A 112,879-nucleotide genomic window follows, 5' to 3' on the forward strand; every position below is an offset into this window, starting at 1 on the left:
CGAAAAACGACTTTTCTTCAGACTTTCAACTTCCGACTTCCGACTTTATCTATTACCTTTGAAGCATGAACACAATCTTGATTAAAGCAGCCAGCATTGTAAACGAGGGTAACATCTTCACTTCAGATCTTTTAATAAAAAACGGAAGAATTGAGAAAATTGATTCGAACATTAACGTTTCGGCTGATATAGAAATCAATGCAGAAGGTTTACACTTGCTACCAGGTATGATTGACGACCAAGTGCACTTTCGTGAACCTGGTTTAACCCATAAAGCTGATATTTTTACTGAAAGTATGGCTGCTGTGGCTGGTGGGATTACCTCTTTCATGGAAATGCCCAATACGGTACCCAATACTTTAACTCAAGAACTTTTGGCAGACAAATATGCCATTGCCCAGCATACTTCACTGGCTAACTATTCTTTTTATATGGGAGCCAGCAATGATAACATTGAAGAAGTGCTTAAAACCGACCCGAAAAATGTTTGTGGTGTGAAGGTATTCATGGGTTCATCAACAGGAAATATGTTGGTTGACAACGAAAAAACCTTAGAAAATATTTTTAGCAAAGCGCCTATGTTGGTAGCTACACATTGCGAAGATGAAGCGACCATCCGCCATAACTTAGCCGCTTATAAAGAGAAATATGGAGATGATATCACGATTGACATGCACCCACTCATTAGAAGTGCTGAGGCTTGTTACAAATCATCTTCATTAGCAGTAGAGCTTGCTAAACGTTACCAAACTCGTTTGCATATTCTGCACATTTCTACCGCTATGGAAGTGGGTTTATTTGACAACACGCTACCTTTAGCAGAAAAGAAAATTACCGCCGAAGCTTGTGTACATCACCTTTGGTTTAACGATACAGATTATGCAACGAAGGGTAATTTCATTAAATGGAATCCTGCTGTAAAAACCGCAGCCGACCAGGCTGGCATTTTGCAAGGCTTGTTGGATAATCATATTGATGTGATTGCTACCGACCATGCGCCTCACACCATTGAAGAAAAGAACCAAGCTTATTTACAGGCCCCTTCTGGCGGTCCTTTGGTACAACATGCCCTACCTGCATTGTTAGAAATGCACTTGCAAGGTAAAATCTCCTTAGAAAAGATCGTAGAAAAAGCTTCGCACAACGTGGCTACTTGTTTTAACTTAAGTGAGCGTGGTTTTGTAAGAGAAGGATATTGGGCTGATTTGGTTTTGGTTGATTTAAACGATCCTTTCAAAGTAACCAAATTAAATTCCTTATATAAATGTGGATGGTCGCCTTTTGAGGGACAAACTTTTGGTGCCAGCATTACCCACACTTTTGTTTCTGGAAACTTGGCTTACCAAAAAGGAAAGTTTATGACCAGTGAAACGGGACAGCGCTTAACGTTTAACAGATAATTCCTGATTTAAATTGACAGCTGTTAAGCATATACGCAACACGACTTTTGTCCTGTTAGCACTCACACTTATCATTTTTGTTTTAGGACTTTATCCTAAAGTAATTGAAAACTATTACAGCGAGCTCATCTATCCTGTAATTTCGATGACACAGCGTTCCATTGCTTCGTTTTTCCCTTTTGCCATTGGCGATTTGCTTTATACTTTGCTGATTATTTACGTCATTAAAGAGATAGTAACCTTCCTCAGCAAAACAAAAAAAGATAAGGATGCCTATCTATTTTTTGCCTTAAGGGGCTTGAACTTTTTGCTCATCATCTATATTTCTTTCAAGGTTTTGTGGGGCTTAAATTATGCTCGTCCCCAAATTAACGAACAACTTCAAATTAGTAAAAAGCCTTACCAAAAAGAGCAGCTTTTGCAGTTGAGCAGTTTGTTTATCGACAAATTAGAGAAGCTAGGCAAAGCAATTGGCGACACTACAGCTAATTATAACATAGCAGAACTACAGGACCATGCAGCCGTTAGTTATAACAAATTGGCGGTGAGACAACCCTTGTTCGAATACAAATACGATGCGGTTAAACCAGTAGTTAGTGGCTGGTTGACGAGTAAATTGGGTATAGAAGGTTATTACAACCCTTTATCTGGCGAAGCCAATATTAATACCAAGCTTCCCAAATTTGTTTTGCCTTTTGTAGTTTGCCACGAAATGGCACATCAAGTGGGTGTCGCCCGTGAAGATGAAGCTAATTTGGTGGGTTATTTGGCGGCCATTCATAGCGAAGATATCCAATTTCAATACGCTGCTTATTATAACATGCTAAGGTATTTGCTGTTCGAAATCAGGATGAAATACCCTGAGGATTACAATACCCTCATTACCCAGATACCGCAGCAGGTGATGGATAATTTTAAGCAGGAAAGAGAGTTTTGGGCAAAATACAACGGCTCTATGTCGGTTTACATAGGCAAAACCTTCGATAAAATCCTAAAGCTTAACAACCAACAAAAAGGAATTAACAGCTACCAGGATATTGTACTTTGGTTAGTGAATTACCATGAAAAAGAATTGGCGGCTCTCAATTGACAGTTTTCAGTTCTACGTGCAAATAAATAATGCTAACTGAGAATTGTAAACTGAAAACTGGTTATCCGTGTATCGCTTCTTTATTACCGTAGCTTTTGATGAGGTTTCCTTCAAATTCCAGCCATTCTTTCCAACGTTTATCCACGTCAACATCAATAGTGTACTTGCGTGCAAAGTTTAGGAAAGTAGTGTAATGTGTCGCTTCAGAAACCATCAACTCATGGTAGAATTTGGCCAATGCTTCATCTTTAATATTTTGCGACAAGACCCTGAAACGTTCGCAACTACGGGCTTCAATCATGGCGGCAAACAATAACCTGTCAATAAACGCTTGGTTACGGCTACCGTCTTTTTTGCTGAACTTTACCAATCGTCCTACATAATCATCCTTGCGCTCGCGGCCCAAGGTGTAACCACGCTCCTTAATGATGTTGATCACCATTTGAAAGTGTTCCAATTCCTCTAAAGCAATGGCCGTTAGTTCATCCACCAAATCCTGATGCTCCGAGTTTTGCGTAATTAACGTAATGGCATTACTGGCTGCTTTTTGCTCACACCAAGCATGATCGGTCAAGATTTCTTCTAAGTTAGATTCGGCAATATTGGCCCAACGCGGATCGGTGAGTAGTTTAAGTCCTAGCATGGCTGCAAAATTAAGAAAATAGCCACAGATGCACAGATTTTTGTTTTTGAAACTATTTTAATCTTTTCATTAACAATCATTTTTCGCTATTGCGAGCTTGGCGAAGCAATCTCTATAGATAGATAATATTTAAAACATCTGTGTATCTGTGGCCGATTAAATGCACCTTTGTAAAACATGGCGACTAGAAAAGTTTTGTTCATTGGCTTGGTTTGGCCAGAGCCCACGTCTTCTGCAGCAGGTACCAGAATAGTACAGTTGGTACAATTATTTTTAGCCAATGGCGATGAAGTACATTTTGCCTCGGCCGCTTCCAAAAGCGAGTTTAGCTTTGATTTGGAAAATTTAGGCATTATCAATCACGACATTAAACTTAACGATAGCTCCTTTGATACTTGGCTCGCTGCTTTAAATCCTAATTTGGTGGCTTTCGACAGGTTCATGATCGAGGAACAATATGGCTGGCGAGTGCAGGAAAAATGTCCGAATGCGCTGAGGATTTTGGATACGGAAGACTTGCATTTTTTACGACAGGCTCGACAAACAGCTCTTAAAAACAAAAAAAGCCTTGCACAAATTGATTTATATAACGACGTAACGAAGCGAGAACTGGCCGCTATTTTACGTTGCGATTTGTCTTTAATCATTTCTCAAGCGGAAATGGAGGTTTTGGAAACGTTCAAGATCAATTCGCAAATCCTTTACTACCTACCTTTTTTAGAAGAAGAAATTACTGCTATTTCAAACTGGAACACTTTTGAAGAGAGAAAAGACTTGGTTTTTATTGGAAACTATTTGCATGATCCCAACTGGCAAACCCTGCAATATTTAAAAACAATGGTTTGGCCGCTATTGCGAAAAAAGCTACCTGAAGCTTCCCTACATATCTATGGGGCTTATGCTTCAGAAAAAGTAACACAACTTCATAACCCAAGAGAGAAATTCCTAGTACATGGCAGAGCTGAAAATGCCAGAACAACCATTGTCCAACATCGCATATTGCTTGCTCCCCTACTTTTTGGAGCAGGCGCCAAAGGTAAATTTGTAGATGCCATGCAAACAGGAACACCCATTGCCACCAGCAGTGTTGGTGCAGAGGGAATGGCTAATGGTTTAGATTGGGCGGGCATTATCAGTGACAATTTAGAACAACTTGTTGATGAAACTGCAGCGCTTTACAACGATCAAATCCTTTGGGAAAAAGCACAACAGAACGGCATTCAAATCATCAACCAACTATATGCTAAAAGCAAGTTTGAAGTACCATTTCTAAAACAAATCGCCCATCTAGAGGGAAATCTCACAGCGCATCGACAACAGAATTTCTTGGGGGAAGTATTGAAACATCATACCTTGCAAAGCACAAAGTATATGTCGCTGTGGATCGAAGAAAAGAATAAGTAAACAAGCATACTCGTCAAAATATGGAAGAAATCAATGAATTAGAAACCACCTTATTGAATGGTTTAGTCGAAAAATATCCGTCGTTAAGATCACACCTTCCTCACCTAAAGGTTTCCAAAAGACAAATTTCTGGTTTTAGCTTGTACGTGTATTTTTCCTATGTTGATTTTAACGAAGAACCAGAAATGATCAATAGTCTATTTAGCAATGGCGAAAAGATCATGATACCAGCGCTTAAAGAAGGTTTAAGCTATGTGGTTGATGTTACCGCAGGAATGGTTGAGCATATTGAGTTTTCCACCTACAAAGAAAAATGGGATGGCACTTTTGGAGAATATCAAATAGTGGAAAGTGAAATAGGAAATCAGTAAGCAGTCTGTCTAAAATTGTGGTTTTATGCTTAAATTAACTAAATTATAACATCTAACGTCATCTCAGCATGGTCAACGAACAAAAACAACTCGATTTAGAGAAATATCATACTATTGTATTAGCCACTATAGATTATTTAAAGGAAAGTTTAGAACGAAGTTTTATTTTTGATGGTATCGATTCTGTAGCGGAGTATTATCACGAGCAAAAAATACAAACGGAGAAAAATTTCGAGCAACGTCGGTTGGATAGACTTCAAAAAAGACTGATTAGCCTCACCAAAGGTCTACTCCACAAAGTCGACCTAAACTTCTCTACTTATATCAAAGAAAAGACTGGATATGAGGTTGATATTTTCGATGATTTGCGAAAACGTACTGAAGTCATTATTACACAAGGCAAAATCAGTAACCAAAAAGACCTCAACGATGTTTCCAATGCCTTAGAATTGTACAAGCAAATTTTAAATGAGGAGGAAAAAGTTAAAAAACTTGAAGATCTTATTGTTAAACATGCTAACGATCAATCAATCTCAAAGACACCCAATGTAACAGTCATCAAAAAAGTTGTTAAAAAACTTGATGACAACACAGAAGAAGTAACCATAACAGAATCGACAGGCCCTAAGCCAAAGCATTTCGAAGAAGAAGTACAAATTTCTCCAGATGGCAAACGTAAAGTGCGCACCACTCAATGGGCAGATAAACATCATGCGGCAACCTATGTTTCAGTCGATTTCCCAACAGCTAATGGTCCAGTTTATGGCACAAGTGGCATCAACCCGATGATTAAAGCTTGGTGGAAAGATAATTCAACCATCGTGATTGAGACCAGCAAAGAATTTCCTGCGAATACACAATATAGAAAAATCAGTAGCTTCGACGATGTGGTCACTATTGAATACATAGAGCACTAACGATCTTACTTTCTAATCAGAGCTTAAACATAACCAACCTTTTTACAACATTCAAACATTCCAATCCCCAAAGCTTACAACATTATCGTAAATTTGCCGCATGGCAAAAATATCCATCAACCTGGCAACAGGTTCATTACAACAAGAAGAAATTATTGTAGGCATTGATTTAGGCACCACCAATAGTTTGGTCGCATTTATCAATCCAGAAAAAAATCCACAGGTGATTAACGATGCGGGCAAAGGCGTATTGGTACCTTCTGTGATTCACTTTAACGAGCAAGGCGATGCCGAAGTTGGTAATGAGGCCAAAGCTTATTTAACAACCGATCCAACCAACACCATTTTTTCCGTAAAACGATTATTAGGCCGCTCTTACAAGGACGTTGCTGAACATAGTGATATTTTTAGTTACAAAGTAATTGATGATGATACCGATGCTTTAGTAAAAATTAAAGCAGGCGATAAATTCTATACCCCTATTGAGCTGTCGGCTGAGATTTTAAAAGAATTGAAAGCCCGTGCCGAGCATGCTTTAAAAACACCAGTAAACCGTGCGGTAATTACCGTACCTGCGTATTTTAACGATAGCCAACGACAAGCCACCCGCGATGCGGGAAAGTTAGCAGGTCTTGATGTGCTACGTATTGTAAACGAACCAACAGCCGCCAGTTTAGCTTATGGTTTGGGTTTAGATCCTTCGCAACAAAAAACCATTGCAGTTTATGATTTAGGTGGTGGTACTTTCGATGTTTCTATCCTTCAAATCCAAAATGGCATTTTTGAAGTGTTGAGCACCAACGGGAATACTTTTTTAGGTGGCGATGACTTTGACCGCGCCATCTTCAATTATTGGGTAGAGAAAAACCAACTTGATGCAGCAGCAGTTGCAAAAGACAACGTATTCACACAAAGTTTACGTTTGCAAGCAGAAGCGGCCAAGAAAGCACTGACTACCCAAAATCTTTATAACGAAAAATTAGGTGACATTTGGTGCACGCTCGATAAACAAACTTTTGAAAGCTTAATTGCAGCCAAAGTGCAAGAAACCATTGAGGCTTGTCAACTTGCGTTGAATGATGCATCATTGAGCATTGCAGATATTGACGAAGTGGTTTTGGTTGGCGGTTCTACACGTACGCCATATGTGAAAAAAGCGGTAAGTGAGTTCTTTGGAAAAACAGCTCACGACAACATCAACCCTGATGAAGTAGTAGCCTTAGGTGCAGCTGTACAGGCAGATATTTTAGCGGGAAATCGTTCTGATATTTTATTGCTAGATGTTACCCCTTTATCGCTAGGTATTGAAACCATGGGCGGTTTAATGGATGTCATTATTGCCAGAAATAGCAAAGTTCCTACTAAAGCTGGTCGCCAATACACCACTTCTATAGATGGACAAGTGAACATGAAAATCTCCATTTATCAAGGTGAACGTGATTTAGTGAAAGAAAACCGTAAACTGGCTGAGTTTGATTTAAAAGGTATTCCTGCCATGCCTGCTGGCCTGCCTAAAGTAGATATTAATTTCCTGCTGAATGCTGATGGTATTTTAACCGTACAAGCTATTGAATTACGTTCGGGCGTAAAACAGGAAATCGAGGTTAAACCTAGCTATGGTCTTAGCGACGAAACTGTAGAAAAAATGTTGATCGACAGCATTACCAATGCGCAAAGCGATGTAGCCCAACGTATGCTGATTGAAGCACGTAGCGAAGGGGAACAATTGGTTTATACGGCCGAACGTTTTATCGAAAAAAACAAAGCCTTACTTACAGAAACCGAGATTGCAGATACCCAAACCTATATCCAACAGGTAAATGATGCCTTAAATAGCGGCGAAAAAGATTTAATTTTGAAGAAAACAGATGAGCTCAACGAATTTACTCGCCCATTTGCGGAAAGGGTAATGGATACCGCCATAGGACAGGCGATGAAAGGCAAAAAAATAGACGAGTAAACCAAAAAAAGCCATTAGTGATAATGGCTTTTTTTAATGCTATTTGTTTTGTTATTGTTTAAATGCTTCTTTCATCATGCTTTCGAGTTCTGGCTTATGCTCTTCAATCACCTTACGCCCCATATCCATACCTTTTTCCGTTAAACTGGTCATTTTGCTGGCATATTTCTTTCCTGTTGGTGACGAATAAAATTTAGTAAGCTCATTCAATTCAGCTTCCGTAAATTCATCGGTGTACATTTTCAAAATACGGGGTTTAAGCACTTCATAAGTAAAATATTTACCCATAAATGCCGTCATTACCTGCTTAAACTTTTCCCGATACTGCTCAGGGACAGCACTAATTTGAGTGCCTAACATTGCGTCTACGACGCCATCAAAACTTGCTTTCACACCAGAAGCCTCTGCAAATTGTTCGCTAGCTTTTAAATGTTGTGCCGTTTGCGAAAAAGCAAAACTAGGCAATGCAATTAGTGCTGCAATAAAAAATCTCTTCATGTTTTAGTTTAAAAATTGGTTTAATATAGGGATATAATTCTTACGAGGAGTAAAAATTAGTAGTTTAGTAACGTAAACCTTTATACTACTACCATTCTCTTTACTACAATGAAAAAAAACATCCTTATCGCCTGTTTTTTGGCTTATTTCAGTACATCTTTTGCACAACAACGTATTGTTACTACAGACATTAAAAACTTTTGGCAAGCCTACGACCAAATTAAATTGACGACCGATAGCGCTAAGCAAGTTGATTTAATCAACCAGCACTATATTCAAAAAGGAACCCCAGGCTTAAAGGCGCTCATGCAAGTGAGAAATTACAATGCACAAGGTTTTGTAAATGCCATTAAAAACTATCCCCAGTTTTGGGCATCAGTTAGAAATAACACCTTAAAGGCCGATGATTATGCCAAGGAGATCGAAAAAGCAGTGATATTACTAAAGGAGCTTTATCCTGAATTAAAACCAGCTACCATTTACTTTAGTATTGGTGCTTTGCGCACTGGCGGAACTACACTTGAAGACAAAGTATTGATTGGTGCCGAGATTTCGATGACGGACGAAAAAACAAACACCGAAGAACTTCAAAAAGGTTTTCCACACTTACCTGGCTTTTTTAAAACCAGACCCATTGATGGCTTAGTTTTCACCAATACCCATGAATATGTACATACCCAGCAAAAAACCACTATTGGCAATACGCTCCTAACTCAGGTAGTAATAGAAGGCGTTGCTGAGCTGTTGGCCGAAAAATCCTTAAAAGTGGCCTCTCCCAATCCTCAAATAGCATTTGGGAAGGCTAATGATGCAAAAATAAAAGTGGCATTTGAAAAGGAAATGTTTTCGAGCTCAGTTGCCAACTGGCTATATAACAGTCCTAACAACGAATTTAAAATGCGTGATTTAGGTTATTACGTAGGTTATGCCATTTGTGAGAAATTCTATAACCTTTCGAAGAATAAAAAAGCAGCGATTAAGGAAATGATCGAACTGGACTATAATAAAGAAGAAGACTTAATTGCTTTTGTAGAAAAATCTAAGTATTTCGCAAAACCTTTGGCTGTTTACAAAGAGGCATTCGAAAAATCTAGGCCACAGGTAATTGGCATCAAAGAATTTGAAAATAACAGCCAAAATGTTGATGTGAATACCAAAACGGTAACCCTTTATTTTTCGCAGCCCATGAATGTTAACTCTAGAGGTTTCGACTATGGGCCAACGGGCGAAAAAAATGTTTTAATGGTACAAAAAGTGCTTGGCTTTTCGGAAGATAAAAAATCTTTCAGTTATGAAGTAAAGCTCGAACCTAACAGACACTATCAGAGTGTAGTTACAGAAAGATTTAGAAATGAGGCTGGTATTCCATTGAAGGCTTATCTGATCAATTTTAAAACAGCGGAGTAATGCGATAACAAAACTTACGAAGCTTTAAAATCTTCGTAAGTCTGAATAAACTCAAACCCATTTTGTCATTCAGCAGTTGGCAAAGCATCTATGCTATAATCTAGTTTCTGGCTTTCAACCTAAGGTAAACAACTCCATTCAGATCGAGGAAGCCATTATCCATAGGTTGATGACGTGCTGCCGGTAGCGGGAGACCGTCAACCTATGGATAACGGATTCCTGCCACTAGCGCGAAGGTTTCAACCTAACTTGGCATATTGCTTCTACGCAACACAAGACTTACGAAGTCTATTACACTACCCAAAAACCTCGTAGGTTTTAGAAACCTACGAGGTTTAAAAATAAAGCCTTACAAATATTTCGCCTCGTATTCTCTTTCGTAATTTTTAGAGATTTCCGTTACTTTCAACCATTTTGCAGTACGTAAAGATGCGCTAGATGGATAATAGGAAACCACCACTTTAACAGGCTCATTGTAGTTATCCGTACCTTCATAAATCATTGATTGAATTTCATCTTTGTCTTCAATATCAACCTTTGAGTATTTATAGGTTTTAAACAGCACTTTCTTCTTCATGTTCACAAACTTAATCACGTCCTTCCCATCGCCGTTAAGTGCTTGATAGATACCCATGGTGTTGTCCAGTTTTTCCCACTTTCGCCATTCTCCGTATTCACCATTTTCCATCTTTAATCTGGATCTTGATTTTAGTAAGTCGATAACAAACAAAGCTGGGTTTTCTTGTAAGGCAACCGTGGTTTGAATTGCTGATAGAATGACAAATAAACTTAAAATATACTTCTTCATTTGATTAAATTTTATGGTTTAAATTAAATTCTGATAGATGTTTTACCTGTACCACCACAAGAGGTGCAGCTACTGTAACTACCGAAAGAGACCGAACTAGAGCCTTTGGTTTTATAACCTCCATACACCGTAGTATGAGTTTTTCCAGACCCAAAACAGCTACTACACATTACACTCACACTTTGTTTCTGACGTTTAGGCGCTTGGTCTTTGATGTTCATTTCTTGGTTCCGCAATTTATTGGTTAATCTTTGGGCTTCTTTTTTGGCCTCTGCATGTCCCTTGTCGGCGGCTAGCAAATAGATTTTGCGAGCTATTTGATCGCTCTGTTTAGTGCCAATACCCATCTCATAAAAGTAAGCGACTATATAGGTGGCATCCCAATCGGCTCGTTCAGCTGCTTTTACGTACCAATCAAAGGCGAGCTGTTGGTTCTGTTTATCATCTCCCAGCTTGAGATAATAGGTACCCAATGCTGTCATTGCGGGGGTGTATTTATGATTTGCCGCGGCCTCAAACCATTTTATTCCCTCCTGCACAGATTTTTCCACGCCTGTACCGTTGAAATACATGATGGCTAGGTTGTTTTCTGCCTTAGCAAAGCCTTGCTCCGCTGCTTTTCTGTACCATTTTACAGCCTCATCTAAAGATTGTGGAACCGCCCGTCCTTCATCGTACATTAAGCCCAAACTATTTTGCGCCATAGCAGAACCTTGTGTTGCAGCTTTTTGATACCACTTAAAAGCTTCTTCATCGGATTGTCTTACACCCGTTCCAGCGATATAGAAACTGGCAATGTTATTTTGTGCCTGAGCATGTCCCAATTGTGCTGCCTTTAAAAAGTATTTCGCCGCTTCAGCTTCAGAAATCGCTACACCATTGCCATCCAAATAACAAATAGCCAAATTATATTGAGCAGAAGCATGGTTCATATCAGCAGCTTTACGATAGTTTTTCACCGCCTCATCGTAATTTTTCTGTTCATAAAAAGCAGTACCTGCTTTGTAAAATTCTTCGGCAGTTTGGGCTTTAACAATCAAACTGAAAAACAGTAGCGATATGAGTATGAAATGCCTCATCATTATCTTTTTACAATGATTTTATGCTGGCTAATGGTCCCATTTTGATGCACTACTTTAACTACATACCATCCATTGTTTAATGATGTAGGTAAAGAAAATTCATTCTCTTGGCTATTTATTCTTGCCAATTGTTTACCTGAAAAGTCATACACTTCAGCAAATTTCGCGGCGTCATTAGCGATGCGGAACGATTTAGTGACTGGATTAGGGTAAATAATTAGTTTTTCGGCAGCTAGCATTAAATCGAACTTCACTGTTCGAATTTCACTATATTCAAAATCTCCATTAAAATCCAACTGTTTTAAGCGGTAATAGTTGTATCCATTTGCTGGTTGTACATCTTTATAGCTATAAGTAGATAGTGTATTGGTGGTGCCTTTGCCTGCTACCGCACCAATGTTTTCAAATGATTTACCATCGATACTTCTTTCTATCAAAAACTTCTCGTTGTTTAATTCGCTAACTGTTTTCCAATTTAATATTACCTCCATAGCCGATGTTTTAGCAGTAAAATCTATGAGCTTAATGGGTAAGGTAACTGGCACATCTCCACTTGCAATACCAATCGCAAAATCAGAGAAGCCTGTGATATTTCCAGCAGTAGCCGTTACCAATCCCGCTGCTGAAGTAGCTGTGCCATTGTCTCCATAAAAGCCCCATGCCGAGGAAGAGTTATTACGTTTCAGCACCACATAATTGCGAACATCTGCCGCACCATTAGTATATCCAGTGCCTCCAAGTGTAATTGAGTAGCTTCCTGAAGCTAAGGCTACATTTGGGGTTACCGTCCATATTCCTGCATTTAATAAAGAAGTTACGGCTTTACCACCTGCGGTAGTATTAGGTACAGCACCATTGATGGTTTTACTGAAACTGGCGACAATAGTTTGAGGTCCGGAAATATTATTTAATTGGAGGCTTATAGGTGCATAGCGATCTGTAGTACCTATGGGAAATGTATAATTTCCATTGGCATTCACCTTACTTGTGAGCTTACCTGCTACATAGCTGATTGCTGAACCCCCAATAACATTGTTATTTACCACTAAGGGATACAATTCAAATGAAATATTCATGATACCTTTGGTAAGGATTAAATCGCCATTGATGGTACCTCCGTAACTTGAAGCGGTACCAATAAAATCTAACTCAATAGATTGATTGATGGGTGACGTGAAGTAGAATGCTAAACCTGCATTTTTAATGAGGATTTTACCCGTCCCAGTTGGCGCTACTGGTGCAGTTGTATTAAATGTACCAGTAAAAGTTCCAGTTTCGTTTATTTCTATGGTACCGTTATTTACGATACCAAAAGGCGCAGAAAAATTAAGTGGCAATTGCACCTTTGCTCCTGGCGCAATTTCAATTTTTGCAGGTTTTGCATTATTAGGGATAGAAGTTGGGTAATTCGGCAAGCCACCTGCAATCATTGTCTTCTTGGTTCCATCAGGAATTCCATTATCCCAATTATCAGCATCATTCCACAAGCCATTGGCAGCATTACCTGTCCATTTCGTAATTTGTGGAACTGGCGTTAACGTTTCATCAAATTGAGCAACAAATAAATCTCCAGGATAAGTACCACTTGCAGTAGCGCTATAAGTATTATTAGCAAACTTAATAGAATTACCATAACGACCACCAACGGCTATTTTATGGTTCTGTCCTATTTCTAATATATTTAATGCACCAGAGTTCCAGGCAGAACCATTGATCTCGAAAGAGTTCACCCATACATTTTGTCCGTTGCTGGCATTATATTTCATTACAAAACCCAGTGCAAATGTATTATTGGCTGGTATGTTAAACAGGTAATCCCCTATTGCTCTTGCCCCTGCGTAGCCTGCTTGATCGGTAAGTACGCTATATACAAATCCGTTTTTCACCCTAAACATAGATCCTGAAGCGAGATAAGGAGAAGCATAACTATATTTCACTGCCGTTCCATTATTGTCCAACTCAAAATACCGATTAGTACCAGTTGTTGTAGGTATTCCTTGAAAGGCTCCACCGCCACCACCGCCAAAAACAATGTAGCTTTTTCCCTGCTCATCGACCGTGTACCCCAGTTGCACCTGTATGTTTGGAATGGTTTGTATCCATCTTTTTTGCCCATTGTTATCTAACGATACAATAAAGCTCGACAAGCCAGTGGTTACTATATCTTGCCCTGCAATTTTTACGGTTGCAGCACTGGCCGTAAAACACGTAAAATAGATATTGCCTGCGGCATCCATCAAATCTTTAAAGCGTGCGCCACCATTTGAACCCGCATTGATACTTTCTACTTTCCAAATCACCGTACCATCCGTTTTGCTAACTTTAAGAATATTGGTTGCACCCTGTCCATTTTCCATCAGAATCAAGTTCCCATCGGCACTTAGGTTAATGCCGCAAATTTCATATAAAGTCAAAAACTTATTCCATAGCATATTGCCATTACTATCGTATTTTGCAAAAAAAGATCGTCCAGATAAGGTAGGTGTATCATCGGTACCTCCTATATAAAAATCACCGCTTGCATCTACTGTAATTATTTTGCTTAGCTCATTATAACCCGTAGGTGGCGTATGTCTTTTAAGCCACAAAACCGTTCCCGCAGCGTTATATTTCACTATAAAAATATCTCTGCCTGTTGGAGCTGGCAAGCTAAAAGCACCTAAGGTAATGGCTGTGCTATATTGTCCTACAGCATAAGTATTTCCGTTAGCGTCTACTGCCAAATCTGTAGGTTCGCTCGCAGGTGCAACAGATACACCCGATGTTGATACCCAATCCCAACCCGCACCAGATTGCGCAAAAGAAAAGAGGTGAACACCAATAATTAAAATAGAAAGTAGCAATTTTTTCATTTTGAAAACGATTAGAATAAAGCGATAGTGAAATTTATTTGGTCATCTCCAACACTAAGCCGTATTGACTGGTCATTTTCAGGTTACTGCTGCTCACCGAATTAACTATCCAAGTACCACCGCCACTGAGTACGGTGTAATTCCCGTCTGTTTTAGTGAAAGTAACTTTTGTATTGTTGTCGGAAACTGTAAATGTGTCACTTTCTTTACTGGTTGTGGTACCATTAAAAGAAACTACGAAGTTAGAGGTGCCTCCAGTTGAGGAGGTAGAAGTTGCAGAAAAAGTACCATAGGCTGGCGATTGCAATGCCTGACCGTCGTACTTACTGATTTTCCAGTTTCCAGCTAATGCCACGGTGGTGTCGGCTTCCTTATCCTTATCTTTTTTGCAAGCAATAAACGTGGCAATGGCTATCCATAGAATGAAAGAGAATTGAGCAAGTTTGGTTTTCATATCTGATAATGATCTGGTTTAAATGATCATTACAAAGTTGAAAATCAGCTACTCGGCATACAATAGAGATAAAAACTCATTTTGATAGGTACAAATACCTATAGCTTACTCTAAACCATTGGCAATGGCATATTTCACCAAACCAACAGTACTTTTGCAATTGCATTTCACAAACAGATGTTGACGATGGTTATCTACCGTTTTCTTACTGATAAATAGCTTCTCAGCAATTTCTTCGCTCGTAAACTCTTTTACAATAAGTGTTAGTATTTCCTTTTCTCGTGGAGAGAGTACATTCAGTTTTTCATCTTGTACTTTTTGCTTTTGGTACTGTCCGTAAATGATAGGTACAATATCCTGTGAAAAGTATGTTCCTCCATTGGTGATGCGATGGACTGCCTGTAGCAGTTCACTACGTCCCGAATTTTTAAGGATATAACCATCGGCTTCGGCCAACACTGCCTCTTTTACCGCTTGAGTATTGTTATACATCGATAAAATGAGCACTTGGATATGTGGAAACTGTGCTTTAATCATCTTGCACAGTTCAGTACCAGACAATAAAGGCATGCTGATATCGGTAAGTACCAAATTGTATTTATGAGGATTAACGTTAATCAAATCAATGGCCTCCTGTCCATTATTCGCTTCTGAAACAACATGATAGTGTTGATGATCCAACATCATTTTCAAACCATCAATCACCATTTGGTGATCGTCGGCAATAAGTATATTGATATTTTCTGTGCCCATGTTAAGCAGGAATGCTAATTTCTATTTGTGTACCAATTAATTTTTCTGACTTGATATTCATGTCACCATCCATCAAATGTACTCGTGCCGATATATTCTTCCAACCAATTCCTTTCGAATCGTCTATTTTCGAAGTATCAAAGCCATCTCCATCATCCTTAATGGCAATCAGCATATTTTCGTTTGCTTTTTTAATATCAATAGAAATATGGGAAGCATTGGCATGTTTAATCATATTGTTGAGTACTTCCTGTACAATACGATAAATAGAGAGTTTATTCTGCTCGGTTAACGGTACTTCATCCATTTCCTGTGCTACATTTAAATCTACCTTTGTTTTTCCTGCGTCGTTAATCTTCTTGCAAATATCTTCCAAGGCAGCAAACAAGCCAAAATTTAAAGCTTCTGGAATAAGGTTATGTGAAATGGCTCTTAATTCGGTGATGGTTTTATCTACCAAGCTAAGCGTCCCTTCAACGGTTTTATCTGAGGGGTTTAGGGTAGAAACGTTCATTTTCACCACAGAAAGCATTTGCCCTATCCCATCATGCAGATCGCGAGCTATACGGATGCGTTCATTTTGCTCGCCCTCAAAAACAGATTTGGTAGCGATTTCCTGTTGCTTATAAATTTCTGTTTGCAACTGGTTTTGCTGTTTAAGTTGATTACGCTTATAAAAAGAGAAAGAAATACCGCCCAAAGCCAAAAACACCACAAGGATTGAACCCATGGCTAAATTACGCTGCTCTAGCTCCAGCTTTTTATTTTTCAGCTCTAGGTTTTGTATACGCGATTGTTTTTGTAACGCTTTAATGTCTTGAGTCTTCTTTTGCGCATCTAGTTTTTGATTGGCAAGTGCTTGGTTTTTATTCGATAGCTCCAAACCATTAATCGTGATTTGCTGCTGCTGTGTGGTAAGCAGAGATTTATTTTTTGAAATTTCCAGCGCATTATTTTTGAGCTGTAGGGCTTTAATGGCATTTTCCTTATTCAATAGAAATATCTGCGCCTCTTTTTTAGAAGTTTCATATTTCGTTTGCAGCTCGTTTATTTTAGCCAAATTATCTTTATTTAACAGACTATCCTTCATCAAATCGTAGGATGTAAATGCCCTCATCCCCTTATTTTTCTGCCCACTTTCCTGATATAATAGAATATAGTGCCTTTTAATGTTCATCTTGGATAAAGATAAATTGGCCTTGTCTGCTAATGAGGTTGCTTCAGCTAATTTTTGTTCTGCCAAGTCATATTTCTTTTCAACGACGAATAACTTTACTTCATTTAAAATGACTTCTATATCATTAACTGGATTCCCTGTTTTTACCGAATATTGCAAAGCCTTTTTCAAATAATTTTCTGCTTCTTTCTCTCGATCTGTCTCATCAGCAACATTAATTAACTGACCATAAATTTTACGCAGCGCATCTGGCCTATTAATTTTCTCGTAAAAAGGTATTAATTCTAAGAGATGTTGTTCAGCTTGTTTATATTCTTTAAGCTTTAGCTCTATTGTTGCAACATTAAATTTTGTATTAGACCATAACAATTCATCTTTCAGCTCCTTAAATAAGGAAATTGCTCTATTATTGTAGGACAAGGCATCTTTGAAATTTCTCATTCTATTACTTAACACCCCCAATGCAGCCAAATTAGACGCCATATTAACCTTGTCATTTATTTTTTCATTAATAGATAAAGCCATTATTTCATAGCGTAAAGCGTCTTCATAATTCCCCATGTACATGTAGGAAGTACCTATGTTTAACAACACTTTAGCTTGAAAGGGGGAATTCTTTATCTTTTCAAAAATTTGCAAGGCACTTAAGGCTGTGTTAATTGCTTCCGTATCTCTTCCTAATGAAGATTGAGCATTTGATATATTCATCAACGAGTTAGCTATGAAAAACTCGCTCCCTGTTTTTTTGCTGTACGATAACTGTTTATCGAAAAAAGAAAGAGCTTCCTTAATTTTTCCTCTTTTAGCGTTTGTAGAACCAAAAACCTCATATATTTTGGCAAATAGCGAGTCGCTTTTTAATTTAACGGCAATACTTAGTGCTTCACTCAGCTGGCTCTTTGTTAAAGCGGTATCTTTTAGAGAATTTTTCTTTGCATTGGCAATATAATTATTGGCCAAAGTTAATTCTGTAATATTTTGCTGGCTATAAACGTCTAAGGATAAAACTATTACAAAACAGCACAAAAATAGAGATCGAAGATGGTGTTTCATTATAAAAAGCCTTTTAATCTCCTAATATAGAAAACATTAACATACATTTTAATTGTGCTCCAAAAGTTTATACTTAATAGTATATCTTTAGATTTCACAAAATTTACCGCATGCAGCATTTCACTAACGAAACCATAGATTTAAGCACACTTCCTAAATACGAAGAAACACCATTAACCCATCCCGACCCAAAATATTGGAGGGTAATCATCATTAACCTATTTATTTTTTTGTTATTGATAGCCATTGGTCTTGGTCTACTTATGCTTTTTAACGAAAGTGTAAGTATGAATTGGGTATTATGGACAGCGCTCTTTATAGTTTTTGCCATATTCGTATGTCTAATTTCCCGTGCCAGCTTTAAAAGAAGAGGTTTTGCATTAAGGGAAAAAGACGTGTTGTATAAAAGTGGTATCATTGCCGAAAAAACGACTATCATTCCCTTAAATCGTATACAACATGTGGCCCTCAATGAAGGGATGTTCTCAAGAATGTTTGGTTTGGGCACCCTACAAATTTATACAGCTAGCGGTTCAAGCGGCGAAATGCATATCGCAGGAATTGAAATAGAACAGGCCAAAGCTATCAAAGAAGCACTAGTACAACGATTGGTCATTAACACTAAAGCAGAAAACGAATAATGTCTCTAGATTTTAGTCAACCTCAACGACAATCTGCTGCAGGTATCATCATTAATGGAGCTTATGTAGCCCAGCACTTGGTAAGAGCTATGTTTATCCCCTTGGCGCTCTTCATTGTAAAAGCCAACAAAACAGCGCTTTTATACACCGCATTTGGTATAATCGCAGTGGTAGTCCTTGCATTTGTATACGGCTATTTCTACTACCTTAAGTTCACGTTTTACCTTAATCCACTTAAACAGGAATTTGTAATTGATAAAGGCATTTTTAGTCGTAAGCATTTAACTATTCCCATAGAAAAAATACAGCAGGTAAACATTAACCAAGGTTTTTTGCAGAAAATAATTGGAGTTTACAGCTTGCAAATTGATACCGCTGGAGCGGATAGTAAAGAGGTTGACATTAGAGCCATTAACGGTGAAATTGCGCAGGCGTTGAGACAACATTTGTTGCATGGACAGCGCACGCCAACGGCAAACGAAAGTGATAAAGAAACAACAGTAGCAGTAAGTACAGATGCTCCTTTGATCAAAATTACAGCCGCTACCCTATTAAAAATTGGCCTTACCAGCAATTATGGCCAAAGCATTGCGCTATTGATTGGTTTTGGCTACGCTGTTTTCCATAACATTAAAGAACTACTTAAGGCTTTGGACAATGACTATGGCCAAGTAGAACAATTTGTAAAAAGTGGTTTCACCTTATTTTCTATTGGCATTGTTTTGGCCGCTATTGCAGTGCTACTATTGGCCACCAATGTCATCAGGACTTTCATAAAATACTTCGATTTTCAGTTAAGTAAGCACAGCCAATCACTGTTAATTTCTGCTGGATTGTTAACCAAGAAAAACACATTGCTCCATCCCAATAAAGTACAAATTACGGAGTATAGCCAAAACTATCTACAAAAGAAAATTGGCTTGTTCAAAATGTCGTTAAAACAAGCGCATGCAGGCCGCGAGCAATCAGAAAAGGAAATGAAGAACAACAACACAGAAATTCCAGGTTGTAGTGCTGCCGAAAAAAATGAGCTTTTAAGAATGATTTTGGGCAGACTTCCCAAGGAGGGCAGTACTTTTAAACCAAATTGGCGCTATCTTAACCTGCCTATTGTATTCCAAGTGCTTTTACCTGTGTTGATTTACGGCATCTTTTATTATTTGATTGCGGAAGTAAGAGCATACTACCCCTTGGCAGTGGCTTATTTCGTCATTACATTAATATTGACTTATGTCGGTTACACCAAACATCGCATTAGCGTATCGGATGCCTATATCATTAAACAAAGTGGCATTTGGGACATCTCTCAAGAAATCATTGAACCTCATAAAATACAATCCATCAGTACCTCACAATATCCTTGGCACAAAAAATTAGATATTGGACATGTAAGTTTGCACACCGCAGCGGGCAGCATTTCCTTCAGCTATGGAAATTTTACTGAAATAAAGACCTTGGTAAACTATTGGCTTTATCAGGTAGAGAGTGGAGACGAAGATTGGATGTAGAAAAAGAGTAAAGAGCAAGGAGCAAAGAAAAGGATACCACCTAAGACACCTAAGAACATTTTAGACATTTAAGCTAAGATTACGGCCATATCATCTCAATATTTCGGGCTTATATTCATATTTTGATAAACTAAGCACTACAAAATAAAAAACAAACTAAAATGAACTTCAATGTCTTCGGTGGTTCAATAAATACTAACTACCTTCCCATCATCAAATGAAGAACGTATACATACTAAGTGGTTTAGGAGCAGATGAAAGGGTATTCAGATATTTAGATTTTAAAGATTTAGATGTCGCCTTTGTAAAATGGATCAAACCTTTGGCGAATGAAACCATCACCCGCTATACCCAAAGAATCAGTGAGCAAATCAAATGTAAAAATCCAGTACTTATAGGCTTGTCCTTTGGTGGCATTATCGCTACCGAGCTTGCTAAAATAATTCCTGTTAAACAGCTCATCTTAATCTCTTCGTTAAAAACCAGAACGGAAATACCATTCATTTATCGATTAGCGGGACAACTTCGTTTACATCAATTAATTCCCTATTCTTTCCTGAAAAAAGATCATGCCTTAAACAGATGGTTGTTTGGTGTGATTCGTAAAAACGATAAAGATTTATTCAAGAGAGTACTGGCAGATACCGACATTGACTTTCTAAAGTGGGCCATTAATATTATTGTAACTTGGGAAAACGTTGACTTGCATCCTCAATTAAAGCATATTCATGGGACTAGGGACAAATTACTACCCTTTAAAAATGCTGAAGAAGCTATTGCTATTGAAAACGGTGGACATTTGATGGTATTGGATAAAGCTAAACAGGTTAGCGAAGTGCTGCATAGGGTGATTAACTCAAAATTAGAAACTACCTAAGAGCATTCTAGACATTTAAGCTAAAAATTACGGCTGCGTGATTTCAAATCGGTGGTGTCATATTGTCGAAAAAACGAAATAGCTAATAGAAACTAATTAACATAACTGCTCATATTCTGATAAGTTGAGCAAAATAAAAAACCATCTAACACATTCTAAAATGATCTAAAATGTCTTAGGTGGTTAATATATAGCCTCAAGATTTTACTTCGTAGCTGCTCTGCGGTCTTCTATCGTCGAGATGACGCACACGAACACTTTCAACTTTTAAAGCAGCATAATTCCCTTAATCGCACTGGCCTGCTTATAAATTCCCACCACCTCATCAGCATTTTGCACTTGCTTGTTTATCGTAATTGCCAAATATTTACCAGTTTTAGAAGGTTTTTCTACAAACTCATCGTGAGGTAATATTGCTCTTAACTCCTCAATTACAGCGTGGTCGCCAGTAATAATGAATTTAAAAGTATAAATACCAGGAAAAGTCTGCACACTTTCCAGTTTCTCCTTAAAGTTAGCGTAAACATCGGCGTTGTTCCCTTCTGGGATATCGTTAAAATCTATGTTTTTATTTAAATTATTATCATCCATAAGCTTTACTTATCAAATTCCATTCCTAATCACTGCAAGCATGCTATTTTGTCATAAAGTTAAATGTTCAAATATAGCGCATATGAGTGCCTTAAACTTTCAATACGTTACTTTTAACTTTTATAAGCGCACTGTTTTTGCTATTTTTGGGCTCTAAAAAAGGATATAGGATTTGGATTATTTAGCAGGATTAAACCCACAACAAAGAGCAGCAGTAGAGAATACCGAAGGACCAGTGATGATTGTAGCTGGTGCGGGTTCGGGAAAAACGAGGGTAATTACCTATCGTGTGGCCCACTTGATACAAAAAGGCATTGATCCATTCAATATTTTGGTGTTGACCTTTACCAACAAAGCCAGTAAGGAAATGCGTGAGCGTATTGAAAAAGTGGTGGGTGCCGAAGCTAAAAGCATTTGGATGGGAACTTTTCACTCGGTTTTTGCTAAAATATTACGTGTAGAGGCAGAGAAAATTGGCTATCCAAGCAACTTTACCATTTACGATACCGACGACTGTAAAAGCTTAATCCGTACCATCCTTAAAGAATTGCAGTTGGATGATAAGCTTTATGCTGCCAACATTGTTTACAATCGTATTTCGCAAGCAAAAAACAACCTCATTTCTGTTGCCGAATATGTGAACAATCCAACCATACAAGCAGAAGACGTTGGCAATAAGCGACCATTGTTAGGACAGATTTATGAAACCTACGCCAAACGTTGCTACAAGGCTGGTGCCATGGATTTTGATGATTTACTATTCAAAACCAACGTACTGCTTAGAAAACATCCTGAAGTATTGAACAAATACCAACATAAGTTTAAATACATCATGGTAGATGAGTACCAGGATACCAACCATTCGCAATATACTATTGTAAAAAAACTTGCTGCTGCACATGAAAATTTATGTGTGGTGGGTGACGATGCGCAAAGTATTTACGCTTTCCGCGGAGCTAATATTCAGAATATCTTAAATGTCGAACGTGATTATCCTGATTTGAAGGTTTACAAATTGGAGCAGAACTATCGTTCAACACAGAACATTGTTGAAGTTGCCAATAGTATCATCGCCAATAACAAAAATCAGTTAGAGAAAAACGTATTCTCTGCAAATGAGCAAGGCGACAAAATTAAAATTTCAAGAGCTTTTACCGATAACGAAGAAGGTAAATTAGTAGCCGAAGCCATTGTACAAGAACGTACTGGAAACGGATTAAACTATACCGATTTTGCCATTCTTTACCGTACCAATGCCCAAAGTAGGGCAATGGAGGAGGCTTTGCGCAAACTCAATGTTCCATATAAAATCTATGGCGGACTGTCCTTCTACCAACGTAAGGAAATCAAAGATTTAATTGCATATTTCCGTCTAACTTTTAACCCCGCCGATGAAGAAGCCCTGAAACGTGTCATCAATTATCCTCGTCGTGGTTTGGGAGATACTACTTTAGATAAAGTCTCGGTAGCTGCAAATGAACATGGGATTACCATGTGGCAGGTGATCTGCAATCCGCACCAATATTTAGGTGGCCGTGTACCGAATCAGCTGAATGATTTCTCCATGATGATTAGAGCATTTGCTGCAGAGTCGACAAAATTAGATGCTTACGAAACGGCTTTGTACATTGCTCAACATTCTGGTATATTAAAAGAGTTACACAGTGATGATAGCGTAGAAGGCAGAGCTCGTTACGAAAATATTCAAGAGTTATTAGCGGGTATCAAGGAATTTGCCGAACGTGAAGATATTGAAGACCGCAGTTTGGCCATTTTCATGCAAGATGTGGCCTTGTTAACCAACGATGATAAAGACAAGGACAAAGATGCTGATACAGTTTCTTTAATGACCATTCACTCTGCTAAAGGTTTGGAGTTTAAAAACGTGTTTGTGGTAGGTTTAGAAGAGAATCTTTTCCCATCGCAAATGTCAGTAAATTCTAGAGCTGATTTGGAAGAAGAGCGCCGTTTATTCTACGTAGCCATTACCAGGGCAGAGAAAAAACTCACTTTAACTTATGCTACTTCACGTTACCGATGGGGTACTTTAACTTCTTGCGAGCCTAGCCGCTTCATTAATGAGATTAGCCCTAAATACTTAGAGTTAGATGCCATTAAACAAGCAAAACCAAGTTTTAGCAGTGGTGGCTTTGATACCGAACGTAAAACATGGAGTCAGCAAAGGGAACTTCAACAAAAACCAGCTTCTCAACAAACGGCATTTAAGCCCAAACCTACTACCTCCATCCTACCTAAAGCGCACGTGCCTACTGCTGGCTTTACGCCAAGTGCAGCCCATGAGTTTCAAAATGGCATGGAAGTAGAACACGAAAAATTCGGTTTCGGTAAAATTGTACAGCTAGAAGGAAGACTTCCCGATGTGAAAGCAACAGTGTTTTTCCAAGGCTTGGGCAATAAGCAACTGCTGTTAAAATTTGCAAAACTTAGGATAGTGAAATAGTTTTTTGGAAGAATGTTATCACCACGCCGTCATTTCGAACGCAGAGAGAAATCTAGCAACTTGGATTGACAAATTGTTAGATTTCTCTTCGTCGTTCCTCCTCATCGAAATGACGACCGATTAACGGGATTGCAAAACTTTCAACTCGTAACTTATAACCTAGAACTTATTACGTAAAACTTTTCTATATTTGTAGCAACAAACCATTCCGATGAATTTCATAACTGAAAACATCTTTGGAAGTTGAGGGTTTTCCCTTAGTCTATAACTTCTGTTTCAGTTATTTCATAATGGTTTAACATTACCTTATTAATTTTACAATTAGTATTTTAACCATTAAGGAATAAAGAAATTTTAAGAAAAAACTAAATCTTAATGGACTTAAATCCTTAATGTTTGATTACACATAACATTTAAAAAAGAATGAACTTTGATTATAATACCACCAGAAGCGAACTGATTTTGGCCGAGTATGGACGTAATGTACAAAACATGGTAAAGTACATTATTACCCTGCCTACCAAAGAAGAGCGCAACAAATATGCACAAGCCGTTATTGATTTGATGGGCTTTTTAAATCCGCACTTGCGTGACGTTGCCGATTTTAAACACAAACTTTGGGACCATTTACACATCATTTCCAACTATCAGATTGATGTGGATAGCCCTTACCCTAAACCTACGCCAGAAACGAAGGAATTTAAACCAGATCACATTGGTTATCCACACCAACGCATTAAATACAAACACTATGGCAAAACGGTTGAAAAACTAATTGCCAACGCCATAGAAGAACCAAATCCAGAGCGTAAAGCAGCCATGGTACAAGGCATTGCCAATTTCATGAAAATGGCCTATGTGCAGTGGAATAAAGACAATGTAGCCGATGAGGTGATCATTAAAAACTTAAGGGAACTTTCTGGAGGAGCCTTAACTTTGGAGGAGAATGTGAACCTTCAAAAAGTGGAGTTCAAGTCTCAAAACAACAGGCAGAACAATAATAATAATCGCGGCCGTCAAAACAATAAAAAGAACAACCGTCAGCGCAACAACAATAACAACAACAATAATAAACAAAGACATTAACAAGAAAAATTATTGCAATGAACGCATTTGAAATTATTGGTGGTAAAAAACTAAAGGGCGAAATTACTCCTCAAGGAGCCAAAAACGAAGCCCTACAAATCGTATCGGCGGTATTGTTAACCGAAGAAAAGGTAACCATCAGCAATATCCCAGATATTAAAGACGTAAACAAACTGATTGACCTTTTAGCTGATTTAGGGGTAACTGTAGAACGTTTAAATAAAGACACCTATACCTTTGAGGCAAAAAACATCAACTTAGATTTCTTCCAGTCGGAAACTTTTAAATCTAAAGGTGGCAGCCTACGTGGTTCAATCATGATTGTTGGACCATTGTTGGCACGTTTCGGCAAAGCTGCTATTCCTAAACCAGGTGGTGATAAAATTGGCCGTCGCCGTTTAGATACGCACTTTTTGGGTTTCGAAAAATTAGGTGCCAAATTTGTTTACGACAGCAAAAAATCTTTCTTTAACGTTGATGCCACCAATCTAAAAGGCACCTACATTTTGTTAGATGAGGCATCGGTAACGGGAACAGCAAACATTGTAATGGCGGCAGTTTTAGCCAAAGGCACTACAACCATTTACAACGCAGCCTGCGAACCTTATTTACAACAACTTTGTAAAATGCTGAACCGCATGGGCGCTAAAATTAGCGGCATTGGCTCTAACTTATTAACCATTGAAGGGGTTAAGAAATTAGGCGGAACCGAGCACCGTATGTTGCCTGACATGATTGAAATTGGTTCTTTTATTGGTTTGGCCGCTATGACCGAGTCGGAAATTACCATTAAAAACGTACAGTACGACGAGCTAGGTGTTATTCCAGAGGTATTTAAAAAATTGGGTATCAAATTAGAGCGTAGGGGCGACGACATTTATGTGCCTTCGCAAAAGCATTACGAAATAGATACTTTCATTGATGGCTCTATCCTTACCATTGCCGATGCCCCTTGGCCTGGTTTTACGCCAGATTTGCTAAGCATTGTATTGGTAGTGGCTACACAAGCCAAAGGAAACGTGCTGATTCACCAAAAAATGTTCGAAAGCCGCTTGTTTTTTGTAGATAAGCTAATTGATATGGGTGCTCAAATTATCCTTTGCGACCCTCACCGCGCAACCGTGAATGGTATCGATAAAAAATACAAATTACGTGGCATTAGCATGACGTCGCCAGATATCAGAGCAGGTGTTTCGTTGTTAATTGCGGCGCTATCTGCCGAAGGCAAGTCAACGATTTTCAATATTGAGCAAATTGAGCGTGGTTATCAAGATATCGACACCCGTTTGCGTGCCTTAGGTGCACAAATTAAACGTGTTGATGCCGCTGCACCAAGCCATTAATATTTACGATGGCAGGTTTACAATTTTAGATTTCGAATTGTAGTCGCACCATCTCATCACATTTAGAAAAGCAGGGCCTAGTACATTAAATCATGTTAGCCCTGCTTTCACTTTTAGTCCTCGCTACGTTTCACTCCGCTGTGGGCTAACCGTTCAATCAGGTTTATTCCACAAAAGCATCCTTCCTATCAACGGTTAACACCTTGCAAAACTGCTTCGCTGGCGGGTGCGCCAACATTGACAGCAATCATATAATAACTGGCTTTCTGGAAAACGGCAATCGGCTCCTCTATGGCCTTGAAGAGGTCTGATATTTATAAAAACAGCTCATTTGCGACTATACGACTCCTACCGAGTCGCATATTTCTCTTACATTTTTTCTATAAGCGTTGAAATCCTTCGGATTCTCGGTACAATTTGCTGGAGTACCAACCTTAACAGTAACGATATGACAACCATTTTTTATTACTATTTTTAACGCACAAAACAACGGCTTGAAAAACTACATTAGCAACTTAAGGAACATTGCCACCTTTGCAGTCATCCTACTGCATGTCGCCGCCCCATTTGTACTACAATTCAACAAAATCAGCTTTGCCTCTTGGCAACTCGCTAACTTATTGGATTCGATGCTTCGTTTTGGCGTGCCAGTTTTCGTCATGATTTCTGGTGCGGTATTGCTCGATCGTCACGAACCTTTAAGCACATTTCTATCCAAGCGCTTAAAGCGGGTAGTATTGCCCTTTCTATTTTGGAGCCTCGTCTATTTCATTTTTGTATATGCGGGCAGTTTCCAAAAATTTTCGACATTACAGCTATTGCAAACGTTAATGAATAAGCTGCTTAAAGGCACTTATTATCATTTATGGTACGTATACATGATTTTGGGCATTTACCTATTTGTACCCATCATTAGAAAATGGGCTCAAAACAGCACCAAACAGGAACTACAATACTTTTTATTTTTATGGGCTATTACACTATTAATCAATACCAATGTAGCCAAATACCTACCCAGTATAGAAGTTTTATATTTTAGCAAATACTTGGGCTATTTTGTATTAGGCCATTATCTCGATAAACATGTGACCACCTCCCGCCCTAGAAACAACCTGTACATAATGTTCTTTGCGTTTGGTGTGGCCCTAACTTTTCTATCTGCCAGCTATCTTTCTGTGAAAGAAAATCACCTCAATATCACCTATTACAACTATCTCTCACCAAATGTTTGCTTGTTATCTATTGGCATTTTTCTTTTGGGCAAAAGCTTGTTGCATGGCTCCAATGCACTCTCTATTAATTTAGACAAACATAGCTACGGTATTTATTTGGTGCATGTGTTGGTACTGCATTATATCTATCGCAGCACAGCACATTTAAGCATCAATAAAAACTCACCTTTGTCGCTATTCATTTATATCATAGGTATTTCAGTAGTTACTTATGTCATTTCCTATGCAGTCATCAGACTTTTAGCTGTCAACAAAAGGCTACGTCCATTCATTACCTAAACTTCCTTTTTTAACTTTACCGAAATACATCAAATGATTTTAAGAGCAGCAAAACTTACCGATATCGACCAAATTTGGGAAATTATCCAATATGCCATAGCACAAAGAAAAGCGGATGGCAGCACACAATGGCAAGATGGTTATCCTAATGAAAACACCATCCAAGCAGACATTAATCAAGGTTATGGCTACGTGATTGAAGAAGAAGGCTCCATCCTATTATACGCAGCCATTATATTTGGTGTGGAACCAGCTTACGAAAATATAGAAGGACAGTGGTTAAGCAACCAAGATTATGTGGTACTCCATCGTGTAGCGGCATCACCCCTCGCCAAAGGGAAATCAATTGCGACAAAGTTTTTCCAAATGGTTGAAGATTTATGTATCGAAAAAGGTGTATATAGCATCAAAGTAGATACTAATTTCGACAATATGGCCATGCTAAGAATCCTCGAAAAATTGGATTACACCTACTGTGGTGAAGTTTATTTTAGAGGTGCCGCTAGAAAGGCTTTCGAAAAGGTTCTGCCAAAGTAGATACAACACTCAAAACTAATACATGTAAGTTTTAGTGGTTCACGATAATACCAACCACAGGAATAAATTGGCACTTAAGGTTGGCAATAGCGCTTACCATAGGGATAACGAAGAATTTTTTAGAGATTCCTCCTAACGTCGGAATGACAAAACGGGTATTTTGCCCCTCTGTCATTCAGAGCGCAGCGAAGAATCTCCCATAAAGCAATCCCATAAGATTCCTCCCAGAAGTATTGGGACAAGCTCTATCGATAACTTGAAGCAAACAGCGATGGTACTTTTTTGTTAAATAAGTAACGAAACAAATAACTAAACAGTGATGAAAACAAAATACCTTTTAATGGCCAGTATTTTAGGTGTAGCCTTTTTCGGGTCAGGTTTTGAGATTACAAAACAAGCCAAGGAAACCACAAAAACAGATTATGTGAAGGTGCTTAAGGGAAAGTATGTATTAACTGGCGCCAATTATGCAGGTTACAAATTTATTGATGCAAAAACCATCAGTTGGACCAACGAAATGTTTCCAATGGATCCTGACACGCTATCGCTTAAATGGATCGATGAAAATACTTTTATGACCAAATCCCGTAAAAGAACTAATAAAAACTGTGCACCTGCCGTAAGCATCTTAAAAGTCATCAGTTATAGCAACGGCAAATTAGTTTTAAAAGATTACTGGACTGGTTGGAACGATAGAAAGGATGAACTCAACACTTTTCATCAGTCGAAGGACTAACGGATATTCCATAAAAAAGTCCCCCGATAAATCATCGAGGGACTTTAAAAAAATTTAAACTTAAGCCTTTCGCTTATTTTTTCTTATCTAATGCTTGCTCAATACGGTCAGATAAATCCTCTAAGTGATATTTGCTTAAAGTATCTGATTGTGAACTTGCTTTAATGGCTTTATCCAACTCACGCAATTGGCCTTTAACCACTGAAATTGCATCCGTTTGGCTAGCTGTTAAACCAGTAGGTGCGCCAGCGCCTCTACCAAAAGCAGCCACCAATCCAGCAGGAGCTGCAGGAGGATTTATAATCGCAATTAATCTATCTACATAAGCTTTTTGTAAGTTTCTGCGGTAAACATCAATCGCTGCACCACCTTTTAATTCCGTGAAGATAGAAGCATTCAAATCCTTAAATAAATCAGAGATTTTATAGGCATTAGCACCATCAGTAGCTTCAGCAGCAATTAAGTTGCCTAAAACTCTGGTTGATACTACACGAGATAAAGCAGCATTTTGCAATCTCGAAACCACTACTAGTGGGCTTTCGTTGATGTTATCTAAAATAGATTGATCTAACAACCATTTTGGAGTAGTAAATACTTGTCTGTTTAAGAACTCCATAGCTTCTTTTTGAGTTGCAGCTGGAGTACGTTCGTAAACCAAACCTTCTTGATCTACCGTTTTTGGATTTTCGTAGATACCACCAATGTTTTTACTTACGTGACCAATGTAACGACCAAATTGAGTAGTCAATTGACCGTACATGTTACCTAGTTCATCATAGTTCTCACCCGGTTGTTTAGTCCAAGTTTTTAAGTTTGCTACAATTACTTTCAAGTTTTTGATACCATAGTCACTAGCTTTCATCGCATTATCACCTAAATCTTCATTTTGTGAATGCGGATCGTCAGGGTTTGTTTCAGTACCAAACCATAAGCGTCTGTTTTTAGCTGCCTCAACGGTCATCTTATCTAAGATTTTCATATCAGAAGCAACCGATTTGCTATCAGGAAAATATTTGTATCCCCACTCAATCGCCCATTTGTCATAGTCTCCAATACGAGGGTATAAACCTGATTTAGAGATGTTATCTTCTGGTTGTGCTACATAGTTAAAACGAGCATAGTCCATGATTGATGGCGTGTGACCATTTTCTTCTACCCATTTCTTATTACGTAAATTCTCTACTGGTACAGATGAACTTGAACCATAGTTGTGACGTAAGCCTAAAGTGTGGCCTACTTCGTGAGAAGATACAAAACGGATCAAATCACCCATCAACTCATCGCTAAAATTAACGGTACGAGCTCTTTTATCAACGGCAGCCGTTTGGATAAAATACCAATCACGAACCAATTTCATTACGTTGTGGTACCAGTTGATATGGCTTTCCATGATCTCACCAGTACGTGGGTCTGAAATGCTTGGACCACTTGCATTAGGAATTTCTGATGGTTTGTAAACGATCGCAGAGTTACGCGCATCGTCTAAACTCCAAGTAGAATCTTGTTCTTTGGTTGGAGCTATTTTACCAATTATTGCGTTTTTAAAGCCTGCTTTTTCAAAAGCTTTTTGCCAATCGTTAACCCCTGCAATTAAATATGGTACCCATTTTTTAGGCGTAGCTGGATCGATATAGAAAACGATAGGCTTAATTGGTTCTACCAACTCACCACGCTTATATTTAGCCATATCTTGTGGCTTCGGCTCTAATCTCCAACGTTTCACCAATTCCACTTCTTTAACACCTTGAGGGTTCAAATCGAAATCGGTATAACCTACTGCGAAATAACCTACACGCGGATCAAAATAACGAGCTTTCATTGGCACTTTAGGTAAAATCACCAATGAAGTATTTAACTCTAAAGTAACCGAACCCGTTGGAGCACCGCCACCAAAAGAAGGCATACCACCGCCGCCGCCCATTCCTGAGCTTTGAGCAGCTTTGGCATAGGTTTTTACGGTTTTAATCTCCACGTTGGTGGGGAAACTTTTCACATCTTGGATATAGCTTCTATCCGCTTGTTGTGCACCAATACCAAATCTAGATTTGAATGCGGAAGAACCGAAGTAAAAAATATCATTATCGCTATTGATATAAGTGGTTACATCGATTACACTTCCGTTTTTACTTGGGGTGTAAGCGGCAATATCAAATGAAGCAGCGATTGGTTGTATACTAGAATTTTTCAAAGACTGGTACATTGAAGAAGTACTATCTGCACCATAAGCTCTAAAGCTCACTTTGCGCATGAAAATTCTGTTGTTCGGTCCCTTTTCAAAACGAATTACCGAGCTACCAATTTGGTCGCCAGCATAACCTTGGGCAGCACGAACCTCGGCTCCTGATTTTGAGATACGGCTTACTACCAAAATATCTCTGTTTAAAGTGCTATCAGCGATCTCGAAATAGAATTTATCATCAATTCTATGAGCGGTGATCATTCCTTTACGAGTAAGTGCTTTGTTAGTGATCACTTGATCATAAGGTTTTGGTTGTGCTCTAGGCGCAGCGGCACCGCCAAATGCTCCTGGAGCTCTGCGAGTGCTGTCAGTTGGCGCACCACCACCTTGAGTTGGTCGTTGGGCATGCGCAAAAGTCACCGCACCAGCAACCATTAATAGGGTAAATAAATTTTTCTTCATCAATTTTTGAATAAGTTAATTGCTAGGAGTAAAAATAAGTGTAGCGCTACGATAATTTCATAATTACGTATAACTTCTTAGTTACATCACAAAACATTTTAGAATAAATGGGAATTTAATGCCTAATGAAGGATTTTAAAAACCAGTTCTTTCAACAAATCACCATCTGAAATATTACCTGTACTTTCTAAGCCTTTGCTCTTCAGGTCGTATTCCCTTAATAAACTGATGATATCGAAAGTTTTTCCCGCACTAAAAGTTCTTGCTGCAGCCTCATAATCCTTGATGAAGTAAGGACTTACTCCAAGTTCTCTTGGTGCATCGGCTTTATTAGGTAAATAGTGGTATTTTAATATTTTAGAAAAGTAAGAATTAAGATTGGCCATTACCATAATCATAGGGTTGGCTTTTGGATTGCCTGCAAAATAATTAATAATCTGGTTGCTCTTCACCACATTGCGGGTGGCTAAAGCTTTTTGCAGTTCAAATACATTATATTCTTTACTGATCCCAATGTTTCTTTGAATATGGTCGGTTTGAATAGTAGTAGCCTTATCAATGTTCAAACAAAGCTTCTCTACTTCATTGGCAATTTTTGAAAGATCAGTGCCCAAATATTCGGCCATTAAAGCTACCGCCTGTGGATCAATCTTGTACCCTTTACTTTTGATATGATCTTCTATCCATGGCACCAATTTGTAATCGCGTACGGGATCGCTTTGAAAAACAACGCCATTATTATTGATGGCCTTGTAAATCTTTTTCCGCTTATCAAAATTGGCATATTTATAAGCTAGCACCAGAATCGTACTCGGTAAAGGCTTTTCAAAATAAGCGAGCGTAAAATCAGCTTCCTTACTGGCACCCTCATTTCCCCACTTTAAATCTTGCGCTTCTTTTACAATAATCAACTGGTATTCTGACATCATGGGATAACGCTTGGCAGCATTCATAATGGTGGCCATATCCGTATCCTTACCGTAAAGTACCGTCTGGTTAAAGCCCTTTTCCCCATCAGAAAGAATATTCTTCTCCATATAATCTACAATTTGATCAATATAAAAAGGTTCTTCTCCCTGCAATAGGTATACTGGCTTAAATTTTCTTGCTTTTATATCCTTGATGATTTCATCGGCGCTCATTGCTCAAAGTTACAAATTTTAGAATGAGTGAATGAGTGAATGAGTGAATGAGTGAATTTAAAATGAACAGCTAACAAATTGCATCACTTAACATTCAACTTTTTACTTTCGACTTTTTACTTTTAACTTTGCCAGCCAATGTTTAACCCAACTCCACTCAATTTACCTTTTCATCCTTTTAAAATTACCCAAAGGGATGGCGTGCATTATATTTTTGATGAAGCAAGGAAGAAACATCTGGTACTTACTCCAGAAGAATGGGTTCGTCAACATTTCATCAAGTACCTGATTAAAGAAAAACAATTCCCTGTAAGTTTAATGCAAATTGAGGGGGGCCTAAGCCTTAACCAAACCAGAAAGCGTAGCGATATTTTGATTTACACCAATAGTGGTGAAAAATTGATGGTAGTGGAATGTAAAGCACCATCGGTCAACATCACTCAAGCTACTTTTGACCAGGCAGCCAGATACAATTCTGTTTATAAAGCCAAATGGATTGTGATTACGAATGGCTTAAATCATTATTATGCTCAGATTGACCACGAGAAAAAAGGTTTTCTTTTTGTGGAGGAATTGCCTACATACAGCCAGTTAGTTTAGGATAAGCCTTCAATAGTTCGTCATTGCGAGGTATAGTTGATCCCGACTATTTCGGAAAAGCGATCTTACAACGTGAGATAGAAGTATCTGCTATGTATCTATGTGGTTCATTTATAGTTTTAAAAAGTGGAAATCCGCATAAATTAACCACATAGACACATAGATGATTTTTAAAAAAAGAGGCAGTACCAACACCCTAAAAGTAGCCACTTTCAAGAAAGCGTAATGGCTTTTGAAAAAAGTAAGCGTACAAACACCAAAAAGATGCGCATCTTTTACACAAAACTACGTTAGGTTTTAGCAAAAAGTACCGCATCTTTTACACAAAAGATGCGCACCTTTTTCTAAAGAGTACACTTGCTTTTATTTCGTAGCTTAGGATTGCTTTCCCTAAACAGCAATGACAAAAAAATAAAAAAGGAGAAACCTTGTTAGATTTCTCCCTTCTATTGAATTAAAGGCAAGCTATTTAAACTTTAATATGCTCTTTGGTTATTTCCTTCTTTCCAGTTTACAAAAGCTTTATTTACTACTTTGTTACCACCTGGCGTTGGATAATCTCCTGAGAAGTACCAATCGCCCCTATGATGAGGACAAGCTTCGTGTAAGTTTTCTAAAGTTTGGTAAATCACTTCTACTTCTGCAACAGTGTCTGCAGGCGTAATAATTTTTGCTATTTGATCAGAGATCTCTTGAGGAGTAAACGAGGCATAAATTTCTTTAACGTGGTTTACAATCTCCTCTTTTGGCAATTCTAACGAAGCTTTACATTTTTGGTAAACGGCTTCAATAACATGTTCTTGACCTCTTTCTTTCAGCAATTGAATAGCGGCATCAAAAGCTACAAACTGTCCCATTTTCGACATATCGATACCATAGCAGTCAGGATATCTGATTTGTGGTGCCGACGATACGATAATGATTTTTTTAGGGTGTAGCCTATCAATGATTTTAATGATACTTTGCTTCAAGGTAGTTCCTCTTACAATTGAATCATCTACCGCAACCAAAGTATCTGTATGGTTTTTGATCACTCCGTAAGTAGTGTCGTAAACGTGAGCCACCATTTCTCCCCTATCCGCATCTGCGGTAATAAAGGTACGCAGTTTCACATCTTTAATGGCCAATTTCTCTACTCGAGGACGCATCGACAACAAATCATCAAGCGCAGCATCATCCAAAACTTCCTTGCGTTGCAACAAAGTTTCTTTCTGCACATCTGTGATGTATTTATGCAAGCCATCTACCATTCCATAAAAAGATACTTCTGCAGTATTTGGAATGAAAGAGAAAACAGTATTCTTTAAATCGTAGTTTACCGTTTTCAATACTTGTGGGCACAATAACTCGCCCAATTTTTTACGTTCTTTATAAATATCAGCATCGCTACCTCTTGAGAAATAAATACGCTCAAACGAACAAGCTTTTTTCTCTAAAGGCTCACGAAACATCTCTTCCGAAACTGTTCCATCCTTTTTGATAATTAAAGCGTGGCCTGGCTTAATTTCCTTTACACTATTGATCTGTACCTTAAAAGCAGTTTGTATCGCTGGACGCTCTGAAGCCGCTACCACCACTTCATCATCAACGTAATAAAACGCTGGACGAATACCGGCTGGATCTCTCATGACAAAAGCATCACCGTTACCTATAATGCCCGACATGGTATAACCCCCATCCCAGCTTTTTGCAGAGCGACGAAGGATATTAGCTACATTGAGGTTGTTAGAAATTTTTTGAGTGATCTCTACGTTACTCAATCCGTCTTTTTTGTATTCATCAAACAAGAGCTGGTTTTCATCGTCCAAAAAATGACCAATTTTTTCCAATACCGTTACGGTATCCGCTTTCTCTTTCGGATGCTGTCCAAGTTCGTACAGTTGCTCCAATAGCTCGTCAACATTGGTCATGTTAAAGTTACCCGCAATCACCAAGTTTCTGGTCATCCAGTTGTTTTGGCGTAAAAAGGGGTGACAGTTTTCAATGCTGTTTTTACCGTGTGTGCCATAGCGCAGGTGTCCCAACAAAACTTCACCAATGAAACTTACGTTCTGTTTCAAGAACTCTGTATCTTTCATCAGTTCAGGTGTTTCTTCCTGTATGCCCACAAATTTGTTCTGCACATAACCGAAAATATCTGCAACGGCATTTTGTGCCATTGAGCGGTAGCGGCTGATATAACGGCTGCCCGGTTTCATGTCTAACTTAATGGTGGCAATACCTGCTCCGTCTTGACCACGGTTGTGCTGTTTCTCCATCAACAAGTATAATTTGTTGAGGCCATAGAGTGCAGTACCGTATTTTTCCTGGTAATATGAGAGAGGTTTTAACAAGCGGATAAAGGCTATTCCGCACTCGTGTTTGATTTGTTCGCTCATTGATTGTGAATGAAGGTGCAAATTTACCCTTTTGAACAATGAAAACCTAGTAAGAAAATACCTGATTTACGATATATACATCATTTTTGTGTTATATTTTTGAGACAGAAAAAGTTATAGTTTAACTTTTGTAGCGGCAATGCTTCTTTCTAGGAAAACGGAAGCATGCTGATCGAAGGCTTCGGCATCACCCGTGGTGTAAAAAGATTGTTGGGCTTGTTGTCCTAAGCGAATGTCCATCTCTGGATGTCTTTCCAGATAATCAACCAAGCTGGCCGCCACAATATCACCCTGTGCAACAACATGGATATTTGAGTTCAACTGTTCTTTGATTTTAGGCACCAATAAAGGATAGTGGGTACAGGCTAATAGAACGGTATCTATTTCATTAGATTGGCTCAATAACTGGTTTAAGTATTTTTTAACAAAATAATCTGCACCTTCACTTTCGTGCTCCGCATTCTCAATGAGGGGTACCCACATCGGGCAACTTTGCTGATAAACGTTAACTTCTGGAAAAAATTTATGTATTTCAATCAGGTAAGACTCGGAACGTACTGTACCCCTAGTGCCCAGTACCCCAATAGATTTGCTATCGCTCATACTGCCGATTACTTCAGCAGTGGGTCTGATGACCCCCAAAACCCTATTTGAAGGATATTTTTTAGGCAAATCAAGTTGCTGAATATTTCTTAATGCTTTAGCAGATGCGGTATTGCAAGCAAGTACCACCAATGGGCATCCTTGGGCAAACAACCACTCCACACATTCTAAGGTATATTGATAAACAGTTTCAAAAGAATGATCGCCATAAGGAGAACGGGCGTTGTCACCTAAATAGATATAGTTGTAATTGGGCAACTGCGCTGCAATGGATTTGAAAACGGTTAGACCGCCAAAGCCAGAATCGAATATCCCTATGGCATTTTTTTGAAAGTTCATGAGCATAAAAAAGCGGAACTAGTTAAACTAATTCCGCCGTTAAATTTATAAAATTTTAAATTAAGGTTTTTTAGCTGGACCAGTAGCTGGTTTGTTAGCCGCTGGAGCAGCAGTAGCAGAAATACCTAACTTAGCTTTTACTGCAGCAGTAAGGTCTTCACCACCATCAAAATATACCAAGTTGTTGAAACCTTGTGATGCAGCGGTATCAAAAACGTATGCTAAACCTTTTTCTTTCGAAATTGAATTGATAGCCGCAGCTACTTTTTGTTGCAAAGGAGGATATAACTCTGCTTGTTTATCTCTTAAATCTTTGTCTGCTTTTGTACGAGCATCTTCAATTCTTTTTTGCAAATCTTGCAACTCACCTTGAGCTGTTTCAAGTTCTTTAAGTACCACTGCTTTGTTAGCTTCACTTAGCGTTTTCTCTTTTTCTTGAGCAGCTTTATATTTAGCTTGGTACTCAGCAATCATTTTGTCAATCTCTCCTTGTTTAGATTTCGCCAAATTCTCAATAGTGGTAGAAACTGTTTTTGCTTCTGGCATTACTGAGAAAATTTCATCTGAATTTAGATGACCGAACTTTTGTTGAGCGTTTACAACCTGAGTAGTTAAAAGTAATCCTGCAGCTACAAATAATCCTTTAATTAACTTTTTCATTTTTTTATTTTTCCTAATGTTTGTTTTCTGTTGTGTGTTATTTTACCAATGTACCTGGTTTAAATCCTAATCTAATAATTACATCATTGCTGATATCGTAGTTGGCACTAGCATAAATCATCATCGTGCTTTCGCTACTTTTATCAAAAACGAAGTCAATGTATTTGTTTTTTGCAACTTCTGCAACCGTAGTTGAAACTTTTTCTTGAATTGGTTTCAATAGTTTAGTCCTGGTTTGGAATAGATCTCCCTCTGGACCAAACCTTTGGCGTTGCAATTCTTTGGCCTTTTTTTCTTTTTCGATGATGTCATTTTCCCTACGTTTGCGCATGTCATCAGTTAAAAGTACCTGATCCGCTTGGTAGCTTCTGTACATGGCATCTACCTCTTTAAATACATCGTCAACTTCTTTCTGATATTGTTTTGATAAACCTTCTATCTGAGTTAACGATGATTTATAATCCGGTATATGTTTCAGGATATATTCCGTATCAACATAAGCTGTTTTTTGTGCCGATACTCCCAATGCTACTAGAAGTAAGCAGCTAATAAAAAATATCTTTTTCATATCTACTGGTTTCTAAATTGTGTTCTATTAATTAAATCCACCTAACTGCTGGGCTATACTAAACGTAAAGCTCTGCTTTCCTCCATCTTGTACTCCTGGGATTCTATCAAAAGCATGTCCATAGTCAATACCCAACAATCCAAATATCGGTAAAAATATTTTAGCGCCGATACCTGCTGATCTTCTAACATTAAACGGATTAAAATCGCCAAACTTATTCCAAGTGTTACCTGCTTCACCAAAAACGGTTAAAAAGGCGGTTGCTTGTTGTGAATTAATTACTGGGTAACGTAACTCCATTACATATTTGGTGAATATAGGGCTACCTGAGCTTTGTGCAATGGATGGGTTAGCACCTACTGGAATTACGGCATTGTTGGCATAACCACGCATTGCGATAATTTCAGATCCTTGCAAGAAGTCGAAACCTTGCATACCGTCACCACCTAATTTAAAACGCTCAAATGCTGATTGTCCAACGGCGCTGTTATATGAGCCTAAGAAACCAAACTGTGCCTGTCCTTTGAATACCAATTTACCCACCACCGTTTCGAAAAACTGTGCCTCAAATTTCCATTTGTGGTACTCGGTAAATTTATAACGTTGCTTATCTGAAGCGGTATTATAGTTTACGTTGTTAAACAACGAGTATGGAGGAGTAGCTTGTATGGTAAATCTTAAATAAGCACCACCTGTTGGGAAAATATGGTGATTTCTCGAATCCCTAGCAATTTCCTGAGTAATGTTTAAGTTGTACGATTCTCCTGTACTGAATAAGTAACCTGGATAGTTATTTAAGATATATTGGTTTAAGTTGATAGAGTGTACCAATGAGAACCAGTTATCTGGCCATTTTAATTTTCTACCTAAACTAAATGAAACCCCATTTAAGCGAATACCGTAATATTGGGAGTTGCTTTTAGCCAGACCATTTGACTGCAATGATGTAAATGCGCTCACCCCAAAACTTACTGGTTTTTTACCACCAAACCAAGGCTCTGAGAATGAGAAACTATAGGATTGGTAATATTTACCGTTAGTTTGTCCACGTAAGCTTAATTTTTGTCCATCTCCTTTTGGCAATGGTCGGTAAGCTTCGCCCTTAAATAAATTCTTTAAAGAGAAGTTGTTAAAGGTTAAACCTAGGGTACCAATTACACGGCCACCACCAAAACCACCTGATAACTCAATTTGGTCTGAAGGTTTTTCTTCTACGTGGTAAACAATATCTACCGTACCATCTTGATTTGGCTTTGGTACTGGATTGGTTTTAGATTCGTCGAAGTTACCCAATTGGCCAATTTCACGTACCCCACGGATTAAAGCTTCTTTTGAGAAGTAATCACCTGGTTTGGTACGAATCTCCCTCAATACTACTCGATCATTGGTAATGGTGTTACCCATTACACTTACTTTGTTAACGGTGTATTTTGGCCCTTCGTAAATACGCATCTCCACGTCAACAGTGTCACCATAAATTCTGGTTTGTACTGGATCAACGTTAAACGTTAAATAACCATCGTTCAAATAAAGACTTGAAACGTCATCGCCGTTGGCACTACCTCTTAGTTTTTTCTCCAGTTTTTCTTCACTGAATACTTCGCCTGGTTCTATACCGAAAATTTTATTCAAAAGGTCTGTAGGATACTTGGCATTACCTACCCAGCTAATTTTACCGAAGTAATATTTAGGACCTTCGTACATCTTGATTTTAATGCCTACCGTCTTATCGTTGTAGCGGTATACGCTATCGCTGATCAGTGCTGCATCGCGGTAGCCTTTTTCGTGCAACTTAGCTATGAAGTTAAGTTTGTCTTCTTCGTATTTTTCTTTGTTGAACTTACCGCTACCAAAAATTTTATAGAAAGCACGTTGCTTCGTTTTCTTTAGATATTTTCTAAGCTTTGCAGATTTAAATTCTTTGTTTCCTTCAAATTCGATCTTCTGAACCTTCACCCTTTTCCCCTTATCAATGTTTACTTGAAGAATCATGCTATTCTCCTGATTAGGGTCTGGTTTGGTTTTATAATCTACTTTAGTATAGAAATAGCCTTTCTCGTACAAGAATTTGGTGATTACAGCTCTGGTAGTGTTATAAAGGTTATCATTGATGATGGTTTTACCAACCTTATCTCCAAGCTTCTCTTGAATATCTGTTTTTTGAGACTTGCTGATACCAGTAAACTCTAAGCCACTTAAACGTGGAAGCTCTACTACTTCAATATCAAAATAAACGGTATCGCCATTAATTTTAGATACGTTTAGCTTAATGTCATCAAACAAGCCTTGCGCCCATAAGTTTTTAATGGCGTTGGCTGTTGCTTCCCCTGGGAGCATAATGGTTTCTCCCTTTGTTAATTTAGAAAGTACGATGATCACATCTTTATCTAAATACTTAGAACCTGATAGCGTTGTTCCTCCAATGATGTATTCTCTTGGAGCAAAATAATCTAGGTTCAGACCATTTACTTTTAATGAAGGTGTAGCTTGTTGTGGGTTACGAATTTGAGCTAATGCTGGAAATCCAATCAATAGCAAAAATACTAGGTGATATATTCTTCTCATTTACAATCTAAAAAACGTTGCTAAGTTAATTTAAACTCCTGTTAAAAAGTGTTAAAAGAAAAATTAGTTAAGTTGTTCACTAATTTTGCCAAAGCGACGTTCGCGTTTTTGGTAGTTTACAATAGCCTCATAAAGATGCTCTCTTCTGAAATCGGGCCATAGTGTTTCGGTAAAATACAATTCGGTATAAGCCATCTGCCACAAAAGATAATTACTGATACGGTGCTCTCCGCTAGTGCGGATCATCAGCTCAGGATCAGGGATATTGGCAGTGGTAAGTTTAGAGGCAAAAAGCTGTTCGTCAATTTGATCAATGTTAATTTGACCATTTTTTACCTGCTCAGCTATTTGTCTTGCAGCTTCTACAATTTCCCATTTTGCACTATAACTTAATGCTAAAGTTAAGGTACATTTTGTATTGTCTTTTGTTTTGTTCATGGCATCTGCCAAGTCATCAATACATTTTTGGGGCAGTGATTTTAGGTCACCTATTGCATTTAGCCTGATGTTATTTTTGTTCAGTGTTTCTGCTTCTTGGTTGATGGTAGAAATCAACAGTTCCATTAAGGCATTCACTTCATCAATTGGACGATTCCAATTTTCTGTTGAAAAAGCATAAACAGTAAGATATTTCACGCCTATCTCTACACAACCTTCCACAATATCTTTTACGGAAAGCACTCCACTCTCATGACCAAAAACCCTAAATTTCCCTTGGTTTTTTGCCCAACGACCATTGCCATCCATAATGATGGCGATATGTTCAGGCAAGCGATTAACATCTATTTGATCTTTAAAATTCATTTACTGTTTTAGAGGGCGTTAGGTTAAAAACACTTTTGGCTCACAAAGGTATAAGTTATGCCAATACCTACAAACATATAAGTATCTCTTTTTCTAAAATCTCCACGTTGTGTGTTAGGTACACCAGTATAAATCCCCGTTACTTCTCCTGAACGATCGGATAAAATTTGCTGCATTTGGCGAATAGTGGGATCACTGGATAGCTTACTAGCATCTGGATATAGTCCACTCACATCATCTAAATAATCGGTATAGGCATTTCTGTAGCCAATATTGCTCATTAAACTCCATCTTTCGCTTACTCTATATTTTACACCCGCACCGAACGGAATGGTTAAAGCATAGGTTTTATAGGCTGCACCTTCTGTATAGTAAGAGGCCAAATCATATTCTTTTCCTTGATAAATCGCCTTTGGCTTAAAAATCACGCCCCCTACCCCTGCGAAAAGGTAAGGCGAAAATTTGGAAAAACCTCCTCCAGCAAAATAATCGAAAAAGTTAAAATCGACCATTAAACTGAATTCATGAAGTTTATTGCTAAAGCTAAGGTTACGTTCCCTGAAACTTGCATTAGAAGATTTGGCATCATCAGCTTTGATTTTACCAAAATTATAATTTAAGGAAAGTGCCCAATTAGGATCGAAGTTGATTTTAGCGAAACCTCCAAAAGAAGGCCCACTAATTTTTAAAGGTTGTGTAGGATTTAGATCGCCCATATAGCCAGCACCGCCCGCCTGTACGCCAAGTTCTAATACTTGAGCTTTAGCGTTAGGAGCGTTAATGGCAAAAAGCGTGCTTAAAACGATGACTAATAGCGTCTGTTTATACTTCATCCTAGTAATTACGGGTATCAATACCCCAAAGCAATTTATTCCTTAACGTCGTTAAAAACGTTTCATTGTTAAGGCGGATAAGATTTATGCTAAATTTTGCTTTGTTGATATTGATTTTCACACTTCGGTCTACTGTTTCTGTTCTCGAATCGCAGGTAAGTAAGAACTTTGTGCTACGTGCTTCTACTTCAAAAGTAAGCTCCACATCATCAGGCACAATAATTGGCCTTACATTTAAATTATGTGGTGCTACTGGGGTAATGACAAAGTTTTGAGCGCTTGGTAAAATGATTGGTCCACCGCAACTTAACGAATAAGCGGTTGACCCTGTTGGTGTAGCAATGATCAAACCATCGGCCCAATAGGAGTTCACAAACTCACCATTCATATAGGCATGGATAATCATCATCGCAGAATCATCTCTACGATGGATCGTGATATCGTTCAACGCAAAGTTCTCATCACTAAACAAACTAGTTTGAGATTCTAAGTTAAGTAAACTACGTTTATCGATGGTATATTCGCCATTCACCAGCGCTTTGATGGCACCATCAATTTCCGATTTATTAATGCTTGCCAAGAATCCCAAACGACCAAAGTTGATTCCAATGACTGGGATTTGAGAATCGCGTACAAATGAAAGCGTATCCAAAAGTGTTCCGTCGCCACCTAAACTGATTAGGATATCGGCTCGGTTTACTAATTCCTTATGCCCCGAAAAAGTAGCAAGGTTATCTGGTAATACCAATTTGTTCTTTATAAAATCAAAGAACTTTTGATAAACCGTAATTTCAATTTGATTGGCAACTAGCGCATCAAATACCTCTTGTACAAAAGGCAATACGCTATCATTAAAATCTCTACCGTATAAGGCTATTTTCATGCAAGGATTATACGTTTAAATAGTTCATGAACGAATCAAATCTATCCATTGAGTCGTCGTCATGACTACTATTGTTAAATACTGCTTTAACTTCATAATCGTAGCGCTCAAAGGCAGCCACTATCGCAGAAATTTCTGTTTTATTAATTTTTAAGGTCACTTCTAATCTGGTAGAATCGGGAAAGACATTAATATATGAAGAGAGTATTTGTGCATTATCTGCTTCTACTATCTGCGCCATATGGGCCAACGAGTTGTTTCTGTTACTAATGGAAAGCACAATAATACCTCCTGGCTCACTTACCGAATAAAGGTTGGCAGTAAAATTCAGCAAGTTGTTGATAGATACGATCCCCAAATAATTCTTTTGCTGATCGAGCACAGGCACTACTGAAAGTTGCAATTCACTAAATAGCCTAATGACTTCGTAAATATGAGCGTTCTCGAAAGTGAATGTATTCAACAACTTGACAGGCAAAGCACCTATGGCAATTTCCATGTCCCTGGCCTCCATGAGTTCTTCTTCGGAAACCAGGCCAAGGTATTGGATTTCGTTAACGATGGGCAAATGATACAGTTTAAACTCATTCATACGCTCCAAAGCTTTCCGAACGGTATCGGAAGTACGCAATGGCGGTATAACGTTTGATATGAGTTCTCCTGCAAGCATAATTTACTTAAGCAAAATTCTGTCCAAAAATTTTTCCAAATGGTCATTAAATACCACTGGTTGTTCCATCATAGGGGCATGACCACATTTATCCACCCAATTCAACTCTGAATTAGGCAATAGCTGATGAAATTCCTCCGCTACATCTGGTGGGGTCACCTTATCTTGTTTTCCCCATATTAACGATACTGGAATGGTGATTTTTTTCAGCTCTTTTGCCATATTGTGCCTAATAGCCGATTTAGCAAGTGCTAAAATCCTGATCACACGTGAACGATCATTAACTGTTTGGAATACTTCATCTACCAATTCCTTGGTTGCCGTTGCTGGATCGTAAAAAGTGAATTCTACTTTTTCTTTGATGAAATCGTAGCTTTCTCTTCTTGGGAATGAACCGCCAAAAGCGTTTTCGTACAAACCAGAACTTCCTGTAAGTACCAATGCTTTTACAAATTCCTGATGGGCAACGGTAAATACTAAACCAACGTGGCCTCCTAAAGAATTTCCCACCAAAACCACTTGATCTAACTTTTTGAATTTAAGGAAACGATGCAAATATTTAGATAAACTTTTCACTCCCAAAGTTAAAATGGGCAGTTCATATATAGGCAAAATGGGCACAAGGACACGATAATTGGATTTGAACTTATCCACAGTATGTTCCCAATTGCTTAGCTCGCCCATTAAACCATGAAGTAACACTAAAGGTTCTCCTTCTCCAACCTCAATAAATTTAAATCCCTCTTGTTCAATTACTTCGTAATTCATAAATATTATTATGTATGGTCTTGGTATATGCCACTAAGTTAATAGAGTAAATGTAATTAATGAGAATTAAAATCACATTTTAACACTTACTATGTTTAATCATCTTTTTAAAAGTACTAAGAAAGCTGGCTTTTCACCACTTCTCCTATTAATTTACCCTCAGCTTTTCCTGCCAATTCTTTATTGGCTAAGCCCATCACCTTACCCATCTCTTTAATGGTAGTTGCTCCAGTTTCGGCAATTATCTTAGAGATAATCAACTCTATTTCTGCTCTTTCCAGTTGCTTAGGCAAAAATTGCGAAATCACGTCAATTTCTTCTTGCTCCACTTGGTAAAGGTCATCTCTACCCTGTGCTTGATAAATATCCGCTGATTCTTTACGTTGCTTTACCAGCTTTTGTAAAATTTTTATTTCAGCTTCTTCATTGATCTCTTCTGTTTGGCCTTTTTCTGTTTTTGCCAATAGCAATGCAGATTTAATCGCCCTAAGACCTCTTAATTTTACTTGATCTTTAGCCAACATGGCTTGTTTTATTTCCTGATCTATGTTTGTTGATATCATATTCAAATGGGTTAACTGTCTATTTGTTTAACTGGTTAATTGTTTTGTTGGTAAATCTGTTAATCGCTCAATAGCAATTAATAAAATCAACGATTTAAACGATTAAACAATCCTAGTCTCTCTTTACTATTGTTCCGGTAGCTTGGGCAGTTGGCATAATCAACATGTCGTTAATGTTCACATGTGCTGGCCTACTTACTACATACCAAATGGCGTCTGCAATGTCTTGTGCAATTAAAGGTTCCAGTCCATCGTAAACTTTCTTGGCTCTATTTTCGTCGCCTTTAAAACGCACAATAGAAAACTCAGTTTCTACCATTCCTGGATTGATTTGAGTTACTTTAATGTTATGCGGCAAAAGGTCAATGCGCATTCCTTTGCTTAATGCATCCACCGCATGTTTTGTGGCACAATATACATTTCCATTGGGATAAACTTCTTTTCCAGCAATAGAACCAATATTGATAATATGTCCATGTTTACGTTCCACCATCCATCCCGACACTACTTTTGTGACATATAGCAAACCTTTAACGTTTGTATCAATCATGGTGTCCCAATCATTGGTATCCCCTTTATCTATGGGATCCAAGCCTTGGCTTAAACCTGCATTGTTTACCAGCACATCCACATTTTTCCACTCCCCAGGCAAAGTATCCAGCACATAATTGATATTTTCCTTGTCTCTTACATCGGCAATGAGTTTTTTGATTTTAACCCCATACTTTTCATTGAGTTGCTGCGCTTGAGTATCTAAAAGGTTTTCCCTTCTGGCAACGAGAATTAAATCATAACCTTGTGCGGCAAAAGTATCAGCACAGGCAGCGCCAATGCCAGATGTTGCCCCAGTAATTAACGCTATTTTGGCCATCTGTTTTTGTTGGATTTTGCACAAAGTTATGCTTTTTATTAAAAGCCCTTTACTCAAAAAACAAGCTGAAAGTAAAATTTCTTAAAATTGCTCTGTCTATAGGGGTGTCGTAAGGATGGCCTTCTCTTTTGATAACGTCTCTAAATGAGTGACTTACTTTAATTTCTGGCGACATTTTAAAATATTCAAAATAAAGATCGAAACCTATGGCGGCTTCATAAGACGAATATTTTCCGATATTTTTCAACATGCGTTCTTTCCAAGCAAAACCATCATCTTTTGGTTTTTTACCTGCTCCCAAATCCATCGAATACTTAAGGCCTAAAAGCAAATAGGCTCTAAAATCCTTGCGCCGTTCTGATTTCAGCTTGATGCCCAAAGGTAAATCTACAATTACGGGACTTACTTTTTGGTCTTTTACTGTACCATCGCTGAAGGTATAGTCAACCAATTTATCAGCAAAAACTAAACTGGGTGTGCTGCGTAAATCCACATTAGGATGAAGCTTATAATTAACTACGAAACCAATTCCAAATCCTACGGACGGCTTAGTTTGAATTCCTGTTAGCGGCGGAGTCACTGGACCTAAAGGCCCTTCCTGTGGATCTGTATTAATAAAAGGTTGTCGCCAATTAGGCTTGTTAATGATTTTATATTCTGAAAGAACATATTGGAAACTGAAACCCCAATTGAAATCTTGTTGATCGATACCCCCACCCCAATTTTGGGCATTGGCAGCATTAGCAGACAGGAAACATAAGAGAATCAATAAAGGTTTCTTCATTTAATACCTGTATAAATGGCACTAATACCAAACGTTAAAGAACGGTGTTTGGTATGCTGGTAGCCAATTTTTTCCATCAAAGCGGTAAAGTCTTTTCCATCAGGGAATGCTTGCACCGACTCCTCCAAATAGGCATAAGCTTTTTTATCCTTCGAAAATAAGCCTCCAAAAAAAGGTGTGGCATATTTAAAATAGAAGTGGTACAACTGTTTTACAGGAAATACTCTTGGCTTAGAAAACTCCAAAATCACCACTTTACCTCCAGGTTTAAGTACTCGAAACATATCCGCCAACCCTTTTTCAAGGTTCTCGTAGTTACGTACTCCAAAAGCAACTGTGATGGCATCAAAGGTATCATCTTCAAAATGTAATCCTTCCGAATCACCTTTTTGCACTGAAAAAACATGGCCCAAATTTCTTTCCGCAATCTTCTTCTTAGCTACTTCTAACATTCCTTCGGAAATATCCACCCCAATAATTTGTTGAGGTTTTAAAATCTTGATGGATTCAAATGCGAAATCTCCAGTTCCAGTGGCCACATCCAATATTTTTTGAGGTTTGGAAGACAACAATTCCTTAATGGCCTTTTTACGCCAAATGATATCAATACCTAAAGACAAAAAGTGGTTAAGGAAATCGTAGGTCCCAGAAATGTTGTTGAACATGCTGGCCACCTGTTCTTTTTTAGTTTCGGTACCAGAATATGGAGTGATTTGTGGATTCATAATGCTGTGCAAAGATAGGGTTATTTTGGTTAATCGATTAACTGTAAAAACTGGTTAATTGTATTTGATAATCGATTAACCGATTAAACGTTTCTCACAATTAACCTTATCTTTGCAAAATGATTATTAAATCGGCAACCTTTGTAGTTAGTAATACCAAAGTATCGGCTTTGCCTTTACCAGACATGCCTGAATATGCTTTTATAGGTCGTTCTAACGTAGGAAAATCGTCATTGATCAACATGTTGGTGAACCAGCAAGGCTTGGCAAAAACCTCTCAGAAACCAGGAAAGACACAGTTAATTAACCATTTTCTAATTAACGAGAAATGGTACATTGTGGATTTACCAGGTTATGGCTATGCAAGAGTTTCTAAAAGCAGCAGAGAGAAATGGGAGAAATTCATTAGGGCTTATATTACCAAAAGGGAGAACCTACAGTGTGTTTTTGTTTTAATTGATAGCCGTTTGGAGCCACAGAAAATTGATTTGGAATTTTGCTCTTGGTTGGGCGAATGCCAAATTCCCTTTGCATTGGTTTACACTAAAGCAGATAAGCAATCTGGTCCAAAAACTGATCAAAATGTAGCCAAGTTTAACAAAACCTTATTGGGTTGGTTTGAAGAAGTACCTCCATTTTTCGTTACCTCTGCTGAAAAAGGACAAGGCAAAGAGAAACTGCTGCAATTTGTTCAAGAGGTAAACCAAGATTTTGTAAAACCAATAATTGACCCTCAATTTTATTCTGCCAGCAAATCAGAGTAATCCGTTTTTTTAGTACGTTAATGAAGAAATTTTTCTCTTTAGTTTTATTTGCCCACTCCATATTTGCAATGCCTTTTGCCTTTATTGGATTTTTTTTGGGCGTAACCACTACTGCTAATCCATTTAATTGGTATTTATTATTGGCTGTGGTACTTTGCATGGTATTTGCCCGTAATGCCGCGATGGCTTTCAATAGGTATTTGGACCGTGATATTGATGCTAAAAACCCTCGTACAGTTATGCGAGATATTCCTTCTGGAAAAATTTCAGCGAGAGCTGCACTCATTTTTGTGATTGTTAACTGCGTGCTTTTTATTGCTACTACCTATTTAATTAACCCACTTTGCTTTTACCTGTCGCCAATTGCTATTTTTGTGGTATTGTTTTATAGTTACACCAAACGTTTCACGGCCTTATGTCACTTGGTATTAGGTCTTGGACTAGGTTTGGCTCCCATAGGCGCTTACATTGCGGTTACAGGTCAATTTAACATTGTGCCTGTTTTATATTCGCTTGCAGTACTATTTTGGGTAAGTGGTTTCGATATTATTTATGCTTTGCAGGATGAGGATTTTGACCGTTCTGAGAAACTACATTCTATCCCATCGGCATTAGGTCGTAAAAATGCACTCAGACTTTCGTCTTTTCTACATGTATTGTCGGCAGCTTGCGTGATAACGCCTATTTACTTCATGGATTTTGGATGGCCATATTATGCTGGAGTGGTGTTTTTCTGTACCATGCTCATTTACCAGCACCGTTTGGTCAAACCTAACGACATCAGTAAAGTGGATAGGGCCTTTGCTACGACTAACGGTTATGCCTCTGTGGTATTTGCTATTTGTTTTTTGGTAGATGCTTATTTGAAAACCAGATAGTTTTTTAATGGTTAATGGTTAAGGATCAATGGTTAATAAGCTCATTTTCCGCTGATTTAGCAGATTCCAAGCCACAAATTAAACTTGCTAAATTCCACCACTAATCTCTAACTACCAGTTCTTGGTCAATTCCTAACACACCCGCTGATTCAACAGATCTTAATCGCAAGGTTATAGGAGATTTGCCCACCAAGAGATAACTTTCCCTAGTTTCTAACTACTAATTCCTAATCCCTAGCCACTACTTAAACAGGCAACCTATTCAGTTCAATATCGTCTGGGCTTACGAAAATCAACGGTACTTTTTCCACGTCAACGTAGCTTGAATCTAAACCAAAACTGGTTACTTCAGACAAACTCAACTTTTTAAGGATAAAATAGTAGTCCATAATGGTCTCTTCGTAGAAACTCAGATTGGTAAACTTACTCAGGTGCTTTTCGAGTAGGATGAATCTAAAATCGCCCGCAATTTTGTGCTTATTTAGCGAAGTATATTGACTCGTAATATCTACCTCTCCGTTTTTCACCAATTCCTCAACCACCTTACGGTACAATAGATTTACGCGTTGCTCTATCCTGAAACCAAGTTTAAAATCAATTCTGATCAATTTTCCAGGGATCAGAAATTCTACTTTGTAATCCATGGTATAAGGTTCATCCATTACGTCCACATGCACCAACCAATAAACGTCGGCTCGCTTAGGTTCCTTTTGAATGATGGAATAAACAATTTTTGATTCTATCTCAGTCTTGAAATTAGCACTGGTTAGATATACCAATTGCGACGAGAACTTAGGTACTGATGTATCGTTACTTAATTCCTTAATGATCTCGTAGTAATCTTCAATCTCTACATATTTTACAAACCTATTTTTGATTTTACGAGCTGCGTACCAAGTCCACATTACGCTAAGCAAAACCATACTGATTAACAAAGTCACCCAGCCGCCGTGTACAAATTTAGCCATGTTACCTACCAAGAAAGCAAGCTCAATAGCCATGTAAATGATTACAAAAATTGCAATTAAGTACTTTGGAAATTTCTTCCTTAACATATATACGGCCACTAAAATGGTGGTCATTAAAAAAGTAAGGTTAATGGCCAAACCATAGGCCCCTTCCATGTTATCTGATTTTTGGAAAACCAGTACGATAATGATACAGCCTATACAAAGCAACCAATTGATAGAAGGCACATATAATTGACCTTTTTGCACACTAGGGTAATTGATACGCACTTTTGGCCAAAGGTTTAACCTTACAGCCTCAGAAATCAAAGTAAAAGAACCAGAAATCATGGCCTGCGATGCAATTACCGCCGCTGTAGTTGCCAAAATGACCAGATATAGCACCATACTTTCTGGCACCAACTTAAAGAAAGGATTAGAAAGCGCATCATGTGGATCGTAGCTTCCAGCATTTTTCAACACCCAAACACCCTGTCCTAAATAATTAAGAATCAACATCAGCTTTACGAAAATCCAGCTGATGCGAATATTATTTCTACCGCAGTGGCCTAAATCGCTGTATAGTGCTTCAGCTCCAGTAGTACAAAGGAAAACACCGCCTAATATCAACATTGCTCCAGGATTGGTAGCCATCAGATGAATGGCATAGTAAGGATTCAATGCTTTAAAAATCCAAGGATCGTGAATCACTTGTAAAACACCTATTACCCCTAGCGTACCAAACCAAAACATCATGATTGGTCCGAATAACTTACCCACTAAGTTGGTTCCAAACTGCTGGATAATAAACAAAAGGGCGATAATAGAAATTACAATAGGAATAACCTGTACTTCGGGAAACTTCAATTTCAAACCTTCTATGGCCGATGTCACGGTAATACTTGGTGTAATCATCCCATCAGCTAAAAGTGCTGCCCCACCTATAATAGCTGGAACAACTAGCCATTTGGCCTTTTTACGCACCAACGAGTAGAGCGAAAAAATCCCACCTTCACCTTTGTTATCAGCCCTAAGGGTAATAATTACATATTTTACAGTCGTTTGGAGGGTTAATGTCCAGATGATACACGACAATGCGCCAAGTACCAAATCAGGAGTGATGTGCTGGCCAGTATCGATTACCGACTTAAAAATTGCTTTTAAAGTATAAAGGGGAGATGTCCCTATATCACCAAACACTATTCCCAGTGTGACTAATAACCCTCCGGCAGTGAGGGCATTAACGTTTTTATGACTTGACACGTACTTAAAAATTTGACTGCAAAATTACATTAAATAATTAGGATAAAAACCTATTTCATTAAAAAGCTGAAACTTATCAAAAATCTCGGCTTAATTAGGAGAAATTATACCTTGTTAAATATTGTTAAATAATAGAATTACACCACCTTTTGTTTGAATTCTTTGTTTAATTATTTATATTTTTGTGAAACATTTTAATGAAAACCCACGGAGTAAAAATAGCGCTCAATTTAAATATAGCATGCCTCATTGCAATGCTTTTGCTGATGTGCTCTGTTGTTTTTGCTCAAAAAGTTGATACCAGCCGAATTTCTTTAAGACCGAAAACCAAACCAGCGTCTAAATTTCCAGTTATTAAAGGCAGCGTGCAACCCTACAAACCAAATGTTTATAATTACTTACCTTCTGTAGTCCCAACAAGTAACGCCAAAGCTCCTGCCAAGGAAAAAAGCGAAAAGAACCTTACTGTCCTTAAAATCTACCCAAATCCAGTAGTAGAACAATTAAACATTAACCTGCGTTTGGAAAAGGAAACCAATTTATCCATTAAAATTACTGATTTGTTAGGCAACGACATCGTAACACTTACCAACGAACGATTACCTCACGGTGAGCACACCAAAACCTACAATATGCCTTCTAAACTAAATGCAGGCATCTATTTTCTTCGCATTATGGCAGGCAGCGAACCTGTAATTAAAAAAATATCGGTACTCTAATATCAATTTTTCTTTTGTTAGTTTTGCAATATGAAGATCATTGCAATAGGCAGAAACTATGCCGCACATGCCGCAGAACTTAATAATGCCATCCCAACCAAGCCTATCATTTTTTTAAAGCCTGATACCGCTGTTTTAAAAGACAATAAGCCTTTCTATATCCCTAGTTTTTCTAATGATGTGCATTACGAGTTAGAAATTGTATTGAAGATTTGTAAAGAAGGCAAACATATTTCAGAAAAATTTGCGGCCAACTATTATGATGAAATTGGCTTAGGGGTTGATTTTACCGCTAGGGATATCCAAGCAGAGCATAAAGAAAAAGGATTACCTTGGGAACTTGCCAAAGCTTTCGACAACTCTGCCGTAGTAAGCAGCTTTTTGCCAAAAAGTGATTACATCAATCTTTACGATTTGAAGTTTGAGCTACAAAAAAATAGCGAAACCAAACAGTTAGGGCATACTGCAAACCTTTTGTTTTCGTTTGAAAAGATTATCTCCTTCGTTTCCCAATACATCACCCTAAAAAAAGGCGACCTTATTTTCACTGGAACGCCAGAAGGTGTAGGAAGAGTAGACCAAGGTGACAGATTAGAAGCTTGGCTTGAAGGCAAACAACTCCTTAATTTCGAAATAAAGTAAAAGATGCGCCATTACATTACCTATTTAGCTGCTGTTTTTTCGGCATTCCTTTCGTTTGATTCAAAAGCTCAGCAAACCTACAGCAACAACACCTATCCATTAACAGATTTTAGGTCACCGTTGGATATCGAACCACCCGCACTGGCAGGTTCGTTTGGTGAGCTACGTGCTAACCACTTCCACTCTGGTATCGACTTTAGAACCAATCAGCGAATAGGCTACCCAGTTTATGCACCGGCAGACGGATTCATCTCTCGTTTAAGGGTACAAAACAGTGGCTTTGGGCTAGCACTTTATATTAACCACCCCAATGGCTACACCACCGTTTATGGGCACTTATCTAGGTTTAATCCCAAGATAGCGCAAATTGTAAAAAATACTCAATACAAAAAGCAGTCGTATGAGATTGACGAATTTCCAGCGGCCGATCTCATTCCAGTTAGAAAAGGAGAAGTAATTGCTTACACAGGCAATACGGGTAGTTCTGGAGGGCCGCATTTGCATTTCGAAATAAGAGATAGCAAAACCGAAGCTACGATTAATCCTCAATTGTTGGGCATCAGCATTCCCGACAATATCCCCCCCGTCATTCATGCTATGTATGTTTACCGCCTAAATGGCAAGCCATTTAATGAGGTTACCCCTAAGCAATATTTCCAAGTGACGGGCGGTAAAGGAACTTATAAACTGAACCAAGTAAGCACTATCCATTTAAATGGCGAAGTCGGTTTTGCCATTGTAGTTAACGACAGACACAATGGGGCATCGGGCAATAATGGTGTTTATTCTATTGAACTAGCGGTAGACGATATTACCGTTTATACCTCTGCACTGGAGCGTTTTACCTTCGACAATAGCAAAGCTATCAATTCGCATATTGATTACCCCACTTATCTACGCACCAAACAGAGCATCCAAAAAAGCTTTGTAGATCCAGGAAATCCACTACAGATTTATTTCAACTTGGTTAACAATGGTCGCATTACCTTTAACGATGGCAAGCTACATGCCGTTAAATACACCATTACAGATGCACGGGGGAATAAAAGCACTTTAGCATTTAACGTGCTTGCAGACGCCAAAGCAGTGATTAACACCCCTGATTTACCTGCTGGCACGCTGTTTAGTTACAACAAACAAAATGAATTTAGCAATAACGAGGTAAAAGTAATTTTGCCCAAAGGCACCTTGTACAACGACCTTAATTTCATTTATAAAAAAACTGCCAAGCCGCAGCAAAATGCCTTTTCCGAAATTCACAACATCCAAAACACCTTTACGCCATTACACACTGGCTTTGAGCTTTGGATAAAAGCCGATAGCGCATTAACCAAATACCAAAGCAAAGCGCTCATTGTTAACAGCAATCGTTCATCACAGGGTGGCTATTTCGAAAACGGTTGGGTAAAAACCAAGCCTCGTAACTTCGGCAACTTTTTTATCGCTATCGATACCATTGCCCCTAACATCGTTCCCGTAAACATTGCTAACGGAAAAAATATGGCAGGCCTCAGCAAAATGAGTTTTAGGATAAGCGATAACCTTTCTGGCATCAAAAGCTTTAACGGCTATATCGATGGCAAATGGGTATTGATGGAATTTGATACTAAAACAGCCAGCCTTTGGCATAACTTCGATGAAAAAACAACCACTGGTAAACATACTTTTGAGTTACTTGTTGTTGATATGAAAGACAATACAAAGAGATACGCTATTGAGTTTTACAGGTAATTAAACCATTCATTCGAAACTTCATCATTCAACCATAAAAAATATGAGCACATTAAAAGAAGGCGATAAAGCGCCTGCGTTTTCTGCAAAAGACCAAAACGGAAATACCATTACCCTCGACCAGTTTAAGGGCAAGAAAGTGGTTTTATATTTTTATCCAAAAGATGACACCCCTGGTTGCACTGCAGAGGCTTGTGATTTTAGAGACAACTACCAAGGTTTACAAGCAAAGGGCATCGAAGTCCTTGGCGTAAGTGTAGATGATGAAAAATCACACCAAAAATTTATTACCAAGCACAATTTGCCATTCACGCTTTTGGCTGATACCGATAAAAACATTGTAGAAGCTTATGGCGTTTGGGGCGAAAAAAACATGTATGGCAAAAAATACATGGGTACCAACCGTGCTACTTTTGTCATTGACGAAGAAGGCAACATTGCTCACATCATCAAAAAAGTAGATACTAAAAATTCTACCGCGCAGGTGTTGGAATTGTTGAAATAGGGTCTTTTAAAGACTTAAGAACATTATAGACTTACGAAGTTTTAGAAACTTCGTAAGTCTTCCCTCTCTCCTAATACAACCCAAAAAAAATCCTTCCCAAAAACTGGAAAGGATTTCAGATTTATGTGTGTATTTAAGTTAGTTCATCTGTTGTTTATCATTTTTAACTAAGGCCATTACTGGTATAACCTTCACAATTTTAAATTCAGTGCGGCGGTTAAGCTGATGCTGCGCTTCGGTACACTTTACGCCGTCAGCACATTGGTTAAGCAATTCCGTTTCACCTTTACCAATCGCTGTCAATCGGTCTGCGGCTACCCCTTTGTTCAGCAAGTAATCCATAGCGCTGTTAGCTCTCTTTTCAGACAACATTTGATTATAAGCCGCTTTACCTCTGGCATCGGTATGGGCAACCAGCTCCATCTTCACGTTAGGCATATTTAGCATAAAGGCATTTACTTTATTCAAATCTCCTACGGCATCTGGTCTAATGTTCCATTTATTAAAATCGTAAAAAATGTTGTTAAGCTTTACCGTAAAAACACCCTTAGCTCTTTCCAACTCAAATTTAATATCGTAAATGGTAGACTGATTAATGCCTTTGGTAGAGATTTCGCCAGTTTGGCTGGTAAAATATTGTTGAGGATTTCCTTTTACAACGTAATCTGTCTCTTTATCCAAAGTGAAGGCAAACTTGCCATTGGCATCAGAAATAACAGTACTTTGAGTTCCTTTATCTTTGTTGAGCAATAAGATTTCTAAGCCAGCAATTGGTTGGTTAGTACCTTTTTCAACCACAGCGCCATTTACCGCATAAATCTTCTCTTGAGATTTCGGCTCGGCTTTAACGCCCGTAGCAAATCTATAAATATCATCTAGTCCTACGCCACCATTTCTATTACTCGAAAGATAGCCCGTTTTGTTATCATCATTAAATAAAACACCAAAATCGTCTTTCGGAGAATTAAGTGGCGCTCTTAAATTTTCTATATCTTTAAAGCTATTGCGACTACCTATCGCGGAAAAAATATCCAAACCACCCATCCCGATATGACCTTTTGAAGCAAAGTAGAATTTACCATCATTTCTAACGGTCGGGAAAACATCATCTTGAGGAGTATTGATTTGGTTGCCACAATTTACAGGCTGACTCCAACTTCCGTTCGCCAATTTTTCGCTGTAATACAAGTCCATGCCACCAAATCCACCAGGCATATCAGAAGCGAAATACAAAAGCTTTCCATCAGGTGACAAAGCTGGATGCTGTACTGAAAATGTACCTCCGCTATTAAAAGGCAGTTTATCTTTTTCTATCCATTCATCCCCTTTTTTAACCGCAATCAATAGGTATTGCTTTCCTACCTCTCCCAGTTTCGCCTTTTTATTGCTCGCCAATACCGATCTGGTAAAAATAAGCGTGTCCAAACTTGGGTATACCGCTACTGGACCGCTATGGAAACCTTTATTGATAGAACCTTTTAAGATATCCACTTGCTTAGAAGAAGGCGTGGCACTATATATTTTCAAATAAGGATTACCTGTCCACCCGTACACTTCCTGTCCTTTTTTATTTTTTTGCCAACGATCTGAAATGAAAAGGATTTTAGAACCGAATTTAGCTGGACTAAAGTCAGAGTTTTCGGAGTTAAGACCAATTTCACTTTCCACAAAAGCACCTATGTCTGGATTTTCGGCCCAAATTTTTGCTACGCCGCAAATGTTCGCTTGTTTCTCTGCCTCTTTAGCTTGCGCTGGAGTTTTTTGTCCCCAGGTAGTATAGTTAATAGCAGCCTCATCAAACTTCCCGTTTTGCTTTAGGGCATCCGCTAAGTATTTGTAATTATCCGCTGAAGCATCGGGATAGCTCAATGTCTTTTTATACCAAATCTCAGCGGCTTCGGCATTATTGATAAATCTATAGCAGTTGGCAATTTTTTGGGCTACGTCCATGCTAGGATTGGTCTTCATGATCTTATCATAAATCTCAAGTGCATATTTATAGTCGAGTTGCCTATAAAGCTTATCGGCTTCCTTTATATCGTCAGAAAATAATACCGAAGGCAGGAGATAAATGAGCAAGAAAAGAGCCGAAACCCTGTAAAACTTTTTAAATGTCATAGAAACTCTGCGTTAGAAGTACCGCGGAGTAGTTAAAGTATTGTTTCTGTAGTTTTTTCCAATTACTAAGCCCAAAGATATTTCGTGGCTACCAGATGAATATGAATTTAATTCCGACAAACCGTAATCATAAGCATATCCAATCCTAAACTTTTTGGCAACATAAACTTCAACTAATCCAACAAGCGAATTTTGTTGAAAAGTCCCATTTAAATTGTTAGTTTTTTTCCACATATCCACACCCACTCTGTAAGAGCCTCCTATCCACAGTACATCCTTAAATAAAAAAGATGCGTTTACATCGAAATTACCCATAGTATTGGGGTCATCACGCAACATTATTGAAGGCTTAAACTTCACATCGTCATTAACATTTAAAATTGCTCCCGCTGTTAAGAACATGTGGATAGGTGGCAAAATGATAAATCTTGCACGTTGATTATTTTTATTCAGTGCAGTGGTGAGCAAGTTATTTGCCGAAAGCCCTGCATAAAAAACATTATCACTGTAATGTACCCCAATTTTTGCATCAGGAGAGATGTAATTTTGTACTCCGTTGAAAGATGGGTCCGTTTGGTCTCCAATAATTGCTTTATCACTATTTAACGAGAACTGTACAGCCCCTACACCTATACCAAAACTTAGTCGTCCCTCTTCACCAACAGGTAAGCGATAAGCATAATTTGCCATTACCGCCGTTTGTCCCTGTATCCCTACCCTATCGTTTAAAATGGAAAGCCCTAACCCAACATTGTTATTATGAAAAAAGGCGCCATCCACGATGAGCGATTGTGTAGTAGGCGCTCCCTTTACGCCAACCCATTGGTTACGGCTAAGAAGATTGATGTTTAGATCTTCCTTATAGCCTGCATACGCAGGATTGACCAACAAATTGTTGAACATATATTGGCTATAAGTCACCTCATTTTGAGATTTTGCCACAAAAGGACAAATGACAATCAAAATTTGGAGTAAAAATCTTTTCATTACTTTAGTTTTTAACCATGGTGATAGATCCTTTAAAAAATTGATCCTTACCATCTATTTTTACTCTTAAAACATAAAAATAAGTACCCGAACTAGCGTTTTGCCCATCCCAATATTTAGAGGAATGATAGCCGCCCATTCGATACACCAAATTACCTGAACGATCAAAAATCTTTAAGTCGTTATCAGGAAAAGCATCAATATTTTTCACCTCCCAAGTATCGTTCTTGCCATCACCATCTGGTGAGAAAGCATTATAGATTTCAAGTGGCCCCGCATTCGTTACTTCGGCAAATGCAAAGGGAACATCTACACCACTCATCAACTTTACCCCTTGCGAAGCGAATGACTTGCTCAACCCAGGAAAGAAACTGCTATTATCTTGTGTACTTACAGGAAATACCCTGTCCCAAGTACTCTTAGTGGTCCAATTCACCAAGGTGGTATATTTTTCGGTGCCAGCAGTATAGAAACTTACGTCCACCGCACCACTACCCTTCCAATTCTTTAAAACGTGGTAGTAACTATCATTAACACCAACGATGGCATTTTCTTTGCTAAACCTGCTATAACCGTCAACAGACGGATCTTTATCATAGAATGATGCCCCAATCACACTGGCATCTTTAGACTTAATCGCCACAAACCTCATAATGCCAAGCTTACTTGAACCCAAAGGAAAAACATACTCTTGGCCCGCATCCATGTATCGCACAAATTGACCGCTACCAAGCGTGCTGATAAAACCTTTGTTTCGAAATAAACTGGATCCGCTATTATCTAAATGAAGCTGGCTATCATCTAAATGAACTTCGGCATCGCCTAAATCCAGCGATAGCCTCACATCTACATTACTCTTCACCTCAAAAATTCCTAGTCCACTAAACACCAACCTAGGAAAACTCGTAGTACCAGCCCCTGAGAAAGTAGCTCGTTTTGCAGTAAAAATTACTTTACCATTTGATTCTAATGCAAAAACCGTCGATCTATTGTTTACCCAATCACCCTCAACAATCATTTCCCCATTATTCAATATCGACCCATAGTTATGAATCGCTTTATCCCCCACATACAGCAGGGCGTTCTGGTCAATAAATATCTTAGCCCCATTATTTACCAATTGGGCAAAAACATTTCCTCCACTCATCAAGAGTATGGTGGCAACGAGAAAAATACCAGAAAGTTTTTTCGTTATCATAGCACAGCACTAATGTGGAACGTAGCCAAAGACAGATCTATTGGGTTATCACTGACATTAATAAATTTAACTTCAATGGTGTTGGCACTCACCACCCTTGCATAGGCAATAATTAACCCATCTGGCAACTCAATACTCGAAGAAACTGCTACACTAGCACCAACCTCTACTCCATTAAGTGTAAAGTTTTGTTTATGAGAAGCCTTAGCATTGATGCTGGGCAAATCTATAGAAAATGAACCTTTAGAAATTGAAGTAATGCTTGAGCCATTTACACCAATTCTAACTTTACCATCAGTAGCAACCCTTATACCTTCTACTCGGTTCGAAGCAATAATTAATTCCTTACTATCGGTCGTTCCTAAGAAGTCTGCATTCACCCCAGGATTTGTGGTACCTCCAATGCTTCCAGCACCATTACCTGTTCTTAACCAAGCAGTAGTACTTCCCGAAGGACCTTGCGGACCTGCAGGACCTTGTTCTCCAGGGTCACCTTGATCCCCTTTTGGGCCTTGAATACCTTGCGGGCCAGCGGGACCTTGTGCACCTTGAGGACCAGTTGCTCCTGGATTACCCGCATCGCCCTTATCCCCTTTATCACCCTGTGGACCCTGAGCGCCTTGTGGACCCGTAGCTCCCGTTGCTCCAGCTGGGCCTTGTGGACCAACATCACCCGTATCACCTTTGGCACCTTGTGGACCTGTTAAGCCAATAGGACCTTGCGGACCTACCGCTCCAACATCTCCTTTATCGCCTGCATCGCCTTTGGCTCCCTGTGGGCCCGTTAAACCAATAGGGCCTTGCGGACCTACTGCTCCAACATCGCCTTTATCGCCTGCATCGCCTTTGGCTCCCTGTGGGCCCGTTAAACCAATAGGGCCTTGCGGACCTACTGCTCCAACATCGCCTTTATCACCTTTATCTCCAGTATCACCTTTTAAACCTTGAGGACCCTGCGGACCAGTGGCACCCACATCACCTTTATCTCCCTTTGCCCCAACGTCACCTTTATCTCCTTTCGGACCAGCAGCCCCTTGAGGACCAACTGGGCCTTGAATACCTTGCGGACCAGTAGCGCCAACATCACCTTTAGCACCCTGTGGGCCTTGGGCACCAGTTAAGCCAATAGGTCCTTGTGGACCTGTAGCTCCCGTATTACCCTGGTCTCCCTTTATTCCCTGTGAACCTTGAGGACCCGTTGCACCCACATCACCCTTAGGCCCCTGAGGTCCAACCACTCCAGTAGTCAGGTTGGCAAGCACGGTCCAAGTACCATCTACCTGCTTTTTAAAAACATTACCAGTATTATTATTCAAATAAAGATCACCCTCTTTTGTACTTGCAGGTTCTGTACCAGCATTTGGTGGATTAAGTGTACCATTATACCATTGTGCGCCTGCAGGACCAATTGGACCCGCGGGACCTACCACACCTGTCGTTAAATTGGCCACTTCTTTCCAAACACCGCCATCTCTGATAAATACTTTGCCGTTACTATTATTAAGGTAGTAGTCACCATTTCTAGAACCTGCTGGCTCTGTAGCTGCCGTAGGTGGATTGAGCGTACCGTTTGACCAGCTCGCTCCGTTAATACCTGGAATACCCTGACTACCCGTTTCACCTTTATCACCTTTTGCCCCTGCCGAACCAATTTCTTCCCACTTATCTAAATTCCAAGTATTGAATTTATTAGTGGTAGTATTATAAATCAACAAACCATTAATGGAGGCATTAGTTACCCCAACAGCCTGTAAAGCGTTTCGTTGAACTTCAGTTAAGCGGGGAATCAACAAACCTTTTTCGGTGGAATAGATCTCCAGAACTGATTTAGTGTTAGGCTTTTCCGTACCAATACCTACCGAGCCATTTTGGGCATAGGCAAAAGATGAGAAAAACAGAAATGTTAAAAAAGTAGAAATTCTCATAAGCGAAAACGTTTATCTGTTGATTTTTGGGTAATTACCTACTCAAAATAAGAATATATTTATGACTATAACAAACTTATCAACATTTATTTTATCAAAATTGGAAAATTGTGGAAAACTATGACAGCAAAAAAATGACATTATAGACAAAAAACAAGGCCTAAATAATTGGCAAACGGATATTTAAATTAACTTTGTTACTATTACAACAATTATTTTTTTTGGATGAAACATACAATCAGTGAACTAGAAGATATCGCTTCCCAAGTAAGGAGAGATATCCTTAGAATGGTACATGCGGTACAGTCTGGGCACCCAGGTGCATCTTTGGGCTGTGCAGACTTCTTTACAGCTTTATATTTCGAGGTGTTGAACCATAACCCGAAATTTGACATGGATGGTAAAAACGAAGACCTTTTCTTTTTATCAAACGGACATATTTCACCAGTTTGGTATAGCGTGTTAGCTAGGTCAGGATATTTCAACGTAAGTGAATTAAGCACTTTTAGAAAACTGGATTCGAGATTACAAGGACACCCAACCACCCACGAAGGGCTACCAGGTGTTCGTATTGCTTCTGGATCGTTAGGGCAAGGTTTATCAGTTGCTATTGGCGCTGCACTTGCCAAAAAAATTGATGGTGACAAATCATTGGTTTTTGCCCTTTTGGGAGATGGGGAATTACAAGAAGGCCAAAACTGGGAAGCATTTATGTTTGCTCCGCACAACAAAGTGGATAACATTATTGCAAGCATTGACTACAACGGTCAGCAAATTGATGGTCCTACCGAGAAAGTACTTTCTTTGGAAAACCTACAAGCTAAATTTGAAGCTTTCGGTTGGCATGTAATTACTTCTAATGGTAACGATATGGAAGAAATCCTAAAATCGTTAGAGTATGCAAAATCATTAACTGGAAAAGGAAAACCTATTTTAAACTTGATGAGTACCCAAATGGGCTACGGTGTTGACTTTATGGTGGGCACTCACAAATGGCACGGTTCTGCTCCAAGTGACGAGCAATTAGCCAATGCCCTTGGACAAATTAAAGAAACCCTAGGGGATTACTAATCAGATTTTTATTATTAGATAATAGATGCGACTCATACGAGGCATCCTTTATCGTATATTTAAACAAGATAGATTTGAGAAAAGATTTAGCACTATAACCTAAACCAATCTCACCTCTTATATCTCAACAAAAATGAAAAAATACACTTACACAGATAAAAAAGACACCCGTTCTGGTTTTGGAGCTGGCTTGCATGAGGCGGGAAAAAGAAACGAAAATGTAGTTGCTCTTTGTGCCGATTTAGTTGGCTCACTTAAAATGGATGCTTTTATCAAAGATTTTCCTGAGCGCTTTTTCCAAGTAGGTATTGCAGAAGCTAACATGATGGGTATTGCCGCTGGTTTAACCATTGGCGGAAAAATTCCATTTACAGGAACTTTTGCTAATTTCTCTACTGGTAGGGTTTACGACCAAATCCGTCAATCTATTGCTTACTCTGGCAAGAATGTAAAAATCTGTGCTTCTCACGCTGGCTTAACACTAGGTGAAGACGGTGCAACTCACCAAATTCTTGAAGATATTGGCTTAATGAAAATGTTGCCAGGAATGACTGTAATTAATCCTTGTGATTACAACCAAACCAAAGCAGCAACCTTAGCCATTATGGAACACGAAGGTCCTGTTTATTTACGCTTTGGTCGTCCAGTAATCCCTGTATTCACGCCAGAAGACCAAAAATTTGAAATTGGCAAAGCTTGGATGGTGAATGAAGGTACTGATGTAACTATCGTAGCAACAGGCCACATGGTTTGGAGAGCAATACAAGCTGGTGAGGAGTTAGAGAAATTAGGCATCGATGCTGAAATTATAAATATCCATACCATTAAACCTTTGGACGAAGAAGCCATCTTAAAGTCTGTAAAGAAAACAGGTTGTATTGTGACTTGCGAAGAGCATAATAAATTTGGCGGTTTAGGAGAGAGTGTTGCTCGTTTCTTAACCTCTACTTATTTGGCTCCACAAGAGTTTGTAGCGGTTAATGACAGCTTCGGAGAAAGTGCAACACCTGATCAGTTGATGACAAAATACAAGTTAGATCCTTCAGATATCGTAGCAGCTGCTCAAAAAGCAATGGCTAGAAAATCTAAATAACCTATGAAGCAAGTTGAAGACGCAGAGATTCTCTCGAAATTTCAGGATGAAAAAACTCGAAATAACGCCTTCAACTTGCTTTTACAAAAATATCAGCAAAAAATCTATTGGCATATCAGACGTTTGGTCATCGACCACGACGATGCCGATGACCTTGTTCAGGAAACTTTTGTAAAGGTTTGGAAAAACCTGCATTCGTTTCGCAGCGACTCCCAACTATATACTTGGATTTATCGGATTGCTACCAACGAGTCCATCACCTTCCTTAACAAGAAAAAAAACAGGAACAATGTTTCTTTAGATGAAGTAAATTCTGAATTGGCAGAAACACTTGCTTCTTCTTCGCACTTTGACGGTGATAAAATTCAGCGAAAACTACAAGAAGCCATCCTTACGCTTCCCGAAAAGCAACGTATTATCTTCAACATGAAATATTTTGATGACATGAAGTATGAAGAAATCTCGGAGGTTTTGGGTACCACAGTAGGCGCTTTAAAAGCATCGTTCCATATTGCGGTCAAAAAAATCGAAGCAATTTTAATAAATCAAGATTGAAATTAAACCTTTTGCCTAAAAAAACATCAATAAATACGAATGAGTAAAATGGCCGAAAATATGGAATGGGAAAACGAAGCGCCACAACTAGCGAAACTGAAAAAGTCTAACCCCTTTACAGTTCCAACAAATTATTTTGAGGAACTTGAGGAGCGGATCAATCAGTCTGTATTTATGAGTTCGTTGGAAAAATCAACAGGCAATGGTTTTACCACTCCAGCAAATTATTTCGAAACCCTTAGCGAGCAAATCATTGCTCAAGCTAAATTATCAACGTTTGTAGATGAGCAACAAGGTTTCGGTGTTCCTGATGGATATTTTGAGCAATTGCAACAAAATATTACCGCTAAAACCATCAGCCCTAAAAAATCAGTAAAACTGTGGCATCAACCATTGTTTAAATATGCGGTTGCCGCTTGTTTGGTGATTATGTCTACCACAGGTTGGTTTGCCAACAAACAGTATCAAAGCCATCAATTACGAAAAACCGAACTTGCCAAAGAGCAATTATTATATGACATTGACGAAAGTGTCATTATTGAATATGTTCAGGAGGCACAGCATGGGAAAACGGCTAATGTTACCGACAGTGAAATGGAAGACTATATTTTAGATAATTTCTCCACTACAGACTTATCTAATAATTTATAAATCTGGGCCAGATGGTCGTCATCAAAGCCCATTTAACACAATCAAATAATAATAATAATAATATAAACAGATGAAAAACTTTGTTTTTGCACTATTAATCTTCGCTCCTTTTTTAGCTTCAGCACAAGGGCCTAAAATGGGTGGTGAAAAAATGGAAGCCAGAAAAGTGGCTTGGCTAACCACAAAGCTGGATTTATCTGCCGAAGATGCAAAGATTTTTTGGCCTATCTACAATGACTATGTGAGAGAGCAATCCACCTTGAGAAAAGAACGGATGCAGAAGATGATTAGCTTTAGAAAACTGAAGGAGATTGAAGATTTAGACGACGAAGAAATTCAAACGCTGATTTTAAACGATTTCAACTTCAGACAACGAGATTTAAATATTGAACGCAAATACTACAACAAGTTTAAATCGAGCTTACCTATTAAAACGGTAGGAAAGTTTTACAGGGCACAAGAAGCATTCAAGAAAGAAATATTACAACAGTATAGGGCAGCAATGCCTGCACCTCAAACGAATTAGGTTGCACAAATGATTAACCGAAGAGGACGTCTTTTAAAAGGCGTCCTTTTTTATTTGACATCATTTCCAAAAAAATGAGCCTTAAATCCGCTACTTTTGCAACATGCTTACCCAACGACAACTTTTTTTAAAACATAACGCTCAAACTTCTACCACTCCATTAATGCTTGAATTTGTGAAAGCCCAGGGAGTGAACCTATATAATAAAGAAGGAAAAGCTTACATCGATTTAATTGCTGGCATTGGGGTAAGCAACGTTGGCCATTGCCATCCTAACGTGGTGACAGCCGTGCAAAAACAAGTTGAAACCTACATGCACTTGATGGTTTATGGCGAGTTTGTACAAAGCCCGCAGGTTAATTTTGCTACTGCTTTAGCTTCGGTTTTACCTGAGCAACTTAACTGCACTTATTTTGTGAACTCTGGTGCCGAAGCGGTAGAGGGAGCCATGAAATTGGCCAAAAGATATACGGGAAGAAAAGGCTTTATTGCCTGCAAAAATGCCTACCACGGCAGCACACAAGGCGCAGAAAGCTTGATGGAAAGCGATTTCTACTCTGCTGGCTACGGTCCGTTTTTGCCACATGTAGATTTTATCTCCCACAACCATATTGCCGATTTAACAAAAATTACCGACCAAACTGCCGCTGTTTTTATTGAACCTATACAAGGCGAGGCTGGCGTGAGGGTAGCTGACCAAGCTTTTATGGAAGCTTTAAAAGCAAGATGTTTGGCCACTGGTACACTTTTGATATTCGATGAAATCCAAACAGGTTTTGGTAGAACTGGAAAAATGTTTGCCTTTGAGCATTATGGTGTTACCCCAGATATCCTTCTTTTAGCCAAAGGTATTGGCGGTGGAATGCCTATTGGTGCTTTTATCAGTTCGGCAGAAATCATGTCGGTATTATCCTTTAACCCCATCTTAGGCCATATGACTACTTTTGGCGGCCATCCCGTGTGTTGTGCTGCTGGACTAGCTACCTTAAACACGCTGTTAGATGAAAATATTGTAGCTGACGTTGAAGCAAAAGGCAATTTATTCAAAGAACTGTTACAACATCCAGCGATTAACGAAATACGCGGCAAAGGCTTGATGCTTGCCGTAAGTTTTGATAGTTTTGAGATTAATAAAGCAATTATTGATGCCTGCATTGAAGACTGCATTATTACCGACTGGTTTTTGCATTGTAGTGATGCCATGCGTATTGCTCCCCCCCTCACCATTACCGAGGATGAAATCAAGGCAGCGTGCGACATTATTTTAAGAAATATAGAGAAAATTTGCCCCTCAAAATAGCTTGGGATGAACGTATTGATTGTTGAAGACGAAAAAAGCCTAGCCTTAGAAATCAATGATTTCCTAAGCAAGGAAGGCTATATTATAGACCACGCCAGAAGAAAAGCTTCGGCAGAGGAGAAAATTTTCGTTAACAGCTATGATTTTATCCTGCTTGATTTAGGCTTACCAGATGGCGACGGCTTTGAGTTGTTAAAACTAATTAAAGGTTTGAAAGACCGAGATGATGCCATCATTATTCTCACCGCTAGAAGTGCAGTAGACGACCGCATTAAAGGATTGGAAGAGGGTGCTGACGACTATTTGCCTAAACCTTTCTCGCTGAACGAGCTTTTGGCAAGAATGCATGCTGTAACCCGTAGAAAGCACAAGTTGGAGAAAAACGACATCCAAGTACATGATTTTGTATTAGATATCCAGAATAGGGTGGTTACCTTTAAAGGAGAAAGAATTCATTTGACCAAAAAGGAATTTGAGATTTTAAATTATCTGGTATTGAACAAAAATCGTGTAGTATCACGTACGAGCCTTACCGAACACGTTTGGGGAGATATTTTAGAGGTCAACTCTGATTCGAACTTTGTGGATGTACACGTTAAAAATCTTCGCAAAAAACTGATGTGCCATGCCAAAACCGATTGGCTGGAAACTGTAAGGAGTATTGGTTATAGGATAACGCTTTAATTTGGGATAAGCATGAGACTGCAAGAAAAACTTACTTTATATAATGCCGCCACCAAAATTGCACTCATTTTTATCCTCGGAACCATTATTTTATTTTCTCTAGAAAAAATTTCCATCAACCACTTAGATAATCGGTTATCTAAAAAAGAAACCAAACTCATCAGAAACCTGAATGATAGCGAGGTGGATAGTTTGTTGAATGCCGAACAGACTTTTACTGACTATAATATCTTGAAGGACGAGTTTATTGTACTCACACTTATTCCAAAGCAAAAAAAACTTGATACAACGGAAAAATTCAGCACAGGAGATCGTGAAATTATGGGCGATATTGAGGCCTACCGCATCCTCACGAAGCAATTTGAGTACAAAAACAAATATTATCAGCTAGAACTGGGTACTACGGCTGCTGGTGCCATCTCCATCAAAAAATCATTAGGGATTTACATGTTCATTGTACTGATGGTTTCACTTTCCATTACTTTGGTAACAGATTATGCTTTCACCAGGTTCCTGCTCAAGCCTTTTTATAAAATATTGGATCAAAAGATTAACAAGGTTAACGACCCTATCACCTTCGATTACAGCAAGATTCCGACCAACACTACCGACTTTGTTCTTTTGGATGATAGCATTAACGGTTTGATGAGGAAAATTACCGATTTATTTCTGCTGGAAAAACAATTTATCGCCAATGTTTCGCACGAATTGCTTACCCCAATTTCTATTTTAAATGGCAGGTTAGAAAATATTCTTGCTTCAGAAACACTAGCGGTAGAACATGAAGAAAAAATCATGGCCTCGCTAAAAACATTGAGCAGGTTAAAATCCATTATCAATAGCTTGTTGTTAATTTCCAAAGTAGAAAACGAACAATACGTTAAAAAGGACCAGATTGTCATTAGGCAAGAACTGGAAGATATCTACGAAGATTTAACAGAACGTATTTCAGACAAACGCATTACTTACGAAAATCAAACTCAGGAGGATTTCATTTTCTTAGGGAACCAGCCTTTAATCCATACGTTACTCATCAACATCATCAACAACGCCATTAAGTACAGCAAAAATGCTGGAAAAATCGTCATCTCAGACCAATTAACGGAAGTTGCCTACACCCTTAGCATTACTGACAATGGTATCGGTATGGAGAATGAAATCGTCAAAAAAGCATTCCATCGCTTTGAAAGAGAAAACAACGAAGAGGTTAGCGGCTTGGGATTAGGTCTAGCTATTTGCAACAGTATTGCTAAATTTCACCATATTTCACTGGACATCTCTTCTAAAAAAAATGAAGGCACTAAAGTAAGTATCACTTTCCCTCTCGAAAAACAGCTTTAAAAAGCCTTTTTTACAAGTCCGTAAAACTTCATAATTTCTTCATGTTGATAGATGAACTTAGTATTGTTAAACAACAACATCGTTCACTAAAAATAAAAAGAAGATGAAAACAGTGAAATTTTTAATGATTGCATTGATTGCAGCATTTACAGTAAACTTAGCAAACGCACAAACTTCACCAGCTGCTAAAGCGCCAGTAAAAAAAGTTGCTCCTGCTGCTAAAGTAGTAGAGAAAAAAGCTGAAAAAGCAGAAGCTAAGGTTGATACTGTAGCTAAAAAAGCAAAGCACAAAGCACACAAAAAAGCATAGTACTTGTTCCTAGTTAGTACAATGCGCAGTGGCCTAGCCCTGCGCATTTTTTTGTTGCCATATTTTTAGCACTTCTTCCTATCTTTATCCAAATAATTCATCATAAAAATGGAAATCATTCAAGAAAACGAAGACAGAAGAGGTTTATTTAAAGCAGTAGAAGATGGCAGAGAAGCTGGTGTAATGACCTACACTTGGGCTGGAAGCACTAAATTCATCATCGACCATACTGAAGTTAATCCCGATTTTAAAGGCAAAGGTGTTGGTTTACAAATGGTGATGAAAGCAGTAGGATATGCTAGAGCCAATCATTTAAAAATCATGCCATTATGTCCGTTCGCTAAATCGGTTTTCGACAAAAATCCTGATATCGCAGATGTGCTGTTTTAAACAGGAATTTGCCCAAATGAACACATAGATACATCGTAAACCGACGCTGTTTAATTAGGTTAACTCATTTTCTGGCGCTTAATCAAATAAGCTTCCAAAATATGATTAAAGCCCGCATTCATATCAGCATCTACCATATCAATTTTATATTGGGCACATTTTAAGGCTAGGTTTTTCCTATAAGCGGTCATTTGCGATAGATAAGCATTTTTCACCTTCGAAGCGTGAGCTTTTAAAACAGTTCCCGTTTCCATATCTACAAACTCATAAGGCCTGTTTTCGAAATCAAACTCTTGTTCTTTCGTCTTATCGGTAACATTAAATACCACCACCTCATGTTTATTGAATTTCAAGTGCTGCAGGGCTGAGAACAATTTATCCAATCTGTCACTGTTATTAGCTGTTTGTAGCATATCGCTAAAAATAACAACTAAAGAACGTTTATGGATTAAATCGGCAATTTGGTGCAATGCGACAGAAAGATCGGTTTGTACATTCAACTTAGAAGTGGCCAATACTTCTTCCAACTTTGCAAACAAAAATTTTTGGTGTACACTGGTAGATTTAGCAGGCGTATTGAGCTTCAGTTCATCTGTAAAAAGACTTAAACCAAAAGCATCGCGCTGCCTTTTAAGCAAATAAATTAAAGCAGCAGTACTTTGAACGGCAAAAGTGAGCTTATTATATTTATCGTTAGGAAAATACATTGACGAAGAAATATCAATCACAAATTGACACCTTAAATTGGTTTCTTCCTCGTAACGCTTGCTAAACAGCTTATCGGTTTTGGCAAACAACTTCCAATCAATGCTTTTAACGCTATCGCCGTTGTTGTAAAGTCTGTGTTCTGCAAATTCAACTGAAAAACCATGGAAAGGACTTTTATGCAAGCCTGTGATAAATCCTTCTACCACTTGCTTTGCTAGAAGCTCCAAACTACTTTCAAATCTAATTTCTTCAGGTTTTTGCGATGCTTGCATACGTAAAACTAATAAAAAAGATTTTGTTTAGCTTTGTTATATCACTAAATAACATCATATGAAAAGATTATTACTTTTTATCATTGGCGCTATGCTAATGAATAGCAGCTATGCTCAAAAAGTACAAGGCGGTAAGGTAAATACCGAAAGCGCCAAACTTGCTGGCAAACTAGACACTGCAAAAAAACAAGAAGGTTGGACGATTAGAGGTACTAATACGCTCTTGCTTAATCAAGCAGCTTTTTCTAACTGGGTTGCGGGCGGTATTAACTCCATTGCTTTAACTGGCCGTGCCGATTACGAATTTAACCTTAAAAGAGGCAAAAATTTATGGGAAAATCGCCTTTTAGCTGGATACGGCCTACGTTCGGAAGAAAACAACAAAGCGACCAAAGTGGAGGATGTGATTGACTTGACTTCTAAATATGGCTACCAACTTGGAACGAGCAATTGGTACGGAGCTGTCGCCTTAAACCTTAAAACACAATTTGCAAAAGGTTACGATTATGGCAAACCTGAACAAAGCTACATTTCCAATCTGCTTTCTCCAGGCTATGTTACACTAGGACTAGGTGTTGATTACATCCCTAATGATAATTTCCAATTTAGCGTTCATCCATTAACTTCAAGATTTACCATTATTGCCGATAAGGCAGTTTTTGACCCCAATAGAGATGGTATCCTTACCGAAGCCTACGGTGCAAAACCTACAGAGAGTTTGGTTTATCAGTTAGGTGCTTACGTAGGCGGTAGGTATAAAGTGAAACTGATGGAGAATATTATGCTCGACAATCGTTTTGGCATCTTCACCAATTACCTAGAAAAGCCTCAAAACATGGTACTTTCCTATTCGGGAATTTTGGATATGAAGGTAAATAAATTTATTTCTACCCAAATTACTGCTGATTTATTTTACGATGATAATCAAATTGGCAAACTACAGTTAAAAGAAACTTTAGGTGTGGGCTTAACTTATAAGTTTGGCAGATATTGATTCAAGCAAAAAGCTCATAAAAAAACCGATGTACTTTTAGCACATCGGTTTTTTGTTTATATGAAGATAAGTAAATCCTTATTCTACAATTGGCCATCTAATTTACCTGCCAAAACTGATTTAGGCACTGCACCAATTTGTTTGTCAACTACCTGACCATCTTTAAAGTACAACAAAGCTGGGATGTTACGGATACCAAACTGCATTGAAATTTGAGGGTTGTTGTCAACATTTACCTTGCCAACCAAAGCTCTACCTTCGTATTCTTTAGCAATTTCTTCTACCACTGGACCTACCATACGGCAAGGACCGCACCATTCTGCCCAAAAATCTACCAAAACAGGTTTATCTGATTTTAATACTACTTCCTCGAAGTTAGCATCTGTTATTTCTAAAGCCATATCTAAATTTTTATTATGTACAAATATATTATCAATTGTGATGCCATCAATAGCCAAATGTCAATTTGACACTTTTGTGTCGAGACCCTTCACTAATCACTAGCTACTAAAAACTAATTCAACCTGTAATCAACAAAGTCCAACTTCTTAATTTCATTCAGAAACTGGTTATTGGGATTTATTTTTTGGTTTTTAGAAGGCAGTTCCAACTTCAACCCTTTCTCCACATCATAAACCTCAAAATTGAGCTTACAGTTTTGCGCATCTGCATTTTCTCTATTTTCATCTAAAATAGCCTGTATCTGTTGCATAAAGCTATCGTTCACAATCTCGATAGGAAAAAATATCGTTAATGATTTGGTCAGTTTATCTCTTAGGCCCGAAAGTAAATCAATGGTCGTGATTTTAAACTCCCAATCACCCTCTTTTCCAAAACGCAGTCCTAATTTACCACGAATCTGCAAGAAATATCCTTCAGTTAAAAACTGTTTAAATTTCAGGAAGTCATCACCAAACAAGGCAATTTCACAACTGTCGTCATAGTCTTCGAACGTAAAAATCCCGAAAGGCTTGCCTGTTTTGGTAATTCGTTGTGAAGCCATGACCACCAGGCCTCCCACGACCAATTCTCGATTTTTCAGGGTTTCGAACTCTGCCATAATTTCTTCATTCGAATCGCCCATCCTTACTTTATTGATGATACTCAAATGCTTCACTTTGTGCGGGCAGTACCTGTCCAATTCAAAACGATAATCATCTAAAGGGTGTCCCGAAAGGAAAATCCCAATGGCATCTTTTTCATATTTCAACTTATCAATTAAGCCCCATTCTTGGGTCATGGCAAAAGAGGGTTCCAAAATCAAATCGGCTTTTGAACCTCCAAATAGCGATGACTGCGAAGAATTTTGGTTATTCTGGAAGTCGTTGGCATATTTAATCAGCTTTTCGATACCATTTAGTTTGTCGTTAGGCCCAATAAAGAAATATTGTGACCTGTTAAAACCAAAAGCATCAAAAGCACCGCCATAAACAAAACTTTCATAAGCTTTTTTGTTTACGATACGCGTATTGGAACGCTTCGCAAATTCAAAAACAGTAGGATAAGGTCCGTTTTCTGTACGTTCTTCGATGATACTTTCTACCGCTTTCTCACCTACTCCTTTTACTGCTGACAAACCAAAACGAACTTCGCCTTTGGCATTTACCGAGAACTTCATTTCCGACTCGTTCACATCTGGTCCTAATACTGGCACACCCATTTGTCTACACTCTTCCATGAAGAAAGCTACCTGCTTAATATCACTCATGTTATTGGACAGTACCGCAGCCATATATTCTGCGGGGTAATGGGCCTTTAAATAAGCAGTTTGATAGGCTATCCAAGCGTAACAGGTAGAGTGGGATTTGTTGAATGCGTAAGACGCAAATGCTTCCCAGTCTTTCCAAATCTTCTCTAAAATCTCGGCCTTATGTCCTTTTTCCGAAGCCTGTTTCACAAACTTTGGCTTCATTTTATCGAGTACGTCTTTTTGTTTTTTACCCATGGCCTTACGCAAAACGTCGGCCTCACCTTTGGTAAAACCAGCCAATTTTTGCGACAAAAGCATTACCTGCTCTTGGTAAACCGTAATTCCGTAGGTTTCTTGTAAATACTCCTCACAGGCGTCCAAATCGTAGGTAATAGGCTCTACACCGTGTTTACGTCTAACGAAACTAGGAATATACTCCATTGGCCCTGGACGGTATAATGCATTCATCGCAATTAAGTCACCAAATACTGTAGGTTTTAGTTCCTTCATGTATTTCTGCATCCCAGGACTTTCGTACTGGAAAATGCCGACCGTTTCACCACGCTGGAAGAGCTCATAAGTAGCTACGTCATCTATTGGGAAATTATCTGGGTCGAGATCAATATTGTGACGCTTTTTAACGAGCTTCACGGTATCTTTAATCAGGGTTAATGTTTTCAACCCCAAAAAGTCCATTTTTAATAAACCTGCACTTTCTACTACCGAGTTATCAAACTGGGTAACGTACAAATCACTGTCTTTGGCGGTAGCTACAGGCACGAAATTGGTAATGTCATCAGGTGTGATGATTACCCCACAGGCGTGGATACCCGTATTACGTACCGAACCTTCCAACACAATGGCCTGCTGCAACGTTTCGGCTGCTAAATCTTTACCTGAGGCTAATGCTTTAAGCTGGTTAACGTTTTCAAATTCATCTGGCCGGAGTGCTTCTTTTAGGGCCTTTTCTTGCAAATTGAAGATTTTGGCCAGCTTCATATTCGGCACCAACTTAGCCACTTTATCAGCTTCAAAAAGCGGCAAATCTAATACCCTTGCCGTATCCCTAATGGATGATTTGGCCGCCATGGTGCCATAAGTGATGATTTGCGCTACTTGACTGGAGCCATATTTGCCAATTACGTAATCCATTACGCGACCACGACCCTCGTCATCAAAGTCGATATCAATATCGGGCATGGATACACGATCGGGGTTAAGGAAACGCTCAAAAAGGAGGTCATATTTAATTGGGTCGATATTGGTAATTCCCAAGCAATAAGCTACCGCAGAACCTGCTGCTGAACCACGACCTGGCCCAACAGATACGTCCCTGTTGCGGGCTTCGGCAATAAAATCTTGTACAATCAAAAAGTAACCTGGATACCCCGTTTTTTCAATGGTAGCCAACTCAAAATCCAAACGTTCGGTGATGTCTGGAGTAAGTTCCCCGTAACGTTTTTCGGCACCCACATAGGTTAAATGGCGAAGGAATTTGTTTTCACCTCTTTTTCCACCATCAGCTTCATCCTCTGCCACCACAAATTCTTCGGGAATATCAAATTTGGGTAGTAATACCTCCCTTGCGAGCTTGTAGGTTTCTATCTTATCAATAACTTCTTGTACATTGATAATCGCTTCTGGTATATCGGCAAACAGATCTTTCATCTCGTCTGACGACTTGAAATAATATTCTTGGTTAGGCATGCCGTACCTAAAACCTCTACCACGACCAATTGGCGTGGCTAGTTTTTCAGCATCTTTTACACAAAGTAAAATATCGTGGGCATGCGCATCTTTTTTGTTAACGTAATAAGTATTGTTGGTGGCAACCATTTTCACCCCAGTTTGAGCGGCCATTTTCACCAACACTTCATTTACACGGTCTTCATTTTCCTGTCCGTGGCGCATGAGCTCGATGTACAAATCTTCTCCAAATTGCTCTTTCCACCACAACAAAGCTTCTTCCGCTTGCTTTTCGCCAATGTTCAAGATTTTACTTGGCACCTCTCCATACATGTTACCTGTAAGTACAATCAGGTTTTCCTTGTACTGTTCAACAATGGCCCTGTCTATCCTAGGCACATAATAAAAACCTTTGGTATAGGCAATTGACGACATTTTTGCCAAGTTGTGATAGCCTTGCTTGTTCTTGGCCAAAAACACCACTTGGTAGCCATCATCTTTTCGGGTTTTATCGGTGTGGTTCTCACACACAAAAAACTCTACCCCAATAATTGGTTTCAAGATGGTTTCCGTAGGCGCTTCTCCTTTTTCCAAAGCTTCTGCATTTTTAGCCTCGGCAGCCTTGTTATGGTTAAGCACATTACTCACAAAGTGGAAGGCACCCATCATGTTGGCGTGGTCGGTTAGGGCCACCGCAGGCATGCCTTTTTCGGCAGCGGCTTTTACCAAAGCAGGTACGCTAATGGTACTTTGCAACACCGAAAATTGGGTGTGATTGTGCAAATGTGCAAACGCAGCATCGGCCAACGCAGCCTTATTGCTTTCTAACGTTTGTTTAGAAACACCTCCAGTGTCGGCCCCTTTTCTTTTCCTTATTTCATCTGAAGCTGCTTTTAGATTGATGTGCTTTAAACCTACAGATTCTACCGTGAAAGGATTAGCTTCCTTAAATTTCAGGAAATAATCAGTATCAACTTGTAGCTCTTCCTTGGTAAAAACCTGTTTTTTAATCAGTTCCAAAAAACAACGAGTAGTAGCCTCAACATCGGCCGTGGCATTGTGGGCTTCGGCAAAAGGCACTCCAAATAAATACTGATGTAGTTCTGTAAGATTAGGCAGCTTAAATTTACCTCCCCTACCTCCAGGGATTTTCAATAGTTCGGCAGTTACTTCAGTACAGGTGTCTAACACTGGCATATCTGCCAATAGGTTCTCCTGGCCAAAACGATACAGTTCGCAGCCCATAATGTTAAGGTCAAAACCGATGTTTTGTCCTACCACAAATTTGGCTTTCGCTAAAACCTCTTTAAATTTTTCCAATACTTCGGCCAAGGGAATCCCCTGCTCCTGCGCCAATTCGGTAGAAATACCGTGAATACGCTCGGCATCATAAGGAATGTTGAAACCTTCGGGCTGTACCAAATAATCTTGGTGCTCCAACAACCTTCCCATATCATCATGCAACTGCCAGGCAATTTGTATACAACGCGGCCAATTATCTGTATCAGTAATCGGGGCGTTAAAATTACGCGGCAAACCTGTTGTTTCGGTATCAAAAATTAAGTACATAGCTAAAAAATGAGGATACCAAAATTAACGAAAAATATAAGGGATTTCGTCAGCTAATTATCAACATACGGCAAGGCTTCCATTAGCCGAAATTTAAATTTTATTGGAACTATTTTCCGTTTTTATTCGGTAAATTAAATTTTTAATTTTACTTTCTTAAAGATAAATTAATAATTGCTCAATGGATTTCTCCTTTAACGGTTACGGGTTAGTTTTGCTATTTTTTGGAACGCTAACAGCCGTTTTAGCTATCTACATTTACAAACGTGGTACCAGTGTGGTAAGATGGTTTGGCCTAATGATGGGTTCCAATGCCATTTGGTCCATTGCTTATGGACTCGAACTTTCCAGCTATACCCTAAAACAAGCCTTATTTTTCATCAACATTGAATACTTGGGCATTGCTACTTTGCCCTTAAATTGGTTTTTGTTTTGTCTTGCTTTTTGCAACAAAGAATGTTGGTACAAGAAGCCTCTGAACCTCATTTTATTGCTCATTGCTCCCATTACCACGCTATTTATGGTATGGACCAATCCGATGCACCATTTGCATTACAAGGATGTAAAGATGTTTTTTGATGGGCCTTTTCCAATGATTAAAATATACCCTGGAACTTGGTATCATATTTTCACTGTATACTTCTACCTACTGCTAGCTTGTGGATGCTACCTGATTTTCAACAAATTTAGGAGTTCTGATCCTATTTACAGAAAACAGAACTACAGCATCCTTATTGCAGCCTTAATGCCTTGGGTTGCCAACATCACCTACCTTGCGGGATTAAGGCCTTTGGGTTTCATAGACATTACTCCTTTCGCTTTTATCCTTACTTCATTTCTCATTTTATTAGGCATTTACAGATTTAGACTATTTGATATTGTACCTATTGCCAGAGAAAAAGCGCTGGAACTAATGGATGATGGCTTTTTGGTTCTAGATAAAAAGCATCGGGTAATTGATTATAATTCTTCTCTGTACCGATACCTGAACCTTTCAAAAAATCAAAAGATTGTTGGGCAATTCATCGGTGAATTGTTTCCAAAGCATTTAGATTTTGTCAAAAAAATAGAAAGTGGATTTAGTGGAAAAATGGACATGCAGGCCCTCGTAGAAGGTGAGATGATTTATTTTGAAGCAGAAATCCTATTACTTAATGAAAGCAAAATCAATGAAGCTTTTACCATTGTAAAACTGCAAGATCTTACCGCAGCCAAAAAAGATGCTTTAATTGCCAAGGAACAGGCCTTGGAACTGGAAAAGGTAAATCAATTGAAAGACCGTATTTTTTCTATCATTGCCCACGATTTAAGAGGTCCTTTGGTGAACCTATCGGAAATTTTGAAAATGGTTTCCTACAACCAAGTTAGTCAGGAAGAATTTGAGAAGATATCACCCGAGCTAAGCAAAGACATTATTTATACCACTGATTTACTGGAAAACATTCTGCACTGGTCGAGGAGCCAATTACAGGGGTTCGGTATTCAAAAGGAGTTTTTCAACGTGCGTAACATCATCATCAATGAAATCAACTATCACCTGCCTGCTGCCACTCTTAAAAAGATAAACATCTTACACGACGTTTTCCCTAACGAAATTGCATATGCCGATGTTTTGATGTTTCAAATTGTGATTAGGAACATCATTAACAATGCCGTTAAGTTTTGTAACGAAGGTTGCGAAATTGTGATTACGGCAAGTTACCAACGCAATCACATGCTCAAGATTTGCATTAAAGATAACGGTGTAGGTATTCCTAAAGCTACGATGGAGAAGCTTTTCAAGGATGAAAATGTATCTTCAAGAGGTACCCAGAACGAGAAAGGCACAGGATTGGGCCTAATGATATGCAAAGATTTTATGAGCAGAAATGATGGTGAAATCAGCGTATCTAGTGAAGTAGGCAAAGGCACTACTTTTTGTGTGCTTGTACCAACGGGCGATTAAAAAAACTATCCTACTATTTGGAGCACAGCTAAGAACACTTCCACAGTTTAACCTGTCTAGAATTCCCGCTCCTCTGAATAGCAGGATAGCTTATATTTTAGAAAGGAATTATTTACCAGTAACCTGATTAATGGCTTGCTGTTCCTTTAACTCATCGACATTGTTTTTGTTGCCGAATTTCTCCGTTTTATTGGCAAAATAGTCCAAGATCCCCACAATAGTATCCAAGTTATCTGCCACCCTTTGGTGCATATCAGGTAAGTCTTGATCTAGTTTTTTATCACCGAGCTCAATGTTATCGACTTCTATTTTTCCTATTTTTTGAATGATAGCTTGTTGTGAATGCTGTAAATCTTCCAGCTCTCTCACTATCTTCTCCATCAACTCAAATTTCTTTAAAGTTTCCATAAATTCTGTTTTATTTAATTAACAAACTCTATTTAACAACCAGTCCCACATGGCTTTTGTTTGATTTTATTGTTTTTTATGCACAAGAAATTTGCAGATCTCATATATAACTAATAATTTAGTTTTCATGAAAAGCCTTTATATTTCCATTTTATTTTTACTGATTGCTAAATTTTGTGTTGCCCAACAAGCTGTTTTGGACAAAGAAAAACTACTGGAATTTTATCAAAGCCAACGCTATGGTGAAGCGGCCGCTTACTTAAGCAGTATTTATCCCGCAGAGACTAGCGACGTGAAAGTTTTGGGCCAAATTGCCTACTGCAATATGATGGCAGGAAAACTGGTTGATGCGGAAAGAAACTACCAAAAAATTAATGAGCTACAACCGAAACAAATCCCCGTATTGTTCAGTTTGGCCAATATTAACTCAAGACGAGGAAACAATAAAAATGCAACGGTGTATCTGCAAGAGGTGATTACCTTAGACAGCACTAATTTTAATGCATTTAAGCGTTTAGCAGACTATACAGACAGCTTAATTTTAAAGGTACAATACCTGCAAAAAGCCAATAAATTAAATGCTACCGAGGCTGAAGTTGCTTATGATTTAGCGGCTAGCTATCGGAAATTAAAACTTCTTAAACCTGCTTACGATGTACTGAAAATTGCCATTGCGGCTGATAGCGGCCATCTTGTATTGCAACAAGCTTTATTACCTATTGCCAACCAGTTGAACAAGTACAGCGAGGTAGTAACTGTTGGCGAAAAACTACTTAAAAATGGTGCCGATGCCAATGTGCTCGCTGATGTGGCCAAAGCCTATTTCTTTTTAAAGAACTACAAAAGAGCGATTACCTTATACCAAATGCTTGAAAAAACCGAAATGCAAACGGAAAGCACCCTGTATTATACTTCGCTTTGTTTCCGCGAACTGAAAAACTACGACCAAGCGGCCAGCTATGCCAAGCAAACCATCACCGAGGGAATTTCGCCCAACACCGCTGCTTATTACAATTTGTTAGGAAGTATTTATGAAGAAAAGCAACAATTTACAGCAGCTAGCAATGCCTACAAAAAGGGCTTGACTTATCAGATTAACAAAAACAGTTATTATCGTTTGGGTTTACTGTACGATTTGAAACTGAAGCAAGGTAAATCTGCCTTAACTTATTACAATCTTTATTTGAAGAACAAGGATTTAGATAAGGATGATGAACCACAAGTGGAATATATTAAAGGTAGAATATCTGAACTTAAGCGTTAAATCTGTTATTTCAAGGCTTCGAAAACGGGTTTAACGTCTACCCAAAATTCATCGAGTGCAATGATACGAGGCTTTAGAAACGCAATAATATCTGGCCACTGCTGTTGGTTGTAAACGCTTACGTTTGGCAGTACAAGTTCTATTCGGGCTACTTGCTTGTCGAAAGCGTTGGCGGCGTGTGGTTGCCAATCCCACTCTTCGTTTAGGGTATTTTCCAGCAAGCGTTTAAATTCTTCAAATTGCTCGAAAAGTAACGCTCTTACGCCTTCATCAGGATGGGCAATTTCGATGGCAATACTGGCGTGTTTTTTTTCGGCATCCATGCGGAAGAAGATGTGCTTAACGCCAGTTTTATAGTTCACCCAATTCACGGGCAATCCTTCTGCTCCTGGAATTGGCTTCATGTACTGGCCAAAACTAATCCAAAATTGTTGCCTTAATCTGGCGGCCTCTTCTCTGCTGAACATGTTGTAAAGTTAAAAAGTAGAAAGTTAAAAAGTGGAAAGTGGAAAGTGGAAAGTTTATAGTCTTTGCGTTCTTTGCGAATACTTCATCCCGTATGTACGGGATTGCGTTAAATTTTAACCGCGAAGAAAGAAGAGTTCAGCGAAGAACGCGAAGTTTAGCGTACCACCTAAACAAATTTCAATAGCTACCCCCAACCTTTGTTAATTAAACCTGATAGTAGCCGACACCCCCGAAATGAAATGAGGGCGTAAAGGCGAATAGCAGGGCTGTGTTTACGATGAAATACTACTGTTGTTTTTCTAAAAATTAAGATTTACCCATTAAACGGGCTACGTATTTCCCGATAATATCGAACTCCAAATTCACCGAGTCGCCTTGTTTTACTTCCTGCAAATTAGTGTGCTCATGAGTATATGGAATAATGAAAACCGAAAACTCATCATATACTGAATTTACCACGGTTAGGCTGATGCCATTTACACAAATGGAACCTTTTTCGACCGTTACATTGCCTTTGGTTGCATCGTATTTAAAGCGATATTCCCAACTTCCGTCTAGCTCATTCACCAAAATACAGGTGGCGGTTTGGTCCACATGTCCTTGCACAATATGTCCATCTAAGCGGGCATTCATTTGCATGCAGCGCTCCAAATTCACTTTCGCACCCACTTTTAGGCTTCCTAAATTGCTTTTCTGCAGGGTTTCTTCAATGGCGGTTACGGTATGTGTATTTTCGGTTAGCGATACCACGGTTAAACAAACGCCATTATGTGCAACGCTTTGGTCTATCTTTAGCTCGGTACTAATGGCCGACTGGACGGTGTAATGTACATTGCCACCGTCGTGCTGTATATTTTGGACTGTTCCTAACGTCTCAATGATTCCCGTAAACATATTTTTAGTTTAAAGGGCAAAAGTAAAAAGTAAAAGGCAATAATGTTTAGTGTACCGCTTTTTTTGACTTTTACGTTAATATGCCTTCCTATTTTTAACCCAATTGCTTTTTTGCGTAGCCGATGTCGACAAAGGCTGAGCGGCCGTTTTTTGCTCTTGCAATAACATTACGGCACTGATGGCAGCAATTAAAGCTTCCTGCTCGTCTTCTGTTTTAAGACTGTCGGCAGTAAAATATTTGCTTACAAAGTGCGTATCAAATTGCCCCGAAACGAAAGCAGGGTGCTGCATCACAAACTTGCCAAAACCCAAAGTCGTTTGTATCCCTGTAATGTCGTATTCTAAAATTGCCCTAATCATGCGGTCTATGGCTTCTGTTCGGTCTTTGCCGTGGGTAACCAGTTTAGCAATCATTGGGTCGTAATAAATAGGGATTTCCATGCCTTGTTCAAAACCGTCGTCAACCCTTACGCCATTTCCTTTTGGCGTTTGATAGGTTTGTAGTGTACCAATATCTGGCAAGAAATTATTCAACGGATCTTCGGCATACACCCTTAATTCGATGGAGTGTCCGTTTATTTTGAGGTCTTCTTGTTTAAAGCTAATGGCTTCGCCACGGGCAATTTTAATCTGTTCTTTCACCAAATCTAAACCCGTAATCATTTCGGTAACGGGATGTTCTACCTGCAAACGGGTATTCATTTCGAGGAAGAAAAAGTCGAGGTTTTCGTCCAAAATGAACTCAACTGTACCTGCTCCTACGTAGTTTACCGAACGGGCCACATCAACCGCACATTTGCCCATCTTTTCTCTAATTTCAGGGGTAAGTACCGATGATGGCGCTTCTTCGACCACCTTTTGATGGCGACGTTGTACGGAACATTCGCGTTCGAAAAGGTGCACGATATTTCCGTGGGTATCGCCCAACACCTGTATTTCAATATGTCGAGGGGAGGTTACGTAACGCTCAATAAACACTGCGCCATCGCCGAAGGCCGAAGTGGCCTCGCTAACAGCCAGTTTCATCTGTTCTTCGAAATCGCTCACGGTATTTACAATACGCATACCTTTACCGCCTCCACCAGCTGCTGCTTTAATTAAAATAGGAAACCCTACTTCAACCGCCCTGGCTTTGGCTTCTTCTACATTGGTAATGGCTTCCTCGGTACCTGGCACCATCGGGATATCATATTTTAACGCCGCTGCTTTTGCCGAAAGCTTATTGCCCATAATTTCCATGGCTTCTGGACTTGGACCAATCAGCGTTAATCCCGCCGCTTTTACTTGCTGGGCAAATGCGGGATTTTCTGACAGGAAACCATAACCTGGATGGATGGCTTCGGCTCCTGTTTGTTGACAGGCATCAATGATTTTGCTGCCTACCAAATAAGATTGATTGGAGGCCGCAGGGCCAATGCAAATGGCTTCATCGGCATAACGAACATGTAGCGAATTACGGTCGGCCTCTGAAAAAACAGCTACCGTTTTTATACCCATTTCCTTTGCCGAACGCATGATGCGCAGCGCAATTTCGCCACGATTTGCAACTAATATTTTTTTCATATCCTTAACAGATGTTGATGTCACTTGGTTAGGGCTACAAGATGAAGAAATTATCGTTAAATGGCAAATTTGTTTTGGGAAGCAATGGCTAGGAATTAGGGACTAGGGGTTAGGAATTAGTGGTTAGTGGGTTAACAGACAAAATCTCATTCAATCTGCGGTCTAATCTGCTAAATCAGCGGGAGATCGGAAAGTGGTTAAGTTGGTTAATCATTGGAATTGGTTAACTGGTTAATTGATTATTAAATAGGCAAGGACAACGAAGCACTAAAAACATCTTGTAAATTGTTATATTGTGTCGTTGTTTTTATCAGCAAAATCTTTCGGACTTCCAAGCTTTAGGATTTTCGGACTAACTAGTGAACTAACGAACTAATTAACCAACCCATGCAACTCAGCTTAAACGTACCTGCTCTTTTCTTCCCAGCCATTAGCCTAATTATGTTAGCTTATACCAATAGGTTTTTAGCTTTAGCCACACTAGTGAGAAGTTTAAAATCAAAATACGAGCAAACCAATAATGATATTGCCCTGCAAAAACAGATTAAAAATTTACGTTACCGTTTAAAGCTCATCAAAAACATGCAAGCTTTTGGCGTGGTGAGTTTTGCCTGTTGTTTATTTTGCATGTTTTTTATTTACCTCGAAAAAAACATCACTGCAGAAGTATTCTTTGCGCTTAGTTTAATTTTCTTCATGGTATCGCTATTAATTTCTTTATTGGAAATACAACTGAGCACCAAAGCACTCGAGTTAGAATTGAGCTCTATCGAGGAAGACGAATCTATCGTTAAAAAAATCAAGAAAAAGTTCGAATAGCCTACACGTCTAGTGTGTCAATAACTTCAATGGCTTGGTCTATCATGGCAGGCGAGATATCCAAATGGGTAACCAAACGAACGGTTTTGGCTGAGGTTGCGTTGCAAAGGATGCCTTTTCTACCTAATGCTCTTACCACTTCGTCGGCACTGAACTTATTGGCCACTTCAAAAAGCACGATATTAGTTTCTACAGGGGTTACCTGCGCTACATAATCGGTTTGCGCTAACGCATGTGCCAAAGCCTTGGCATGCAGGTGGTCTTCTGCTAAACGGTCTACATGGTGGTCTAAAGCGTAAATTCCCGCTGCTGCCAAAAATCCAGCCTGTCTCATTCCTCCGCCCAACACTTTTCTTATCCTGCGGGCTTGCTTAATCATGCTTGATGAACCCAATAATACCGAGCCTACTGGAGCACCCAACCCTTTCGAAAGACAAACCGATATCCCATCAAAGTAATGTCCATAAGCGGCAGCCTTGTCACCCGTAGCCACCAAAGCATTAAAAATTCGGGCACCATCTAAATGCAGTTTCAATCCCTTAATCGCACATAAATTGTGGGTGGCTTCAATTTGATCCAAATGATAGCATTTACCACCGCCCTTGTTCACGGTATTTTCCAGTACCACTAAATTAGTTTTGGGATAATGCACATCATCTGCATTAATTTCTGGCTCAATCAATTCAGGCGTTAAAATACCCCTTTCGCCATTTAACAAACGCACCGAAGCCATCGAATTATAGGCAATGCCCCCACCCTCGTATCGGTAAACATGTGCCGTTTGATCGCAAATCACCTCATCCATTGGCTGGGTAAAGCACTTAATAGCTATTTGGTTGGTCATCGTGCCCGATGGACAGAACAAACCTGCCTCCATATGAAATATATTGGCCAATTTCGCTTCAAGAGCAATCACCGTTTCATCTTCACCATATACATCATCGCCAACTTTTGCGCTCAACATGGCATCTAACATGCCTAGCGTAGGCTTAGTAACGGTATCGCTTCTGAAATCAATTTTCTGTTCCATGGTTTTAGTTTTTTTTCCAAATATGCTGTAATGAAGATGGCAAAAATCTTTTTAATGAAAAAATTACATTTTTCTTCCACACATTTTTTTCCACTTTTCCCATCAAGTTTTCAGCAGCAGTATCTGGTTCAAAAAAGCCTTTATTAGTGTAAAAAATACACTTTACGAAAAAACCACTCTATTTATCCGCAATCAAACGTTTGAATCCTTCCTAGGTTAACTAATAAAAAACTTAATATTAATTTTTTATTTCCAATAAAGGCTGATATATTGCCAAACTTTTATACAAAATTTACAACTTAACAAACCAAAAAAATGATAGTTATTGCAGATGGTGGATCTACCAAAACCAACTGGTGCTTAATTAATGAGGCGGGTAGGAAAATTCACTTTAACACCGAGGGATACAACCCTTATTTTGCAAAGCAAGATTACATTGAAAACTCCCTAAGAACCACTTTACCAGACAGTTTAGACCCTTCGAAACTAGATGAAGTTTATTACTATGGAGCTGGCTGCTCTACTGATGCCAACAAAAAAATTGTAGCCGATGCTATGCAAAAGGTTTTTGTGAACGCAAAAATCAACGTTGACCACGATTTGCTTGCTTCGTGTCGTGCACTTTTGGGCGACGAACCTGGCTTTGCCGCTATTTTAGGCACTGGAACCAACACTTGTTTGTACGATGGTAAAGGCATCGCCCTCAACATCGACTCGCTAGGTTACTTCCTTGGCGACGAAGGCAGTGGTAGCAATATCGGCAAACGCTTATTGGCCGACTACATGAAAGGTTTCATGCCAAAAGGTCTTAGCGAAAGCTTCTTCAACATCTATGGTTTAAGCAACGAAGATATCTTCGACAACATTTACAACAAACCCCTTCCAAACCGCTTCTGTGCAAGTTTCAGTAAGTTTTTATACGATTTCAAAACCGTTTATACTGACTATGCAGAAGATGTGATTGATACTGCTTTCACCGCATTCTTCGAGAAATTGGTGATTCACTATCCAAACTACAACAAGCATTTATTAAACGTAGTAGGTTCTGTAGGCTACAGTTTCAGAGACCGTTTGAGCGTTGTTGCTGATAAGTATGAGATGGGTGTAGGAAAAATCATCCGTTCACCAATAGATGACTTGGTAGAATACCACTTAAGCAAAAGATAATCCTTTACGGATTTAACATACAAAGCCTCGAGAAATCGGGGCTTTTTTGTGAGGCTGGTTTTAATTTGAAAAGGTACTTTATTACTGTTCACTTCCGCAAGCCCCGCTTTACATTCCAAGTCCGCACTCGCAAGCTCGCTTACGGGCTTTCCATTTCAATCGGGTTTAGCCAATAAAAGACACTGTCAATTACTCTAAAAAGTTGGATTTCGCACTAAAAACTTACGAAGTTTAACTTTAGCTTTTTGTAGTTTTTATAGGTAAAGTGAGGGCTTTGCCGTTTTAAAACTTCGCAAGTCTGTCAAACAAAAAACCTTGTGGGTTTTTAAACCCCACAAGGTTTGATGTCATATTTTAAAGATCTCTCCACTACGGTCGAGATGACGGGCACTGCTACAATTGTCTTTCGTAAAAGAAAACAGACAATGCACACCCAACAAAACCTATCTAAATACTAAATACTAACGGCTAAATACTAATCCCTAGCCCCTGAACACTAACCCCTAGCCACTAGCTACTAACCACTAATTGCCCCTAAAAAGAAATCTCTTTCCCGAAAAGCTTATTGTATTTACGTTTATCGAATTTATAAAGCGTAGCCGCCCTAAACGAAACACCTCTTTGCTTTTCCTCCAATTCCTTCAGCACCTTAAAGCTCAATATCTTCTTTCTAAAATTACGCTTGTCCAGTTTTTTACCCAAAATCAGCTCGTAAACACTCTGCACCTGTGTAAGGGTAAATTTTTCTGGCAGTAATTCAAAAGCCAAAGGCAAATGTTTAATTCTGCGCTTAATTTTTTCCAAACCCTTATTTAAAATGTGCTGGTGGTCAAAAGCTAGCTTGGGCAAATCGGCCACATTAATCCATTGCGCTTTTTTAGCATAGCTGCTCAAAGGCTTTAAGGGCTTTTCGCCACCTAAGCGCAACATGGCATAATAGGCCACGGAAATTACCCTACCTTGCGGGTGTCGGTTAACCTCACCAAAGGCATAATATTGTTCCATGTAGATATCGCTCAGGCCAGTGAGTTCCTTTAAAATTCGCTGCGCCGATTGGTCTACGCTCTCTTCCTTATTTACAAGGTTGCCAGGCAATGCCCACCAATCCTTGAAAGGCTCTTCATTTCTCTCTATCAACAATATCTTAAGCTCGCTGCCATCAAAACCGAAAAGCACACAATCTATGGATACTGCAAAGTCAAAACCGGGGGTTATTTCTGTCAAAGCAATAATTTAAAATGTTCCAAATTTGAAACAAAATAAAGACACTTATTTCGTTAATTCATAAATTTTTTGAAAAAAAATTACTTAGTGTAAAAAATACACGTTATATTCGTATAATCAGAATGAAACCAAATATCAAGAACATAGCAGTACTGACCTCAGGAGGCGATGCTCCAGGCATGAATGCCTGCATTAGAGCTGTTGTGCGTACCGGAATCTACCATGGTAAAAACATGTTCGGTGCAGTACAAGGCTACCAAGGTTTAATCAATAATAACATCATTCCAATGAACGCCCGTTCTGTAAGCAACATTTTACACATGGGCGGAACCATCTTAAAAACGGCCAGATGCCTGGAGTTTAAAGAAGATGCGGGAATGGAAATTGCCTTTAAAAATTTACAGGAAAAAGAAATTGACGGATTAGTGGTGATTGGCGGCGACGGTACCTTTACAGGAGCCAAAAGATTCGGCGAAAAATTCGGCATCAATGTGATTGGTGTACCTGGAACCATAGACAATGACCTTTATGGCTCTGACTTTACTTTAGGTTACGACACAGCCATTAACACTGTAATTGAAGCCATCGACAAAATCAGGGACACGGCCGACTCACACGATAGGTTGTTCTTTGTAGAAGTAATGGGCCGCGATTCGGGCTGTATTGCCCTACGCAGTGCCATTGCCAGTGGTGCCGAAGCTGTATTATTACCCGAAAGAGAAACTTCTTTAAAAGAACTGATCACCAAGCTTAAAGCTGGTGCTTCTACCAAAAAATCATCAAGCATTGTAATCGTTTCCGAAGGAAATAAATATGGCGGCGCTTATGATATTGCCAAAGCCGTAAAACGCAAGTTTACTCATTACGATACCAAGGTGACTATTTTAGGGCACTTGCAACGTGGGGGTAGTCCTAGCGGTTTCGACAGGATTTTGGGAAGCCGTTTAGGTTTTGCAGCCACCAATGCCCTTATCGCTGGCGAAAGCATGAAAATGGTAGGCCTCAAAGGAAATAAAATTGGGTTAACGTCATTGAGCGAAGCACTAAGTGGATTAGGTAACTACAAGTTGGAAGACGACTTGCTTGAAATGACTCATGTTTTATCAATATAGCGAAAGATGATAGCAGTAGTATACAGTGGTTCTAAAAACGCTTGTTGGAAAATCTCTCAAGATGGAAAAGCCATGATCGAAACACACACCGCGGGCATTAACCCCTGCTTTAACGATCCTAAGCAAACCCTCCAAATCCTAAGCAAGAACATTACCCTGATCCATAATGCTGAAAGCATTAAAAAAATCTATGTTTTTGCCGCTGGCGCATCAGCTAAAGAAAAACAGGAAGAACTGGCCAGCACACTGGAGCAGTTTTTTGTGAACAGTAAAATAAAGGTAAAGGATGATTTATACGGTGCTGCCATTGCAGCCTGTCATGATCAAACTGGTATTGTAGGCATTTTGGGCAGTGGTGCCAATTGCGCTTACTACAATGGTAAAAAGCCCGAAAAAAACAATTACGGCCTGGGTTATATCTTGGCCGACGAAGGCTCTGCCAATTACTTCGGCAAAATGTTGCTGAAAAACTTTTTGGAAGAAAAGCTGCCAGATGATTTAAGAATAAAAATCGAATCTCAATACCACTTAGACCGTCCAAGTATTTTGGAACGCGTTTACCGGAAACCACAGGTACAAACCTATCTGGCTTCTTTCCTCGACTTCTACCTCGAAAACAGGGAACACAAGTTCATCCAACAATTGGTAGCACAAGGTTTTGAAAAATATTTCAGCACCTATATCCTACCCACCCTAGAAAAACATCCCAACGAAGCAATACACTTTGTGGGCTCAGTAGCTGGACATTTCCAAGATCAACTCCGAGAAGTGGCCAGTAAGCACGGCATTCAAATCATGTCGGTAACCAGAGAACCCATACATAACATTTTGAACTATTACACCAATTAAAAAACAATGAAGCCTTTGTGATTCTTCATAACAGCTTCATCACCATTAAAAAATAAATAGATAAAAAGATGAAAATAGGAATTAACGGATTTGGCCGTATTGGCCGTCTAGCCTTTAGAGCCGCGGTAAAACGTAACGATATCGAAGTAGTTGGCATTAATGATTTAGTGGAGCCTGATTACATGGCTTACATGTTAAAATATGATTCTACCCACGGTAAATTTGATGGAACTGTAGAAGTAAAAGACGGTAATTTAGTAGTGAACGGAAAAACCATCCGTGTTACGGCTGAGAAAGACCCTGCTAACTTGAAATGGGATGCAGTAGGTGCTGAAGTAGTAATCGAGTCTACAGGTTTGTTTTTAACTCAGGAAACTGCTCAAAAACACATCGATGCTGGTGCTAAAAAAGTAATCATGTCGGCTCCTGCTAAAGACGACACCCCTACTTTTGTAATGGGTGTTAACCACAAAGAGTTAAAAGCGGATCAAAACATCGTTTCTAACGCATCATGTACAACTAACTGTTTAGCACCAATTGCTAAAGTATTACACGATAAATATGGCATTTTAGAAGGTTTAATGACCACTGTTCACGCGGTAACTGCTACTCAAAAAACAGTTGATGGTCCTTCGGCTAAAGACTGGAGAGGTGGTCGTGGTGGTTTCTCTAACATCATCCCTTCTTCTACTGGTGCTGCTAAAGCAGTAGGCTTGGTATTGCCTTCATTAAAAGGTAAATTAACAGGCATGTCGTTCCGTGTACCTGTTGCCGACGTTTCTGTAGTAGATTTAACCGTTCGTTTAGAAAAAGGTGCTTCTTACGAAGAAATCAAAGCGGCGATGAAAGAAGCTTCTGAAGGTGAATTGAAAGGTATTTTGGGTTACACTGAGGATGAAGTAGTTTCTTCTGATTTCTTAGGTGATGCTCGTACTTCAATCTTCGATGCTAAAGCAGGGATCTCTTTGAGCGATAACTTCGTAAAAGTGGTGTCTTGGTACGATAACGAGTGGGGTTACTCAAACAAAATCATCGACTTAGCTCAAGAAGTAGGTAAGTTCATTTAATTGCAATATCCCAACCAAAATAATAAAAGCAGTATCCAAGGGTACTGCTTTTTTGTTTTACTGATATCACTGTCCTTCCTGCTGGTCCTATGATCTGTCATTCCAAGTATACGAGGACCGTGAAAGCAGCTACGAAGTAAATCTCCATCACGGCCCAAAAAGAGATCCTTCGCTACCGAATAGTCGGTACAGGTAGCGCTCTGGATGACAATAAGAACGCTACTACTTATGAATCAATTAACCAGTTAAACGATTAACCAGCCTAAAAGATCCTACGCTACCGAATGGTCAATACAGGTACGCTCTGGATGACAAAGACCAAACAACCAACTAAACAGTTAAACGATTAAACAAATAACCACCACTGAACTAATGAACAATTGAACCAATGAATCAGCATATGTTAACAAAAGTTAAATAAAATATGAACAAAACTATTTTGTTTAATACTTCACAATGTGATTAGTATTTTTGCGTTAAAACAATAGTTTTTGCGGAGGATCACTGCAATATTGACTAAAATTAGCACCGTTTGATAGCATATTTGCACAAACACGCACACAAAAGTCATGACAATGTCATAACGAATGACAAAATAAAATTTTCTTAGTGTATCATTTACACTAAGAAAAATAATGCCTACATTTGTATCGTTGGTTTAAGCACCGACACTTGAAAATTAGAAATTCCTCCTTAATTGGAATAAAGAGCAACCCGTTCATACAGGTTTATATTTGGTTAGAAAGAGAGACAAGTCTGGATGGATTGTCTCTTTTCTTTTTTATAGGAGTTTTGGTTTTCTAAACTGATCAAGCACCATCAATGGATATAGCCGATTACATAGTGACTTGCAACGGGAATGTAAACACCCCACACGCAATTGGAGAACTCTGTAGCCGCAAATGTGATGGTCTTCCCATCTGCTGAGATTTCATATATAGGCAGGGTGTATGGCCTATGATAGACAGGATCAAGAATATAGATAGATTGATCTGTATTTTTCCATTCGTTCTCCCAAATACCAACACCATTGATAAAGAAGGGTTCACCGTCAGTAACTACTTTAACAAACTCCCAATCTTTAGAGATACTCATCTTTGAGTTTAATAGCCATAGCCAAATTTTACTGTTTCAATTTGCTTTTCAGCGCTCTAAACAAAATTTTCTTATAATAGTTCTTCAGTTTCCTTTTCAGCTTTGGTGTTGAAATATCTTGCGAAACCTGCATCCCGTTAAAGGAAATTTTAGTTCTCCCATCCTTAATACTCAACATTGTGAAATCCAAATTCCGTAGGGTGTCATTATCAATAACCAGTTGATTGAGACGATAAACGTGAGCATCTTCGGTGGCAAGCCTTGGTACCCGCTGCAAAGCAAAACTATCAAGGGGTGCAATACTGTCGAAAACAATATCAAACTCACGAAGTTTTGCTACAATCTCCCTTTGCTTATACTTAACCGTGAGGTAGCACCTATAACAGTCCAAGTTCCCATCTGTTCGACTATAGTAATAACTTGCAGGTGGCGAAGTAGCTATTAAAGCGAATACAGTAGGGAACAGCAGTAAAGCAGGATGAAGTTTTTTGATTTTAAGGATCTCTAAATCATCCATGCGTTTAATTAGGTAATATGGAATTGGCAAAAGCAGTAGCACATACAAATCTGTCAGATCAACAATCCTTGAGGTTTGGATAAAAGTATACTGATTATAAAAGTCGATGAGCGATTGCGAATAGGGCAATTTCCAAAAAACAAATAACAGCCCACTGATCCATACTGCTTGTTGTTTTAACCTAGGAAATACAAAAGCCAACAGCAAGGGCAATAAAATGATGCCAACCACGTCCGACAACTTACCTGTCAACGCATTGGCAAATTGATATTTGAAGAAATGGTCATTTAGCAAAAGAATGACCAGGCAAAAAAGAAAAACAAAATTTAGCAGGTAGTATTTATTGCGAGTAGTTTTCATTTTTTTTGCCACGTATATCAATTCAAATTTCTTACTATCCATCTAGCGCCAGCGTTCGCTTTACCTAATTTAGTAATTATACCTTAACAAGCCTTTTATACCATTCCATTCGTGCTGCCAAATCCCGATGCCATTGATAAAGAAAGGTTCAGCATCTCTAACGACCTTAACGAATTTCCAGTCTGTACTTATTTCCATAGTCAAGATTTAATCAATAACGTTTACTTAAGGGCCTTGAAAAGGTTTCTTGATTGAATCAATGCTTATTAATAACATCTAAAGCTTCAAGTTCTGTTTTGACAAAGAAGCCCTCATCAGCATCTACTATTCCTTTACACTTATCACTATATATAACGGCAACGGGTACGTTTGTAGTTAATAATAATGATATGGTATTAATAATTGTATTGCCCCATGAATATTCCAAGTTTCGTAAATCAACCATGAGTGATTTAACCAAAACATGTTTCAAGGCACAACTAGTTACCTCCTCCATAAAGAAGCCATCAACATTACCTTGGCTTCCATGCTTATAATTGCCACAAAACGTAAGTATGCCTAAACCGTTGCTGTCAACCGTCAGTTTATATTCAATTGTACTTTCGCTACGACTTATGTGATCAAATTTTAATTGCATATTGGTTTAATTGACTTTTTAAAAGTTAGTGTCAAACCTTCGTCTTAACAACAGTGATCGTATTGCCTACAACTTTAATATACCCATTAACTTGGCTGTCTGTCATAATGATGGGTACTATTAATTCATTCTCACGATTAAAAGGAATATGAGTCGGATTGATGTTATCCTCTGATATTTGTAGCACTTTGGTTAGCTCTCCGTCCTTAATGGTAGCAACGTAAACGTCTTTATATCCTCTCATTAAGTGATAAAGAAGTCCATTGTAAACAAAACTCCCCAATATAACCTTTTGACCGCTCTCAGCTAACTTAACAACACCTACCATTGAACCCGATTCCGTTTCCCCCGCATAACGAACACGCTTCCCTTTTATTTTTCTAGCTGGAGGCAACACAAACACTTCCATCAAATTAGGGTCCTTGATTTCTACTACACTGGAAAAGCCTACTAGGTGCATTAGTGTGCTCGTAACATAGTAAATACTATCAATCTTATTTACTGATATTGGACAAGTTGCTGCAAAGGAATATTCGATACCCGTCTGTTTGTTCTTAAACCAAGCAGTGCCTCCCCACTCGCCACTACAGGTACGCCTGACTATATACTTATCGTCTTCGTATATTGGGGCTTTCGGTTCAGGTAACGTCAGTTTGTTAATGCTGTCGATAGCTTGTTTAACTTGAAATTGTGCCTGACATAACAGAGAACTGAGTAATAATGCATTAAGCAAGAGCGTGTATTTCATGATGCAAGTTAAGGTAAGGTACTAATATCCAACTTTAAATTGGCACCTCCAACATCGGTTTTGACACTTTAGGTCTGTAGTTTTAAGCTTACTGCTTTTATAAGCAAACAGTTTCAATTGAATATACAATGTTTCAGCTTTTAAGAATCCAGTGCGCACCGTCTACAAAGAAAAGATATACTTGTTTATTCAAGGGTTACGGCGCCGATGTCTGCTAGCACTAATTTACAATAGAAGCACAAACTTCCAATTAACAATGTCAGCCTTCATTGCGCCAAACGTGCTTATTCTTTTTGATTAAAAAGTTGTTTCTTCAGATATTGTTCCGTCTTCTTTATACCAAACAAAACGTCCTTTTTTACTTCCGTTTACAAATACACCTTCTTTTTCAATTTTTCCATTTTGATAATAGTAAATCTCCTTACCGTTTTTTTGATTATTGGCATATTCACAAGTGTACCTTAATTGTCCATTTCCATACCACTCCGATAATAAGCCCTCTTTTTTGTCATTTAGATACTTTACTTCGTATTTTTTATTGCCATTTTCATAGTACTCAAGTTTAGCACCGTGTTCCTTTCCGTTTTTATAGTTTTCAACGCTTTTAATTTTTCCACCGTTATAAAACCAGGTCCATGTGCTATCTCGAACACCGTGTTTGTAAAATTGAATTGCTGTTGGTTCTTCCACAGAAAATCCTTCATAATGAACCATTTTACCGTGAAATTCTCCTTTAGTATCATAGAAACACTCTTTCTTTTTATGATTTGGTCGCCACCACTCTGTATATTGCCCGAATAGCCTGTCGTCTTTGTAGGTTCCTTTTGTTTTAATGTATTCTGTTCCGCCTCTTTTTGTCCACTCTATAAAATCACCATTTAAAAGCCCTTTCACATAATTTCGTTCACTTAATAACTCATCATCCCAACCTTTTTCTATAAACTTACCTGTAAATGGCGTTTTTTCATCATCAAGATAGGCGAGTGAAATTTTGTCGTTTGCCCCTTTGTGCCCATAAATACTATGTCCGTTTCGTGGTGTTTTTATTACTGTTCTTACTTTGTCTTGTGCTTCTGTTGTAAATACTACCATTGCAGTCAAAATGACTAAGAGCATTTTTTTCATGTTTCTATTTCTTGTTAAAATTTATCTGTCTTAAAATTAGTTTGATTGGATTGCTGTGTCATCCTAAAAATGGTGCATAACTTATAAATATGTCTGACGTTATCAGGCATAATCTATCCAAATATAGCCGTATTTGGCGTATGTCTTTTATCCTTTTTGAAAAAGAATATAGCCATTATCTAAATTTATAAAACTGATTTTTAGGTATTTACTTTGAATTTGTGATACTCCGACTTTATTCTTTTATTTTAAATTGATGTTAGAATAGCAACCTTTCTCAACAACTAGGCAAAGAAATAATGGAATAAAAAGTAGTGCGGTTGGAGTTGTGGGTTTATGGAGTACTTCCTTTAAGCGTGTTGGGGAAAAAGGTTAAATTTGGGGAGTGATTAATTATTTTAACGGGTTTAAGTATTCCCGAAGGTGGGTATTTTAGCACTGAAGTTAAAACGAAGAACAAATGTTGATACTTTCAGAAATATAAATTAAAGCGTTTCTGTACCGCTTGGCAATAAGTTGTTGTACAATAGCTCGTTTCTTCACCTTAATTTTGACACTTATTTTGACTATTCTTTAGCTTAATAGCATTTTTTGTTTGGTTTTATAAGATTGGGAAAACAAATGTAGCAAAAGCATTAGTTATTTTAGTGCCAATTCCATCAGTATTTTTTTGATATTTAAATGTTTAGCATCTTGAATTTTCCTTGCGTGTTCTGTAACCAAATCAATCCAATCAAATAGTTTCGTTTCGTCAGTCGTTTTGGTTTCCCAATATTCCGAAAGCTCAAAAGCCGATGTTTGCATAATGGTTTCAACGATATTTGAAACATTATCAAATAAATTTAAAAATATTCTCGGCACCTTTTGATAAACTTTATAGCCGATCATATAATCATTCTTTCCACCTGCCGTAAACAAATCTCGAACGTTCGGACAAACAACAGCCTCACGGGTTACCAGCCAAATAGCTATTCTACCAAACTTATCACTAGTATTTCCAAAGAGTTCAGGAAAATAAACCATTGCCCGATTTTTTAGCTCTTGTTTCTCTTTTAAATAAAGATTATTCCAAATTCGGATAACGATGTTACTTGCTTTGCTGTTATTTTCAGCATCCATCCACCAAAGTTCTTCACCTGGTTTCAGCATGCTTTTGTAATAATCGACAATTGGTCTTATCGGATTTTCTTTCTTACGTAATGTGTCATAAGACATTTTGATTTTGTCGAAAATTGTTTTCCCTTGCTCCAAATTCATATCAATCAAATAACGAGGGGAATGCGTGACTACGACTTCTGACAAAACTTCTTCATAAGGACGACATCGAAATTCAATTGGACTTGCAAGTTTTGCAAATAACATAAAAATACGTTCAACTTCATCAACTCTTGTGCTTTCTAAAACGCTATTCCCAGTAGTTTTCCAATGATTTTGTGTGGTGGTTTTAACTTCAATTCCGTAATATTTTTTAGCAACAATATCTGGAAACTTTTGCCCGCCAATCAACTCTATTGAGTTTTCAAATGGAGTACCGACAGCCAAATCCGTCATCACATCTCTTACATACGGTTCTAGATTTCTGCCTATAAGAGCTGCAACTTTATTAGATGATTTTTGGGCGTGAACGTTCAACTCGCTTATTGTAGAGCCGAGTAATGTATCAAATTCATTTCTGTTTGGGTCTGAATTTATTGAGATTATCATATTTAGTTTTAAAAATATAAGTCCCAAACTTCTTCAATTCTCTTAGCTAAATTGTACGCCAAAAGTGGTGGGACTGCATTACCAATAATCTTATATGCTTGCGATGGACTAACTAAAAATGAACCTTTTCTTCCATTTTTATTTTCAATTACAAATTCGTAATCGAGTGGAAATGTCTGTATTAACGCACATTCTCTTACCGTCAGTCTTCTTTCCTTTAATCCCCTTTTTAGCTCATTTTCAATTCGCCCTCCATTTTCTTTTGAAAGCCTTCTGAACTCAATGTTTCCGTGATGTTCAGAACGAATTGTTGGTGAAATACTGGAAAGTTTTATTTCTATTTGTCCTTGACAATGTTTACCCATAAACTTTGCTTTTGAGTAGAATTTTTGGGATAAATCTTCTGTTTTCTCGGGTTCTTCTAAATGTTTAAACACTTCCTTTAACTGAACAAAATGTTTTAATTCTTCACCTTTGTTCGTGTAGGAGTGCGTTGGTTTTGGATAAGGGTTGTATTGTTCCGAAATTATTTCTTTTTCTAATTCAGCCAAAGCTGATTCTTTTAAAGCAGATTTCTTAATACCAATAAAAATTACTCTTTCTCTTGATTGAGGAACACCAAAATCTGCCGAATGCAAAACCTGCGGGTCGAGAACAATATAGCCGTTTCCGTTAGCTGATGAAAAGTCGTTTTGAATAATTGATTTTACATCGCCAAGATTAACCAAACCTTTTACGTTTTCTGCAATAAAAATTTTTGGTTGGGTAATCTCAATCACTTCTTTCATCCACATATATAGTTGGCCACGTGTCTCTACGGAAGCTGCTTTATCATCAATCAGTTCGCCTTTATGGTTTTTGTGCGAATTAAAGCCGTTTCGCTTTCCCGCTAGGCTAAAATCCTGACAAGGAAATCCTCCTGTTACAACATCTACATTTTTGGGGAAAACATTTACACCGTTGCGATACATTTTTACCAAATCAACAATGCTTTCTTTATAAAAATCGCTAGCATTATGGCCCCGTTTCGAAAAGTAATTGACCCAAGCATTTCGAGCATCTATCAAAATATCATTAGCAAAAACGGTTGTAAATTTTGTTTTTTTTAGTTGAACAAAACCATTTTTTAGTTTTTTGTCAATAAAATTTGGTTTGAGAGTTTCATTAACCGAAGCTCTTAAAATGGGGAAACCACCCTCGAAGCCTAAGTCCATCCCCCCACAGCCAGAAAAAAGCGAAAGAACATTTAGTGTTTCTCTCTTTCCTTCATTGATTACTCGGGAACTCATTTTCGAATAATATGAAAATTCCAATTGCGGTTCTTCAACTACGCTTAATTCCGTTTCCACTATTTCTGTTCGCATAGTTTAGTTTTTTATAAGATTAGACTTCAGATATTTTACTTTTTGTTCCGCAACTTTCAAGACTTTACTAGCATAATCTTCTTCTGCAATTTCGTAAGCGATCTTTTCGCTCATATATTGAACTAACAAATCTTCTTTATCAAATTCAAGAATTTCCGCAAGTTTTATGATATTGTCTTTTGTTGGTTTACGTTCATTTCGTTCGATTTTGCTAAGTATTGCTTGATCAATATCCAGGTATGATGCCACTTGTCGAAGTAACAAGCCTAGATTTTCTCGTTTTGCTCTTATGATTTGTCCGACTGTTTTCATATGAATATTTTAACTTGACATCATTTGTCAAATATAATTTGTCATTTCGGATTGTGCAAGCCTTGCAAGCATTTTGCCTAGAGTTGGAAAATCCAAATTCTTTTGGTTCTGCTTATTGCTTTCTGTATTTGAAGAACCAAATATGCTGAATGTATGGTATTGTTCGGGGGGTGTAATATCTTGTTTTAGCTGTATATGTGTAGTTTACAGTGGCTCGCCATCTGCGAACAGAGTCCATGAGTCAAAGAAAAAGTGTGCAGCACGCTTTTGGCTATGTTTTACATTAGCAAAGCGTAGCATTGACAATCGCACAGATATGCTAAAAAAGCATCGTTAGCTGCTATATAATCTAGCTATAGTTTAGCTTCTCTCGTCAATTCCTCTTTTTCAAGACCAAATTCATCAGCGAACCAATCTGTAAGAACTTTCTCCACTTCCTTTTGATTAAAAGTTTTCGGGTTTCGTCTTGATTGCAGATAATTTTCTCTTGCCATTTTTTCGGCAACCTGCCCAACCGTTTGCAAGTCAAGCTCATTAGCCATGCTGTCTGCTAACCAAAATCCAGCAATTGAAAAAGTAATTCCAGCAATTCCCATCTTCCAATAAAAAAATAGGTTGATGAAAGAAGCTAGGGACAAAAGCAAAAGTACGCAGATGACCCAAAACGGTGGACTCAAAATATTTAATCGAAAACCTAAAAGACTTTCCAATTGCTTAATACTGGTATGTCTGTTTTGTTGTGGTAAAATATCCGCCAGCAATGAGGTGGTCGAGATTAATTGATTATCAATTTGTAGTGTCGATGAAATGGCGCCACGGAGTTTATAGAATGCCTGTTGAGAGGTGCAATCGTCGGAGCGGTCAAGCTTAATTTTATTGACAATATGGTCGCAAAGTTCACCAAAGGTTGTGATATGGATCAACTCGTCACCTACAAATTTAATATCAAAAGATTTCTCTACTTTCACCAGTAAATCTTCAATACATTCAGGATCGATGTTTTTAAGCGTATAGTCTAGCATAACATTATTTGGCAGACGTCGTCTATAAATTACTCCAAAGCTGCCTCATATTTAGATAACAATTAAGTCACTTTGCTTCCTCTAAGCTAGTACTTCCCTTTTAAATTTGCAATGTTCACCACAACTATAGAAAAGTGCATCTCAAGACTTTGGCTATGCTTTACCCAAGCTTCACCTACCAAAACAATCTAAATAAAACGCACTTGTACCCACTAAACTACCTATGGCAATAATGATGACACCTAACTTAATCAAACCGATGATAGAAATCTTTAATTTAAAAATCTTGTTGATAGTAAGGTTTAGAACAACCAAGGGAGTAAACCACAACATCCCAAACAATGTAAACGCAATAAACCTTAGCGGAAAATAGATATAGTACTCCTTTATTATTCTACTCAACCCTTCTTCAGAGCCAATAAAGAAGAAAGAGGCACAGAAACCAGCAAAAATGGCCACACAGCCGATCGCTATGGCATTAAATTCTTTCATTAATTCATTATGTTTTGAGAGTCCATGCTACCTATTAATCTATACTAGTGCAAAAGGTAACCCTCAATTATAGAATCAAACTATGTTCTGCTTGCTCGTTTACGCTCTCTATAAGCTACAATTGTTAAAGTGGCTATCACTATCAAATACAAAATAAACCAAATACTAGCTAAATAGGGAAATTGCAGTTGAAGCATTAACATCAGTACGAACGTTAAGAGGAGGCTGGCAAAAGAAATGAATATCTTTTGTGTTGTGGACTTATTGGCCACACCAAATCGATAGTAAATGAAGATTGTTGTTAGGATTGGACAGATGATTAGCATAAAGCCTACTAGAAGTAATGCAGGTAAAATATCTGGAGCTATCATCACTTTATATTTTTATTATTAGGTCTTGCAAAACTAATCTAACCATTGAAACTAATCCCTATGCTACTCCTACAAAACCTCCGCTAAAAATCCCTGCTCCAAGCCCTTAACCCTTTCCAAAAACACCGTTAAATCTTCATGAGGATCAATACACACACTAACCTGTATTTCCTTCAACGGCGGGGCACCTTTATCCAAGCTTATCCACAACTCCCCATCCTTAGTAAACACAGGCAAGGTCATTTTAAAAGAAACCGAGTTAATGCCCAAAGCCGTTAATGGTGCCATGGCCAATAGCGGAACTCTCATCTCGGCAGCAGCACCAGTAACGGAGATGCGCTTAGGCGTTTGCCCATCCGCTTCCAAATAAGCACCGAATACTTTTTCAGTAGTGCGGTTTAAACCTGCGGCAGCACTCAATACCGAGTGACGCAAAGCCAGCATCAAAGACCTAAAAGCAAACACTTGGCTCATGAGGATGGATCAGTTTTTTTGAAGGCTTCCAATTTTTCCATCGCGTGTTGCAACACCTCCTTATTCTCTGGCTTCATCGAAATACGGGCTTTACAATTCTCGCAAGTAAAAGCAGCACCATTTAAAAGCTCATGTATATTGATCTTTATCACCGCGTTGCAGCTGGGACAAGGCAAATTGGTCGTCTGCATATTTTAGTGGTTAGTTGGCTGAATGTTCTTGGAAAAAGCATCAATGATCGTTAATAAACCAGCAGCTAATGGAATTTGGCCCGCATGAATGGCAATTTCCATTTTAAAACCTTCTATCTCAGCATCGTTCATCACCTTGCCCAGCAATTGCGGCTCCCCTTGCGCATCAATATCTAAATGTGTAATATCCATTTCAAAATTCACATCCACATTGTTAACGGCCAAACTATTCAAAGGCACAATGGTGAGCAATGGCAAATTAAAAGAGGTGGTGGCATCTACCATTTGCGTAGCCTGGTCTATTTCACCTGCTGCTGCTGGCGTAATTACCCCCTAGTCAGCTCCATTTGAATCATTTTAGGTGTATAGCTGTCGCCATTTTTCGTAAAACAACATTCCAATAAAAAATCAACTTGTGCCTGCGACATTTTTGCATTGGCTTCTGCTGCAGCAATAAGGGGTGCGCTCACCAAATCTGTCAATCGCTGAGGGCTTCCTTGTCGTTTTATTTCTTCTATCATGATCTATAGCAAGGTAATTATTTTATCACAAGTCTTTCACTTTTCTCTTCATCGATAAGGTAATATTAAGACTTTTAATTTGCTTTGCACAGCGAGGTCATACCATAAAAGATTGCTCCTCAATAAATCCCTAAAACAAGCAACATTTCGCCCAAAAAAACGTCTTTTAATCAATGAGGATATTTGAAACCATTAAGCCAGGTGATCAACTTTTGCAAAAGCATGTCAGTTATTACTACTTAGATAGGGCTGATGAGCAGGACTATTGCAATGAATACATCTGCTATCCGCATTACAACAATACCATTTCTTTATACCAAAGCCATACCGCTTCTTTACAAAACCACCATTCGATAGTGAACTTTGATAAAGATGCCCCACCGCTTCAAATCTTCACACCATTAAGAGAAAACACCTTAAAGGTAACACAAAAAGGGCCTGTTTATAAGATTGGGATTGTTTTTGAACCCCTGGGCATCCATCAATTTTTACAGGAAGAGATTGCCATTAACGAAAGAGCCTGTTCCCCTACTTTTCATTTTTTTGAGGATGCTTTTGTATGTCTGCTGTTCCAATCAGGCCAATTGAAGGAAATTGCCGACCTGCTCGATAAGCAACTCTTGAAACTATTCGCGCCAAAGGAGAATCCCTACCTCAGCAAAGCCATCCAGATGTTGAATGCCGTAGACCATGAGGTCAGTATTGATGAGCTTGCCGAAGTTAAATTGGGCATTAGCCGCAAGCACTTAAACAGGCTGTTTAAACAATACATTGGGGTGAGCGCACAAAAGTACCGCAGCATTGTCCGTTTCAGGCAATTAATGAACCATAAACTGCACCAAAATGAGCGGCAAAACCTCACCATGTTATCGCACCAAGTCCATTATACCGATCAGTCGCATTTCATTAAGGCCTGTAAACAACTTACAGGTTTAACGCCTTCTCAATTGTTTAAAACAGGTGAAGTGGTAGGCTCCGAAGATACCTTTTGGAACTTCGCCAAGTAGGTCACAATTTTACAATTTTTAGTTTTCATGAGGGGTTACTTTTGATTGATCAATTAATATCGTCATGAAAAAATATATCAGCATAGTCCTATTATTCATTTTGATAGGCCAAGCAAAAGCGCAAAGCTATACCAAACTAGCCGATAGTGCCCTGCGCATCATGTGGGATGCAAAAGACACCGTGGGTTATCGTCAATCGTTAAACCTCTATCAAAAAGCGTTTCAATTATATCCCAAAAAAGTAAATGCATTGGGTTTATACAAGGCAGCGGTATTGGCGGGAGAACTTAAAGAACTGGACAAGGCTTTTGAATATTTGGAGCAACTGTTGGCCATTAACACAACACAAACAACCACTTGGAGCTCGTTAACGAGTAAATACGTACAGTCGGAATATAAAAACTTACTGGATGATAAACGTTGGCTCGCCTTGGCACAAAAAGCACAACAAATGAAAGCGGCTTTTTTTAAGCACTTAAAAGATCAGCAAGCAGCGTTTGAAACGGGCGGCCTAAAGCAGCTCGATTTAACCAAGGCTAAGGATGGCCAACAAGCCTACCAGCTCATTCAATCTTATCAAGGTTTTCAGCACAAAAAATCAGTGAGTTATTCCATTAGGTTTAAGGTAGCCGATAGTACTTACACCTCTTATTTTGTGAGCTTACCTCGTAATTACAACCCCAAGAAAAGCTATCCTGTGCTCTTCTTTTTACATGGGGCGGTACAAGGCAATAGCTTGTCCGAATTTCAAAATGAAAGCGTATTGGGCGATTGGAACAGGTACTACACCAAGTATGCGGCGCTAAACGAGGTGATCATGGTATATCCCAAAGGTTCTAAAAAATACAACTGGATGAACCCTGATGATGGCTTTTTCATGATCCCCGCCATGCTAAAGGAAATTAAACAGGCCATTAATGTAGATGACAACAAGGTTTTTATCACGGGCCACTCCAATGGGGCCACAGGTTCTTTTTCGTATTTAATGAAGCAGCAAAGTCCTTTTGCAGGTTTTTATGGGTTTAATACGCAACCCAAGGTGAGAACTGGCGGCACTTTTATCCGCAACATTGCCAACCGCTCTTATTTCAATGTATCTACCGATGAAGATTATTATTATCCGCCTGATGCCAACGACAGTTTAAACGTGATCATGAAAAGCATAAAAGCGGACTACCAAGATCACCGATACAACGGTTGGCCGCATTGGTTCCCGCAGTTTGATGAATCGGAACCTGTTTACCCCATGATTTTTAAGGACATTGCCACCAGAAACAGGCCTGCTTTTAAGCCAAGTATTTATTGGGAATGTGATGATGTGAAATACGGCAGGGCCGATTGGGTTCAGATTAACCAGTTAGATACCTTAAGCCAACCTGCCGCTTGGCATCAAAACATCAACTTTAACATTTATAAGTTATTGAGCTACAAAAAAGATAGTTTGGTGACTACGGACACTTTGGTGAAGGCTTTTAATTTTCCTAGGAAATCGGGTGTGGTAAAAGGCACTTATCAAAACAATGTATTTCGTCTCGAAACTTCGGCAGTAAAGGGTATTAGCGTATTTATTTCACCCCAAATGGTGGACATGAACCAGCCCGTAACGGTATATGTAAATGGGGTTAAAAAGGTTTCTCGCAAGCCTATTTACAACAAGGAATTGATCATAGCGGGCTTTAAAGATACTTACGACAGGAAAGCCATTTGGGTAGATGAGTTGAAGATTGATTTTTAGCGGACACCCTAGCGGTACGATGGTGGTGAAGGATGATCCCAAATCTTCACCACTGTATCCGCTGCTTTTGCGACTAAAGGAGGGAATCTTTCTTCGTTACGAAGGAGCATTCCCTTCTATACGAAGGGCTTTTCTTCCGTTTCCAAGACCATTTCTTCCTTTGCAAAACACTTTTTCTATTTGCGAAAGTACTTTTCTTCCTTTGCGAAGACCATTTCTCCCTGCGCAAAACACTTTTTCTCTTTGCGAAAGTAAATTTCTCCCTTTGCGAAGGCCATTTCTTCCTGCGCAAAACACTTTTCCTCTTTGCGAAAGTAAATTTCTCCCTTTGCGAAGGCCATTTCTTCCTGCGCAAAACACTTTTTCTGGGAAATAAAAAGCCACTTGCTGACCGCAAATAATCTGGTAGCGCAAGCATTCGCTTGGTTCTCTACAAAACTATCTAATTAATCTTCCCAATCAACTTTATCTGGATACATGATTGAATGTTTAAACTCATCAAAATCTGCACAGAAAGTGGTGTACGGATAGTTGTTCTTTTCTTTTTTACCCGTCCAAGTTAAATGAACCAAGGCAAACTGCTTGTCCAGACCTTGCTTTCTAATTTCAAATAAAACGTCGTCATTTCTTTGGTCACGACAAAAAGCAGAGAAATCCGCATCAGAAAGCACATGTTTTGAGCGTTGGTTAAAAAAGCGAAAAAATGACTGACGCTCAATTCCTAATTCTTTTTTAAGTTCATTTTCAAACCCTATTTTTTGTTCAATATTCAGTTCAACCCAAGGTTCTTCAGTAAAGGGTCTAGGTGGGTTGGTTAAAAAGAAATCGTCTATGATTTTATGGTTCACGCCAACAATATCAATTCGTTTAGGCTCTTCTGGACATCGCTCAATGTCGTCGATGCTATAGCCACCTTGCGGAAAGAGAAAAATTCCATTTTCCAATTGCACATTTAACCATAGTGAATGCCACTTTTGATAATCAGGCGCATTAGTTTGCCAAAACCTCCAAACATGTCGCTGTACTTTGTCGGAATATAACGCTGTAGGTATAAATTCTCCAAACAAACTGCCAATGGCTTTATCGCCAACTTGCAAATCAGTGGTTCCTATTAGTTGATGATGGGAGAATATTTTTGCTTTCAAAACGCTAATCTTTTAAGCTAATGACAATAGCGAACAACTAGTCGCTTTTACTTACGTTGCTTCAATTCAATAATTTGTTCTTTGTTCCCGCAAATAAATTTAATGCGGTTGATGCCCCAATGATTAGAGACAATGGTATGCTCGTTCCTCAATTGAAATCTTTCCATCTCTCCGTCGAGCGTTTTACTTTCCTTGCTTTTAACTACTGGCGTAAGTTCAATAATTCTATCGCAATGCAAGGTGGTATCAAGATTTACCCGTTCGGAAATATGCACTTCCTTGATTACACATTGCCAATCTTTCTGATGAGCCAGTTGCCCACTGATTTTGTAAGCGATCAATGACTTATCGTTAAACAGATTGAGCTTACTTTCTACAACTTCAATCTGTAAGCTGTCAATAGAGAGCGCGTCTTGGTTTGACCACCAGCCAACATTATAGGTAATTGGCATTTCAAGCTTTGGCGATCTCGGACCAGTGAAAAAAATATTCGTCTTTCCGAAGTTCGTAAAATAACCATAGGCGCCAACAGCCAGCAAAATCATTACCACGGCAATAATGCCAGTGGTTTTATATATTTTTTTCATTGAAGTTGAAGAGCATAAGAGATATGTAATCGTTCAGGATTTAATGAAGTTTTATTTTTCCGTTAACCAAATTCCTAAATTCCATTTCTTGTGTTCCGTCTTTAAAAAAACGCTTAGGCACTACCACGGCCATATTGGCATCTATATACAAATAAAATGCTTTTGAACTTTCTTTAAAACTCTTAATAGCAGTCCAGTTAATGCTTCCTTCAGCATTTGAAGCCTTATACGAGATCTTTTCGTCTGTAAATTCGACTTCCTTCTCTCCTAACATCGATCCATCTTGATCTGGAACGTTCTTTGATTTGTTTAAGGATCTTTTGATAAGAAAAAAATAGACCAATACGCAAGCTACTGAAGATATTAAGGTGGGTGCTAACTTAAATTCTTTATAATTTAGCAATAATTGTAAGAATATGATTGTTATCACGCCATTAATAATTGTCCGTTTTAATCCCTTCGAATAGAAATTAAATTTGTTAAAATCAGCGTAGTCTTCCCTTGTAATTTCGATGGTTAATGTCATAAATATTTATTTCTCTCTAAAACTAATTCTTTCGTTGAATATTTACAAATGACCATTTGTTGCTCATCGTTGCGATGAGCATAGACAGTATTATTTTGATGAGTGATATAATATATCTAGGAATGGTATTGGAGACTGCGAGGATATATCGAAAATACAGGTTAACAAAATAGCGAGACCACATCCATCATTCCTATGTGCCTATGTGGTTCATCTATCCATCAAAAGTCTCTACGTATCTGTGGTGATTTCATCCCATTCATCTGCATAAAAAGTTACCCAGTTGATGGCGTAATGTCTTTCCATCACTACACTCGGATCTAATTTTGCAGGCATTGGCTTGTTGTTCAGTCCTGCGTTTCTGGTTGCCCAATGAATTCGATAAAGCAAGTCCGAAGCGTCAAGCAACTCAGCTGTTGACCTCACCTTTGCCGTTTCAATAAATGTGGTGGGATCGGTAAAGAACTCGGGAATTCGCAACATAATTTCATTTACTTCTGCGTGCGCTATCGGCAGTGCTAACTCATCAACCTTTTGAATGCACCAAAGTAATAACCATACCGCTTCTGAACGCCAAGAAGCATTGATCACTTCCTGTGCTGTCCATTCTTTTTTCAACAAAAGCGTCTTCTCCTCTGGGGAAACTTTATCCCAAAGCGCATGTTCCTTTAAAAAGTCAATGACATTTTCCCTTTCGTCAGGCACTTCGGAAACAAAGGCGACATATACCAAAATTAAAATTCGGGTAGCGATCTCAGGAGCTGTTCTGATTTTCACCTCACTCTCCTCTTCGATGAGCGGCAAATGTTCAATAAACGGAATGTTCTTCGATTTCAAGTATCTTACGGTCCGCTTCTTCCGCTGTTCGGCCTTACTAAGATGGTCATCACGATCAGGCTTTTTAAAAAAATCAAATATTCCCATGGAGGTGTAGCGTTATTTAAATTGGCACTAATTTGTTTACTTTTTCTTTTTGATGAGCTTCATATCTAAAACCTTTACAATCCTAAACCTTGCTTTATTATACCCCAAATGCCCATACCCTCCTTTTTTACCTGTTTCATAAATTCCAATAGCGTCTATTAAAAGATAGGTATTCCAATAACTTGAATGTACTTTTCTCATTAAGTTTCTAAAGTGGTTAGGCAAATCATAATTATCGTCAAAATCCAAATCAATTGTAAAGTCGTTGGAGCATTTTTTTTGTCGTACCGAGTTTAAAGACCAGTATTCATCCACCCCACTATAAGTAGCAATTAAACGTGTTTTTTTATCTTGATATTCAGGTAAGTCACATATATCTAGTGCTTTTTGTTCATTTATTGAATCTTTTAGGTGTGTTGAGCAACCAAACAATACTACCGAAAGAAGAAATAATAGTTTAAAACGTCCCTGCATCGAATATATATTACCTATTTATTTTTCGAAGTTACAAATGCGCCTAATTGTTTCCGATCAACCTTCTATGGTAATTGATCTGCCCCAAATGATAATTCAAATGTCCATTCAAATGCACCAAGAAATAAGCGGTAGTGGTTCTTTCTTGCAACACCAATAATGGATATTCACTTTGCATATCCTCATCCGTTACCGTTTGCAGTGCATCCTTAATCACCACAATCGTATCATTCAATTTGGCAATCAATTCCCCCCTTGGCACATCCTTCATCGAAAACTCTAACTCGCGGTTCCTCACATAACCCGTTTGGCCAATTTCCTTTCCAATGTAAGTATTCAAATTGCCCAGCAGATGCAGTACCAAATTACCCGCCGAGTTGGCAATGTCTTTTTCAATACGCCACAAATCAGCTTCATTGTGGTAAAGTTCCAGTTCCTTGATTACTCTTTTCAAATCTCTTTCAAAAAGAGCTATTAATGCATCGTTCAACATCAGTTTCTTATTTAATTCCTTCTAACAACAATTTCTTGATCAGCACAATTTGCCCCAAGTGGTAATAACTATGCTCTATCATGGCTTGGATATTACGGTTGTAGGTGCTGTATCGCTCATCTACAAACACATCGGCCAGTTGAGCCTTGGGCATCTTCTCTACCCAAGCCGCAAACTCTTCCGCATCATACCAAAAGGTAGCTAAAAAAGCTTCCCATTGCGCTTGCGAAGTCATGGGCGGAAAATCGAAACTATACTGGTCCTTAATATCCAAAGTGCCTCCCTTAAACACTTGGTTAATGCCTTTAATGTAATAATGCACATGCTGGGCCAAGGCGGCAATGGTATTTAAACTGCCCACTTGGGCGGTAGCTATTTGCCAATCCAATTGCGCCAATTGATCTTTATAATTCGTATTGGCAATCCAAGTACCGTTTAAAATCACTTCGGCAAACCTTTTCGCTATTTCTTTGGTGTTTTCCATCGTTTACTTTTTGTTCAGGAACTTCTCGATCATGGGAACAACAAACTCGCTGTCCTTAGTTTGAGGAGTTAAAGTAGTGATTTCACCAAGGTACTCGCCATGTCCGCCAGGAATAATGGCCAGCTCCGAATGCGCAATTAAACCATGCAATTGCACCGCATGTGCCACGGTAATCACATCCTTATCGCCAATCATAATAAGCGTAGGCACTTTAATGGCCGCAATCTTTTCATCAGCAATATCTTGAAACACCACCATTCTTTGCGCATCCTTATCATGCATGGCCTGCAAACCTTTTTGGCTTGGGTTTACTTTTAAATAAGCCTCTTTTAAAGGAGCGGGCATGTTATCCAAAGAGGCTTGCTTCATGAAATCCCAAAACTGTGGTGGCACCCCACTACGTTTGGCCAAAGCCGACGCCAAGATAATTTTATTAACCAATTGCGGATGTCGGATGGCGATTTGCATGGTAGTGGTACCGCCATTGCTAAAACCTAAAATATCGGCTTTGCCAATGTTCAAATGCTTCAAGAGTGCCGCCACATCATCCGCATCCTGCTCAAAAGTAACGCCTGTAGCCCGATCACTGGTGCGGCCATGTGCCTGCAGCTCCACCGCAATCACCTTTCTGTTTTTGGCAAACAGCGGAATCACCCTTTCAAAATTAGATTGAATGGTAGAACCACCCCCGTGGATCAACACCAAGGGCTGTCCCTCGCCATAAATTTCATAATACATGTTGATGCCGTTTACGGCCGCATGCCCACTGCTAAAAGCAAGGCTATCTTTCTGGTTCATATCTAAAGATTTTGTAGCTTGCTTTTGGTGGCAGGCCGTTAAGCACAACAGCCCTATCAGAAGCAGCATTAAGCCTTGCCTAGCGCCTATCATTTGCCTCGTTGTATGTTTTGCCGTCCTCATTAGTTCAATTGAATACCAAGATAAAAGTACCTTTTCACAATCACAAACGCACAAAGGATTAAAGAAAGATTTACGCTTTGGAGCGCATATTTTCGCCATCCTTAAAATGCAATCTCCTAAACACCAGCCCCGATAAGATGGTCAACCCGCCAATCACCAAAAAGGTATAACGAAAAGCATTGTGGATTTCATTATGGATCAGCTTGGCATCGCCCTGAAAAATCTTCAAGACAATTAAGCCAAAGGCTACCCCAAAACCAATGGCCAATTGCTGGTTAACCGACACCAACGAATTACCACTACTGGTATGGTATTGCCTTAAATCGGCAATAGAGATGGAATTCATGGCGGTAAACTGAATAGAGTTAAAGAAGCCTAAAGTGGCAATAATGGGCACATACCAATAAATAGAGGTGTGAATGACTGGAATGGCCATGCAACAGATCAGCAACCCAATTAAAAAGGTATTCACCATTAAGGTATTTCGGTAACCAAAAGTTTCAAGGATTTTAATGACGGCCGATTTACCAAACATGGCGGTGAGTGCCATGGGTGCAATGATCCAACCAGAAGTAACCGCCGATTGCCCAAAAGCAATTTGGATCATCATGGGTAACAACAAAGGCACCGAACTGATGCCTAAACGGGTGGCCAAATTCCCGACAATGCCTACCCTAAACGTACGCACTTTAAAAAGGTTGAGCGGGAAGATGGGGTTATTGTCCCTACTGGCATGTCGGTAATAAAAATACAGCATCAAGAAACCCAATAGCAGTACAGTAAGCACAGGTGTAACATGTACGGTATTGCCAAACAGTTCCAGGGCAATGGATAGCAACAGCGATGCCGCCGCAAAGATGAGGAAGCCTTTGAGGTCGAAATCGATAATGGTGGAGCGATAATCGGGCATAAATTTGAGGCTCAGCAAAATACCGATGGCCCCAATAGGGATGTTTATGAGGAAAATCCAGTGCCACGACAGGTAGTCGACCATGTAACCACCTACCAAAGGACCTAGTACAGGACCAATGAGCGCTGGGATAATGGCGAAGTTCATGGCCTTAAGTAACTCGTTTTTAGGGAAGGTTTTAATGAGCGCCAATTTACCTACAGGGGTCATTAAACTACCGCCTACCCCTTGGATCATCCTCGAGATTACCAGTTCCGTTAAATTGCCCGAAAGCGAACAGAACAAAGACCCCACACTAAATAAAATTAAGGCAAAGATGAAGATCTTCTTCGTGCCAAACTTATCTGCCAAAAACCCACTTACAGGCATAAACACCGCCAAAGTAAGCACATAGCTGATGATGGCATTTTGCATGTTCAGCGGCGATTCGTTTAAATCTTTGGCAATGGTAGGCAGGGAAGTATTAAGGATGGTCGAATCCAGCATCTGCATAAAAATAGAAGTAGCCAAAATTACTGGCAACAACTTTTTAGTAGTGGTGGTATGTAGGGTATTTTCTTCCAAATGTACTTGCGATGTTGTATAAGTAAAGCTACGGTTTCCGCTACATTTTAAACGTCATTTTTTGTCATTTGTTTAACTGGTTTATTGGTTCATTAGTTCATTAGTTCATTGGTCATTGGTCATTGGTCATTGGTTTATTGGTTCATTGGTTTGGTGGTCAGTTTAGAACAAAAGGTGATGGCTACTTGACGAATCTACACAAACCACTCGTCGTCAAAAAATCACTAATAATAGGTATTTTTTGGCAAAAGTTTTTAGGAGAAATTTGTTGGAAACTTTGGATCTGCGGATCACTTAACAATTCTCTAAAACAATGAAAACCTTCATCCCTTGCCTATTGATACTTTCACTGTGGAACGCTGTTCAGGCCCAACAACTCTCTACGGGCAATTACACCTCCCCAGACGGCAGATATACGGTCATCGTAGAGCATATCGGCCAAACGGTAAAAATTACCGAACCCAATAAAGTAAATCTATACAAAAGTAAGGGAGGCACTACCTATTACCATACCGAGCCCAAATATGCTTCCTATTATATCCGAGTGGCAGGCAACAATAAATATTATACGGGCAAGACTGGAGGCCAGGAATATCTTTTCAGTTATACTGGCGGCAACACTAATGAAAAAGAGGTACTACCGTCTGGCGCAGACAACTGTCCACTATACGATAAATATGCGGCCATGATCAAAAAAGATCCAGATAACACACAGGGATGGGCGTTTTGTGCGGCAGCGGCCTTAGCGTATTGCACTTATAATGTTGATGAGCGGAAAGATATGCTGACACCAATCATACAGGCGCTCAAATCCATCTTGGAAAACCCAGAAAAATGCCCTTGTGAAGATGTAATTCCTCCTGCAGTTTGGAAATCGGTAAAAGTAGAATAGCCAATCCCTATAAATTAAACGCATGAAGTCCTTAAGATCATTATCCATTTTAATCGTGTGGTTTTGCTACACCAGTACATCAGTACAAGCCCAAGGCTTAAGATTCGAGAACGTTGTCAATGAACAGTTCGGCACTTTGCTGGAGTCGCTGCTCAAAGACGGAAAACTGGACGAAACGAGTGCCAAGACCTATCTGGAAACGGTGTTCGGTTATGATGAAGCCGTTAACAAATATCTACAAAGCGTTGATTTAGGAAAGCAGTTAGCCAATATAAAACAAGGCAAACTTTCCATCGACCAATACCTGCCCACCATAAATGAACAAATCATCGGCCTAATCCCCGAAAACTACCGGAAGAAGATGTTTGAAAGTCCTTACTACCAAGGAACGTTAATTGGCCAAGAACTTAAATCGGGAAGATTAAGCGAGCAAACAGCCCAATTAATCTCCAACTCATTTCAAAATATCATTGACGCCAAAAAACGTAGCGACGCCATCATGGCGAAGTTTGAACAGATCACTCCCAAACTTAACTCATTAAAAAGTCCCGATGGCTCATTTGTAGCCCAAAATAAAAAGCAGTTAAGCTATAAAACCTTTGATAAGAATAGCTGGTCTATTTATGACGATATTCCAGAGAGACAATCCTCGAATGCCTACAATAGCCTCGCCAACAAAGTCGAATTCGAAAATGGTGCGCTACTGTTGTCCAATCATATACCTAGAATGTCGGCCCATGCCCTATTCATGTTCTACACTATGCGAACTTTTAAGAACAAAGAACAATTTGACTTTTCTAAAGACTTCCAGATGGATGTTTATTTTGATATTCCAGAAAAGACGAGAATTAGCGGACTTGGTATACTGATAGGCAAAAGCTTCCAACTGGAGATTGTTTATAAAGGCGGTAAAAATTTAGCCATCTCAACGCCATCTAAATATAAAATCACAGAACAATATGGCTTCTTGAGATCTGGGGATTGGCCTTATAACAAGATTGATGAAAAAGTACCGACTTCATTAGCATCAGTCGACGGACATTTCAAGGTATCGATCGTCAAAAAAGGCAAAGTGTTTAATTGTCTGATCAACGGACAAGACATCAAAGTAGGCAACGAAATCAACTATTTCCCAGACAAATATTTTCTAGGTTTTAAACAGGCGGGATCTGATCCAGTAAGCATTTTACAAATTGATTTAAAACATCTCTAATGAAACCAACGTTAGCCATAATTTTATTCTTGTGCCTTAACGTCAATGTTTGGGCACAGGATTACAATAAAATAAAATTCGAAAATGTAGTGAACGAACAGTTCGGCACTTTGCTGGAGTCGCTGCTCAAAGACGGAAAACTGGACGAAACGAGTGCCAAGACCTATCTGGAAACGGTGTTCGGTTA

General features: G+C 38.8%; 110 protein-coding genes. 46 read left to right on the top strand and 64 right to left on the bottom strand.

The features are described from left to right. Positions 1-65: 65 nt before the first annotated feature. A complete protein-coding gene (locus DUT70_RS17600) occupies positions 66-1,400 on the top strand; it encodes a dihydroorotase (RefSeq protein ID WP_113648678.1) in 1,335 nt (444 codons plus the stop codon). Between the two features lie 13 nt (positions 1,401-1,413). Then, entirely contained in the window at positions 1,414-2,490 is a 1,077-nt protein-coding gene (locus tag DUT70_RS17605) for a DUF3810 domain-containing protein (RefSeq protein WP_113648679.1), read from the top strand. A 61-nt stretch (positions 2,491-2,551) separates the two neighbouring features. Here DUT70_RS17605 and miaE read toward each other — a convergent pair whose 3' ends face one another. Beyond that, positions 2,552-3,133 (bottom strand): tRNA-(ms[2]io[6]A)-hydroxylase, encoded by a 582-nt coding sequence (gene miaE / locus DUT70_RS17610; RefSeq protein ID WP_113648680.1) that lies wholly within the window; start codon positions 3,131-3,133, stop codon positions 2,552-2,554. A gap of 177 nt (positions 3,134-3,310) precedes the next feature. Here miaE and DUT70_RS17615 point away from each other — a divergent pair, with 177 nt between their 5' ends. The 4 genes from DUT70_RS17615 (at position 3,311) to hscA (ending at position 7,785) form a co-directional block, all read left to right on the top strand. Further along, positions 3,311-4,537 (top strand): glycosyltransferase, encoded by a 1,227-nt coding sequence (locus DUT70_RS17615; RefSeq protein WP_113648681.1) that lies wholly within the window; start codon positions 3,311-3,313, stop codon positions 4,535-4,537. 20 nt (positions 4,538-4,557) lie between these two features. Next, positions 4,558-4,908, top strand: coding sequence for a hypothetical protein (locus DUT70_RS17620; protein WP_113648682.1), 351 nt, complete (start codon positions 4,558-4,560; stop codon positions 4,906-4,908). 68 nt (positions 4,909-4,976) lie between these two features. Further along, a complete protein-coding gene (locus tag DUT70_RS17625) occupies positions 4,977-5,825 on the top strand; it encodes a hypothetical protein (RefSeq protein ID WP_113648683.1) in 849 nt (282 codons plus the stop codon). 100 nt (positions 5,826-5,925) lie between these two features. Then, on the top strand, positions 5,926-7,785 hold the full coding sequence (hscA, locus tag DUT70_RS17630; RefSeq protein WP_113648684.1) for a Fe-S protein assembly chaperone HscA: 1,860 nt from the start codon (positions 5,926-5,928) through the stop codon (positions 7,783-7,785). A gap of 51 nt (positions 7,786-7,836) precedes the next feature. On the opposite strand, the gene DUT70_RS17635 is transcribed toward hscA, so the two are convergent. Then, positions 7,837-8,283, bottom strand: coding sequence for a DUF2059 domain-containing protein (locus tag DUT70_RS17635; protein ID WP_113648685.1), 447 nt, complete (start codon positions 8,281-8,283; stop codon positions 7,837-7,839). Positions 8,284-8,391: 108 nt separating this feature from the next. Here DUT70_RS17635 and DUT70_RS17640 point away from each other — a divergent pair, with 108 nt between their 5' ends. Continuing rightward, positions 8,392-9,690 carry a hypothetical protein gene (locus DUT70_RS17640; RefSeq protein ID WP_113648686.1) on the top strand — a complete coding sequence of 433 codons (1,299 nt, stop codon included), beginning with the start codon at positions 8,392-8,394 and terminating at the stop codon, positions 9,688-9,690. A gap of 349 nt (positions 9,691-10,039) precedes the next feature. Here the strand turns inward: DUT70_RS17640 and DUT70_RS17645 are convergent, their stop codons facing one another. From DUT70_RS17645 to DUT70_RS17670, 6 genes are all read right to left on the bottom strand, one after another. Next, a complete protein-coding gene (locus DUT70_RS17645; protein WP_113648687.1) occupies positions 10,040-10,498 on the bottom strand; it encodes a hypothetical protein in 459 nt (152 codons plus the stop codon). Between the two features lie 23 nt (positions 10,499-10,521). Continuing rightward, positions 10,522-11,580, bottom strand: coding sequence for a tetratricopeptide repeat protein (locus DUT70_RS17650; protein ID WP_113648688.1), 1,059 nt, complete (start codon positions 11,578-11,580; stop codon positions 10,522-10,524). Continuing rightward, positions 11,580-14,432, bottom strand: a complete 2,853-nt coding sequence (locus tag DUT70_RS17655; protein WP_113648689.1) for a T9SS type A sorting domain-containing protein — start codon at positions 14,430-14,432, stop codon at positions 11,580-11,582. Before DUT70_RS17655 ends, DUT70_RS17650 begins: the two co-directional genes overlap by 1 nt. A gap of 34 nt (positions 14,433-14,466) precedes the next feature. Continuing rightward, the gene (locus DUT70_RS17660) at positions 14,467-14,886 is read right to left on the bottom strand and encodes a hypothetical protein (RefSeq protein ID WP_113648690.1); all 420 of its coding nucleotides are present in this window, start codon (positions 14,884-14,886) and stop codon (positions 14,467-14,469) included. Positions 14,887-14,991: 105 nt separating this feature from the next. Continuing rightward, positions 14,992-15,639, bottom strand: coding sequence for a response regulator transcription factor (locus tag DUT70_RS17665; RefSeq protein WP_113648691.1), 648 nt, complete (start codon positions 15,637-15,639; stop codon positions 14,992-14,994). Between the two features lies 1 nt (position 15,640). After that, positions 15,641-17,869 carry a tetratricopeptide repeat-containing sensor histidine kinase gene (locus tag DUT70_RS17670; protein ID WP_113648692.1) on the bottom strand — a complete coding sequence of 743 codons (2,229 nt, stop codon included), beginning with the start codon at positions 17,867-17,869 and terminating at the stop codon, positions 15,641-15,643. Between the two features lie 110 nt (positions 17,870-17,979). On the opposite strand from DUT70_RS17670, the gene DUT70_RS17675 reads away from it, so the two are divergent. The 3 genes from DUT70_RS17675 (at position 17,980) to DUT70_RS17685 (ending at position 20,895) form a co-directional block, all read left to right on the top strand. After that, positions 17,980-18,510, top strand: coding sequence for a PH domain-containing protein (locus DUT70_RS17675; RefSeq protein WP_113648693.1), 531 nt, complete (start codon positions 17,980-17,982; stop codon positions 18,508-18,510). Further along, positions 18,510-20,018 (top strand): PH domain-containing protein, encoded by a 1,509-nt coding sequence (locus DUT70_RS17680; protein WP_113648694.1) that lies wholly within the window; start codon positions 18,510-18,512, stop codon positions 20,016-20,018. Before DUT70_RS17675 ends, DUT70_RS17680 begins: the two co-directional genes overlap by 1 nt. A gap of 217 nt (positions 20,019-20,235) precedes the next feature. Further along, positions 20,236-20,895, top strand: a complete 660-nt coding sequence (locus tag DUT70_RS17685) for an alpha/beta fold hydrolase (protein WP_113648695.1) — start codon at positions 20,236-20,238, stop codon at positions 20,893-20,895. A gap of 267 nt (positions 20,896-21,162) precedes the next feature. Here the strand turns inward: DUT70_RS17685 and DUT70_RS17690 are convergent, their stop codons facing one another. Beyond that, the gene (locus DUT70_RS17690; protein ID WP_113648696.1) at positions 21,163-21,486 is read right to left on the bottom strand and encodes a DUF493 domain-containing protein; all 324 of its coding nucleotides are present in this window, start codon (positions 21,484-21,486) and stop codon (positions 21,163-21,165) included. A gap of 172 nt (positions 21,487-21,658) precedes the next feature. On the opposite strand from DUT70_RS17690, the gene DUT70_RS17695 reads away from it, so the two are divergent. The 6 genes from DUT70_RS17695 to DUT70_RS17720 all read left to right on the top strand — a co-directional run bounded on the left by DUT70_RS17695 (position 21,659) and on the right by DUT70_RS17720 (position 29,160). After that, positions 21,659-23,947, top strand: coding sequence for an ATP-dependent helicase (locus tag DUT70_RS17695; protein ID WP_113648697.1), 2,289 nt, complete (start codon positions 21,659-21,661; stop codon positions 23,945-23,947). Positions 23,948-24,370: 423 nt separating this feature from the next. Continuing rightward, positions 24,371-25,033 carry a DUF4290 domain-containing protein gene (locus DUT70_RS17700; RefSeq protein ID WP_113648698.1) on the top strand — a complete coding sequence of 221 codons (663 nt, stop codon included), beginning with the start codon at positions 24,371-24,373 and terminating at the stop codon, positions 25,031-25,033. 17 nt (positions 25,034-25,050) lie between these two features. Next, complete coding sequence (gene murA / locus DUT70_RS17705) at positions 25,051-26,376, top strand: UDP-N-acetylglucosamine 1-carboxyvinyltransferase (protein ID WP_113648699.1); 1,326 nt, start codon at positions 25,051-25,053, stop codon at positions 26,374-26,376. Positions 26,377-26,870: 494 nt separating this feature from the next. Next, the gene (locus tag DUT70_RS17710) at positions 26,871-27,887 is read left to right on the top strand and encodes an acyltransferase (RefSeq protein WP_162926660.1); all 1,017 of its coding nucleotides are present in this window, start codon (positions 26,871-26,873) and stop codon (positions 27,885-27,887) included. A gap of 33 nt (positions 27,888-27,920) precedes the next feature. Beyond that, the gene (locus DUT70_RS17715) at positions 27,921-28,424 is read left to right on the top strand and encodes a GNAT family N-acetyltransferase (protein ID WP_113648701.1); all 504 of its coding nucleotides are present in this window, start codon (positions 27,921-27,923) and stop codon (positions 28,422-28,424) included. A 319-nt stretch (positions 28,425-28,743) separates the two neighbouring features. Continuing rightward, positions 28,744-29,160 (top strand): hypothetical protein, encoded by a 417-nt coding sequence (locus DUT70_RS17720; protein WP_113648702.1) that lies wholly within the window; start codon positions 28,744-28,746, stop codon positions 29,158-29,160. Positions 29,161-29,233: 73 nt separating this feature from the next. Here DUT70_RS17720 and DUT70_RS17725 read toward each other — a convergent pair whose 3' ends face one another. Together DUT70_RS17725 and holA are read right to left on the bottom strand one after the other, a co-directional pair. Next, on the bottom strand, positions 29,234-31,801 hold the full coding sequence (locus tag DUT70_RS17725; RefSeq protein ID WP_113648703.1) for a zinc-dependent metalloprotease: 2,568 nt from the start codon (positions 31,799-31,801) through the stop codon (positions 29,234-29,236). Between the two features lie 122 nt (positions 31,802-31,923). Beyond that, positions 31,924-32,943, bottom strand: a complete 1,020-nt coding sequence (gene holA / locus DUT70_RS17730; protein ID WP_113648704.1) for a DNA polymerase III subunit delta — start codon at positions 32,941-32,943, stop codon at positions 31,924-31,926. A gap of 138 nt (positions 32,944-33,081) precedes the next feature. Between holA and DUT70_RS17735 the strand changes: the two genes are divergently transcribed. Next, complete coding sequence (locus DUT70_RS17735) at positions 33,082-33,543, top strand: type I restriction enzyme HsdR N-terminal domain-containing protein (RefSeq protein WP_113648705.1); 462 nt, start codon at positions 33,082-33,084, stop codon at positions 33,541-33,543. A gap of 476 nt (positions 33,544-34,019) precedes the next feature. Here DUT70_RS17735 and DUT70_RS17740 read toward each other — a convergent pair whose 3' ends face one another. The 14 genes from DUT70_RS17740 to ubiE form a co-directional block, all read right to left on the bottom strand. Next, complete coding sequence (locus tag DUT70_RS17740) at positions 34,020-35,921, bottom strand: amidophosphoribosyltransferase (protein WP_113648706.1); 1,902 nt, start codon at positions 35,919-35,921, stop codon at positions 34,020-34,022. A gap of 114 nt (positions 35,922-36,035) precedes the next feature. Further along, positions 36,036-36,863 carry a glutamate racemase gene (murI, locus tag DUT70_RS17745; RefSeq protein ID WP_113648707.1) on the bottom strand — a complete coding sequence of 276 codons (828 nt, stop codon included), beginning with the start codon at positions 36,861-36,863 and terminating at the stop codon, positions 36,036-36,038. A 60-nt stretch (positions 36,864-36,923) separates the two neighbouring features. Continuing rightward, the gene (locus DUT70_RS17750) at positions 36,924-37,523 is read right to left on the bottom strand and encodes an OmpH family outer membrane protein (RefSeq protein ID WP_113648708.1); all 600 of its coding nucleotides are present in this window, start codon (positions 37,521-37,523) and stop codon (positions 36,924-36,926) included. Between the two features lie 37 nt (positions 37,524-37,560). Then, positions 37,561-38,091, bottom strand: coding sequence for an OmpH family outer membrane protein (locus DUT70_RS17755; protein WP_113648709.1), 531 nt, complete (start codon positions 38,089-38,091; stop codon positions 37,561-37,563). Between the two features lie 27 nt (positions 38,092-38,118). Further along, positions 38,119-40,656 carry an outer membrane protein assembly factor BamA gene (gene bamA, locus DUT70_RS17760; protein ID WP_113648710.1) on the bottom strand — a complete coding sequence of 846 codons (2,538 nt, stop codon included), beginning with the start codon at positions 40,654-40,656 and terminating at the stop codon, positions 38,119-38,121. 63 nt (positions 40,657-40,719) lie between these two features. Then, complete coding sequence (locus DUT70_RS17765; RefSeq protein ID WP_113648711.1) at positions 40,720-41,460, bottom strand: isoprenyl transferase; 741 nt, start codon at positions 41,458-41,460, stop codon at positions 40,720-40,722. A gap of 23 nt (positions 41,461-41,483) precedes the next feature. Next, a complete protein-coding gene (gene porG / locus DUT70_RS17770; protein ID WP_113648712.1) occupies positions 41,484-42,293 on the bottom strand; it encodes a type IX secretion system protein PorG in 810 nt (269 codons plus the stop codon). Position 42,294: 1 nt separating this feature from the next. Next, complete coding sequence (locus DUT70_RS17775; RefSeq protein WP_113648713.1) at positions 42,295-43,176, bottom strand: NAD kinase; 882 nt, start codon at positions 43,174-43,176, stop codon at positions 42,295-42,297. A 7-nt stretch (positions 43,177-43,183) separates the two neighbouring features. After that, positions 43,184-43,846, bottom strand: coding sequence for a CBS domain-containing protein (locus DUT70_RS17780; RefSeq protein WP_113648714.1), 663 nt, complete (start codon positions 43,844-43,846; stop codon positions 43,184-43,186). Positions 43,847-43,849: 3 nt separating this feature from the next. Then, positions 43,850-44,614: an alpha/beta fold hydrolase gene (locus DUT70_RS17785; protein ID WP_113648715.1), complete on the bottom strand. Its 765-nt coding sequence runs from the start codon at positions 44,612-44,614 to the stop codon at positions 43,850-43,852. Positions 44,615-44,730: 116 nt separating this feature from the next. Continuing rightward, positions 44,731-45,177, bottom strand: a complete 447-nt coding sequence (locus DUT70_RS17790) for a GatB/YqeY domain-containing protein (protein ID WP_113648716.1) — start codon at positions 45,175-45,177, stop codon at positions 44,731-44,733. A gap of 112 nt (positions 45,178-45,289) precedes the next feature. After that, positions 45,290-46,048 (bottom strand): SDR family NAD(P)-dependent oxidoreductase, encoded by a 759-nt coding sequence (locus tag DUT70_RS17795; RefSeq protein ID WP_113648838.1) that lies wholly within the window; start codon positions 46,046-46,048, stop codon positions 45,290-45,292. Positions 46,049-46,097: 49 nt separating this feature from the next. Beyond that, a complete protein-coding gene (porT, locus tag DUT70_RS17800) occupies positions 46,098-46,832 on the bottom strand; it encodes a type IX secretion/gliding motility protein PorT/SprT (RefSeq protein ID WP_113648717.1) in 735 nt (244 codons plus the stop codon). Beyond that, positions 46,829-47,557 (bottom strand): bifunctional demethylmenaquinone methyltransferase/2-methoxy-6-polyprenyl-1,4-benzoquinol methylase UbiE, encoded by a 729-nt coding sequence (ubiE, locus tag DUT70_RS17805; protein ID WP_113648718.1) that lies wholly within the window; start codon positions 47,555-47,557, stop codon positions 46,829-46,831. The genes porT and ubiE overlap by 4 nt, the downstream gene beginning before the upstream one ends. 119 nt (positions 47,558-47,676) lie before the next feature. Between ubiE and yihA the strand changes: the two genes are divergently transcribed. Beyond that, positions 47,677-48,321 (top strand): ribosome biogenesis GTP-binding protein YihA/YsxC, encoded by a 645-nt coding sequence (gene yihA / locus DUT70_RS17810; protein ID WP_113648719.1) that lies wholly within the window; start codon positions 47,677-47,679, stop codon positions 48,319-48,321. Positions 48,322-48,341: 20 nt separating this feature from the next. Next, positions 48,342-49,199, top strand: coding sequence for a UbiA-like polyprenyltransferase (locus DUT70_RS17815; protein ID WP_113648720.1), 858 nt, complete (start codon positions 48,342-48,344; stop codon positions 49,197-49,199). 245 nt (positions 49,200-49,444) lie between these two features. On the opposite strand, the gene DUT70_RS17820 is transcribed toward DUT70_RS17815, so the two are convergent. Continuing rightward, positions 49,445-51,409 carry a KUP/HAK/KT family potassium transporter gene (locus DUT70_RS17820; protein WP_113648721.1) on the bottom strand — a complete coding sequence of 655 codons (1,965 nt, stop codon included), beginning with the start codon at positions 51,407-51,409 and terminating at the stop codon, positions 49,445-49,447. Positions 51,410-51,606: 197 nt separating this feature from the next. On the opposite strand from DUT70_RS17820, the gene DUT70_RS17825 reads away from it, so the two are divergent. The 4 genes from DUT70_RS17825 to bcp are packed head-to-tail and all read left to right on the top strand — an operon-like array spanning position 51,607 to position 55,006. Then, a complete protein-coding gene (locus DUT70_RS17825; protein WP_240432185.1) occupies positions 51,607-52,128 on the top strand; it encodes a T9SS type A sorting domain-containing protein in 522 nt (173 codons plus the stop codon). A 30-nt stretch (positions 52,129-52,158) separates the two neighbouring features. Continuing rightward, positions 52,159-52,770: a fumarylacetoacetate hydrolase family protein gene (locus tag DUT70_RS17830; protein WP_113648722.1), complete on the top strand. Its 612-nt coding sequence runs from the start codon at positions 52,159-52,161 to the stop codon at positions 52,768-52,770. A 3-nt stretch (positions 52,771-52,773) separates the two neighbouring features. Continuing rightward, positions 52,774-54,501: a M23 family metallopeptidase gene (locus DUT70_RS17835; RefSeq protein ID WP_113648723.1), complete on the top strand. Its 1,728-nt coding sequence runs from the start codon at positions 52,774-52,776 to the stop codon at positions 54,499-54,501. Positions 54,502-54,544: 43 nt separating this feature from the next. Further along, positions 54,545-55,006, top strand: a complete 462-nt coding sequence (gene bcp, locus DUT70_RS17840; protein WP_113648724.1) for a thioredoxin-dependent thiol peroxidase — start codon at positions 54,545-54,547, stop codon at positions 55,004-55,006. A 138-nt stretch (positions 55,007-55,144) separates the two neighbouring features. Here the strand turns inward: bcp and DUT70_RS17845 are convergent, their stop codons facing one another. From DUT70_RS17845 to DUT70_RS21230, 4 genes are read right to left on the bottom strand one after another with little or no spacing between them, the layout of a single operon-like run. Further along, positions 55,145-57,124 carry an OmpA family protein gene (locus tag DUT70_RS17845; protein WP_113648725.1) on the bottom strand — a complete coding sequence of 660 codons (1,980 nt, stop codon included), beginning with the start codon at positions 57,122-57,124 and terminating at the stop codon, positions 55,145-55,147. Between the two features lie 12 nt (positions 57,125-57,136). Continuing rightward, positions 57,137-58,111 carry a PorP/SprF family type IX secretion system membrane protein gene (locus DUT70_RS17850; protein WP_162926661.1) on the bottom strand — a complete coding sequence of 325 codons (975 nt, stop codon included), beginning with the start codon at positions 58,109-58,111 and terminating at the stop codon, positions 57,137-57,139. 4 nt (positions 58,112-58,115) lie between these two features. Further along, positions 58,116-59,309: a gliding motility-associated C-terminal domain-containing protein gene (locus DUT70_RS17855; RefSeq protein WP_113648727.1), complete on the bottom strand. Its 1,194-nt coding sequence runs from the start codon at positions 59,307-59,309 to the stop codon at positions 58,116-58,118. Beyond that, positions 59,306-61,234, bottom strand: a complete 1,929-nt coding sequence (locus tag DUT70_RS21230) for a collagen-like domain-containing protein (RefSeq protein WP_128353386.1) — start codon at positions 61,232-61,234, stop codon at positions 59,306-59,308. The genes DUT70_RS17855 and DUT70_RS21230 overlap by 4 nt, the downstream gene beginning before the upstream one ends. A gap of 225 nt (positions 61,235-61,459) precedes the next feature. On the opposite strand from DUT70_RS21230, the gene DUT70_RS17865 reads away from it, so the two are divergent. From DUT70_RS17865 to DUT70_RS17910, 10 genes are all read left to right on the top strand, one after another. Then, on the top strand, positions 61,460-62,305 hold the full coding sequence (locus DUT70_RS17865) for a transketolase (RefSeq protein ID WP_113648728.1): 846 nt from the start codon (positions 61,460-61,462) through the stop codon (positions 62,303-62,305). 133 nt (positions 62,306-62,438) lie between these two features. Then, positions 62,439-63,398, top strand: coding sequence for a transketolase family protein (locus tag DUT70_RS17870; RefSeq protein ID WP_113648729.1), 960 nt, complete (start codon positions 62,439-62,441; stop codon positions 63,396-63,398). Between the two features lie 3 nt (positions 63,399-63,401). Beyond that, positions 63,402-63,953, top strand: coding sequence for an RNA polymerase sigma factor (locus DUT70_RS17875; protein WP_113648730.1), 552 nt, complete (start codon positions 63,402-63,404; stop codon positions 63,951-63,953). Positions 63,954-63,992: 39 nt separating this feature from the next. Continuing rightward, positions 63,993-64,604 (top strand): hypothetical protein, encoded by a 612-nt coding sequence (locus DUT70_RS17880; protein ID WP_113648731.1) that lies wholly within the window; start codon positions 63,993-63,995, stop codon positions 64,602-64,604. 70 nt (positions 64,605-64,674) lie between these two features. Further along, a complete protein-coding gene (locus tag DUT70_RS17885) occupies positions 64,675-65,130 on the top strand; it encodes a periplasmic heavy metal sensor (RefSeq protein ID WP_113648732.1) in 456 nt (151 codons plus the stop codon). Positions 65,131-65,233: 103 nt separating this feature from the next. After that, positions 65,234-66,430: an aspartate aminotransferase family protein gene (locus DUT70_RS17890; RefSeq protein WP_113648733.1), complete on the top strand. Its 1,197-nt coding sequence runs from the start codon at positions 65,234-65,236 to the stop codon at positions 66,428-66,430. A 6-nt stretch (positions 66,431-66,436) separates the two neighbouring features. Further along, positions 66,437-67,114: a response regulator transcription factor gene (locus DUT70_RS17895; protein WP_113648734.1), complete on the top strand. Its 678-nt coding sequence runs from the start codon at positions 66,437-66,439 to the stop codon at positions 67,112-67,114. Between the two features lie 12 nt (positions 67,115-67,126). Then, positions 67,127-68,455: an ATP-binding protein gene (locus tag DUT70_RS17900; RefSeq protein WP_113648735.1), complete on the top strand. Its 1,329-nt coding sequence runs from the start codon at positions 67,127-67,129 to the stop codon at positions 68,453-68,455. A 103-nt stretch (positions 68,456-68,558) separates the two neighbouring features. After that, positions 68,559-68,765, top strand: coding sequence for a hypothetical protein (locus DUT70_RS17905; RefSeq protein WP_113648736.1), 207 nt, complete (start codon positions 68,559-68,561; stop codon positions 68,763-68,765). A 108-nt stretch (positions 68,766-68,873) separates the two neighbouring features. After that, the gene (locus DUT70_RS17910; RefSeq protein ID WP_113648737.1) at positions 68,874-69,155 is read left to right on the top strand and encodes a GNAT family N-acetyltransferase; all 282 of its coding nucleotides are present in this window, start codon (positions 68,874-68,876) and stop codon (positions 69,153-69,155) included. Positions 69,156-69,214: 59 nt separating this feature from the next. Here the strand turns inward: DUT70_RS17910 and DUT70_RS17915 are convergent, their stop codons facing one another. Next, on the bottom strand, positions 69,215-70,135 hold the full coding sequence (locus DUT70_RS17915; RefSeq protein ID WP_113648738.1) for a DUF58 domain-containing protein: 921 nt from the start codon (positions 70,133-70,135) through the stop codon (positions 69,215-69,217). Positions 70,136-70,193: 58 nt separating this feature from the next. Between DUT70_RS17915 and DUT70_RS17920 the strand changes: the two genes are divergently transcribed. Continuing rightward, positions 70,194-71,129, top strand: coding sequence for a DUF3078 domain-containing protein (locus tag DUT70_RS17920; protein WP_113648739.1), 936 nt, complete (start codon positions 70,194-70,196; stop codon positions 71,127-71,129). Between the two features lie 83 nt (positions 71,130-71,212). Here DUT70_RS17920 and trxA read toward each other — a convergent pair whose 3' ends face one another. Beyond that, the gene (gene trxA / locus DUT70_RS17925) at positions 71,213-71,530 is read right to left on the bottom strand and encodes a thioredoxin (protein WP_113648840.1); all 318 of its coding nucleotides are present in this window, start codon (positions 71,528-71,530) and stop codon (positions 71,213-71,215) included. 113 nt (positions 71,531-71,643) lie between these two features. Then, on the bottom strand, positions 71,644-76,074 hold the full coding sequence (dnaE, locus tag DUT70_RS17930; protein ID WP_113648740.1) for a DNA polymerase III subunit alpha: 4,431 nt from the start codon (positions 76,072-76,074) through the stop codon (positions 71,644-71,646). Positions 76,075-76,255: 181 nt separating this feature from the next. Between dnaE and DUT70_RS17935 the strand changes: the two genes are divergently transcribed. Next, the gene (locus DUT70_RS17935; RefSeq protein WP_113648741.1) at positions 76,256-78,019 is read left to right on the top strand and encodes a sensor histidine kinase; all 1,764 of its coding nucleotides are present in this window, start codon (positions 76,256-76,258) and stop codon (positions 78,017-78,019) included. A 108-nt stretch (positions 78,020-78,127) separates the two neighbouring features. On the opposite strand, the gene DUT70_RS17940 is transcribed toward DUT70_RS17935, so the two are convergent. Then, complete coding sequence (locus DUT70_RS17940) at positions 78,128-78,427, bottom strand: hypothetical protein (protein ID WP_113648742.1); 300 nt, start codon at positions 78,425-78,427, stop codon at positions 78,128-78,130. A 127-nt stretch (positions 78,428-78,554) separates the two neighbouring features. Between DUT70_RS17940 and DUT70_RS17945 the strand changes: the two genes are divergently transcribed. Then, positions 78,555-79,691: a tetratricopeptide repeat protein gene (locus DUT70_RS17945; RefSeq protein WP_113648743.1), complete on the top strand. Its 1,137-nt coding sequence runs from the start codon at positions 78,555-78,557 to the stop codon at positions 79,689-79,691. 5 nt (positions 79,692-79,696) lie between these two features. On the opposite strand, the gene DUT70_RS17950 is transcribed toward DUT70_RS17945, so the two are convergent. The 3 genes from DUT70_RS17950 to accC form a co-directional block, all read right to left on the bottom strand. Beyond that, the gene (locus DUT70_RS17950) at positions 79,697-80,158 is read right to left on the bottom strand and encodes a DUF4268 domain-containing protein (RefSeq protein WP_113648744.1); all 462 of its coding nucleotides are present in this window, start codon (positions 80,156-80,158) and stop codon (positions 79,697-79,699) included. Positions 80,159-80,465: 307 nt separating this feature from the next. After that, positions 80,466-81,053: a riboflavin synthase gene (locus DUT70_RS17955; protein ID WP_113648745.1), complete on the bottom strand. Its 588-nt coding sequence runs from the start codon at positions 81,051-81,053 to the stop codon at positions 80,466-80,468. A gap of 75 nt (positions 81,054-81,128) precedes the next feature. Continuing rightward, positions 81,129-82,616, bottom strand: a complete 1,488-nt coding sequence (accC, locus tag DUT70_RS17960) for an acetyl-CoA carboxylase biotin carboxylase subunit (protein WP_113648746.1) — start codon at positions 82,614-82,616, stop codon at positions 81,129-81,131. Positions 82,617-83,003: 387 nt separating this feature from the next. Here accC and DUT70_RS17965 point away from each other — a divergent pair, with 387 nt between their 5' ends. Then, a complete protein-coding gene (locus DUT70_RS17965) occupies positions 83,004-83,435 on the top strand; it encodes a DUF2721 domain-containing protein (RefSeq protein WP_113648747.1) in 432 nt (143 codons plus the stop codon). Between the two features lies 1 nt (position 83,436). Here the strand turns inward: DUT70_RS17965 and DUT70_RS17970 are convergent, their stop codons facing one another. Continuing rightward, the gene (locus DUT70_RS17970; protein ID WP_113648748.1) at positions 83,437-84,465 is read right to left on the bottom strand and encodes a threonine aldolase family protein; all 1,029 of its coding nucleotides are present in this window, start codon (positions 84,463-84,465) and stop codon (positions 83,437-83,439) included. Between the two features lie 315 nt (positions 84,466-84,780). Here DUT70_RS17970 and DUT70_RS17975 point away from each other — a divergent pair, with 315 nt between their 5' ends. After that, positions 84,781-85,632 carry a BadF/BadG/BcrA/BcrD ATPase family protein gene (locus DUT70_RS17975; RefSeq protein ID WP_113648749.1) on the top strand — a complete coding sequence of 284 codons (852 nt, stop codon included), beginning with the start codon at positions 84,781-84,783 and terminating at the stop codon, positions 85,630-85,632. A 534-nt stretch (positions 85,633-86,166) separates the two neighbouring features. Here DUT70_RS17975 and DUT70_RS17980 read toward each other — a convergent pair. After that, positions 86,167-86,856: an NUDIX hydrolase gene (locus tag DUT70_RS17980; protein WP_113648750.1), complete on the bottom strand. Its 690-nt coding sequence runs from the start codon at positions 86,854-86,856 to the stop codon at positions 86,167-86,169. 122 nt (positions 86,857-86,978) lie between these two features. On the opposite strand from DUT70_RS17980, the gene pfkA reads away from it, so the two are divergent. The 3 genes from pfkA to gap all read left to right on the top strand — a co-directional run bounded on the left by pfkA (position 86,979) and on the right by gap (position 89,884). After that, entirely contained in the window at positions 86,979-87,968 is a 990-nt protein-coding gene (gene pfkA / locus DUT70_RS17985; RefSeq protein WP_113648751.1) for a 6-phosphofructokinase, read from the top strand. Between the two features lie 6 nt (positions 87,969-87,974). Then, complete coding sequence (locus DUT70_RS17990) at positions 87,975-88,817, top strand: hypothetical protein (protein ID WP_113648752.1); 843 nt, start codon at positions 87,975-87,977, stop codon at positions 88,815-88,817. A gap of 68 nt (positions 88,818-88,885) precedes the next feature. Further along, complete coding sequence (gene gap / locus DUT70_RS17995) at positions 88,886-89,884, top strand: type I glyceraldehyde-3-phosphate dehydrogenase (RefSeq protein WP_113648753.1); 999 nt, start codon at positions 88,886-88,888, stop codon at positions 89,882-89,884. 819 nt (positions 89,885-90,703) lie between these two features. Here the strand turns inward: gap and DUT70_RS18000 are convergent. From DUT70_RS18000 to DUT70_RS21520, 15 genes are all read right to left on the bottom strand, one after another. Continuing rightward, the gene (locus tag DUT70_RS18000; RefSeq protein ID WP_113648754.1) at positions 90,704-90,979 is read right to left on the bottom strand and encodes a hypothetical protein; all 276 of its coding nucleotides are present in this window, start codon (positions 90,977-90,979) and stop codon (positions 90,704-90,706) included. 28 nt (positions 90,980-91,007) lie between these two features. Next, positions 91,008-91,856, bottom strand: a complete 849-nt coding sequence (locus tag DUT70_RS18005) for a hypothetical protein (protein WP_113648841.1) — start codon at positions 91,854-91,856, stop codon at positions 91,008-91,010. Between the two features lie 69 nt (positions 91,857-91,925). Continuing rightward, a complete protein-coding gene (locus tag DUT70_RS21515; protein WP_262512188.1) occupies positions 91,926-92,054 on the bottom strand; it encodes a hypothetical protein in 129 nt (42 codons plus the stop codon). 58 nt (positions 92,055-92,112) lie between these two features. Beyond that, complete coding sequence (locus DUT70_RS18010) at positions 92,113-92,493, bottom strand: hypothetical protein (protein WP_113648755.1); 381 nt, start codon at positions 92,491-92,493, stop codon at positions 92,113-92,115. 31 nt (positions 92,494-92,524) lie between these two features. Continuing rightward, on the bottom strand, positions 92,525-93,241 hold the full coding sequence (locus tag DUT70_RS18015; RefSeq protein ID WP_113648756.1) for a hypothetical protein: 717 nt from the start codon (positions 93,239-93,241) through the stop codon (positions 92,525-92,527). Between the two features lie 297 nt (positions 93,242-93,538). Then, positions 93,539-94,366 (bottom strand): toxin-antitoxin system YwqK family antitoxin, encoded by an 828-nt coding sequence (locus DUT70_RS18020; protein ID WP_113648757.1) that lies wholly within the window; start codon positions 94,364-94,366, stop codon positions 93,539-93,541. 639 nt (positions 94,367-95,005) lie between these two features. Beyond that, positions 95,006-96,070: a hypothetical protein gene (locus tag DUT70_RS18025; RefSeq protein ID WP_113648842.1), complete on the bottom strand. Its 1,065-nt coding sequence runs from the start codon at positions 96,068-96,070 to the stop codon at positions 95,006-95,008. Positions 96,071-96,078: 8 nt separating this feature from the next. Beyond that, positions 96,079-97,434: a DNA cytosine methyltransferase gene (locus tag DUT70_RS18030; RefSeq protein WP_113648758.1), complete on the bottom strand. Its 1,356-nt coding sequence runs from the start codon at positions 97,432-97,434 to the stop codon at positions 96,079-96,081. Positions 97,435-97,437: 3 nt separating this feature from the next. Next, positions 97,438-97,746, bottom strand: coding sequence for a helix-turn-helix domain-containing protein (locus DUT70_RS18035; protein ID WP_113648759.1), 309 nt, complete (start codon positions 97,744-97,746; stop codon positions 97,438-97,440). Positions 97,747-98,099: 353 nt separating this feature from the next. Next, positions 98,100-98,714, bottom strand: a complete 615-nt coding sequence (locus tag DUT70_RS18040; protein ID WP_205529834.1) for a hypothetical protein — start codon at positions 98,712-98,714, stop codon at positions 98,100-98,102. A 225-nt stretch (positions 98,715-98,939) separates the two neighbouring features. Next, positions 98,940-99,260, bottom strand: a complete 321-nt coding sequence (locus tag DUT70_RS18045) for a hypothetical protein (protein WP_113648761.1) — start codon at positions 99,258-99,260, stop codon at positions 98,940-98,942. A 440-nt stretch (positions 99,261-99,700) separates the two neighbouring features. Then, positions 99,701-100,105 (bottom strand): hypothetical protein, encoded by a 405-nt coding sequence (locus DUT70_RS18055; RefSeq protein ID WP_113648763.1) that lies wholly within the window; start codon positions 100,103-100,105, stop codon positions 99,701-99,703. Then, the gene (locus tag DUT70_RS21360) at positions 100,102-100,296 is read right to left on the bottom strand and encodes a hypothetical protein (protein ID WP_113648764.1); all 195 of its coding nucleotides are present in this window, start codon (positions 100,294-100,296) and stop codon (positions 100,102-100,104) included. The genes DUT70_RS18055 and DUT70_RS21360 overlap by 4 nt, the downstream gene beginning before the upstream one ends. Before the next feature lie 3 nt (positions 100,297-100,299). After that, positions 100,300-100,581, bottom strand: coding sequence for a DUF2589 domain-containing protein (locus DUT70_RS18065; protein ID WP_113648765.1), 282 nt, complete (start codon positions 100,579-100,581; stop codon positions 100,300-100,302). A gap of 41 nt (positions 100,582-100,622) precedes the next feature. Continuing rightward, on the bottom strand, positions 100,623-100,817 hold the full coding sequence (locus DUT70_RS21520; RefSeq protein WP_113648766.1) for a DUF2589 domain-containing protein: 195 nt from the start codon (positions 100,815-100,817) through the stop codon (positions 100,623-100,625). Between the two features lie 173 nt (positions 100,818-100,990). Between DUT70_RS21520 and DUT70_RS18075 the strand changes: the two genes are divergently transcribed. Both DUT70_RS18075 and DUT70_RS18080 read left to right on the top strand, forming a co-directional pair. After that, complete coding sequence (locus DUT70_RS18075) at positions 100,991-101,824, top strand: helix-turn-helix domain-containing protein (RefSeq protein WP_113648767.1); 834 nt, start codon at positions 100,991-100,993, stop codon at positions 101,822-101,824. Positions 101,825-101,888: 64 nt separating this feature from the next. After that, complete coding sequence (locus tag DUT70_RS18080; RefSeq protein WP_113648768.1) at positions 101,889-103,559, top strand: hypothetical protein; 1,671 nt, start codon at positions 101,889-101,891, stop codon at positions 103,557-103,559. A 96-nt stretch (positions 103,560-103,655) separates the two neighbouring features. Here the strand turns inward: DUT70_RS18080 and DUT70_RS21235 are convergent, their stop codons facing one another. From DUT70_RS21235 to DUT70_RS18125, 10 genes are all read right to left on the bottom strand, one after another. After that, complete coding sequence (locus DUT70_RS21235) at positions 103,656-103,973, bottom strand: hypothetical protein (RefSeq protein ID WP_128353387.1); 318 nt, start codon at positions 103,971-103,973, stop codon at positions 103,656-103,658. 32 nt (positions 103,974-104,005) lie between these two features. Continuing rightward, positions 104,006-104,704: a hypothetical protein gene (locus DUT70_RS18085; protein ID WP_113648769.1), complete on the bottom strand. Its 699-nt coding sequence runs from the start codon at positions 104,702-104,704 to the stop codon at positions 104,006-104,008. 47 nt (positions 104,705-104,751) lie between these two features. Next, complete coding sequence (locus DUT70_RS18090; RefSeq protein ID WP_113648770.1) at positions 104,752-105,291, bottom strand: hypothetical protein; 540 nt, start codon at positions 105,289-105,291, stop codon at positions 104,752-104,754. Between the two features lie 40 nt (positions 105,292-105,331). After that, the gene (locus tag DUT70_RS18095; RefSeq protein ID WP_113648771.1) at positions 105,332-105,817 is read right to left on the bottom strand and encodes a YcxB family protein; all 486 of its coding nucleotides are present in this window, start codon (positions 105,815-105,817) and stop codon (positions 105,332-105,334) included. Positions 105,818-106,048: 231 nt separating this feature from the next. Then, entirely contained in the window at positions 106,049-106,741 is a 693-nt protein-coding gene (locus DUT70_RS18100) for a DUF4272 domain-containing protein (RefSeq protein WP_113648772.1), read from the bottom strand. A gap of 36 nt (positions 106,742-106,777) precedes the next feature. Beyond that, positions 106,778-107,215 carry a hypothetical protein gene (locus DUT70_RS18105; protein ID WP_113648773.1) on the bottom strand — a complete coding sequence of 146 codons (438 nt, stop codon included), beginning with the start codon at positions 107,213-107,215 and terminating at the stop codon, positions 106,778-106,780. A gap of 43 nt (positions 107,216-107,258) precedes the next feature. Next, the gene (locus DUT70_RS18110) at positions 107,259-107,708 is read right to left on the bottom strand and encodes a DUF1572 family protein (RefSeq protein ID WP_113648774.1); all 450 of its coding nucleotides are present in this window, start codon (positions 107,706-107,708) and stop codon (positions 107,259-107,261) included. A gap of 7 nt (positions 107,709-107,715) precedes the next feature. Next, on the bottom strand, positions 107,716-108,192 hold the full coding sequence (locus tag DUT70_RS18115) for a DUF1572 domain-containing protein (protein ID WP_113648775.1): 477 nt from the start codon (positions 108,190-108,192) through the stop codon (positions 107,716-107,718). A 3-nt stretch (positions 108,193-108,195) separates the two neighbouring features. Next, complete coding sequence (locus DUT70_RS18120) at positions 108,196-108,990, bottom strand: alpha/beta fold hydrolase (protein ID WP_113648843.1); 795 nt, start codon at positions 108,988-108,990, stop codon at positions 108,196-108,198. Between the two features lie 193 nt (positions 108,991-109,183). Beyond that, positions 109,184-110,587 carry an MFS transporter gene (locus DUT70_RS18125; protein ID WP_240432186.1) on the bottom strand — a complete coding sequence of 468 codons (1,404 nt, stop codon included), beginning with the start codon at positions 110,585-110,587 and terminating at the stop codon, positions 109,184-109,186. Between the two features lie 313 nt (positions 110,588-110,900). Between DUT70_RS18125 and DUT70_RS18135 the strand changes: the two genes are divergently transcribed. From DUT70_RS18135 to DUT70_RS18145, 3 genes are all read left to right on the top strand, one after another. Beyond that, positions 110,901-111,479, top strand: coding sequence for a hypothetical protein (locus tag DUT70_RS18135; RefSeq protein WP_113648777.1), 579 nt, complete (start codon positions 110,901-110,903; stop codon positions 111,477-111,479). A gap of 22 nt (positions 111,480-111,501) precedes the next feature. Further along, on the top strand, positions 111,502-112,692 hold the full coding sequence (locus tag DUT70_RS18140; protein ID WP_128353388.1) for a hypothetical protein: 1,191 nt from the start codon (positions 111,502-111,504) through the stop codon (positions 112,690-112,692). After that, positions 112,692-112,879, top strand: a 188-nt coding sequence (locus DUT70_RS18145) for a hypothetical protein (protein WP_128353389.1), incomplete at its 3' end; no start/stop codon positions are given. The genes DUT70_RS18140 and DUT70_RS18145, both read left to right, overlap by 1 nt.

Source organism: Pedobacter chitinilyticus, from assembly GCF_003313385.1.
Taxonomy (GTDB): domain Bacteria; phylum Bacteroidota; class Bacteroidia; order Sphingobacteriales; family Sphingobacteriaceae; genus Pedobacter; species Pedobacter chitinilyticus.

Bases quoted from the DNA above. Each gene is read 5' to 3' on its own strand.
- DUT70_RS17600 (WP_113648678.1), top strand. From the start codon at position 66: ATGAACACAATCTTGATTAAAGCAGCCAGCATTGTAAACGAGGGTAAC.
- miaE (WP_113648680.1), bottom strand. From the start codon at position 3,133: ATGCTAGGACTTAAACTACTCACCGATCCGCGTTGGGCCAATATTGCC.
- DUT70_RS17615 (WP_113648681.1), top strand. From the start codon at position 3,311: ATGGCGACTAGAAAAGTTTTGTTCATTGGCTTGGTTTGGCCAGAGCCC.
- DUT70_RS17620 (WP_113648682.1), top strand. From the start codon at position 4,558: ATGGAAGAAATCAATGAATTAGAAACCACCTTATTGAATGGTTTAGTC.
- DUT70_RS17625 (WP_113648683.1), top strand. From the start codon at position 4,977: ATGGTCAACGAACAAAAACAACTCGATTTAGAGAAATATCATACTATT.
- hscA (WP_113648684.1), top strand. From the start codon at position 5,926: ATGGCAAAAATATCCATCAACCTGGCAACAGGTTCATTACAACAAGAA.
- DUT70_RS17635 (WP_113648685.1), bottom strand. From the start codon at position 8,283: ATGAAGAGATTTTTTATTGCAGCACTAATTGCATTGCCTAGTTTTGCT.
- DUT70_RS17640 (WP_113648686.1), top strand. From the start codon at position 8,392: ATGAAAAAAAACATCCTTATCGCCTGTTTTTTGGCTTATTTCAGTACA.
- DUT70_RS17645 (WP_113648687.1), bottom strand. From the start codon at position 10,498: ATGAAGAAGTATATTTTAAGTTTATTTGTCATTCTATCAGCAATTCAA.
- DUT70_RS17650 (WP_113648688.1), bottom strand. From the start codon at position 11,580: ATGATGAGGCATTTCATACTCATATCGCTACTGTTTTTCAGTTTGATT.
- DUT70_RS17655 (WP_113648689.1), bottom strand. From the start codon at position 14,432: ATGAAAAAATTGCTACTTTCTATTTTAATTATTGGTGTTCACCTCTTT.
- DUT70_RS17660 (WP_113648690.1), bottom strand. From the start codon at position 14,886: ATGAAAACCAAACTTGCTCAATTCTCTTTCATTCTATGGATAGCCATT.
- DUT70_RS17665 (WP_113648691.1), bottom strand. From the start codon at position 15,639: ATGGGCACAGAAAATATCAATATACTTATTGCCGACGATCACCAAATG.
- DUT70_RS17670 (WP_113648692.1), bottom strand. From the start codon at position 17,869: ATGAAACACCATCTTCGATCTCTATTTTTGTGCTGTTTTGTAATAGTT.
- DUT70_RS17675 (WP_113648693.1), top strand. From the start codon at position 17,980: ATGCAGCATTTCACTAACGAAACCATAGATTTAAGCACACTTCCTAAA.
- DUT70_RS17680 (WP_113648694.1), top strand. From the start codon at position 18,510: ATGTCTCTAGATTTTAGTCAACCTCAACGACAATCTGCTGCAGGTATC.
- DUT70_RS17685 (WP_113648695.1), top strand. From the start codon at position 20,236: ATGAAGAACGTATACATACTAAGTGGTTTAGGAGCAGATGAAAGGGTA.
- DUT70_RS17690 (WP_113648696.1), bottom strand. From the start codon at position 21,486: ATGGATGATAATAATTTAAATAAAAACATAGATTTTAACGATATCCCA.
- DUT70_RS17700 (WP_113648698.1), top strand. From the start codon at position 24,371: ATGAACTTTGATTATAATACCACCAGAAGCGAACTGATTTTGGCCGAG.
- murA (WP_113648699.1), top strand. From the start codon at position 25,051: ATGAACGCATTTGAAATTATTGGTGGTAAAAAACTAAAGGGCGAAATT.
- DUT70_RS17715 (WP_113648701.1), top strand. From the start codon at position 27,921: ATGATTTTAAGAGCAGCAAAACTTACCGATATCGACCAAATTTGGGAA.
- DUT70_RS17720 (WP_113648702.1), top strand. From the start codon at position 28,744: ATGAAAACAAAATACCTTTTAATGGCCAGTATTTTAGGTGTAGCCTTT.
- DUT70_RS17725 (WP_113648703.1), bottom strand. From the start codon at position 31,801: ATGAAGAAAAATTTATTTACCCTATTAATGGTTGCTGGTGCGGTGACT.
- holA (WP_113648704.1), bottom strand. From the start codon at position 32,943: ATGAGCGCCGATGAAATCATCAAGGATATAAAAGCAAGAAAATTTAAG.
- DUT70_RS17735 (WP_113648705.1), top strand. From the start codon at position 33,082: ATGTTTAACCCAACTCCACTCAATTTACCTTTTCATCCTTTTAAAATT.
- DUT70_RS17740 (WP_113648706.1), bottom strand. From the start codon at position 35,921: ATGAGCGAACAAATCAAACACGAGTGCGGAATAGCCTTTATCCGCTTG.
- murI (WP_113648707.1), bottom strand. From the start codon at position 36,863: ATGAACTTTCAAAAAAATGCCATAGGGATATTCGATTCTGGCTTTGGC.
- DUT70_RS17750 (WP_113648708.1), bottom strand. From the start codon at position 37,523: ATGAAAAAGTTAATTAAAGGATTATTTGTAGCTGCAGGATTACTTTTA.
- DUT70_RS17755 (WP_113648709.1), bottom strand. From the start codon at position 38,091: ATGAAAAAGATATTTTTTATTAGCTGCTTACTTCTAGTAGCATTGGGA.
- bamA (WP_113648710.1), bottom strand. From the start codon at position 40,656: ATGAGAAGAATATATCACCTAGTATTTTTGCTATTGATTGGATTTCCA.
- DUT70_RS17765 (WP_113648711.1), bottom strand. From the start codon at position 41,460: ATGAATTTTAAAGATCAAATAGATGTTAATCGCTTGCCTGAACATATC.
- porG (WP_113648712.1), bottom strand. From the start codon at position 42,293: ATGAAGTATAAACAGACGCTATTAGTCATCGTTTTAAGCACGCTTTTT.
- DUT70_RS17775 (WP_113648713.1), bottom strand. From the start codon at position 43,176: ATGAAAATAGCCTTATACGGTAGAGATTTTAATGATAGCGTATTGCCT.
- DUT70_RS17780 (WP_113648714.1), bottom strand. From the start codon at position 43,846: ATGCTTGCAGGAGAACTCATATCAAACGTTATACCGCCATTGCGTACT.
- DUT70_RS17785 (WP_113648715.1), bottom strand. From the start codon at position 44,614: ATGAATTACGAAGTAATTGAACAAGAGGGATTTAAATTTATTGAGGTT.
- DUT70_RS17790 (WP_113648716.1), bottom strand. From the start codon at position 45,177: ATGATATCAACAAACATAGATCAGGAAATAAAACAAGCCATGTTGGCT.
- DUT70_RS17795 (WP_113648838.1), bottom strand. From the start codon at position 46,048: ATGGCCAAAATAGCGTTAATTACTGGGGCAACATCTGGCATTGGCGCT.
- porT (WP_113648717.1), bottom strand. From the start codon at position 46,832: ATGAAGAAACCTTTATTGATTCTCTTATGTTTCCTGTCTGCTAATGCT.
- ubiE (WP_113648718.1), bottom strand. From the start codon at position 47,557: ATGAATCCACAAATCACTCCATATTCTGGTACCGAAACTAAAAAAGAA.
- yihA (WP_113648719.1), top strand. From the start codon at position 47,677: ATGATTATTAAATCGGCAACCTTTGTAGTTAGTAATACCAAAGTATCG.
- DUT70_RS17815 (WP_113648720.1), top strand. From the start codon at position 48,342: ATGAAGAAATTTTTCTCTTTAGTTTTATTTGCCCACTCCATATTTGCA.
- DUT70_RS17825 (WP_240432185.1), top strand. From the start codon at position 51,607: ATGAAAACCCACGGAGTAAAAATAGCGCTCAATTTAAATATAGCATGC.
- DUT70_RS17830 (WP_113648722.1), top strand. From the start codon at position 52,159: ATGAAGATCATTGCAATAGGCAGAAACTATGCCGCACATGCCGCAGAA.
- DUT70_RS17835 (WP_113648723.1), top strand. From the start codon at position 52,774: ATGCGCCATTACATTACCTATTTAGCTGCTGTTTTTTCGGCATTCCTT.
- bcp (WP_113648724.1), top strand. From the start codon at position 54,545: ATGAGCACATTAAAAGAAGGCGATAAAGCGCCTGCGTTTTCTGCAAAA.
- DUT70_RS17845 (WP_113648725.1), bottom strand. From the start codon at position 57,124: ATGACATTTAAAAAGTTTTACAGGGTTTCGGCTCTTTTCTTGCTCATT.
- DUT70_RS17850 (WP_162926661.1), bottom strand. From the start codon at position 58,111: ATGAAAAGATTTTTACTCCAAATTTTGATTGTCATTTGTCCTTTTGTG.
- DUT70_RS17855 (WP_113648727.1), bottom strand. From the start codon at position 59,309: ATGATAACGAAAAAACTTTCTGGTATTTTTCTCGTTGCCACCATACTC.
- DUT70_RS21230 (WP_128353386.1), bottom strand. From the start codon at position 61,234: ATGAGAATTTCTACTTTTTTAACATTTCTGTTTTTCTCATCTTTTGCC.
- DUT70_RS17865 (WP_113648728.1), top strand. From the start codon at position 61,460: ATGAAACATACAATCAGTGAACTAGAAGATATCGCTTCCCAAGTAAGG.
- DUT70_RS17870 (WP_113648729.1), top strand. From the start codon at position 62,439: ATGAAAAAATACACTTACACAGATAAAAAAGACACCCGTTCTGGTTTT.
- DUT70_RS17875 (WP_113648730.1), top strand. From the start codon at position 63,402: ATGAAGCAAGTTGAAGACGCAGAGATTCTCTCGAAATTTCAGGATGAA.
- DUT70_RS17880 (WP_113648731.1), top strand. From the start codon at position 63,993: ATGAGTAAAATGGCCGAAAATATGGAATGGGAAAACGAAGCGCCACAA.
- DUT70_RS17885 (WP_113648732.1), top strand. From the start codon at position 64,675: ATGAAAAACTTTGTTTTTGCACTATTAATCTTCGCTCCTTTTTTAGCT.
- DUT70_RS17890 (WP_113648733.1), top strand. From the start codon at position 65,234: ATGCTTACCCAACGACAACTTTTTTTAAAACATAACGCTCAAACTTCT.
- DUT70_RS17895 (WP_113648734.1), top strand. From the start codon at position 66,437: ATGAACGTATTGATTGTTGAAGACGAAAAAAGCCTAGCCTTAGAAATC.
- DUT70_RS17900 (WP_113648735.1), top strand. From the start codon at position 67,127: ATGAGACTGCAAGAAAAACTTACTTTATATAATGCCGCCACCAAAATT.
- DUT70_RS17905 (WP_113648736.1), top strand. From the start codon at position 68,559: ATGAAAACAGTGAAATTTTTAATGATTGCATTGATTGCAGCATTTACA.
- DUT70_RS17910 (WP_113648737.1), top strand. From the start codon at position 68,874: ATGGAAATCATTCAAGAAAACGAAGACAGAAGAGGTTTATTTAAAGCA.
- DUT70_RS17915 (WP_113648738.1), bottom strand. From the start codon at position 70,135: ATGCAAGCATCGCAAAAACCTGAAGAAATTAGATTTGAAAGTAGTTTG.
- DUT70_RS17920 (WP_113648739.1), top strand. From the start codon at position 70,194: ATGAAAAGATTATTACTTTTTATCATTGGCGCTATGCTAATGAATAGC.
- trxA (WP_113648840.1), bottom strand. From the start codon at position 71,530: ATGGCTTTAGAAATAACAGATGCTAACTTCGAGGAAGTAGTATTAAAA.
- dnaE (WP_113648740.1), bottom strand. From the start codon at position 76,074: ATGTACTTAATTTTTGATACCGAAACAACAGGTTTGCCGCGTAATTTT.
- DUT70_RS17935 (WP_113648741.1), top strand. From the start codon at position 76,256: ATGGATTTCTCCTTTAACGGTTACGGGTTAGTTTTGCTATTTTTTGGA.
- DUT70_RS17940 (WP_113648742.1), bottom strand. From the start codon at position 78,427: ATGGAAACTTTAAAGAAATTTGAGTTGATGGAGAAGATAGTGAGAGAG.
- DUT70_RS17945 (WP_113648743.1), top strand. From the start codon at position 78,555: ATGAAAAGCCTTTATATTTCCATTTTATTTTTACTGATTGCTAAATTT.
- DUT70_RS17950 (WP_113648744.1), bottom strand. From the start codon at position 80,158: ATGTTCAGCAGAGAAGAGGCCGCCAGATTAAGGCAACAATTTTGGATT.
- DUT70_RS17955 (WP_113648745.1), bottom strand. From the start codon at position 81,053: ATGTTTACGGGAATCATTGAGACGTTAGGAACAGTCCAAAATATACAG.
- accC (WP_113648746.1), bottom strand. From the start codon at position 82,616: ATGAAAAAAATATTAGTTGCAAATCGTGGCGAAATTGCGCTGCGCATC.
- DUT70_RS17965 (WP_113648747.1), top strand. From the start codon at position 83,004: ATGCAACTCAGCTTAAACGTACCTGCTCTTTTCTTCCCAGCCATTAGC.
- DUT70_RS17970 (WP_113648748.1), bottom strand. From the start codon at position 84,465: ATGGAACAGAAAATTGATTTCAGAAGCGATACCGTTACTAAGCCTACG.
- DUT70_RS17975 (WP_113648749.1), top strand. From the start codon at position 84,781: ATGATAGTTATTGCAGATGGTGGATCTACCAAAACCAACTGGTGCTTA.
- pfkA (WP_113648751.1), top strand. From the start codon at position 86,979: ATGAAACCAAATATCAAGAACATAGCAGTACTGACCTCAGGAGGCGAT.
- DUT70_RS17990 (WP_113648752.1), top strand. From the start codon at position 87,975: ATGATAGCAGTAGTATACAGTGGTTCTAAAAACGCTTGTTGGAAAATC.
- gap (WP_113648753.1), top strand. From the start codon at position 88,886: ATGAAAATAGGAATTAACGGATTTGGCCGTATTGGCCGTCTAGCCTTT.
- DUT70_RS18000 (WP_113648754.1), bottom strand. From the start codon at position 90,979: ATGAGTATCTCTAAAGATTGGGAGTTTGTTAAAGTAGTTACTGACGGT.
- DUT70_RS18005 (WP_113648841.1), bottom strand. From the start codon at position 91,856: ATGAAAACTACTCGCAATAAATACTACCTGCTAAATTTTGTTTTTCTT.
- DUT70_RS21515 (WP_262512188.1), bottom strand. From the start codon at position 92,054: ATGGAAATAAGTACAGACTGGAAATTCGTTAAGGTCGTTAGAGATGCT.
- DUT70_RS18010 (WP_113648755.1), bottom strand. From the start codon at position 92,493: ATGCAATTAAAATTTGATCACATAAGTCGTAGCGAAAGTACAATTGAA.
- DUT70_RS18015 (WP_113648756.1), bottom strand. From the start codon at position 93,241: ATGAAATACACGCTCTTGCTTAATGCATTATTACTCAGTTCTCTGTTA.
- DUT70_RS18020 (WP_113648757.1), bottom strand. From the start codon at position 94,366: ATGAAAAAAATGCTCTTAGTCATTTTGACTGCAATGGTAGTATTTACA.
- DUT70_RS18025 (WP_113648842.1), bottom strand. From the start codon at position 96,070: ATGATAATCTCAATAAATTCAGACCCAAACAGAAATGAATTTGATACA.
- DUT70_RS18030 (WP_113648758.1), bottom strand. From the start codon at position 97,434: ATGCGAACAGAAATAGTGGAAACGGAATTAAGCGTAGTTGAAGAACCG.
- DUT70_RS18035 (WP_113648759.1), bottom strand. From the start codon at position 97,746: ATGAAAACAGTCGGACAAATCATAAGAGCAAAACGAGAAAATCTAGGC.
- DUT70_RS18045 (WP_113648761.1), bottom strand. From the start codon at position 99,260: ATGAAAGAATTTAATGCCATAGCGATCGGCTGTGTGGCCATTTTTGCT.
- DUT70_RS18055 (WP_113648763.1), bottom strand. From the start codon at position 100,105: ATGAGCCAAGTGTTTGCTTTTAGGTCTTTGATGCTGGCTTTGCGTCAC.
- DUT70_RS21360 (WP_113648764.1), bottom strand. From the start codon at position 100,296: ATGCAGACGACCAATTTGCCTTGTCCCAGCTGCAACGCGGTGATAAAG.
- DUT70_RS18065 (WP_113648765.1), bottom strand. From the start codon at position 100,581: ATGGTAGATGCCACCACCTCTTTTAATTTGCCATTGCTCACCATTGTG.
- DUT70_RS21520 (WP_113648766.1), bottom strand. From the start codon at position 100,817: ATGATAGAAGAAATAAAACGACAAGGAAGCCCTCAGCGATTGACAGAT.
- DUT70_RS18075 (WP_113648767.1), top strand. From the start codon at position 100,991: ATGAGGATATTTGAAACCATTAAGCCAGGTGATCAACTTTTGCAAAAG.
- DUT70_RS18080 (WP_113648768.1), top strand. From the start codon at position 101,889: ATGAAAAAATATATCAGCATAGTCCTATTATTCATTTTGATAGGCCAA.
- DUT70_RS18090 (WP_113648770.1), bottom strand. From the start codon at position 105,291: ATGAAAAAAATATATAAAACCACTGGCATTATTGCCGTGGTAATGATT.
- DUT70_RS18095 (WP_113648771.1), bottom strand. From the start codon at position 105,817: ATGACATTAACCATCGAAATTACAAGGGAAGACTACGCTGATTTTAAC.
- DUT70_RS18100 (WP_113648772.1), bottom strand. From the start codon at position 106,741: ATGGGAATATTTGATTTTTTTAAAAAGCCTGATCGTGATGACCATCTT.
- DUT70_RS18105 (WP_113648773.1), bottom strand. From the start codon at position 107,215: ATGCAGGGACGTTTTAAACTATTATTTCTTCTTTCGGTAGTATTGTTT.
- DUT70_RS18110 (WP_113648774.1), bottom strand. From the start codon at position 107,708: ATGTTGAACGATGCATTAATAGCTCTTTTTGAAAGAGATTTGAAAAGA.
- DUT70_RS18115 (WP_113648775.1), bottom strand. From the start codon at position 108,192: ATGGAAAACACCAAAGAAATAGCGAAAAGGTTTGCCGAAGTGATTTTA.
- DUT70_RS18120 (WP_113648843.1), bottom strand. From the start codon at position 108,990: ATGAACCAGAAAGATAGCCTTGCTTTTAGCAGTGGGCATGCGGCCGTA.
- DUT70_RS18135 (WP_113648777.1), top strand. From the start codon at position 110,901: ATGAAAACCTTCATCCCTTGCCTATTGATACTTTCACTGTGGAACGCT.
- DUT70_RS18140 (WP_128353388.1), top strand. From the start codon at position 111,502: ATGAAGTCCTTAAGATCATTATCCATTTTAATCGTGTGGTTTTGCTAC.